Source organism: Nocardia colli (genome assembly GCF_008704205.1).
In the GTDB taxonomy this organism is placed as follows: Bacteria; Actinomycetota; Actinomycetes; order Mycobacteriales; family Mycobacteriaceae; genus Nocardia; species Nocardia colli.
This window is the reverse complement of record NZ_VXLC01000006.1, coordinates 230,687-344,659: the sequence shown is the minus strand read 5'-3', so window position 1 is coordinate 344,659 and position 113,973 is coordinate 230,687. Positions and strand designations below refer to the sequence as shown.

Sequence of the window (113,973 nt, the reverse complement as noted above, 5' to 3'; positions counted from 1 at the left end):
GGAACTACAACCGGCTCATCCACGATCTCACCGTGCGAGCCGCGAATCGTCCGGTCGCCGACCTGGTCTCGGTGATCCGCACCCACGCGGCCTCCCGGAAACTGCCCGGCCCCACCAACTATCGCAACATCCTGTTCGACACCATGGTGCACGGGCAGGACATTGCGATCCCGCTGGGGCGCAGCATCGACATCCCGCTCGACGCGGCGGCGACGGGCGCGACGACCGCGACCGAAATCGGCTGGCCGGTATGGGATAAGCGGCGGCTCGACGGAATCGCCTTGCATGCCACCGATATCGACTGGTCGCATGGCGAGGGCGCCGAGATCCATGGTCCGATCAAGGCGCTGCTCCTGCTGGTCACCGGGCGGGCGGCAGCGCTGGAAAGCGTTACCGGCGAGGGTGTTCCGGCGCTGGCCGCCCGACTGTTCGCCGACTAGGCGTCGATGGTCGTGCCCACCTGACTCGGCTCCGGATTCTCCAGCGCTTCGTGCAGATTCTTGATCACCCCGCGGGCGAGTGCGTAGTTGCCCACGCCGCCGACCACCGCGCCGACGCCGGCCGGAATCACCTTGCCGAACGCGAGCGCGCTGCGTTTGACGATGAACTGCACGACGAATCGCTTGACCGGGGTGTCGTTCATCCGCCGGATGATCGGCAGCTTGTTGGCCAGCTTGGTATCCCACTGCTTGGCCGAGCGCCCGGCCGCACCCAGGGACGCGGTTCCCGCCTGACCGAGCACGACGGCCGAGACGAGCGGCGGGCGCGGTGCTGCCGCCTTGCTCCCCGAAACCCCGGTCGCGCCAACGGCATACACCGTTGATGCCTCGAGGAAGAACAATGTGTCCGCACCCGCCGCGGCCAACCCGACCAGCGTCCCGACACCCGGAACCGCCGCACTCAACCCGACCACCACGCCGCTCGCGGTGACCGCGACCGAGTAATGCCGCCCGAGCCGCTCGACGATCTGTTCGGGCGATTCGCTCGGATGCCGACCGCGAATGAACCCCGTGTACTTACCCACCAGCGGCGCCTGCACCCGCGCCGACCTGTCGATCAACGAGACGACACCCTGATCGAGGAACTTCCGCAGCATTGCCAACAGCCCTTTCGGTCGGTCACTACCCATACGACAACGCTCGATTGCCGACTACGAAGTCGACCCGCCTGAGCCTACGGTTGTCACGCTCTCGCGCGGGTGATACCCGCCACCGCCGCTCCGAACCGCGCGTCGCGGCGGCGGATCTGAAACGTCGTCTCCACGCGAGAGTGAAGTTCCAGCTATCGTTACTTCCGCACGGAAGATCGTCGTATTGCTCCGATTCACTCGCCAACGGTCGAGGAGAGCACGATGAGTTCAGTGGTCGCCGATCAGATTTCCGATCGATATCTGCCGCTCGCCCCCTTGCAACGTGCCTTTCTTGCCTATGAGGCGTCGCATCCGCCGATGTCCTTCGCCATCGGCGGCGTGCTCCTCCTGGAAGGCGCACCGCCGTCCATCGATGAAGTGCGCGAGCTGTGCCGGCGGAAGCTGCCGCTGCTGCCGCAGTTGGGTTGCCGGCTCAGCGAGGGGCCGCTGGGGCAGGCGGTCTGGGTGCCCCAGGACGAGGTCGATCTCACCGTCCTGGTGACCGAACGGCGAACGGGCCCGGGTGGTTTGCAGGGCGCCGTCGACGAATTGATTCGCCGGCCGTTCGACCATGCCCAGCCGCTGTGGCGGGTGCTGCTCGTCTCCGGCTACGCGCCCGGGGAGTTCGCCCTGATCTACGCCGGCCACCATGCGTTGCACGACGGCATGTCCGTGGCCACGACCATCATGTCCACCTTCGCCGACCCCAACGGGCACGACTATCAGCCGCGGATACCGTCTGCGGCCGCCAAGAAGGGCGCGCGATCCACTGTGATGCGCACGGTCGCGCGCACCGTTCGCGGCTGTTTCCCGCTCGCTCGGCCGCTACCGCGGTCGAAGGTCTTCGGCGAGCGCACAATTCACTGGGGCCAGATCGACTTGGATCACCTGCGCGAGATCGCCCACCGGCACGACACCACCGCGAACACCGTGTATCTCGCCGCCGTGACGCACGTGCTCCGGCAGTGGCCCGAGTCGCCGTGGCACGCGCTGCGCGGCACCGGCAGCCCGGTCTGGGCGATCATGCCGCTCAGCATCGGCGGCGACAAGGGGAAACTCAGTCAGCGTGCGGTCGGGTTCCGGTTGCCGTTGCCGTGTGACGATCCGGACCCGCTCGCCCGTCTCACCGCGCTGGATGCCAAGTTGTCGCGGGAAATCCTAGGGGCGCAACGCAGTACGGCGCAGTCGATGATCGCCGGGATGCCCTACCGGCTGTTCCTGCCGTGGGCCTACCACCATTTCAGTGACCGGTACGCGCACCTGACCGCCACCAATGTCCCCGGCTGCACCGACGAGGCGAGTGTGCTCGGCCGGCCGATCGTCGGCACCGTGCCGATCGGTTTCCTGCCTGCTCGGCACCGGCTCGGGATCGCGATGACAAGCTATCGGGATCGCGCGGTCGTTTCCTTCCTCACCGACGCGCGATTGCCCGGGGCGGCGGCGCTGCCGGACATGTGGCTCGACGCGGTCGCTGAGCTGAGGTAGTGGCGGTTCGACGTCACCGGGTGGTATTGCCCGGTGCTTTCACCTGCACATTCGCGTTGTCCTGACACACGCCGTGCTCGTTCGCCGATTTCGTGGCTCGACTGCTGAGCTCGTCGAGGAAGTTCGATACGCACTTGCCCTCCATGCGTTGCCCGAAAGCATTGGGGTGCAACGCTTCATGAATCAGTCCAGGATCGCTCAGCAGATCCGCGGGCACCTGCCGGATCCATTCCTTGTCCTGCGTGGTGCCCGACGCACACACCTCATGTCCCTGGTACATCCCGGACACATCGAGCAGATGGATCGGGACATTGTTCTTCGCCGCCGCGGTGACCGCATTCTGAATTGTGCCGTTGATGTCCTTGGCGATACCCGCGAACTTTGCGAAGTCCTTGTCGAAGAACGGACATCCCCCGTCCTGCAACCTGCTGACCAGATTCGATTCGAGCGGCCCGCGCAGCTCCGAATCGGCAGCAGGCAGCGGATTCGGATAGTTGAGCACCACCAGCTGCGCATCCGGCGCGAGCGGCGAGATCGCCTCTTTGAACAGCGTCTCGTACACGTGCTCGAGTTTGCCTTCGAGCCCTGACAATTCCGGACTCGCCGCACAAACCAGATTTTTGTCCGACTCCTTCAACCCCTGCACATAAGCCTGGTACTTCTCGCCCTCGGCCGCACTCACCTGCTTCAAACCGGCCGACTGCTTCAGCACGAACTTCTTGACGCACTCCTGCGCGACCCCGCTGACCCCGGCATCATTTCCCCCGACGGAAAGGACGACATATTTGATCCCCGGATTCTGCGTCAGCCGCTCCTTCAACTGCTCGATTTGCGGCTTCTCCCCTTTGAACGAATCGGTCAGCACATGCTTGATCTCGGCCCCACCACAAGCGACATTGACCTTGTTCCGCGCAAGATCCAACGCCTCGAACGTCTCATACGGATAGATCACCGCAACATCGGACCGATGACATCCCCCCGCGTTCCCTGGCAGAATCGCCGGATAATCCCAAGTCCCGCCATAAGTTTGAAACACCCCCCGATCAACCGCACCGGGCCCATTCCCCTCCCACCGCCCACCCTCGCCCGACGCATAAGAGTCGCCCAGCAAAATCGCCGCAGGCCGATCCCCACCCCGCGCCTCGGCCCGAGCCTGCAACAGGTCCGCCCCAGCAACCGCCGGTTCCGGAAGCACGAGCCCGCCGCCCAGCACCGCCGACACCGCAACCAGAACCCACCAGCGCGACCGCCGTCCAAACCCCACGAATGCTCTCCTCAGTCACGTCCGGCAACAGCGTCCCGCGCAGCGGGTCACCGACCGGACCATTCGCCGCACTGAAGGAGTATTCGGCGCGACCGTCCGTGCGGATCGGTTCGAATCTTGGTGCGCCGGCACCGCCTAGGGGTTGTGGTCAGGTCGTGGCTCGGTGGGGTAGGCATTCTTCGAAGAAGGCCAGGGAGCGGAGGTGGTGGGCTCGGGCGGTCCAGCCGAGGCTGATGTTGTGGCCGGCGTTGGGGTGGTGGTCTACGAGAACTGTTGGGGCGGTGTGGAAAGCGGCGCTCAGGGTGCGGAGGGCGTCGGGGTCGTGGCGCCAGATGGCCTCGTGTTCGGCGAAGGTGAAGCGGACGGGGACGGGGATTTTTGCGGCGATGTCGGCGAATTGTGTTGTCCAGGTGAATACTTCGGCGCGTTCGTTCGGAGGTACCGGGCCCAGCATTGCCGCGCCGGAGCGGAATGTGCCGGGTGGGTACAGGCGCAGTGGGCCCCAGTGCAGGCGCACGGTGTCCAGGTTCAGGCCGTCGGCGAAGTCTGCGCCCCAGCCGGAGAGGTCCAGGCCGAGTACCTCGGTGGTGTCCGGGGCGGCGGCCATGGTCATGGCGACGGCGCTGCCGAAGGAGTGGCCGAGCAGGAAGAGGCCCTGTCCCACTGCGTGATTCGCGCGGAAGGTACGCAGGGCCGCCGCGATGGTGTGCGCCTGCTGTGCGATCGACTGCCCGCCGGCCGGATCGGGAGTGGAGACCGGGTATCCGGGACGGTCGATCGCGAGCATGGTGTAACCGAGCCGCGCCCCGAGTGCCAGCAGGGACACGTCGGGGTGCGCGCGGCCGTCGAAATAGTGCGCGCTGGTGCCGGCGCCGTGCAGTGCGACGACCACTGCGCGCGGGTTTTCGGCCGCGCACAGCAGCGCCGACAAGGTGAGTTCGCCTGCCACCAGGTCGATCCGGCGGACCTCGGGGGTCATTCGACGGCAGCGACACCCGCCCGGTCCTCGGCATAGGCCTTGGCGAGTTCCAGGGTGGCGCTGCTGTTGGTGCTCAGGGCATTTCGAACGTAGTCCCGCGCGTCGGCCGTGGTCGCGCGGTCGCCGAGGACGGCGGCGATGTTGTCGGTGTTCAACACCACGGTGTGCTGTGACGACGCGCGCACTCCGTCCTCGACCGGCGTGAAGGTCCACACACCGGTATGCAGCGCAAGCAGTTTCGGCAGGGTGACCTGTTTGTAGACGATCCGCTCGCCGGGAAACACCACCCGGTACGACATCGTGCGGTGGGTGGACCCGTCCTTGGCCTTGGTGTCCATCTCGAGCGTCTGCACCCCCTGTGCGGTCTGCTCGAAGCGAACCGAGGCCACATGGGGGAGCCGTTCGACCCACCGATCCGCCTCGTTCACGAAGTCGTACACATCGCCGGCCCCGCCGCGCACCACCACCGAATCCTCGAACGAGAAGGTGGATTCCGTTGCGGCAATAGTCGATTCGATGTTGCTCCGCAACGCGGCCAGTTCCGCGCGGGAATTGCGGTCGACCGCGGCCTCGATCCAGGCCAGGCCCTCCGGATCGTCGTCGATCGCGCGATACCCGTGCAACAACCGCACGCGCGAATGACCGGCCGGATCCGGCTCGATGATCCACTCCCCGTACATCGAGGCCACCGGCGGCGCCGACACCTCCTGCTGGAACCTGATCCGGAACCGGTCGGGATCCAGGGTGCGCCGCGACACCCAGCTCTTCGGTTCACCGTTCGCGGTGGCCCAGATCTGGATGCGTTCCTCCCGATCGCCGGTGCGCTGCTGATCTACGTGGATGGTCGGCGGGAAGATGTGCGGCCAGTTCTCGACCTCCGCGATCAACCGGTAGACGACGGCGGCGGGCGCCGCGATGGTGATCTCGTGTTCGCATTCCTGTACAGACATGATCGCCTCCAAGGGGGGATGAGTATCAGAAGTTGCCGAGACCGCCGCAGACGTTGAGCGCCTGAGCGGTGATGGAGGCGGCCACATCCGAGGTCAGGTAGCCGACCAGGCCCGCGACCTCGTCCGGGGTGGAGTACCGGCCGAGCGGGATCTTCGACTGGAACCGGGTCAGGATCTGATCCTCGGTGGTGTCGTAGGCCGCGGCATAACCCTGCCGGACCCGTTGTGCCATCGGCGTTTCCACGTACCCGGGGCACACCGCGTTCACCGTGATACCGGTCGGCGCCAGCTCGTTGCCGAGTGCCTTGGTGAACCCGACCACGCCGTGCTTCGAGGCCGAATAGGGTGCGCCGAGGACCACGCCCTGCTTGCCCGCGGTGGACGCGATATTGATGATCCGCCCCCACGGCTTGTCTCGCAGGCCGGCGTTGAGCACCTCCCGCGTCATCCGGAACACGCTGTGCAGGTTGGTATCTATGACGTCGAACCACACTTCGTCGGTGACGTCGGCGGTGACCCCGCCACCGCTGCGCCCGGCGTTGTTCACCAGGATGTCCACGCCGCCGAACCGGGTCGCCGCGGCAGCGACGAATTCGCGCACCGAGTCGGCGGAGCGGACGTCGAGTTCGGTCCCGTCGACGGTCAGGTCCCGTTCCCGCAGGTCCTTCACCGTCTGCGCGACGGTCTCCGCCGTGCGCGCCCCGATGAAGACCGGATGCCCCTGAGCAGCAAGCTGATTCGCCACCGCGAGGCCGATGCCGCTGGTCGCCCCGGTGATCAGCGCGACCCGGCCGGCCGGGGCGCTCATGCCGCTGTCCCGGTCGAGATGACCTGGTTGACGGCGTCGACGAACGACTGCGGGGTCGTCGAGCCGGTCAACACCGAATCATCAAGGGAGATACCGTATTCGCGTTCGATCCGGCCGCCCGCCTCCAGCAGTGCGAGCGAGTCGTAGCCGAGATCCTCGAATTCCTGCTCGGTGTCGGCGACGAAATTAGCGCCGTCGCCGCCGACTGCGGCGAACATGATGCTCTGGAATTCCTCCATGGTGAGCTGCCTGTCGGCCATGGGTAAAGCCTTCCTACTTGCAGGTCGGAGTGTGCTTGCTGGTCCGGGTCGCCTCGATCGAGGACGGCCCGGACCGCACCGGGTTGCCGGCCGGATCGGTGACCTGGGTGTCGCCGGAGCTGGAGAACTTGTCCCGGTTCTGCTTGGCGGTGTGCTGCACCGACACATACGCGGCCAGCGTGCCGTCCGGGAGGATCACGTCATGGGTGAGCTCGAAGGTGAACCGGTTGTGCCCGGCTTCCTGCCAGGTGCCGGTGCCGCTGCCGGAGGCATCGCCGGGGTGACCGAAGGTCAGGCAGATCTTGCCCGACTCGGTGAACTGGAAGATGGCCTCGTGCGGCGGGTCCTCGCTCACCTTCACCAGACCCGTCCAGGTGCCGATCGGCAGGGACTCGATGGGCGTCGCCTGCGCGGTCTGCGCCGGAACCGTACTGGCGGCCAGTATTCCGAGGAGCAGCAGAAGTGTTTTGGTCATAGGGCCGATCCTGGGCGCACCTACTCGCGTCGCACTTGAAGTCCTCTGAAAACTGTCTGTACATCGGCTCAGGCGCGGTCGGCTTCGAGCACCCAGATCGGCAGCAGCATCGCCCCGTCGGCGTCGAGTTCGGGCCGGAAACCGCTCTCCGCGAAGGACTCCAGCATGGGCGGGGACGCCACCGCCGCCAGATTGCCGAGCCGCAGGGTGTTGATCGACCACGGCGCGCCGAAGATGTCGCGCAACTCGTCCTCATCGATCGCATACGGTGCGAAGGCACCGCTGAATTCGCTTTTGGCAAAGGTGAATTGGATTAGCCGCGCCCCCCGCTTGGTCGCGCGCAACAACGCGGCGACGTGCGGTCGCCGCTGCTCCGGCTCGAGGCAGTGGAACAGCGCGCTGCTGACGACGGTGTCGAACCGGCCCGCGTACTCGGTCAGTTCGGTGGCGTCGGCGACGCCGAACGACGCCTCGACGCCCTCGGCCGCCGCTCGCGCCCGGGCCTTCTCGATGACCGTCGGCGAGAAGTCCAGCCCGGTCACCCGATATCCGCGCCCCGCCAGGTAGATGGCGGAATCGCCTGGCCCGCAACCGATATCGAGCACCTCGCCGCGAACGCGACCGGCATTCTCGAACCCGACCAGCTCGGGCTGCGGCCGATCGATCTCCCAGGGCAGTCGATCCAGCACGTCGTCGCCCGGCATGAGGGTGTGATCCTGGTAGCTCTGTTCGAAATCGACCATCGACGAATCGTTCGCCGGGATTGCGTCAGCCATCTGATCTCCTTGAGGTGAATGATGTTGATAGGATTGATATTCCGCTGCAAGTCGCGTGAATACCGATGCGGCTGTCGAGTGTCACTCACCCCACTTCAGGTAGATCACCGGCTGCTCGCGGTGGGGGAGCTGCCGCAGCACCATCCGATCGAGGCCGAAAGTCTCCCGGAGCGCGGCGGTTACACCGGGCCAGCGGGGATGCCCGAGCTCGTCGAAGGCGAGGATGCTGCCCTTGGCCAGATGCGGACGGATGGCCTCGAGTAGGTCGCGGGTCGGCGCGTAGAGGTCGAGATCGAAGAAGGCCATGCCGATCACCGTCTCCGGGTTGTCCGCCAGATACTGCGGGACGGTTTCGCGGACGTCGCCCTGGACCACGAAGGTGCGCTGCACGTGCGCGACCGGATCGCCCGACTCGTGCGCGGCGAGCACCTCGCGCAGATGATCCACCTCCTGGTCGGGCACGGCGAACCGGCCGACGGCCGCACTCGGGCTCACCTGGTCGATATCGGCGAGGTCGGGGAACCCGGTGAAGGTGTCGAAACCGATGATCCGGCGGAACGAGTTGTACGGCTCGTGCAGGCTGCGCAGCGCGGACAGAATGGCCAGATGCCGTCCGTGCAGTACGCCGAATTCCATGATCACGCCGGGGATTTCGGGCAGCATGCGGTAGAGCGCGTCCATGGTCAGCAGATCGGCGAGCTGATGCCGCCGCAGATACACCGGAAGGTTGTCGATCAGATAGACGGGCGGAATCGGCGTCTCGGTCAGCAGTTTCGTGAGCCGTTCGCGCACCTCCTTCTCCAGTGGCGACTCGTGCGGCAGCAACCGCGGGTCCTTGTACTGCGCCTCGGTCATGCGGGTTCCTTTCTGCGACAGAAGATTCGGGGATCAGGAAAGCCAGGCATCCGGGGCGGGCCCGCCCCGGCCCAGCGGCGGGAACAAGGCGTCGAGCCGGGCCAGCTCCGCCGCGGACAGCGACACCTCCAGCGCCTCGATCGCGCCGTCGACATGGGCCGGCGTGCGCGGCCCGATGACCGCCGCGGTGACCTCGGCGTGCGCGAGTACCCAGGCGAGCCCGACCTGCGCGGGATCGCGGCCGATCTCGGCGCAGAACCGCTCGTATTCGACGATGGTGTCGCGCTGCGCGTGCAGTGCTTCGAGCGCGCGGCCCTGCGCCGACTTGACCGCGGTCCCGTCGGCCAGCTTGCGCACCGCGCCGCCCAGCAGCCCGCCGTGCAGCGGCGACCAGGCGAGGACAGCGATGCCGTAGGCCCGCGCCGCCGGGAGCACCTCCGCCTCGGCGAACCGGGTGGTCAGGTTGTAGATGCACTGCTCGGAGGCCACGCCGAGGAAGTGCCGGTTGCGGGCGGACTCCTGCGCGGCGGCGAGGTGCCAGCCGGCGAAGTTGGAGGAGCCGACATAGCGCACCTTCCCGTCGCTCACCAGCTGTTCCATCGCCTGCCACACCTCGTCCCAGCCGACGGCGCGGTCGATCCGGTGCATCTGGTAGAGGTCGATCCAGTCGGTGCGCAGGCGGCGCAGGGAGGCCTCGCACGCGGCGATGATGTGCCGGGCGGACAGGCCGCGGTCGTTGGGTCCGGCGCCCATCTCGTTGCCGACCTTGGTGGCCAGCACCACCTCGTCCCGGCGCCCAGGGCGGGCCGGCAGCCAGCGGCCGATGACCTCCTCGGTGTAGCCCCGGTGCACGCGCCAGCCGTACATGTTCGCGGTGTCGATGAGGTTGATGCCCTTGGCCAGCGCGTAGTCCATCAGCCGGTGGGCCTCCGGTTCCTCCACTCGCCCACCGAAATTCACCGTGCCGAGGGCGAGCCGGCTGATCTTCAGCCCGGTGCGCCCCAGCTGCGTGTAGAACCGGTCGTGGTCCATGACGCGGCGCGCTCGTCAGAGGATTCCGGCTGCCGCCCGCAGCTTTTCGGCCCGATCGATGCGCTCCCACGGCAGATCGATGTCGGTCCGGCCGAAGTGCCCGTAGGCCGCGGTGGGGGTGTAGATCGGGCGCAGCAGGTCCAGGTCCCGGATGATCGCGCCGGGCCGCAGGTCGAACACCTCGGCGACGGCCGCCGAGATGCGCTGCGGGTCCACCCGTTCGGTGCCGAACGTTTCGATGAAAAGGCCTACCGGAGCGGCCTTTCCGATGGCGTAGGCGACCTGCACCTCGATCCGTTCGGCCAGGCCGGCGGCGACCACGTTCTTGGCCACCCAGCGCATGGCATACGCGGCCGAGCGGTCCACCTTCGACGGATCCTTCCCGGAGAACGCGCCGCCGCCGTGACGGGCGAACCCGCCGTAGGTGTCGACGATGATCTTGCGACCGGTCAGGCCTGCATCGCCCATCGGCCCGCCGAGCACGAACTTGCCGGTGGGATTGACCAGCAGGCGAACCGCCGACGCGTCGAAGGCGGGCAGCGCGAGTTCGGCGAGCACCTGATCGAGCACGTGCTCGCGGATGTCGGGGGTGAGCAGCGTGTCGAGATCGATGTCGGCGGCGTGCTGAGTGGAGATCACCACCGTGTCCAAGCGCACCGGCCGGTTGTCGCGGTACTCGACGGTGACCTGGGTCTTGCCGTCCGGGCGCAGATACGGCAGCAGGCCGGATTTGCGTACCTCGGTGAGGCGGCGCGCGAGGCGGTGTGCCAATGCGATGGGCACCGGCATCATTTCGGGAGTCTCGGTCGTCGCATAGCCGAACATCAGGCCTTGATCGCCTGCCCCCTGCCTGCCGATCTCGTCGTCGATATCGCCGATCCGGTTCTCGTGCGAACTGTCCACGCCCTGGGCGATATCCGGCGACTGGGTGCCTATCGCGATATTGACCCCGCAGCTCGAACCGTCGAAACCCTTGGTCGAGGAGTCATAGCCGACGTCGAGGATGCGCGCGCGGATCAACGCTGGGTAGTCGATGGCGGCGGTGGTGGTGACCTCACCGGCGACGTGCACCTGACCGGTGGTGACCAGCGTTTCCACCGCGACCCGCGCCGCCGGATCCGCAGTCAGGATCGCGTCGAGGATGGTGTCGCTGATCGAATCGCAGATCTTGTCCGGATGTCCTTCGGTCACGGATTCGCTGGTGAACAGTCGGGCGGCGATTTTCATGGGATTCCTCTGTTGGTCAGAACTGAAAAACTCGTTTACCGTGCGCTTTTGAGTGATTTCTCCAGTGCCCGCCAGGCTTCGCGTTCGGTCGCGGACAGGCAGCGGCCATTGCGCCGACGTGCCTCGGCGAGGTCGCGCCGCCGGTGGCTCACGTCGACCATGGACGCGTCGATGTGATAGCCCCAGCCGATCGCGTAGAAGCCGGGCGTCAGATGAATCGCGATCCGGACGAATTTCCGCCAGGCGCGGCGGCGCTTCGCCGCGCGCCGCGAGCGGGCGGTCATGACGCGAGGTCGCGCAGCCGGGGCGCCGCGGCGTCCTTGGGTGAGCGGAGCAGCCGCAGCGGCTGCCCGTCGCGGCCGATGGCCGGCCACGCGATACCGAGGTCCGGATCCAAAGCGTCTACCTCACGGTCGAATTCGGGGGTGTACTCCAGCGAGCACAGATAGGTGACCGTCGAGCCGTCCGCCAGCGAGAGCAGCGCGTGGCCGAGCCCCTCGGACAGGAAGACCCAGCGCCGGTCCACGTCGTCGATGAGCACGCTGTCCCACGCGCCGAAGGTCGGTGACCCGGGCCGCAGATCCACGACCACGTCCACGAACGCGCCGCTCGTGCAGGTCACGTATTTCGCCTGACCGGGCGGGTCCTCGGTGTAGTGGATGCCGCGCAGCACGCCGGCGGCCGAGGTGGAGGTGTTGATCTGCAACAGCTCGAACGGCCGCCCGACCGCCTTCTCGAACTCCGAGGCCTTGAACATCTCGGCGAAGACGCCGCGCTCGTCGCCGTGCATGGCCGGGGTGAATTCCCATGCCCCCGGTACCGCCAGCTCCCGAATTCGCATGGTTACCAATCCCGTCCGTGTTCCAGTAGTTCGAGCAGGTAGCGGCCGTAGCCGGAGCGCACCAGCGGGGCGGCCAGCCGGCTCAGTTGTTCGTCGTCGATGAAGCCCATCCGCCAGGCCACCTCCTCGGGCACGCTGATCTTCAGGCCTTGGCGCTCTTCGACGGTGCGGACGTAATTGGCCGCGTCCAGCAGCGAGTCGAAGGTGCCGGTGTCCAGCCACGCGGTGCCGCGGGCGAGCACGTCCACTTGGAGCCGGTCCTGTTCCAGATAGGCCCGGTTGATATCGGTGATCTCGTATTCGCCACGGGCGGAAGGCCTTAGGCCGCGGGCGATCTCGACTACGTCGTTGTCGTAGAAGTACAGGCCGGGGATGGCGTAGTTGGAGCGGGGCAGCTTGGGTTTCTCCTCGATGGAAACCGCTCGCCCGTCGGCGAATTCGATGACGCCGTAGGCGGTCGGATCCGAGACTCGGTAGGCGAAGACCGCGGCTCCGTCCAAGCCGTGGAACCGGCGCAGCCGGGTGCCGAGCTCAGGTCCGTGAAAGATGTTGTCGCCCAGAACCAATGCCGCTGAATCACCGCCGATGTGATCGGATCCCAGCACGAATGCCCGGGCCAGCCCGTCCGGTTTCGGTTGCACCACATAGTCGATGGTCAACCCGAACTGCGTACCGTCACCCAGCAACCGCTGGAACGCGCCGGCGTCCTCCGGGGTCGTGATCACCAGGATTTCCCGGATATCGGCCAGCATCAAGGTCGACAACGGGTAGTACACCATCGGCTTGTCGTAGACCGGGACCAGCTGCTTGCTCACCCCGCGCGTGATCGGATGCAACCGCGAACCGGCGCCACCCGCCAGGATTATGCCTTTCACGACCGGTCCTTCCCGTCAGCTCGGCTGTCCGGCGGGCACTCGATCGCCGGCCAGTCGTTCCAGTTGCTCGACCACCTCGAACGGCGTCGGGCGCGCCAGCATGTCGGATTGCAGTTCGCGTGCGGCAGTCTGGAATTCGGGCTCGAGCAACCGCTGTACGGCCGCGTCGATATCGCTGTCGGTGAGGTCGCCGCCCGGAAGATTCAGCCCGGCCCCGCTGTCGCGCACCCGCTCGCCGTGCACGGCCTCGTCCGGCATGTGCGAGATGACCAGCTGTGGAACCCCGTTGACGAGCGAGGTCAGCACGCTGCCCGCCCCGCCGCCGTTGATCAGCACCGAGCAGGTCGAGGCGAGCGCGTCCAGCGGAATCGGGCCGAGGTGAACCACGTTGTCCGGAATGTGGCCGAACAGCTCGCGCTGATCGTCGGTGACGGCGACGGCGAGCTCGACATCGCGGCGGGCGAGCGCGGCGACCACCCGCGGCGCGAGCACCATGTGGTCGAAGCCGAGCGCGGATTTCGAAGTGCCCCAGGTGATCCCGATGCGCGGACGCGTGGGCGGCGTAGACAACCACGGTTGCAGCACGGTGGGCCCGTTGTAGGGAATGAACCGGATCGGGCTGCGGGTCCGGCCGTCGGCGAGCTGCAACCGCGCCGGCGCGGGATCGAGGGTGACGGTGCCGTTCACCCCGATCCGCGAAATGCCGTACGGCGCCACCAGTTCGCCGACGATCTCGTCTTCGAAATCCTCGATGAGTGCGGTGAAGTCGATGCTCCACAGGTGGCGCACGGTAGGTACGCCGAGCAGCGTCCCGATCAACGGGCCGACCAGGCCGGTCGGCTCGAACACCACCACGTCGGGCCGCCACCGTTCGGCGAAGGCCACCGCGTCGGCGGCCTGGACCTGAGCGGCGGTCGCCGCGAGCCCGAATCCGATGAGCTGGCGCTGCTTTTCCTGTGCCGCGGCGACCACCGGATCGGCGCTGACCACCTCGGCCTCGGGTTTCCAAGCGCGCCTGGCGGATTCGGTGCGCAGGACGGCGAAGGAGTCGTAGTCCGGGCCCGCGCCGAACGCGGGCAGTCCGCTGTCCAGGATGGTCGGGACCAGGTCCGGGTTGCTCACCACCACGACGTCGTGGCCGCGTGCGCGCAGCGCCCAGCCCAGCGGCACCATCGGGCGCAGATGGCCTGGAATGTTCCAGGTTGCGATCAGGACGCGCATCTTCGTCTCCCTCCAGAGTCGGTGTGCACAGCGTCCTGCGGCGCGCTCGAATATCGCTCCAGCAGCGGTCGGCCCGGATCCGGCGGCAGCGTCGAGGGCTGTTGGATTCGCGCTCCGGTCGTTCTCTACCCGGGACGGCGACCATCGGGGTATTGCCGGCAGAGTGGAGGATGGTCGTGGCGCGGACGGCGGTGCTGATCGGCGGCAGTGGATATGTCGGCGGCGGCATCGGCCGGACGCTCACCGCGCGGGGATACACCGTGGTGTCGGTCGGCCGGGCCGAGTTCGACGTGCTGGCCCGGCCGGTCGCCGAACTGACCGAGCTGCTCGGCGGCGTCGATCTGGTGGTCAACGCCGCAGGCGCGCTGTGGCAGGTCACCGACCAGGAGATGGTGGCGGCGAATATCGTGCTGGTGCAACGCCTCCTGAGCGCGATCGACGCGATGGCGCGCCCCGCGCCGCTGATTCAGCTCGGCTCGGCCTACGAATACGGGGTCGCCCAAGCCGGCGGGAGCCGCGGCGTGGACGAGCCCACCCCGCCGCGCCCGGAATCCGCTTACGGCCGAACCAAACTCGCCGCCACCGAATGCCTGACCAGGTGGCCCGGGCGCGGCGTGGTGCTGCGCTGTTCGACGGTGGTGGGGGCGGAGCGCCGCGCGCCAGTCTGTTCGGGTCGGTGGCGCATCGGCTCGCCGATTTGGCTGCCGACCCGGCCGCACCGCCCGTGCTGGAACTGCCGACGTTGCGAGGCACGGTCGACCTGCTCGACCTGCGTGATCTCGGCGCGGCGGTGCTCGCGGCCGATCGCCTGCTGGCCGCCCAGCACGCGCCCGGGGTCGACATCGTCAATATCGCCTCCGGCCGCCCGGTCCGGGTCGAGCGCGCCGTGCACCGGCTGATCGAGCTCAGCGCGCTCCCGGTGAGCGTGATCACCACCGAGCGGCCGGAATTGGCGCGGACGTCCACCGCCGGCGCACCGCGGGTCCGGATCGAGAAGGCGGCCCGGCGGCTCGGCTGGTCACCGCGGTTCGGCCTCGACGACACGTTGCTCGCGCTCTGGCGGTCCGCGAATGCCGACCGAATCCGGCTGGGCAACAACTGATCCGGACTAGACCAGGGTGTTCCAGTAGTCGCGCAAGGCCTGATCCACGCTGCGGGTGGCCCGCCAGCCGAGTTCTTGCTCGGCGGTGCCGGTGGCCACCTCCAGCCAGCTCGCGACCGTGCCCAGCGCACCCGGGGCGGTCGCGGACTCGACGACATCGGCGGGCACCGCGCTGATCGAGATCAGCCGGTCCACCAACTGGCGCACTGAAACCGCTTGTCCACGACCGATATTCACCACGGTGCGCGCGGTTCGTGAGCGCGCCGCGGCGAGCACCGCGGCGCCGAGGTCGCGCACGTCGATGAAATCTCGGTAGGCGGCCAGCGGCGACAGTTCGATACGGGCCCGGCCCGCACGGTTTTCCGCCAGCATCGAGCCGACCCGGCCGATCAGCGTGCCGGGGTGCACCCCGGGTCCGATGCTGTTGGTCACGCGGAGCACGACGCCGTCCACGGAACCTTGGGCGATGGCTGCCTGGACCGCCACGGAAGCCGCCAATTTCATTCGACCATAAAGAGATTCGGGCTCGGTCGGTGTCGACTCGTCGATTCGGCCGGACGCGGGGAGCGGACCGTATTCCAGCACACTGCCCAGGTGCACATAGCGGGCGCGCAGTTCGGAGCAAGCGGTCAGCGCGGCGAGCGTGGTTTCGGTGAGGGTCACCAGCGATCGATGCAGACCGGATTCGTCCAGCCCCCAGTATGAACCGGCCGCGTTCACCACCAGGGCAGGCCGGTACTTCCGCAGCAGCTCGGTCAGCGCGCTCGGGTCGTCGGTGCTGAGATCGAGTGAGACATGTTCCGGTCCAACCGGATTCACTCCGCGCGACACCGTCGTGGTCCGATAGTCTGCCTGCAACGAGGCGACGATGTGCGGGCCGACGAAACCCGTTCCGCCGAGTACCAGAGCGGTGCCGCTGTTCCCCATGCACCCAGTGTCGGACCGGGTATTCGAGAACCACTAGGACGCGAATCGGACCGGGGACCGAGTCCACCGCACCTGTGCTCGCCCGAACCTCCAGCGAAGTTCTAGCGCGCGCGACCACTCTCGATGATGCACGACTCACCGAACAGGGAGGAATTGGAGGGCGGATGCACATCATCGACCTGTCCTCGCCAGTGGACAGCGAGCAGTACGAACCCGACCCGGTGGAGCACACGGTGCTCACCCCGGCGGCCGGCGCTCGGCACATGAGCGAGGAGATGGCCGAGCACTTCGGGCTCGGCTTCGACGTGGACGACCTGCCCGACGGCGAGTTCCTCTCGCTGGACCGGCTGAGCCTGACCACGCACACCGGCACGCACGTGGACGCGCCGTCGCACTACGGCACCCGGGCGTCCTATCGCGAGGGCGGTCCGCGGCACATCGACGAGATGCCGCTGGACTGGTTCCATCGCCCCGGCCTCGTGCTGGACCTGACCGACGCGCCGACCGGCGCCGTCGGCCGGGAGGTGCTGGAGCGGGAGTTCGACCGGATCGGCAAGCTGCCCGAGCCGATGGACATCGTGCTGCTGCACACCGGCGCACCGCGATACCAGGGCTCGCCGAAGTACTTCACCGACTTCGCCGGCCTGGACGGGCCCGCCACGAATTATCTGCTGGACCTGGGGGTGAAGGTGATCGGCACGGACGCGTTCAGTCTCGACGCGCCGTTCACCGACATCATCGCCCGCTACCGCGAGACCCGGGACCGATCGGTGCTGTGGCCCGCTCACTTCGCCGGCCGCGACCGGGAGTACTGCCAGGTGGAGCGGCTGGCGAACCTGGAACTCCTACCGCCGCACGGGTTCACGGTCGTGTGCTTCCCGATCAAGGTGGCGCGGGCGGGGGCGGGCTGGGCCAGAGCCGTTGCGCTGGTGGACAACCCGTGAGCGTGGACGAGAAGGTCATCCCGCGCCGGATCTCCCGGCTGCCGTCGCTGACCGGGTTGCGCTGGATTGCCGCGCTGCTGGTGTTCACCACGCACGCCGCGTACCAACCCGGCCTGCTGCCCCCAGGCGCCGCCGCCGAGGGGTTCATGCACGTGGTGAAGATGGGCGGCTACATCGGCGTCGGGTTCTTCTTCGTGCTCAGCGGATTCGTGCTCACCTGGTCGGCACGCGAGCACGACACCCCGGCCCGGTTCTGGCGGCGGCGCTTCTTCAAGATCTATCCGAACCACTTCGTCGCGTTCCTGCTCGCGGTCGGGCTGATGCTGCTGACCGGGCGCGAGATCGTCGGCTGGGTGCAGCAGGTGCTCTTGCTGCACGCCTGGTGGCCGGACCTGGACGTGGCCTTCGGCGTGAACGACGTCAGCTGGTCGCTGTCGGTGGAGGCGCTGTTTTATCTATCCTTCCCGCTGCTGATCGTGCTGGTGCGCAAGATCCGCCCGGACCGGCTGTGGTGGTGGGCGGGCGGGATCATGGCCGCGGTCGTGCTGATGCCGGTGATAGCGAAACTGTTGCCCGCGCAGCCGCAGGTGTGGTGGGAAGCCACGCCGGAGTACGAGTACTGGTTCGTCTACGTGTTCCCGCCGGTGCGCGCGCTGGACTTCGTGCTCGGCATGGTGATGGCGCGGATCGTCATGGTCGGCGTCTGGCCGCGGGTACGCGCGCTCTGGGCGGGACTGGCATTCGTCGCCGGTTATCTGGCGGCGTCGTTCCTGCCGACCACCTTCGCGATCGTGGCGGCGACCATCGTGCCGCTCGCGTTCCTCATCCCGGCCGCGGCGGCCGCCGACGTCGAGGGCAGGCACTCGTGGCTGGCCAGCCGGCCGATGGTCTGGCTGGGTGACGTCTCGTTCGCCTTCTATCTGCTGCACGAACTGGTCCTGTACAACATGTACCGGCTCTACGGCGACGAATTCCAGCCCACCCTCGCGCAAGCGATCGGGCTGTGGGCGCTGAGCCTCGGCGGGACGGTGCTTTTGGCGTGGGGAATGCACCGATTGGTGGAGCTTCCGATGCAACATCGTTTCTCCAGTCCGGGTAAGCGGATCACGCCGCGGGAACCGAGATCTGCCCCCTCCTGATCTGCCCAGTGAAACTTTCTATATGCGAACGCCCCCCGTGCTTGGTTACAGTGTCCGAAAGAGCAGCCCAGGAGTACTCCGGGACGTATTCGCTTTCATATCAAGGACATTGGAGAACTGTGAAGATTCTCGTGACCGGTGCCACCGGTTGGGTCGGGCGCAACTTGGTCGAGTTGCTGCTGACCGGCGGTGCCGAGGTCCGGGCACTGACCCGGCGTCCGGAGAGCGCTGAATTACCCGCCGCGGTCGAGATCGTCGGCGGTGACCTGGAAAAGCCCGAGAGTCTGTCCGGCGTGTTCGACGGCATCGACCGGCTCTTCCTGATCGTGGCCGGAGAGACCACCGCGCAGGTGGTCGACGCGGCCAAACAGGCAGGCGTGCAACGGGTGGTCACCCACTCCGCGTCGAGCGCGGGCTTCGGCGGCGATCGAGGCGGTGAATATCATCGCGCGTTCGAGTCGGTGGTGGAGAATTCCGGGCTGGCCTGGACGCACGTGCGGCCGGGCATGTTCGCGAACAACCTGCTGAGCTGGGCCGGGCCGATCAAGCGGACGGGCATCGTGCGCCTGCCGTACGACAATGCGCGGCAGGCGCCGGTGGACGAATTGGACGTGGCGGCGGTCGCCGCGGCCGCGTTGCTGGACGACTCGCACGGGGGCCGGGTCTACACCCTGTCCGGGCCGGCGGCGCTGACCAAGACCGAGCAGTTCGCCGTGATCGGCGCGGCGATCGGAAAGGACGTGCGTTTCGAGGAGATCACCCCCGAGCAGTGGCGCGCCGAGGGCAGCGAGCAGTTCCCGGGACACCTGATGGACTGGCTGCTGGAGTACTGGGAGCGCACGCTCGCGCAGCCGGAGCCGGTGCGGCACGACATCGAACAGGTGCTCGGTGTGCCGGCCCGTCCGCTGTCCGAATGGGCCGGTCTGCACTCCGATGACTTCAGCTGATTGCCCGCCGAGGGCGGAACTCGCCGGCCAAGTGGGGACGGGGACGAGGCTGTCCAGCATCCCCACTTGGGTGACGAACCGGGGCAAGCGGGCTGTCCGCCCCGGTTCAGCGCAGCCGGGCGGAGGCGCCGGCCAGCATCGCGGGACGGGTGGTGAGGGTGAGGATGTCGGCGTCGTCGTCGACGCCGAGGATCGCCGCGTGCAGTTCCTGCAGTCCGCGTTCCGGGTCCAGGCCCAGCTCGTTGACCAGGGTGACCCGCAAGCGGTGGAACACCTCCAAGGCCTGTGCCCGCCGCCCGCTAAGGTGCAGCGCGCGCATGTATTGCGCGTGCAGCCGTTCGTTGAGCGGGTGTTCGGCGCACAGCGCGGCGAGGCGGGACAGGACCTCGCGATAGCGACCGAGGCGAAGCTCGCCGTCGAGCATGTACTCGATGGTGACCAGCTTCGACTCGGACAGTTGCAGGGCCTTGGACTCCAGCACCCGGCCCGCGGCGATATCCACCAGGGCAGGCCCCCGCCAGGTACGCAGCGCCGCGTCCAGGTCGGCGATGCCCGCTTCGTCGTTTCCGTTGGCCAGGGCGGCCAATCCGGAATCGACCAGAGCCTCGTAACGGTGCATGTCGAGCGCGTTGGGTTCGACATGTAGCAGGTACCCGCCGGGGCGGGTGATCAGGATTTCTTTGGCTACCTCCGTTGCGGACATGCCGGTGACCCCGACGAAGTACTTACGCAGATTGAGGACGTACGTCTGGAGCGTTGTGAGCCCGCTCGCCGGCGGCAGTTCATCCCACAGATCGGTGATCAGAGAGGAAACCGGTACCACCTGGTCCGAATGGACCAGCAGCATCGCCAATACGGTCCGCAATTTCGGAGCACTTGGGACGTTCGATTTCCCTTGATGCTCTACCGAAAGTGGACCGAGCACGCCAAATTCCATAATTCCCCCTAAACGGCGGCACCCTTTTGGCGGTACCTAGCCTTGAGAACTGGGGATTGGGTGGTCCCCATGGATCTTCGAGTTCCCCGGACCAAACTCCTGGTCGGTACTTTCCGACGCTATACCGATTTGCCCGGATTCGTCAACGGATGGCGGTGATGTCGAGCTGGCTTGTGTCCCTTGCTATCTGGGGCTTGACTCTCCGTGGAACTCGCATCATCGGGGGGTTGCGCGGCGGCGTCGGCGCGGTTGCCGACGGTTGACTGAAAACGAAACAGGTTGCCGTGCAGGAGAATAGGAGAGGGGGATGGTACATGGCAAAGTCATGTCGCGGACCCCGACACTGTGATTGGTTGTGGCTCAGGCGATTTCGGTACATGCGGAGCAATGTGTCCGTATGTGCGCCGCGGTTGCGCGCCGACGATCCGAGATCGGGCCGTGGCCTCGCCTTTCGCACTTTCTATGTGCGCGTGGACGGGTCGCCGGGCTAGCTTGGGGGCATGACGATTCTCGTAACAGGGGCTACCGGAAATATCGGCCGAAAGGTCGTGGACCACCTGGTGAAACTGGGGGCCACCGATATTCGCGCACTGTCGAACCACCCGGAACGCACCGCGTTCCCGCCCGAGGTCGAGGTGGTCAAAGGCTACCTCAAGCGCCCGGACTCGCTGCCCGCCGCCTTCGCCGGCATCGACCGCATGTACCTCGCACCGTCGCTCGAAACCGTCACCGAGGTAGTCGATCTGGCCCGCCAGGCCGGGATCGGCCACATCGTCGCGCTGTCCGGCGACGAGAACACCAACTGGCACCCCATCTCGCAGGCGGTCGACAAGTCGGGCGTCGACTACACCCACCTGTGGACGGGCGAGTTCATGGAGAACGCCACCGACTGGGCCGATCAGATCCGCACCACCGGCGAGGTGCGCGAACCGTACCCGACGTCGGGCAACGCGCCCATCGCCATGGACGACATCGCCAGGGTCGCGGCGACGATCCTGGCCGGCACCGGGCACATCGGCGAGACGTACACCCTCACCGGGCCCGAAACCATCACCAGGGCACAGCGTTTGCAGTACCTGGCCGACGCGCTCGGCCGCGAGCTGACCTTCGTCACGGTGCCGCCGGAGGAGCTCATCGCGCAGCTCGAGCCGGCCATGGGCGACTACGCCGGTTACTTCGTCAACGGCCTGGCCACCCGGGTGGACAACCCGCAGATCGCCACCAGCACCGTGGCCGACCTGACCGGGCACGCCACCACGTTCGCCACTTGGGCGGTGGAGAACGCCGACCTGTTCCGCTGAGCCGATCGGTCGGCGCGCGGCGCCGCGAGGCCCGTTCGACGGCCTCGCGGGTCGTCGCGCGTCCGGCCGGTCGAGCGGGCCCCACCGAAGTTCGAGTGTCCTTCGAACCGACCCTCTAGCCGAGTGCGAGAGGGTGAATCCGGGCCACACGAACGACTTCGGCTGAGTCGGGTCCCCTCAGAAAGGAAGCGTGAATTCCATGGCAGAACGCGTTGTCTCCACGGCTGATCTCCATCTGTGGACCGAAGACTTCGGCGACCCCGGCGACCCCCCGCTCCTGCTGCTCGGCGCGCACAGCTCGCGCGGCTGGCCCGACGAGTTCGTCGCCGAACTCGTCGCGAAAGGCCTGCACGTCATCCGGTACGACCACCGCGACACCGGGCGGACGGTCTCGCTGGACACGGCGCAGAACCCGTACACCTTCTACGAACTCGCCGCCGACGCGATCGCCGTGCTGGACGGGTGGGGCATCGACCGGGTCCACCTGGTCTGCTTCGCGCTGGGCGCGGCGACCGGGCAGCTCATGGCCATCGACTATCCGGACCGGCTGCGCAGCCTGACCATGACCGGCGCGGCCGCGCTGACCGTGGACTTCTTCACCAGCTGCGACTGCGCCTACAGCGGCGAGCCGACCCCGAGCGGGTTGCCCGCGCCGCGCCGCGAGGTGCTCGACCTGATCATGCAGTCGCCGATCCTCGACGACCTCGACGCCGAGCTGGACCGGCGGGTCGCGATGGCCAGGGCGATGTCCGGCTCGGTGCTGCCGTTCGACCCGGCGGAGTTCCGGCGCTGGGAGGAGCGGGAGATCGCGCACTCCGGCATCGCCGGACGCAACACGCCGAATATCGACGAGCGCGCCGACATCACCGACCGCGGTCCCGAATTGGGGCAGGTGCAGACGCCCACGCTGGTGATCCAGGGCCCGCTGGACCCGGTCCATCAGCCGCCGCACAGCGCGTTCCTCGCCGAGTCGATCCCGGGCGCGCAGCTGCTCGAAATCCCCGGCCTCGGCCACTCTTTCCCGTCCGCCGCCCACCCCGCGCTGGCCGACGCGATCGCCGAGCACGTCCGGCGTGCGGAATCGGTCGCCGTCGGCTGATCTGCCGTCGAACGGACCCGCGGCCCGGACCGGGACGCGGGTCCGTTCGGTATGTATGCCCGAATCCGGCTCGGCCCGAGGGCTTCTCCAGTGGACTTCGACCGGGTGCCACCAGGTTTAGGGGACAGTCCAGTGGAGAGGCGGTAGGTCGTGAGTGCAGAGGTACGGGAGCAGACATACGCGGAGATCTGTGCCGAGGTGGAGAGGTTCTATGCCCGGCACGTCCAGCTGATGGACGAGGGGCACGCGGAGGAGACCGCCGCGACCTTCACCGAGGACGGCACCATGGTCTCCCCGCCCAAGATCGCCACGCCGATCGCGGGGCGGGCGGCGCTGGCGGCCGGCCTGCGGGCCAATGCCGATCAGTTGCGCGCCGACGGCATTCGGTACCGGCGGTGCTACAGCACGATCGTGGTCGAGGTGCGCGCGGACGGGTCGGTGTTCGCCCGGTCCTACGTGCAGGTGGTCAAGACCGAGCGGGGCAAGGGGACCATCCTGCACGCCATGTGCGTGTGCGAGGACGTGCTCGTCCGCACCGACGGCGAATGGCTGGTGGCCGAGCGGGTGGTCACCCGCGACGACGAATCCGTCTGAGCGCCAGCCGATCTCGACCGCGCTGCGAGCGGGCGTACCTAGCTTCGAGGGCATGACCTCGAAACAGAGACGCGGTGTGATCATCACCGGCGGTGGGACCGGAATCGGGCGGGCGCTGGCCCACGGCTACGCCGAGGAGCACGAAGTGCTCGTGGTCGGGCGCACGGAGTCCGCCCTGCGCGAAACGGCCGCCGGGCACGACCACATCCACGTGCTCGCGGCGGATATCACCGATCACGGTTCGGCCGAACTGGTGATCAAGACGGCGCAGCGGGCGCTGGGCCGGGTCGACGTGCTGATCAACAACGCGGCGACCGCGGCCCCGGCCCCGCTCGCGCACATCGACCAGGCCGCCGTCGAGAGCGAGGTGGCGGTCAATCTGCTGGCCCCGATCTTCCTCACCCAGGCGGCGCTGGACGCGCTGGCCGAGACCCGCGGCACCGTGCTGAACATGAGCAGTTCCGGGGCGTCCGGCGGGCGCGCGTGGCCGGGGTTCTCCGGGTACGGGGCGACGAAGGTCGCGCTGGAATTCCTCACCCGGACCTGGTCCGTCGAGCTTGCGCCGCAAGGCATTCGGGTTGTCGCGATCGCGGCCGGTGTCGTGGCGTCCGGCATGGGCGTGCGCATGGGGTCCACACCCGAGCAGTACCAGGACTTCCTCGCCGGCATCGCCGCCAGAACCCCGGCCGGCCGGGTCGGCAAACCTGACGAAATCACCTGGTGGGCAAGGCAGTTGACCGCGCCCGAGGCGGAGTTCGCCACCGGTTCGGTAGTCGTCGTAGACGGAGGTTTGAGCCTGTTGTGAGTCCAGATTCGAGCCGGGCACGAGGCGCTCGGCGCACCGTTGGTGGCACATGGAAAACGATCTCAGGAGCAGCACGATGACAGCTTCGGCCCAGCACGCCAAGGACCGCTACGACGCCAGCGGCAAGGGGGTGGTGACCTTCGTCAACACCTTCACCGTGAGCAGCGACCCGCTGGATTTCGAGCGGGTGTTCGCCGACATCTCGGAGTTCATGGCCGCCCAGCCGGGCTTCCTCCAGTTCACCCTGTCCAAGCACGTGGACGCGGCGCGGGGCAACGAGTACGTGAACATCGCGCTGTGGACCGACGTCCAGTCGTGGCGGGACGCGATCGCCGCGCCCGGCTTCGCCGACCATGCCAAGGAGCTGCGGGCCCGGGCGACCAACGTCGCCAATCTTTACGAGCCGCGGCTGGAGTTCGTCAAGGCCTGACGCCGGCCCGCAACCGTAAGGGATGTCTGAAGATGAAACGTCGTGTCGTCATGACCGGCATCGGGGTCGTCGCGCCCGGTGGCACCGGTGCCAAGCCGTTCTGGGATCTGCTGTCGTCCGGCCGCACCGCGACGCGGCGGATCACCTCGTTCGACGCCGGGCGGTTCCGCTCGCAGGTGGCCGCCGAGTGTGACTTCGACCCGGTGGCCGAAGGCCTTACCCCGCAACAGATCCGGCGGATGGACCGGGCCGCGCAGCTGGCCGTGGTCAGCGCGCGGGAGTGCCTGGCCGACAGCGGGGTGGACCCGGCCGCGCTCGACCCGGCCCGCACCGGGGTGGTGGTCGGCAGCGCGGTCGGCTGCACGATGGGCCTGGAGCAGGAGTACGTGGTGGTGTCCGACGGCGGCCGGCACTGGAACGTCGACGAGTCCTATGCGGTCGGGCATCTCTACAACCACTTCGTGCCCAGTTCGCTGGCGACCGAGGTGGCGTGGGAACTGGGCGCCGAGGGGCCGGTGGCGACCGTCTCCACCGGCTGCACCTCCGGGCTGGACTCGGTGGGGCACGCGGTCGAGCTGATCGCCGAGGGCGCGGCCGACGTGGTGGTGGGCGGCGCGACCGACGCGCCGATCTCGCCGATCACGCTGGCCTGCTTCGACGCGATCAAGGCCACCACGCCGCGCAACGACGATCCGGAGCACGCGTCGCGGCCGTTCGACCGGACCCGCAACGGTTTCGTGCTCGGCGAGGGCTCGGCGATGTTCGTCTTCGAGGAGTACGAGCACGCCCGCCGGCGCGGTGCGCGGATCTATGCCGAGGTCGCGGGATATGCCACCCGCTGCAACGCCTATCACATGACCGGCCTGCGCCCCGACGGCGTGGAGATGGCCGAGGCCATCCGGTCGGCCATGGGCCAGGCCCGGGTGAATGCCGAGGACGTGGGCTATGTCAACGCGCACGGCTCCGGCACGATGCAGAACGACCGGCACGAGACGGCCGCATTCAAACGCAGCCTCGGCGAGCACGCGTACCGGGTGCCGGTCAGTTCGATCAAGTCGATGATCGGGCACTCGCTGGGCGCCATCGGTTCGCTGGAGGTCGCCGCGTGCGCGCTGGCGATCCGCGACGGCCTGGTGCCGCCGACGGCGAACCTGCACGAGCCGGACCCGGAGTGCGATCTGGACTACGTGCCGCTGACCGCCCGCGAGGTGCCGCTGGACACGGTGCTGACCGTGGGTAGCGGGTTCGGCGGCTTCCAGAGCGCGATGATCTTGAAAAAAGTCGCATGAGGACGGTGATCACCGGGATGGGCGTGATCGCCCCGACCGGCCTGGACGTCGCCGAACACTGGGCGAATACCCTTGCGGGACAACGAAAGATCGGACGGATCACGGCATTCGACCCGTCCGGCTACTCGGCCACCCTGGCCGGGGAGGTCAGCGGATTCACCGCCGCGGATCACCTGCCCGGCCGGCTGCTGCCGCAGACCGACCGGATGACCCAGCTGTCGCTGGTAGCCGCCGATCGCGCGCTGGCCGACTCGGCGGTGGACGGCACGGCCCTGGCCGGATTCGACGTCGGCGTGGTGACGGCGAGCTCGGCGGGCGGCTTCGAATTCGGCCACCGCGAGCTGGACAAGCTGTGGCGCAAGGGACCTCAGCACGTCAGCGCTTATCAGTCGTTCGCCTGGTTCTATGCGGTGAACACCGGCCAGATCTCCATCCGGCTCGGTATGCGCGGTCCCGGCGGCGTGCTGGTCACCGAGCAGGCGGGCGGGCTGGACGCGCTGGCGCTGGCGCGGCGGCGGGTGCGTGCGGGGCAGCCGGCGATGATGTGCGGGGCCGTGGACGGATCGCTGTCGCCGTGGACCTGGGTCGCCCAGCTGACCAGCGGCCGGATCAGTACCTCCGCCGACCCCGCGCGGGCGTATCTGCCGTTCGATGCCGCGGCCTCCGGTCATGTGCCCGGCGACGGCGGGGCGCTGTTCGTGCTGGAATCGGCGGAATCCGCGACAGCGCGCGGCGTGACGTCCTGGTATGGCGAAATAGCAGGCTACGCAGCGACTTTCGATCCGCCGCCGGGCTCGGACCGGCCGTCCACGCTGCGCCGCGCCATCGAGGGCGCGCTGGCGGATGCCGGGCTCGAACCCGCCGAGGTGGACGTCGTGTTCGCCGACGCGGCAGGTACGCCGGAACTGGACCGGGTCGAGGCCGACGCGCTGCGCGCGGTGTTCGGCCCGCGCGGGGTTCCGGTCACCGCGCCCAAGACCATGACCGGCCGGCTCAGCAGCGGCGGCGCGGCGCTCGACGTCGCCACCGCGCTGCTGGCGCTGCGGCACGGCCGCATCCCGGGCACCGCCGGGGTCACCGATCCGGTACCCGACTACGAACTCGATCTGGTGACCGAGACCAGGGCGCTGCCGATGTCGGTGGCGCTGGTCGTGGCCCGCGGGCACGGCGGCTTCAACGCCGCGATGGTGCTGACCACCCAGGGCCACAACGGCATTCGACAAACCACTGACAAGGAGGCGGCATGAAGCCACTGCTGATCGCCCCGGTGCACCGCGCGCCGACCACCCTGGCCGCGTCATGACCCGGACCGACACCGAACTGGGCCGGCGGTTGCTCACCGAGCGCGGGATGCATTTCCTGTTCGCGCACGGCGGCGACCCGTATGCCGTGCTGCTGCGCGCCGAGGACGAGGACACCGCGACGCTCACCGCCCGGATCAAGGAGCGGGGGCCGGTGTATCGCAGCCGGCCCGGCGCCTGGGTGGTCAGCGATCCGGAACTCGCCGAGCAGGTGCTCACCGATCCGAGCTTCGGCACCGAGCTGCCCGCCGGGCACGTGCTGGCCGCGATAAACCCGTTCCCCGAACCGAATTGGACCGCCCCGCCGCCCGCCGGTGGCGTGCCGCTCGACGGGCTCGGCGACAATTTCGACCTCGTGCGCGACGTGTTGCGGCCGGCGGTCGCGGGGCTCGCCGCGGAGGTGCTGACCGTGCCGAGCGCGGATCGGGCCGAGTACACCGGATACGCCGTCGCGGCGGGCCCGGCGGTGGACGCGGTGCTCTGCGCGCCCCGGCTGGCCGACGTCCGCGTGGTCATCGAGGCCTTCGCGGGACTGCGAAAGCTCGTGCCGGACAACGCCTTCCTCCTCTCTGTCTTGGGCGTCGAACTCACGGTGACGCTCGCCGCGACGGCCGCGCACCTGCTGCTCGCCGATCCGGCACGCTGGCAAGCGTTGTCCGCCAACCCCGTTGGCGTCGGCGCACTGCTGGACGACGTGCTGGCCGAGCATCCGCCGTTGCGACTGGACCGCCGGGTGGCCCGCGCGGACCTGCGACCGGGGGCCGAACAGATCGCGGCGGGCGACGAGGTGGTCGTGCATGTCGGCGCGGCCGGGCTCGGCCTGCGCGGCGTGCCCCGGGTCGCGGCGTTCACCCGCGGCGCGGCGGCGACCGTGCTGGCCGCGGTGGCGGTCCGCTTTCCCGGGCTGCGGCTCGACGGCGCGCCGGTGCGCCGACTGCGCGCACCGGTGACGGGCGCGCTGGTTCGCCTGCCGGTCGCCGACTCGAATTCCCTGACCACCCACTGACGAGGAGCCGCCCGCAATGCGTGTACTCATGACGTCCCTCGCGGTAGAGGCGCACTTCAACGGGACGGTGCCGCTGGCCTGGGCGCTGCGCGCCGCCGGGCACGAGGTGCGCTTCGCCAGCCAGCCCGCGCTCACCACAGCGATCACCCGAGCCGGGCTGACCGCCGTCCCGGTCGGCACCGACCACACCCATCACGAGATCGTGCGTGACCTGGGGGCGGAGCTCACCGGCTTCTACCGCGACATCGATTTCACCGGTGAACGCGGCGGCCCGCGCGATCGCAAGGCCGCCAATTCGCTGCTCACCGCGACGTTTTACGCCCAGGCCAACAACGACTCCATGGTCGACGAGCTGGTCGATTACGCCCGCTGGTGGCAGCCGGACCTGGTGATCTGGGAGCCGTTCTCCTTCGCCGGCGGGGTCGCGGCCCGCGCCTGCGGCACCGCCGGTGCCCGATTGCTCTGGGGCCCAGATCTTTTCGGCCTCTCGCGGGAAGCCTTCCTGGCCGACACCGCCGCGTTGCCGCCGGAACTGCGCGACGACGCGCTCGAGGAGTGGCTGACCTGGACCCTCGCCCGGCACGGCCTCGATTACGACGAGCGGGTCGTCACCGGGGACTTCAGCATCGACCAGATGCCCGAGGGCGTGCGCCTGCCCAGCCCGAACGAGTCCGTGCCCATGCGGTACGTGCCCTACAACGGGGTGTCCGAGGTGCCCGATTGGTTGCGGGAAACCCCTGCGCGGCAACGGATCTGCCTGACCCTGGGCATCACCTCGCGGGACATGGCCTACCCGAACCTGATCTCCCCGGCCGAACTCTTCGACGCGGTCGCGGACCTGGACATCGAGATCGTGGCCACGCTGAACGAGGCCCAGGCGGCCGAGGTCGGCCGGATTCCGGCCAACACGCGGGTGGTGGATTTCGTGCCGCTGCACGCCCTGATGCCCACCTGCGCGGCGATCATCCATCACGGCGGCGCGGGCACCTGGTCCACCGCGGCCGTGTACGGCGTGCCGCAGCTGGTGGTCGCGGGCATGTGGGACAACGTCTACCGCGCGCAACGGCTCAGCGATCTCGGTGCGGGCCTTTATCTTCCGCCGCACGAGCTGACCGGGAGCCGGCTACGCGAGGGCGTGCTGCGACTGCTCGACGAGCCCGGGTTCGGCGCAGGCGCGCTGGCGCTGCGCGACCGGATGCTGGCCGAGCCCAGTCCCGGCGAAGTCGTGGCCACCCTGGAAGCCGCCGCTGCCCGATACAGCGCTCAGCTGACGCACTAACCGAAGGAGAGATCATGGCTTTGTTTGCCGTCCTGGCCACGCAGGCCCCGGCCCCGGGGGAGGCGAAGGAGTTTCGCGAACGGCTCAGCGAGGGCTTCGCCTACACGCGAGCCCTGGTGGAGAAGGGCATCATCCGGCACAGCTGGATCCGGGTTGGAGCGTCGGGCGGGCTCAACATCTACGACGTTGCCTCGCACGAAGAACTGCTGAGCGTGCTGTACGACAACCCGGTCAGCCCGCACCTGAAGTTCGAGGTGATCCCGCTGGCCACGCCCGGCGCCTTCGACAAGCTGGCGATCTGGAACAAGCCGGTCGAGCAGTCATGAGCGCGCTGCTGGATCGCCTGCTCCGGGCCGGTACCTCGTCGGATGCCGAAATCTCCTTGCTGGTCAAGGAATTGGGTGTGGACGCGGTGCTCACCGCGCTGATCGACGAGGTGCTGTTCCGCGCCTCCGTGCCGACCAATCCGGATCCGGTGGACATCGCGCTGGACATCACGCACGAGAGCGAGACCCGTCGGGTCGTATTCCATTGCGTCGGTAGCGAACCCATCACGCGGTCGACCGCCGACGCACCGGCCGAGATCAGCCGTGAGCTGGGCATGTCGCTGACCCACCTGGTCCGCCGCGTCTACGGCCGGCCGGACCAGCGCCGCACCGGGGACTTCAGCGACGTCTTCCTGCCCAGCCGCCCCGACGATCTGTCCCGGCTGCCGGGCCTGGTCGTCTCGACCAGCCTGGCCTCCGGCGCGCTGATGACCGGGCTGACCATCCCGCGGCACGAACTGGGCGCGCTGTGCTCGGCGTCGGGTTCGGACAAGTGGGCCAGCTTCCATTGGTACACCGGACATTACGAGCGCGAGTTCGCCCCGTACCGCGACGAGCCGGTGCGCATCCTGGAGATCGGCATCGGCGGTTTCGACGGCGACCTCGGCGGCGGCTCGCTGCGGATGTGGAAGCGGTACTTCCACCGCGGGCAGGTGTTCGGCATCGACCTGTTCGACAAGTCGGCGCTGAACCAGCCACGGCAGACCGCCCTGGTCTGTGACCAGAGCGACCCGGCGGCGCTGACCGCGCTGGCCGCGGAGTACGGGCCGTTCGACATCGTCATCGACGACGGAAGTCACGAGAACGCGCATGTGCGAACGTCATTCGACGCGCTGTTCCCGCATGTGCGCCCGGGCGGGCTCTACGTCATCGAGGACATGCAGACCGCCTACATCCCGCGCATGGGCGGCACCGACGGCCCGTCGGCGGGCCCCGACACCTCCATCGGCCTGATCAAGCGTCTGGTCGACGACCTGCACTACCACGAGCACACCCCCGGCGGCGTCCCGACCGTGACCCAGCGCGACGTGGTGGGGGTGCGGGCCTACCGCAATATCGCCTTCGTCGAGAAGGGCACCAACGGCGAGGTCGGTATCCCGCCGTGGATGGACGACGCGGCGTGGGCGGCGCTGGGCGCCCTCCCACCCACCGACTGAATCGGAGAGACCGCAGTGAACACAACCGTCCGAACCGGACCCACGCCCGACCTGTCGGTGGCCGAATTGCTGTCCGACGTCCGCGGTTACGCGGAACCCGACCCGCCCGCGCTGAGCCTGCCGCCGCAGATGTTCACCTCGCCGCAGGTGTACGAGCTGGAGCGGACCCAGATCTTCCAGCGCTCCTGGATCATGGTGGCGCACACCGATCAGCTGGCCGCGCCCGGCGATTACGTGGCGCTGTCCATCGCCGGCGAGCCGGTGGCGATCACCCGCGGCGCGGACGGGCAGCTGCACGGTATGTCGCCGGTGTGCCGGCACCGGGCGATGCCGCTGGTCGAGCCGGGCGAGGGCACGGTGAAGGATTTCACCTGCTCCTATCACCTGTGGCGCTACAACCTGGACGGCTCGCTGCGCGCGGCCACCTACATGCGCGACAACCCCGACTTCGATCCGGCCAACTGCCGACTGCCCGGTTTCGCGGTGCGCGAGTGGCACGGCCTGGTGTTCGTCAACCTCGACGCGGAGGCCCGCTCGTTCGAACCGGATCTGGCCATCGTCGAGACCGAGATGACCAACTACCGGCTCGACGACATGGTCCAGGTGAGCCACTGGACCGAGGAGTGGGCCTGCAACTGGAAGGTCGCGGTCGAGAACGGGTACGAGAACTACCACGCCATCGGCCTGCACCCGGAAACCGTGCGCCCGTTGATGACCGGCGGCATCGACATGACCGTGCACCTGGATTCGCCGTGGGTGGCGCGGCTGCTCAGCGCGGCGGGCACCCCGTTCGAGGCGCCGATCCTGCCGCTCACCGAGGCCGAGCGGTCGGTCATGTACAGCTACCGGATGTTCCCGTGCGGCGCGGTGGCGACCTTCGGCGAATCCATCGCCTGGATCAGCATCATTCCGTTGTCGCTGGATCGCACCCAGGTTCGCGGCGGCACCCTGGTGCCCCGCCAAGCGCTGGAGCACGTCTCGCTCGAGGTGATGCGCAAGGAGATCGAGTCGATCACCAGCGTGATCAACGCCGAGGACCAGGCGGGCATGGAGGCGGTGCAGCGCACCCTCCATTCCCGGTTCATCGAGCGAGGTCACCTGAGTCCCAAGGAACCCGGCGTGCTCGCGTTCTACCGCCAGCTCGCGCTCGCACTCACCCAGGAGGCCTGACCCATGGGCGGTCCGCACATTTCCCCGAAACTGCGCGCGATGATGGACGACTACGCGCAGGCCAGGGTGCAGGAGCCGGTCCGGTTCCACGAGCCGACCGGCCGCTGGGAGGTGTTGCGCTACACCGACGGGCTGCGGGTGATCTCCGACTTCGAGGTCTTCTCTAACGACCTCAGCGAGTTCATTCCGGATCACGAGGAGCTGCGCAACTTCAGCAAGGGCAACTTCCAGGCGATGGACGAGCCGCGGCACAAGGAGTTGCGCGGGCTGGTCACCCAGGGGTTCACGCCGAAGTTCGTGCAGAGCCTCGTGCCCAGGGTGGAGCAGGTAGCGGCCGAACTACTCGACGCGACCCTGGAACGCGGCCAGGACCGGGTCGACATCGTGTCCGACCTGGCCGCCCCGCTACCGGTGATCGTGATCGCCGAGGTGATGGGCCTGCCGGTGGCCGACCGGCACCTGTTCCGCAAGTGGGCGGACGCGCTGCTGGTGGACAACGGGGTGGACGCGCTGTTCAGCGAGGAGGGCGTGGCCGCGATGGCGCCGTCCATCCGGGAGATGAACCAGTACCTGCTCAGTCACGTCGACAGCTATCGCCGCTCGGACAAGGACGGGCTGATCCGCGACCTGCTGGACGCCGAACTCAACGGGCGCAAGCTGGACGATTTCGAGATCCTCGGATTCCTCGCGCTGCTGCTCATCGCCGGGCACCTCACCACCAGCACCGTGCTCACGAATTCGCTGCTGTGTTTGGACGAAAACCCGGGCCTGGTCAAGCAATTGCGCGCCGAGCCGGCGCTGCTGGGTCCGGCGATCGAGGAGGTCATGCGCTACCGGTCGCCGCTGGTGTGGATCGATCGGCGCGCGCTCACCGACGTCGAACTGGGCGGCCGGCAGATCCCGAAGGGTTCGCTGGTCAGCGCGTCGCTGGTGTCGACCATGCGCGACGAGACCGAATTCGCCGATCCGGACGTGTTCGACATCCACCGCAAGCAGGCGCGACATCTGGCCTTCGGCAAGGGAATTCACTTCTGTCTCGGCGCGCCGCTGGCCCGGCAGGAGGTCCGGATCGCGCTGACCGCGATGTTCGATCGGTTCGAGGACTTCCGGGTGGCCGAGGACGAGGACATCGTGTTCCACGACCCCAAGGACTTCAACGGCACGAAGAAGCTGCCGATGGATCTGGTGCGCCGATGACAAGGATGCTCGATCGCACCGTTATCACGCCCGCGGATCCGCGCTATGCCGAGGTGACGACGGCCGCGAACGGCCGTTTCCGTTGCACGCCGCGCATCGTGCACGTGCCGGCGACACCGGAGGACGTGCTGGCGGCGGTGCAGGCCGCGGCCGACACCGGCGCGCGCGTGGCGATCCGCAGCGGCGGGCACTGCCTGGAGGACTTCGTCGACTCGGCGGAAACCGAAGTGCTGCTGGATCTTTCGCGATTGAATCAAATCGACTACGACCCCGGGATGCGGGCTTTTGTGATCGAGCCGGGCGCGCTGCTCGGCGAGGTCTACCGCAGTCTGCTCAAGGGGTGGGGCGTCGCGATCCCGGCCGGCCTGGAGTACACGGTCGGCGCGGGCGGGCACATCCTCGGCGGTGGTTACGGTCCGCTGACCCGCATGCACGGTTGCGTTGTCGATCATCTGTACGCGGTCGAGGTCGTCACCGTCGACGCGTCCGGAACGGCGCGGATCGTCGTCGCCACCCGCGACCCGGACGACCCGCACCACGAGCTGTGGTGGGCCCACACCGGTTGCGGCGGTGGAAATTTCGGTGTGGTGACCAAGTACTGGATGCGTGCGCCGGACGCCACGGGCGACGACCCGGCGGGCCTGCTCCCGCAACCGCCCGCCGAGGTGCTCGACGGCCTGACCACCTGGTCCTGGCCGGACCTGACGCCGGAATCGTTCCGCAGGCTGCTGGCCAATCACGGCAGTTGGCACGAGCGGCACAGTGCGCCGGGCATGAAGGAGAACGCGCTGTTCTCCATCCTCACCGTGCTGCGCGCGCAGACGAACACCATCGCCCTGCTCACCCAGGTGGACGCGACCGTCGACGGCGCCGAGCGGATGCTGTCGGACTACCTCGACGCGCTCAACGAAGGCGTCGGCGTGCCGTACCACCATGACGTGCAGCGCCGACCGTGGCTGCGATCGATGCTGTGGCCGCGGATGCGCGGCGACGTCTATGGCCAGCGGGCCAAGTGCAAGGCGGCCTACCTGCGGCGGCGGTATACCGACGAGCAGATCGACGTCATCTACCGCTATCTGACCGACGACGCGTACGACAATCCGACTGCGGGCGTCATTCTCGCCGCATACGGCGGACAGGCTTCCGCGGTCGCGCCCGATGCCACCGCTACCGCACAACGTGATTCGGTCCTGAAGGCGTTCTACCTGAACAACTGGACCGACCCGGCGGGGGAAGAACGGCACATCGCCTGGATCCGGTCGTTCTACCGAGACCTGTACGCGGACAGCGGCGGTGTCCCGGATCTGAACGGCCAGTCGGACGGGTCCTACATCAACTACCCGGACACCGACCTGGCCGATCCGCACTGGAACATGTCCGAATCTGCTTGGCACGACCTGTATTACAAGGATAACTACCCACGCCTGCAACGGGTCAAGGCCGTCTACGATCCGACCGGCTTCTTCACCCACGCGCTCGGCATCAAGGCGTGAGACCCGGCCCGGCCGCCCCGCATCGGGGCGGCCGGGCCTTTTCGATCAGCCGTAGAAGCTCGCCGCGTCCAGCCCGGTCAGCGGGATCCAGTCCGGGTCGGGCTCTTCGGTCACCGCCGTGCTGTCCATCCGCAATTCGACGGCCAGCCGCGGTCGTTCGTCCACCCGCATCGACAACGCGTACAGCCCGGCCAGGATGTGCACGCACGGCCGCTTGCGGGTCCGGCAGTCGCAGGTCGCCACCTGTTCGGCCAGCGGAACCGCGAAAGTGATTCCCGCGGCGGCGAATTCGGCCTCCAAGCTGTCCGGCAGATCGCCGGTGGCCAGGCCGGGGTTGGCCGCCAGCGACTTGGCGATCAGCCGCTCGGCGTCGCGCTTGGTCTCCTCGGGCCAGCGCGGTAACTCGATCCGGACGGTGGCCTCGGTGCCGGACACGATCACCTTCGCGGTGACCACGCCGACCTCGGTGGTGAGGGTGGCGCCGTGGTTGCGTGCGACGCTGCGTGCCTTGGGCAGCAACGGATTCGGGACGGCGGCGGTGGTGGACTCGACGATGCGGGTCCAGGCGCGCCCCCAGGGGGTGGCGCCGAATTCGGCGGGCATCACGAGATCGCTCCCAGGTCGAGATCGAGGACGGCGTGCAGCTCGTCGTCGGACAGTTTGGCCAGCGCGGCCTCGGTGTCGCCGCCGACGACGACGTCGGCCATGCCGCGCTTGGCGTCGTGCATCTGCGCGATGTGGTCCTCGATCGTGCCGCCGGAGACCAGCGTGTACACGTTGAGCGTGCGCTGCTGGCCGATGCGGTGGGCGCGGTCGGTGGCCTGCTCCTCGACGGCCGGGTTCCACCAGCGGTCGTAGTGCATCACATGCGCGGCCCTGGTCAGGTTGAGCCCGAAGCCGGCCGCGCGCAGACTCAGCAGCAGCACCGGCGGCGAGTCGTCGTCCTCCTGGAAGGCCCGGACCATTTCGTCGCGCTTGTCGCCGGAGAGCCCGCCGTGCAGAAACGGCACCGGGCCGGTGCCCAGCGTCTTGCCCAGCGACGTCGAGAGCAGCTCGCCCATGATGCGGTACTGGGTGAACACCAGGGCGCGGTCGCCGTCGTCGACGATCTCGGACAACATCTCGGTGGCCCGGTCGAACTTGCCCGACCGGCCCGGACCCGCGGGACCGTCCTCGAGGTAGTGCGCCGGGTGATTGCAGATCTGCTTGAGCGCGGTCAGCAGCGCCAGCACCCGGCCGCTGCGGCCGATGCCGCTGCCCAGGCCCTGGTCGAACGCCCGGTCCGTGGCCTCGCGATACAACCGCACCTGCTCGTCGGTGAGCGTGCAGATCATCGAGGTGTACTGCTTGGGTGGCAGTTCCGCGGCGACCAATGCTTTTGTGCGGCGCAGCATGTGCGGGCGCACCAGGGTGTTGAGTGCGGCGGCGGCTGAGGTGGAGCGGCGCTGTTCGATCGGCGCGACGAACCGCTGCCGGAACCGGCCGCGGGTGCCGAGCAGGCCCGGGTTGGTCACGTTGAAGATCGACCACAGTTCGTCGAGCCGGTTTTCCACGGGGGTGCCGGTCATGGCGATCCGCACGGTCGCGGTGAGCCGCGCGGCCGCCCGGCTGGCCTGCGCGTCCGGGTTCTTGATCTGCTGGGCCTCGTCCAGCACGACGATGTCCCAGGCGTTGTCCAGCAGACGCTTGTCGCTGCGCAGCACCGGGTAGCTGGTGATCACCACGGTGCCCGGTTCCCACTGTTCGGGCAGGTCACGATTGCTGCCGTGGTAGCGCAGCACCGGGGTGGCAGGGGAGAAGCGGGCGAGTTCGCGCCGCCAGTTGCCGATGAGCGAGGTCGGGCAGACCACCAGGTGCGGGCGTTCGGCGCGGCGGATGGCCAGCAGGCAGATGGCCTGCAACGTTTTGCCGAGGCCCATCTCGTCGGCGAGCACGCCGCCGGTGCCGAGTTCGGGACGGGAGTTGAGCCAGGCCACGCCGTGCACCTGGTAGGGGCGCAGTTGCGCGTCCACCGCGGTGTCCGCGAGGGTCGCGGTAGTGCTTGCCGCCCTGCGGAATTGGGTCAGCAGCGCGGCTGGCGCGGCCACCGCCGCGCCCTCCGGATTGGTCACGGCGTGCGCCGCGATCGGCATCCGGGCGGCCAGGTCGTCGAAGTCGGCGTCCTTGTCCTCGCCGTCGCCGTCCAGCAGCCGGGCGGCCGCCTGCCAGCTCTTGACCGACTTGCCCACCTTCGCCCGCCGGTCCAGCGCGATCAGCGCGGGCACGGCCTCGTTCAGATCGATGAGCCGCACGTCCCGGTCGGCGGCGACGACCGTGCCGCCCTCGGGCGCGGCCAGCGAACAGGTTGAGACCCGTCCGGTCGGCAGGCCGTGTTCGCGCACGGCTTCGTCCAGTTCGGCGGGCCCCCACCAGGCGAAGGCGTTCTCGGCGGGGACGAATGTGGCCTGCAGGCGGGGAACTTGCGTTCGTCCAGACAGTCGGACCAACTCCTTGCAACGGGTGCTCGCCGCATTATTGTGTAGCGGTGATATTGTGTGCTGGAATTATTGTGCAGCGTGAAAGTTGTGCGACGCAAGGATACTTCAACGGATCGGGCCGTGTCACATGACTATGGGTCAGCAGGAGAAACCTCAGGTCAACGCGTTGATCGAGCTACTGCCGGACTGGATTCAGCAGTTGATCCGGATCAACAGCCTGGTCGCGACCCAGATGGGCGTGATCATGACCGACTTCCACTGCCTGCACGCACTCCAGCAGGGCGGGCCGACCACGCCGGGCGCGCTCGCCGCCCGCGTCGGCCTCACCGCGGGTTCGGCCACCCGGATGGTCGACCGGCTGGAGGCGGCCGGCTGCGTCACCCGCGCGCACGACCCGAAGGACCGGCGCAAGGTCGTGGTCGTGCCGACCCCGGAAGGGCTCGAGCGAGTCAGCTCCTACTACGCGGGGCTGACCGCCCGGACCCATCTCGACCTCGCCGACTTCACCGACGCGGAGTTGCAGGTGCTGCACCGGTTCGTCGAGCGCAGCCTGGCCAGCGCCGTCGCGGAGGCCGATCGGTTGAACGCGGGGTCGTAGCGTTCAGTGCTGGGTGAACGTCCACGTCCCCGATCCGGTCTGGTACGTCGCGAACTCGTCGTTCCGATCGATCAATAGCGCCTCCTCGGCCGCTTTGATTTCCGCGTTCTCTCGCAGCAGCGGCACCACCACGGTGGCGGTACTGTTCACCGGCACAACGACTTCCAGCGTCACCGCGGTGCCGTCGCGCTGCCAGCGGCTGATGATCTCCCCGCGCACGGTCCGCAGGGTCGCGCGCACGCTCGTGAGCGAGCCCACGACGGCGGGGGCGATGTGGATCTTGTCGAACGCGACCGCGTCGCGGTCGGGTCGGATGCCGCCGAGACCGCCGGTGAACCACGAGGTCAGTCCGCCGAGGATATTCAGATCCGCGACGCCCTCGCGGCCGTTCCAATCCCAGCTCTCCGGCAGCGCGGTGGCGCCGTGCGCGAGCCAGTATCCGTAACTGGGATAACTGGTTTCGACCGCGACGTCGTAGAGCACGTCGTGCAGGCCTGCCTTGGTGAGCACGCGGACGATCGCGACCAGCCCGATCATCCCGGCGTTCACGTGGTTTCCGGATTCCCGGATCTGCGCGACCAGCGCCGCGAGCACCGACTCCCGCAGATGCGTTGGGGGAGCGCCGATATAGAGGGCGATCGCGGTCGACGTCTGCGTCCCCGGCGTGTACGTCGCGGTGGCGGGGTCGAAGAATTTCTCGTGGTATCGCGTGGCGATCGCCTCGGCTTTGCGCCGGTATTCGAGCGACTCGTCGGCGTGCCCCAAGGCCTGCGCGATGCCGGCCATGGCGGTGGCGATCCGCCAATATCCCCAGGCAACAGTCGATTCCGGCGGGGTGAAGTGGGCGTTGTCCGGGTCGAACGGACGTTGCCAGTGCTGGCCGGGGTACATCCAGTCGCCGAAGTAGCCCTCCGCGAACTCGCCCGCCGGATACATCCCGTCTTGTTCGCGTGATCGCAGCAGCTGGAAGTAGCGCCGCATCGCCGGGTAGTGGCGGCGCAGCGACGCGGTGTCACCGTAGCGGCGGTAGTTCTCGAAGGCCTGCACGATCGGCGCGCCGGTCCAGTTGATGTCGCCGATGTACCAGAAATCGGTGGGATCGGGGACGATGCCGGGCAGCGCGCCGTCCGGGCGTTGCGCGTCGAAGACGTCGCGCAGCATCGCCTGGTTGTAGGCGGCGAAGTCGTAGCGGTGGACCCCGCTGAGCGCGACCCCGCGGTCGGCCTGCCAGCCGGCCTTCTCCCGGTTGGGGTCGGTGGGCATGGTCGGCGCGATCATCGCGCTGCGCATGCTGCGCTCGGCGATGCGGTCGATGTCGTTGAGAAGTGTTTCGGAGCAGTCGAATTCGGCGGTGGTCTCGGCGCCGGCGCGCACCGCGATCCCGGTCACGCTCGACAAGAGCGGCGGGGCCGGCAGTCCGCGCACTTCGAGGTAGCGGAATCCGTGGTAGGTGAAGCGCGGATGCCACGTCTCGACTCCGTCGCCTGCCGCCGTGTAATGGTCGGCGACAACGACATTCGGCACCCATCCGACCATGCCGCTCTGGCTGACCCGGCCGTTGTCGAGGTACCAGCCCGGGAAGAGCGCGATCCGTGTTCCGGCGGGCGCTTCCACGTCGAGCTGTGGCCAGCCGACGAAGGAGGTGCCGAAATCGAAAACGTAGACGCCTGGCTCGGGTTCGGTGAGCTCGACCGCGGCCAGCCGTTCCGCTTCGATGACCGCGGGTTCGAATTGCGCACTGAGCGTTGCGGGTATGTCGGCGGCGACTGCGGCGGATCGCCATGCGGAATGGTCGCCCTCGGGTCGATCCCAGCCGGCTTGCCGGCGCCGGGCGTCGTAGTCCTCGCCGCCGTAGTAGCCCGAGAAATCGAGGGGGCCGTCGTCGACCTGCCAGGTGGCGTCGGTGGATATCTGCTGGACTGTCCCGTCGTCGTAGCGAATCTCCAACTGCGCGATCACTTTCGGCTCACCGGAGAGCCGGACCGTGTCCCCGCTGCCGCCGAGACCGCTCTTCCAGGTCACCGATTCCCAGTAGCGGCCTTCGCGCTCGGGCACATTGAAGAAGCCGTTGCCGATCAACAGCCCGACTACGTTGTCGCCGGTCAGCAGGTGTTCGGTGACGTCATAGGTCTTGTACAGCGCCCGCTTTCGGTAATCGGTGACGCTCGGCAGCAGGACATCCGCGCCGACCTTGCGTCCGTTGAGCCGCGCCTCGTACAGGCCGAGTCCCGAAACGTAAAGGCGCGCTTGTTCGATCGGCCGCTGCGCCGCGGCGGCGAAACGCTTGGCGAAGATCGGCAACGGCCCGTCCGGCCGGGTCGGCACCGAGTCGGTGATCCATTCCGCCGTCCAATCGGCCGGCTTGAGCAGGCCGATCTCCCAGCGGGCGATTGGACTCCAGGCCGACTCACGATCGCGGTCGGTCCAGACCCGGACCTGCCAGAACACCTGATCGCGCGCGGACAGCGCCCGGCCGCCATAGCCGACGCCGACCTGTTGATCCGATGCCGTCCGGCCGGAATCCCACAGGTCCGGCCGGCCCAGCTCGAGGTTCTGCGGCGTCGAGGCGGCGCGGATCTGATACGCCGCCTGCAAGACAGAACGTTCGGCCGAGACCAGTCGCCAGCCGAGCGCGGGTGTGCGGTCATCGATCCCGCACGGATCGACCAGATAGTTCGTCGTGAGGCCGACGACAAGGACTTCGGCAGAACCGCTGGGTGGCATGCATTCTCCCCGATTCGAACGACCGCGCAGGCGGGCCGGAAATTAATTCGTCGGTGCCGATGTTAGTGCCCGGAATTGTTTCGCGCAGCCGGGTTCGAGCAGGATTCGAGCGTTCTTCGCGCGGGCGTGGATACAGTTCGGGACATGGTCGAATGTCGAGTCTGTGGCGATGTGGTTATCGAGTTCATCGACTTCGGGCGGCAGCCGTTGTCGGATGCCTTCCGGGCCCCGGAGCAGGGGGATGAGGAGTTCTTCTACCGTCTCGCGGTCGGTCGATGTGCGTCGTGCACGATGGTGCAATTGCTGGAGGAAGTGCCTCGGGCGAAAATGTTCCACACCGATTATCCGTATTTCTCGTCGGGTTCATCGGTAATGCGTGAGCATTTCGAGAACACCGCGAACACATTCCTGGAAAAAGAACTGACCGGAACCGATCCGTTCATTGTCGAACTCGGCAGCAACGACGGCATCATGCTCCGCACCATCGCGAAGGCCGGAGTCCGGCACCTCGGGGTCGAGCCCTCGGCGGGCGTCGCCGACCACGCCCGCACCCAGGGCGTCACGGTGCTCACCGAGTTCTTCGAGGCCGCCACCGCGACCGCGGTGCGCGCCGAATACGGCCCGGCCGACGTCGTTTTCGCGGCCAACACGTTCTGCCACATCCCGTACGTCGACTCGATCTTCGCGGGACTCGACGCGCTGCTCACCCCGGGCGGGGTGTTCGTGTTCGAGGACCCATACCTGGGCGAGATCGTCGAACGCACCTCGTTCGACCAGATCTACGACGAGCACTTCTACTTCTTCAGCGCTACCTCCGTGCACGCGATGGCCCAGCGGTTCGGCTTCGAACTGGTGGATGTCGAGCGGCTGGCGGTGCACGGCGGCGAGGTTCGCTACACCCTGGCCCGCGCCGGCGCCCGCGTGCCGACCCCGGCCGTGGCCGATCTGCTGGCCGAGGAGTCGGCGCGGCGTCTGCACGACCCGGCCACGCTCGCCGCTTTCGCCACCGCGGTCGGGGTGATCCGCACCGACCTGATCGCGTTGCTGCACGAGTTGAAGGCCGCGGGCGCCAGCGTCGTCGGGTACGGCGCCACGGCGAAGAGCGCCACCGTCACCAACTACTGCGGCATCACCCCGGACCTGGTGAGCTACGTCTGCGACACCACCCCGGCCAAGCAGCACAAGGTGACTCCCGGCGCGCACCTGCCGGTGCGGCCCGCCGAGGCGTTCGCGGAGTCCTACCCGGACTACGCGCTGCTGTTCGCGTGGAATCACGCGCAGGAGATCATGGCCAAGGAGACCGCGTTCAGCGCGGCCGGCGGCAAGTGGATCCTCTACACGCCGAACGTCCACGTGGTCGGCTGACGGGCTTTCCGGCTGGGCGGCCCGCTACCGGGCCGCCCACATGTCCCGCAACGAATCCCGCAGGGACCAGCGGGGTTTCCAATCGAGCACGTCGGCGGCTTTGCGGATGTCGGCCTGTAACCACGACCCGCCGTAGCTCTGTACCGCGGTCGAGGTGTCTTCCACCACGGACAGCGGGAAACCTGCTTCCTGGACGAAGGTTTCGACGAACTCGCGCATCGGCACCGCTTGGCCGCTACCGATGTTGACCACTCCGGTCACGCCCGGCCGTTGCGCGGCGGCTATCGCCGCGCCCGCCAGATCGCGCACATCCAGCCAATCCCGGTGCGCCTCGGCGATCGGCAGCCGCACCGTGCCCGCGGCGAGCAGCGCCACCAGCTTCCCCGGCAGGCTGGCCGGCGACGGGTGCGGCCCGCACACGTTCACCGCCCGCAGCACGATGCCGTCCACCGCGCCGGTTCGCGCCGCGTCCAGCACCGCCTGCGATCCGGCGAGTTTCGTTCGGGCATAGACGGATTCGGGTGCACACGGCGTCGATTCATCGACCGGCGTGCCGAAGGCCACGGGCGAGTACTCGTGCATCGTGCCGATGTGCACCACCCGTACCGGCCGACGCTGCGCCCGCACCGCGTGCAGGACTTGTTCGACCAGGGAAACGTTGGCCTGCACCAGTTCTGCCTCGGTGCGATCCCACCCGTCGGTCGCGTTGGCGGCGTCGGTCGCGTTGATCACGAGGTCGGCCGACTCCGCCCGCAACAGCTCCGCCGTGGTTGCCGCTGGTGCGGTGGCCAAATCGAGCGCGGCGAACCGATCGCACCGCAATCCCGCCGTGCGGCTGCGCGCCACCGCGACCACGCGCGTGCCCCGCTCGGCCAGTGCCGTGCACAGATGCCTGCCCACCCAGCCTGTGCCGCCCAGTACTGCAACTGTCTTGATCTCGTTGTGCGCCAACAGCTTTCTCCTCCCGATGGTTTCAGGCTAGAGGCGATGTCAAGGATCCGGTACCGCGATCGCGCTCCAGTGAAAGCTCCAGTCAGGTTCGAGTCGGCGTTGGTAGACCGGAGAGCGAATCGACCCGACTGCAGAGGACAGATCCTTGGCTACCTTGGTGTGGGACTATCTCTCGGAATACGACCGCGAGCGCGACGACATTCTCGCCGCCGTGGACAAGGTCTTCCGGTCCGGCCAGCTCGTGTTCGGCGAGAGCACCCGCTCGTTCGAGCACGAATTCGCCGCGTACCACGGACTTCGACACGCGGTGGGCGTGGACAACGGCACCAACGCGATCAAACTGGGCCTGCAGGCCCTCGGCGTCGGCCCCGGCGACGAGGTGATCACGGTGTCCAACACCGCCGCGCCGACCGTCGTGGCCATCGACGCCCTCGCCGCGACCCCGGTGTTCGTGGACATCCGCGCCGAGGACTACCTCATGGACACCACGCAGGTGGCGGCGGCGATCACCGATCGCACCAAATGCATTGTGCCGGTGCACCTGTACGGGCAGTGCGTCGAAATGGAACCGCTGCGACGGCTGGCGGCCGAGCACGGCCTGCGGATCCTGGAGGACTGTGCGCAGTCGCACGGCGCCCGGCAGCGCGGGCGGATCGCGGGCACCATGAGCGACGCGAGCGCGTTCTCCTTCTATCCCACCAAGGTGCTCGGCGCGTACGGCGACGGCGGCGCCGTCGTCACCGCCACCGAGCAGATCGATCAGCGGCTGCGCCGGCTGCGGTACTACGGCATGGCCGAGCGGTACTACGTGGTCGAGACCCCGGGCCACAACAGCCGGCTCGACGAGGTGCACGCGGAGATCCTGCGCCGCAAGCTCGGCCGGCTCGACCAGTACATCGCGGACCGCCGTGCCGTCGCCGCCCGTTACGCCGAGGGCCTGGGCGACACCGAACTCGGTCTCCCCGTGCTGGCCGACGGCAACGACCACGTGTACTACCTGTACGTGGTTCGCCACCCGCGGCGGGACGAGATCCTGGAAGCCTTGCGGGACTACGACATTCAGCTGAACGTCAGTTACCGCTGGCCGGTGCACACGATGTCCGGCTTCGCGAAGCTCGGCTACGCCAAGGGGTCGCTGCCGGTCACCGAGGCGCTGGCGGACGAGATCTTCTCGCTGCCGATGTACCCGTCGCTGCCATTGGACGTGCAGGACAAGGTGATTGCCGCGCTGCGCGAGATTCTCGCCCGCTTCTGACCGGGCTACCCCGGCACCACGCCCACCGCGGGCGTGGTGCCGGGACTGCATCAGGCCGGAACCGGAACGGCGGCAGGGGTACTGCGCCGGATGAACAAACTCGTCACCGCCACCCCGATGGCGAGGATCGTCGCCGTCATGAACCCGGGGGCCATGCTCGCGGTGAGCACATAGTGATCGGCCTGGTCCGCAGGCACATCGGCGGGCACCGTGATCCCCTTGGCGGCGCTGGTGAGTACGGTCACGAGAATGGCCAGCACCAGCGGTCCGCCCAGTTGCAGCATGGTGTTGTAGGTGCTCGACGCGGACCCGTAGTTGTCCGACTCGACGCCCGCACCCGCCATCTCGGTGGCCGGGATGAGGGTGGCCGCCATGCCGACGCCGGTCAGCGCCAACGGGCCGAAAATCGTTCCCCAGTACCCACTGTCGAGCGACAGCGTGGTCAGCCACAGGTTCCCCGCGACGAGCAGCAGCGCGCCGAGGAAGGTCATCCACCGCTCGCCGATCTTCTGCATCAGCCCGATCACCAGGGTCGAACTGATCACCAGCGCGAAACCCGTGGTCAGGAACGCGAACCCGGTCAGCAGCGCGCTGAAGCCCAGCGGCCCTTGCAGATACATGGTCAGGAAGAACGCCTGACCGATCATCGTGCCGGTCACCAGCACGGCCGAGATATAGGCGGTGACCCGGTTGCGGTCGCGGAACAACGACAGCGGCATGATCGGTTGCGCCGCTTGCCGTTCCACCATCGTGAAGGCGACGAACAGGGCCGCGCCCACCAGGATCGGCAGCCACACCGACACGGTCGACCAGCCCGACTCGCCCGCATGGGAGAGCCCGTAGACCAGCAGCGCCACCCCGAGCGCCGAGGTGAGCGCGCCCGCGATGTCGAACTTGCCGCGGATGCGGGCCTGCTCCCGGATGTAGAGCGGCGCGAGCACGAACACCGCGATGCCGACCGGCACGTTGACGAACATGACCCAGCGCCAAGACAATCCGGTGGACAGCACCCCGCCGAGGAGCAGGCCCACCACCGCGCCGGAGCTGGACGCCGCCGCCGAGGTGGCGATCGCCTTGGTGCGCTCGGGCCCCGCGGGGAACAGGCTCAGGATCAGCGCCAGGCAGTTCGGCATGACCAAGGCCGCACCGACGCCCTGCAAACCGCGGCAGGCCAGGAACCACCAGCCGGTCATCGCGAACCCGCCGACCAGCGAGGCGACGGTGAACAACACGATGCCGCCCAGGAAGATTCGGCGCCGGCCGAAGGTGTCACCGAGCCGGCCGCCCAGCAGCATCAGGCCGCCCAGCGCCAGGCCGTAGGCATTGACCACCCAGGCCAGCCCGTTTTCGCTGTACCCCAGGTCCCGCCCGATCGAGGGCAGCGCCACCGTCACGATCATCAGGTCGATGGTGAGCATGAGCTGCACCACGACGATGATCGCCAGCGCGGTGCCCGTGCGCCCGGCCGGTTGTGCGGTGCCGGGCTCCTTCCCCAGAGTCACCGGAGTAGCGTCTAACGACATTATTTCCCCATTCCTTCTGCGCGGAGAGCGACCTTGCAGAGGGTACGAGGTTTTTTCCGGAGTCGCACATAGAAAATCGAATTGACAATTCTGGAAAAATGTATCTGGAAATGGGGCAAAGGATGCGATTACATCGATTGTATGCCATTTTATGGCCAGGTAGAATGGTGTTTCGACGAGATTATGTTTGCGCCGGTTTCTATGTAGACGGCGGAGTCTCCGGCGGTCGAAGTCTGAACTACCCTGCACCGCAGTCGGGCGCGGCATGTTCGTCCTTGCGACTACCGCATTCGCTATATCTCCGAGCGTCCCTCTATGTGCTTTCCACTGGATTTGGAGGCCGCCGCGTTAGCGTCCGAGCAGACCGAAAGCGGACGCTCGGGAAGTGAGGTCGGAGTGGACAGTGGGCTACGGCGGCGATTGCAGCTCGTGCGCGGGTTGCAGTGGGTACGGGCCGCGGAAGGGGACCCGCTGGCGACGCTGCTGCGCGGTTACCCCGGGGATGCGCGACCGGTGAGCGCGGAGCCGATCTCGCGCAGCGCGACCGGAACGGTGCTGGTCGACGGTACACACGCGGGCGAATTGCTCACGGCGGGTCATGGACTCGCCGACTGGCGCCCGACCGGGACCCGGGTGATGGCGGTCGCCGCCGAGGACATCGAACCCGCCGACCCGGCGGACGTGGCCGCGCTGGCCGCCGCGGCGCCACCCGCGGTGACCGATGTCCCCGACGAGCTGACCGATCTGGTTCCCGTCGCAGAGTTGTTGTGCGCCAAAATCTTTGCCGACCTGCTCGGCGCGAACCCGGGCAGCCTGCTCGACGCGACCCCGGTGCTGGACAACCTGCTGTGCCCGCAGGAGACGGCCGTCACCGAGCGCATGCTCGCCGCCGTCGACGACCTGCGCGCCGCCCTGTGCGCCCGCACTCCTGCGTTCTTCCTCGCCGTGGTCGCCCCGCGACTCGCCGCCGACCTGGTCACGCGCACGGCCGCCACATTGCTCGCCGACGGTCGATGGCCGGACGTCGAGGGCGCGGTCGAGCGCACCCGCGCGGTGTATTCGCCTGTGCGGCTGCATCTTACGACCACGAACGCGGATGTGACCGTGGCCGGGGAGGTGGTGTCCCGCGACAGTCAGGTGGCCGTGCTCACCAGCCCCGCCGCGCCGCCGCAGCTGCTGGACCTGCCACTGGTGTACGCCACGGCCGATGCGGTGCTCACCGCGATCGCCCACCGCCATCCGCGGCTGGTGTCCTCGGGCGCCGAGCTGGAGCGCCCGCTCGCACCGGCCACCCGTGGCCCCGCCCAGCTGCCGGTCGCGTCCTTGCGCACCGAGCTGGTGGGTTCGTGACCCGGCAATCCGAACGCCCCACAGAGAGTTGGTATTTCGCATGAAGGTCGTGCTGACCTGTTTCGCCGCGCCCACGCACTTCTACTCCATGGTTCCGCTGGCCTGGGCGCTGCGCGCGGCCGGGCACGAGGTCCGGGTCGTCAGCCAGGCGTCGATGGCGCCGACCATCACCGGCGCGGGGCTCACCGCCGTCACGGCGGGTCCGGTCGAGTGGTTCAGCGACGAGCACGCGCCGGACCTGCTCAACGAGATCTTCCCGGGCTGCCTCAACCACGTTCGCGACTTCGACTACGCGGGCACCGAAACCTGGACGCACACCGGCTTGCTCGCGCTCGAGCACATGGCCGGTTCGGCGATGTTCGCCACCATGAACGACGACCGGATGGTGGACGACATGGTCGCGTTCGTCCGGGACTGGCGACCCGACCTGATCATCTCGGAGACCTTCACCTTCGCCGGGAGCATCGCCGCCCGCGTGGCCGGCGCCGCGTACGCCCGCTTCACCTGGGGTCCGGACGGCGCGCTGCGCGCCAGGCAGACCCTGCTGCGCATGTCGGCCGAGCTGCCGGCCTGTCACCGCGCGGACCCGACCGCCGAGTGGCTCTCGGCCACCCTGGCCCGGCACGGATCGTCGTTCGACGAGCGGGTGATCACCGGTCAGTTCACCATCGATGTCACCCCGCCCGGCATGCGGCTCGATACCGGGCTGCACTACGAATCCCTGCGCTACGTCCCGTACAACGGGCCGACGGTCGTGCCGGACTGGCTGCGCACGCCGCCCGAACGTCCGCGCGTCTGCCTGACGCTGGGCGTGACCGACAACGTGCACGGGCAGATCGGCCACCTCGACGCGGTGCTCGGCGAGCTGAGCCCGGTCGAGTTGTTCGACGCGGTGGCCGGATTGGACTGCGAGGTGATCGCCACCCTGGACCCGGATCGGCTGGCCGTCCCGGTGCCGGACAACGTGCGCGCGGTCGGCTTCGTCCCGCTCAACGACCTGCTGCCTACCTGTTCGGCGGTCGTCCACCACGGCGGCAGCGGGACCCGTTCCACGGCCGAGGTGCACGGGGTGCCGCAGCTGATGGTCGCGGAGGGCTGGGATGTGTTGCGCGGCAACGGCATCGAGGCGGCGGGCGCCGGATTGTGTGTTCCGGTGGAGAAACTCACCGGGCAACTGCTGGGCGACGGACTGCGCGCATTGCTGGAGGATCCGTCCTTCGCCGCGGGCGCGCGCCGGTTGCGCGACGAGATCCATACCCTGCCGACACCTGCCGCGCTGGTGCCCAGGCTGGAAGCGCTGGTCGACGCCTATCGAGAGGAACGCTGAGATGTACGAGGGCGAGTTCGCCGACATCTACGACCGCATCCACGCCCACCGCGGCAAGGACTACGCGGGGGAGGCCCGGCTGGTCGCCGAGCTCGTCCGGGCCCGCCACCCCGAGGCCGCGTCCGTGCTGGACGTCGCCTCGGGAACCGGCAGCCACCTGCGGCACCTGCGCACGGACTTCCCGGACGCGGCCGGCCTGGAGCAATCACCGGAGATGATCGCGGTGGCCAAGCGGCGCATCCCCGAGATCACCATGCACCAGGGCGACATGCGCGACTTCGATCTCGGGCGCACGTTCGATGTCATCACGTTGATGTTCAGCAGCATCGGCTATGTCGACGACTATCCCGATCTGGTGCGCGCGCTGGCCGCGCTCGGCCGTCATCTCACCCCGGGCGGAGTGCTGGTGATCGAACCTTGGGTATTCCCAGACTCTTTCGCCGACGACTACCTCGCCACGGATCTGGTTCGAGACGACGAAGGCGCGGTGACCCGCTTCTCCCACTCCGTGCGGGACGGGGGCGCGGTCGTGATGAGCGTGCAGTACCTGGTCGCGACGCCCGAGCACGGAATCCGCCACCTCACCGACCGGCATCGACTGGCGCTGTTCACTCGCGAGCAGTACCTCGCGGCGTTCGCGGCGGCGAGATGCCCGGCTGAGTTCGTCCAACCGGCGGCGTTCGGCCGCGGTTTGTTCATCGGGGTGAAAGAGCACTGAACCGCGGACGGGGCGGAGTCATTTCCGGCCTCGCCCCGTCTGCGCTCGGTTGCCGGGTCAGGGTTCCAGCGCGAGGCAGTCCGCATAACGCGGGAGCAGGTCGCGTTCCGCCGCCTCGGCCAAAGTCGGTGCGGCCGTGTCACGTTCGGACAGGATCAACGCGCCGCGCAGATCCAACCCGAGTGCCGGGTCGCGTGGGTCGAGCGCGTACTCGTTCTCCGGGATGTAGCCACCGGAGAGCAGATACGTCATCACGGTGTCGTCTTCCAGCGCGAGAAACGCGTGAGCGACCCCGATCGGCAGATACAGCCCGCGCTCGGCGCTCCCGTCCAGCTCCAGCACCTCGTGTACGCCGAAGGTGGGGGAGCCGACCCGGACATCGAGCACGATGTCGAGACACCGGCCGTGCGCGCACCACACGAATTTCGCCCGGCCCGGTGGCGGCAGCGTGTAGTGCACGCCGCGGAACACGCCCTGCCGGGAACGGCTCATCGCGCCCTGCGCCACCGGGAACAGCGGGCGGCCCAGCTCGGCGGCCAGCGCCTCGGCGTCCAAGGGAGTGGCGAAGCTGCCCCGGTCGTCGGCGAAGGCCGGGGCATCGACGGCCAGCGCCCCGGCGACCGCGAGGTCGCGTACCCGCATCAGTGCGACCGCGCGGTCAGGCTGTGCAGGCAGGCCACCAGCGTGCGTGCCTGCACGTTGACGTAGTGGCTGTGCCGCAACAGATCCACCAGCTGATGCACCGGCATCCAGCGGAAGTTCGGCTGCTCGTGCCTGCCGTCGCGTTCGACCTCGATCACCGCATAGGTGTTGCGCGACTGGTAGAACCGGCCACCCTCCTCCGACAGCAACGTGCGGTAGCGGACCTGTTCGGGCCGGGCGGCCAGCACCTCGTCCACGAATCTCGGCCGGGCGGCGGGCGGCAGGTGCCGGTAGTTGTCCGGGGTGCATTGCACGGTCGGGGCCAGCTCCACCACATCCAGATAGCCGGGTTCCGCGCGGGCGTGCACCAGCGCGTGCAGCACGCCGTGCACGCGCGCCACCAGAAACGCCACCAGCCCAGTGCCTTTCGCCGCGATCATCGGCTGGCTCCAGCCGGACACCTCCCGCACCCGCGTCTGCACCTGCACCCCGATGACGTCGAAGAACTGCCCGCTGCGATGCGAGATCGCGCCGTCGACCCGATACCAGTCCGGCACCGCGGCCAGCGGCAGCTCCCGGGTGGCGACCTCGGTGCGGGTGCGCACATCGGTGATCCAGCTGAGCACCTCGGCCATGCTGTGCAGGCTGCCCCGATCGGCGTCGCAGGATGCCAGCAGCGCCGCCTGGAATTCGTCGTGCGGCGCCGGCACCGTCTCGGCCAGCGCGGGCCCGGCGAAGGACAAGCACGCCAGCACAGTCCGCGCGTCCATGTTGATCAGGTCCTCGACGGCCAGCAGCCGATGCACCTGGCCCAGCGTCAGCCAGTGGAAGCCGGGCAGCACCGGCACGTCCTCGGTCACCTCGACGACCATGTTGCGGTTGCGCTTCTGCCGGAACCACGCGCCCTGTTCGGACTGCCGCACATCCGCGAGCACCCGGTGTCGCGCGGTGTCGCGGAAGACCTCCAGGTAGGGGACCGCGGACCCGCCGTGCACGCGCGTGTAGTTCGACCGGGTCGCCTGCACGGTCGGCGAAAGTTGCAGTCCCAGAGCGTTTCCCGGTTCTACCTTGCCCTGCATCAGCAGGTGCAGTACGCCGTCGAACTCCTTGACCAGGATGCCCAGCACGCCCACCTCGGGCTGGTTGATGATCGGCTGGCTCCAGCTCGACACCGCCGCCCCGGTCAGGTGAACCTCCAGGCCGCCGACGGTGAAGAACCGGCCGCTGTCGTGCGTGATGTCGCCGGTGTCCGGGTCGGTGTGCCAGCCGTCCAGGTCGTCCAGCGACACCCGGCGCACCGCGATCGTCGCGCGCGCCTGGCACTGTTCGAACCACTGCCGGAACGCGCCGAGATCCCCGAGCGGCCCCGCCGGATCGGAGCCCGCCACGGCCGACACCGCGAACCGGCGCGGCGTATCGGCGTCCGGACCCACGGACAGTGGTGAGGTCTGTTCCGCGGTCATGTGGTGCGCCACATCAAACTCCCTGCTCGGTCCGCCCGGTCAGCGGCCCGGCCCGGTGCGGGCGGGCCCCGATCCACCCTGACCCACCCGGCTAGAGGGTCGGTGCGCAAGACGCTCGAACTTCGCTGGGGGCTCAGCCCAGCAGGGCGCCGCCGGTGGCGTCGAGGACCGAGCCGGTGATCCAGCGCGCCTCGTCGGTGGCCAGGAACGCCACCACATCGGCGACATCCATCGCCTGACCCACGCGTTTGAAGGCGGAGAGCTGTGACATCTGCTCCACTACCTCGGGGACGGCGAAGGCGGGCCTGCCGTTGTCGGTGATGCCCGGCACGACGGTGTTGACGGTGATCCCGCGTGGCGCCAGGTGACGCGCGAAATGCAGCGAAAGCTGTTCGAGCGCACCCTTCGTCATGGAGTAGGGGATCTGGGCGGAGTTGGCGGAGCGGGTCAGGCCGGAGGAGATATTGATGATCCGGCCACCGTCGGCCAGCAGATCGAGTGCGCGCTGCACGATGAAGAACGGCGCCTTGGCATTGATCGCGAACAGGCGGTCGAACTCCGCCGGCGTGATGTCCTCGGGCATCAGGCCCGTCTGAATTGTCGTTGCCGCGTTGTTCACCAGAATGTCGAGCCACAACTCGCCGGTGTGTTCCTTCAGTCCCTGTTTCAGGCCGCCGAACAGCCGGTCCATATCGCCGGGTACCCCCAGCTCGGCGCGCACGGAAAAGGCACGGCCGCCATCTTTTTCGATCAGCTCGACGGTCTCTTGCGCCCCCGCGTCATTGCTCGCGTAATGCACCGCGATCAACGCGCCTTTGGCCGCCAATTGCCGGGCAATGGCTCGCCCGATACCTCGGCTGGCCCCGGTAACCAATGCGGTCTTGTGGGTCAGGTCGCTCATATCTCGTCGTCCCCTTCTGTCCCTCGGCGCGTGGAAAACCGCAGCCTGCCGATGCCGGTACGCCGACAGTAAGAATCCGTATTATCAAGGCGCACAATGCATTACCATGAGAGCGTGCCGGTGACGCCGCACGCGCCCCTACAGTAGCTCGCCCGCAGGCCGACCGCACATGGCTCGATCGCCCATGGGCTGCGGATTCCGCATCGTCATGCCGGCTCGAAGCGTTAACCGGGACGGTGTCGGCCGTCCGACGGATACATCGGTGGATACCGGCGGCGATACCTTCGATGAACAGTCGAAAGGTAAAGGGAAATGTCTGAATTCGGTATCAAGGTCACGGTGGTCTCCGCAGTGGTTCTCGCACTGGGAATCGCGATGGGCAGCGGGGTGAGCAATGCCAAACCGACCGACTACTCGACGTTGAGTTGCCCGCAACTCGCGCTGCTGGCGGAGAAATACGACAGCATCGCCAACAGCGCCGGATACGGGGACAGCCCGGCCGCGCAAGCCCGTGCCCTCCAAGCGATTCAGGCCGCGAACAAGGCCGCCGAGATCCACTTGATCATGTCGAAGAAGTGCTGATCGGTGGGTTCAGGTCCGGGTCGCGTCCGCGGCGGTCAGGAGCAGCCCGGTGAGCTGGGTGATGATCGCGTCGCGGTTGCCCTCGAACTCCGGGCTGGTCAATCCGGTCTCGGGCAGACCCTCGAGCACCGGGGTGTGAATGTGGCCGCCGGGCAGCCCGGCGCCCGCGACATCGCGCAATAGCGTTGCCCGATAGGCGCTTTCGTTGGAGAGGTAACTTCCGCCGCCGCCGGCCCACGCGGTCGAGTCCGGCGGCGGGCCGTCGGGCATGGGGACGCCGGGTATGGCTGGGACGCGGCAATCGGTAATGACCGGCAGTGCCGGAAAGAAGGGCAGCAGGGCGGTATCGACCGAGGTGCGCACCTTGACCGCGAACGGGCCGGGAACGGCTGCCATTTCCGGTAACGGCAAGGTCGATCGAGTCCACTGCGGTTGCGCACCCGCGGCGGCGGTATTGGGCACGCTGCCCAGGTAGCAGACGGATTCGTTGTCGGCCTTTCCGCCGCGCCAGGCCCCGTTGTTCTGCTCGAGGTCGAATTCGCCCGGGCTGCCGACGCTGAGCGTGGCGAACAGATCCACCTGATCCGCGCCGTCGGTCAGGAACGGCCGCAGGGTCTGTTCGACGACACCGTCGCCGAAGTCGCGCCAGCGGACCGGGAACATCGCGGCGGCGAATTCGACTCGGCCCCGGTCGGTTTCGAGGACCTTGCCATCCAGCGCCAAGGCCGTTGCGCCGGAAGAATTTCCATTCCTGATCTCGGCATCCAGCTTGTAGGGGTCGAAGCCGGTGATCAAGACGTGTCGGGTGGTCGAGCGGGGCGTCGAGTAGGCGATGGAATCCTGACCGCGACCGGTTCGATCGATCGCCGCGACGAGCTCGGTGCGCTGCTGAGGCGACAACTCGAACGACGGCCGCCACTGCCGCACCGCGGCCACCTCGGCCAGCCGAGCCCAATACAGCGGCCGATCGTCACTCGCGGCCAGCGAGCCACTCGGCTTCCTGCCTCGAGCGCGGTCCACCGCGTAGCGCCACAGCTGTCGCCCATCGGCGGTAGCCAGCGTCAGCGCCGACCCGTAATCCGGGATCGAACACAGATCATCGAGGAACGACTGCACGAGACCGGTGAAACCACCACCCTCGATAAACCCCACCGACTCCGGCCTGACCGACCGCGCTTCTTCAGGACCGAGCGGAACCGACCGATCGATGCACTCGGCCGCGGAAATCTGTTCCGCGCCAACGCCATCACCGTCAGCCGCGTTCGCCGGAACACCGACGACAGTCATCGCGGTCAGCGCAACGGCAACCGCCGCCGGGCCAATCGCCAACCGCGACCTCTTCATCCGACTTCCTTCCGATTGGTAACGACGTCGAGTGTCAGTCAGGTTAGGGCATGACACCGATCTCGAGTAGCCGATGTCTGTTCTGGGGATCCGACCGAGGTCAGGCGCTGCCGGAGCGGTATGCGGCCCGGATCAGCCCGCGCAGCAGCGTGAAGATCTCGAGCGAACGCGGCTTCGCGGCGAAGTAGTCGCGCACCTGGCGTTCCACGCCGCTCTCGCTGTCCGGCATGGTTGCGGCTCAGCGCATGCTGACGAGCGAGGGTTATCGGATAGCGTGGGGCATTCGGTAGCAGGCGGGCGGTCCGATCGGCCGCCGGAACTGTTTGTCGGCGGCGCGAGCCGAGTCGGAGTAGGGGATATGGCTGTCGTTCGGGGCGAGATTGCGGTGATGCTAGAGGTTCTCGGGCTTCGGCAAGGCGACGACCGCATTCTCGCCGCGATCGTGCTGGTCGGGCCCAAGATGACGATCGAGGAATTCGACTGGGGTGAGGAGCGGTCGACGTATTACGTATTCCACGAGTCCGGGACGGACCTGCTGTTCGAAGACGAGGTGCTCGTGTCCGCGATGGTGCGCACCCAGCCGGACCACGACGACGAGGCCTACGGGCTGTATCCACGCCCGCATGACCTGCTGGAGGGCCTCTCGCCTACGGCAACACGTACCGAAGTAACCGCCCTGCTGGGGGAACCGGAGCGCGTCGGGTCGAACTTCGACCGGTACGCCGTGAACGGGCATTACCTGCACTTCGAATTCGATGCTGCCGACCGTACCGCCAAACTTACGGCGCTGCTCGAACCGGTCTGACAATCTGTCCCGACGTCAGCGGGCGCGCGGTGGTTCGATCGCGCGATGCGCAGTGACGAGATGCTCCCCGCGCGCGTCGTTGGTTGCTGGCTTCGGTCCTGCCGCCGTGGTTGCAGTGTCAGCGGTCGAGGATGTGGTGGGGGATGAACGAGGCGTCGTCGTCAGTGATCGGTCCGGTGGACTCGCGGATGCCGAGTCCGGCTGGGTGGTCGCCGACGACCCAAGCTCCGATGACCGGTCGGAATCCGTCGAAGTCCGGCAGTGGCGAAAACCCTTGGTAGATGTAGGCGCCGGAACCGAATTCTCCGCCGGTGCTGGTGCGGTCTCGGTCGGCCACGATCTTGATGTTCTCACCACATTGTCCGATTACGGGTTTCCGAACGTACTCGGTGAGTGGGCCGGGATCACCGACGAACGCGGGCAGCAGATTGGGGTGGCCCGGATGGTTCTCCCACAGGATTGCCAGCAGCGATTTATAGGACAAGAGCATCTTCCACAGCGGTTCGATCCAGCAGGTCTGCGGTAGGGATTCCACGATGGTTTCGCTGTCCTGCTCATCGATGATGAGGACCCACGAGCGGAGCTTCGTGACCGAGGTGACCGGGGATCCTTCCGGGTCGACGAATCGGTGGATCGAACGATTCCAGGTCAGGTCTTCATAAGTCAGGTCGGTGGTGTCGAGACCTGCCGCTACCGCGGTGTCCTGTAGGTATCGGCAGGTCGCGTGGAATTCGCCGGTTGGTTCGGTGCCCGGCCAGGCGAAATGCACAGCGCCAGGGGGCAGGTGTTCGCGGATTTCGCACCAGCGTTTCAGGAGCCGCTCGTGAATCGAGTTCCACTGACGGCGGCGCGGGTGCACGTCGGCGAGCCAATGGCGTTGCAGCACAGACGCTTCCAGCAGCGTCGTCGGGGTGTCCGCATTGTATTCGAGTAGCTTGACGTGGCCGTGGCCGTCATATGCCAAATCGAAGCGACCCAGGAGATGCGGATCTCGGCGCAGCCACGATCGGGTGATGTGCGGCCACAGCCATTTCGGTATTCCCAGCTCGGCATAGCGCTGATCGCGCACAACACCGTCGACCGCTTCGAGGAACATCGAATGCAGCAGTCGCACAGCGGATTCGAGGGCGCGTATCTCGTCCGTGGTGAACACATACCGGGTCGATTCGTCCCAGTACGCCCTGGCCGGCGCGCTCTGCGCAGCGGGGGTGTCGAAGTCCAAGCCCTGCGCGGTGACAGTTCGCCGCCAGTCGCGGCGGGGAGTGCGCGTTTCTCTCCGCATCGAGGTCCCCTGAACTCGTTCCGTCGGACGATGTCTTCGAGATCGGCGAAGCCTGGGGTTCCTGCATCGGCAAAGTTGCTGCCAATGTGCCGATCACGGTAGTGATGGCACCTCTAGATCGTTGTCGATCGGTGAATTCCCAGATGAATGCCGCACAAACATCAGAGCCAACATGATTTGCCTGATGCACGCGGACGCCTATCAGTCGGCATTCCTGTCCTTGGCCACGGTCCGCGCGACGTCCCGGGCTTCCCCGGATCGGGAAACGATCGCGGCGATCGCCAGAGCGGCTGCGGCAACGGCCGCGGTGGTGTGGATCGCGGTGGTGAAGGCGTCGCGCACGTGCACGGCCAGTGCTTCTCCGGCGGGTGCGGGCAGCTGATCGGCGAGCGCGGTCGCACTTCCGACGCTGCTGCGAGCGCGTTCCGCGGCTGCGGCGGGAATGTCGGACAGTGGTAGCTGCCTGCGGTAGACGGCGGCAGCGATACTGCCGAAGACAGTCAAGCCGAGCGCGCCACCGAGTTCCTGGGCGGTTTCCGACAGTGCCGACGCGGCGCCGGATCGCTCGGTCGATGCCGCGGTGAGGACGGTTTCGATGGCGCGCAGTGTCACGGGCGTGGTGGCGAAGAAGTACAGGAATTCCGAGCTCGCCAACAGCGGCAATGTTGCCTGCCTGCCGACGACCGTGAGCAGGGCGAGAGCTGCCGTGGCCGCGGCGTACGCCGCCGGCAGTGGAACCGAGCGCGCTCTGCGCCGCGATAGTGCCGAGGTCAGCGCGAGTCCGCCGGCCATTCCCGCGATCGACGGCAGCATCCACAATCCGGCGCGCAGCGGCGACATCCCCAGGACCGATTGCAAGTACTGGGCCAGCAGGAATCCGAATATCGGTCCGATGGCAAGGTTGAGCGCCATGACCGATAGCGACGTGCGGACCGCCGGACTTCGCAGCATGATCGGATCGATCAGCGGATCGTCGAGCGTGCGCTGACGCCGGACGAACACGGTCGCCAGGATCGCGCCGGCGAGAATCGCACCGGCGATGACGGTGGCCTCACCGCCGACGGTGACCTGCTTGAACCCGAAGACCAGCAGCAAGACCGCCGCGAGCGACAAGCAAGTGCTGATCAGGTCCGGGCGGGTCGCCCGAGCACGGGTGGTCTGCGGCAACAACCGTGCCGCGGCAACGACCAGGACCATCGCCACGGCGCCGGGCACGAACACCGAGCCCCACCAGAACCGCTGCAGCAGCACACCGCCGACCACCGGACCGATCGCGTAACCGGCGACGAAACCGCCCATCCACACGCTGAGGGCGAGACTCCGCTGGGCTTTGTTGCCGAAGAGGGCGGGAATCAAGGCGAGGGTCGCGGGCGTCAGCATCGCCGCCGCCGAACCGAGCACAGCGCGCGCCAGGATCAGGGTGGCGGTCGTGGTCGCCGCGGCGGCGAACGCCGAGGCAACGGCGAAACACGCGGCACCACTGATCAAGAGGGTGCGATGACCGATCCGGTCGCCCGCGCTCCCCATCGCGATCATCGTCGCCGCGATCACGAACCCGTAGATGTCGTTGATCCACAGCAGCGTCGTGCTGTCGGGATGCAATGTCGCGGTCAGCGAGGGGACGGCCACGGCCAGAACGGTCGTGTCCACGGCCACCACCAGCGCCGCGAGCGTGAGCACGGACAGCGCGAGCCAATCGCGCGCGCGTGCCCTCGATGCCGGCAGTTACTTGACCTTCTCGATTTTCGGGAAGTCGGGGCCATTGAAGGCCTTTCGGCTGGCTTCGACAGCAGCGTTTTCGGCATCCGCGGCAGTGTTGGCGAGCCCGGCATCCCGGGGTTTCTGATCAGCCCTGATGGCGGTGTCACGTGCATGCTTGGCCGCCCGCACCGTGTCATTGTTGGACATGCAACCTCTCCTGTCTTCGTCGCGACGCTCCTTCTGGATGGGACCAATCCGTGAGCAGAGGTCACAGACCGCCCCGCACGCCTTGTGGTGGCACCTATCGGTCGGATCGGGTGGAGGTCGGGTGGTAGAGGCTGGTGATCAAGGCGACGAGGAGCAGGAGCAGCAGGGTCGCGGCGGAGTAGGGAGTGACGGCCGGGGGAAGGGTTCCGGTCGCGAGGGTGAGGGTGTACACGGCGATGGCGAGCAGACCTGCTACTTGCATGACGTGGACGACTATGCCGAGGTGATGCGGGGGACGGGTGCGGTTATCGGTGGGTGCGATGGCGGCAAGAGCCAGGAGCACGGTGAAGGTGGTGAATCCGAATTCCGAGCTGGCGAGCAGGTCGGTGGAGCCGTCGGCGACGGTGTACACGGTGGCGAGAATGCTCGCGACCGCGTGCGCGCCGAACGCGCTCGCGAGCAGGCGTGACTGCGTGATTCGAGCGCCGCTCAACGCCGTGAGCAGGGCCATCGTGAACAGGGCGCCGTCGGCGAGCGGGTAGAGGTAGATCAACCAGATCTGGGCGTCGTCGGGGCTGCTGGGGTCGTTGTCGAGCAGCGCGGTGAGGATCCAGATCGCGGACGGGACCGACAGCGCGACCACCGTGATGAGCGCGACGGTGCGGCCGGTATTCAGCCGCGGCGCCCGGGCGGAGTGGGTGGTGCGCAGACGCAGCCACAGCGCGGTGATCATCAGTAGCGAGTAGCCGTGGAAACCGTACTCGACGACCAATGTCCCGCGGTGGTGGTCGCCGCCGATCTCGTGCACGGCGATCCAGGACACCATCGCCACCGACCAGCAGGCACTGGCAAGACAGGCCAACAGGTACCACCGCCGTTCGGTGCCTGCGGTGCGCAGCGTGCGGACGCCGAACGCGATGGTCGCGGCGGTGGCGAACACGGTTTGGGCGAGGTCGCCGAGCCAGCGGTCCGCAGTCGATTGCGCCGGTATCGCGTTGTGCGCGATGGCCAGGACGATCAACCCGATGGTCGCGACCGAACATACCGGGACGAACCAGGGGTGGCGGGTGTCGGTCGGTTCGGTCTGCGGCGCGGATTCGTCGGCGACTGGCGCCGGCGGTGTGCCGGTCGAGGCCCACAACCACAGCGGCTGCACCTCGACGCCCGCGCCGCCGAGGACCCGGGTGATCGCGGCGATCGAGGGCCACGAGGGGAGTTTGTCCTCGGTCGAGAGGGCGCGCGAGACGGTGGTGTGACTGACCTGGGCGCGGTGCCCGATCGTCCGCAAGCTGAGCTCGGGATGTTCGCTGCGTAGTTGCCTCAATTGCCGTGCTAACGCTTCGCGCCCCTGATCGGGATGGTTCACAGGGTCGAATTCTAGGGGTCACGCTGTCACAGTGGTGCGGATCACGCGGTCGTGGCGTTGTCATTGATCAGGTTGTGACCTGTGGCAACCCAGGTGTGACAGGGGTTTCCAGCTCGGTGTGACAGGCGGCCGGGTTCCGTTGACAGACGAGTGCCAGCTGTAGTTGCCGAGTCGATGCGGGAAGCCGCTCGGACCACTAGACCCCACGACGGGAAGGCCGATACAGCCATGGTCACCACACGCACCGCGCTCACCACCGTGCTCAGCGCATCGGTCGTCACGGGCCTGTTGGCCCTGAGCTCGGGTACGAGCTGGGCGGACTCCGTCCCGGACAAAAACCGCGTCGCGGATACCGACGACAGTTGGCACCTCTCGGTCACCAAAACCAGCGAGACCCTCGACCGCTACCCGAACCTGGCCGCGACCATGTTCACCCGCGAAGGCTTCGTCGCACTCAAAGCGGTCGCCGAGGTAACCGGGACCGGCACCCAGCCGATCACCTCAGGCGCGGTGACGCTCGGCTATCAGATCGGCTGTCAGGTCGATGTGTCCACTGGGCTCACTCTTGGCCTGGGGTTCTCGGTGGGACCGAACGCCAGCGTCACCGTCTCCCAGTTCCCCGCGGTCACCCTCGGCGCCAATGCATCGGTGAGTCCGAACATCTCGACCACGGTCAAGCCCGGTGGCATCACGACTGTCGAGTTCGGCACCAAGCCGCTCGCCGGAGCGCGTGCGTCCATCACCGCCGACCAGGTCGAAGTCAAGATCGACGCCTGCATGGGCCCGGTGACCTTGCGTTCGTTTGTCACCGCGCGCATCTCCACGCCGACCGCCGACAACTCCGTCAGCGTCTACGGCGACCCCATTTGGCTGTGAGCCAGCAGTGGCAGCGGATGCACCCCGGCTGGCCGTGTATTGATGTGCCGGACCCGCCTGCCCCACCGCCTCCCGGGCCGCCGACGACTCCGCCGCCGCTGCCGACGCCCGCCATGCCAGGGCAACCATCGCCCGGTACCGGCGGCGGCACCAGCGCGGGCGCGCTCACCCCTCCGGCAATCGGTTCCGGCAACGGCACACCGATCGTTCCGGTCCCCGGGCCGCAAATTCCAGCTGCGCCACCGCAACCACCGCCGACAGCTCCCCAACCGCCTGCCGCTGGTTCGTCTCAACCAGCGGAACTGGCACCGGCACCAGCCCGGCCGCCGTGGAGCAGTCGGTGCCGCTCGACCGGTGCGGTTCGGCAGCCCGGCAGTTGGGAGCGGTCGCGCCCGCGGCCGGAAACTGTTCGATCCTCGAGTCGCGGTCGAATGTGCGCCACGGCGGTGCCAACCCGCCATTGCGTGAGGTGAGCTGGCTGCCGGGCTGTATCGGCCCGCGCAACTCCACAGGCGGTTGTGCGTGGGCGCATCCGACGTGGGACCTGAGTCATGAGCAGAGCGTCAAATTGCAGACCGCGCAAAAGAGCGCGTCCAGAACCGCATTCTCCGCCTATTGCGCCGCGATAGTCGGGGCCGCCACGATTGAAACAACGGTCGGCGCGCTGGTCGCCGCCATCGGCGCCGCCGCGATATGTGGCGTGATCTACGATATGTTCGGCACCAATCCGGAGCCACTCGGGCCGAATGATCATATCAGGCTGATATTCGATAATACTGTCGTTCCACCGGACGTGACAAAAATCATCGTGCGAGGTTAGCGGGAGATGAAATGAACATTCAGCACACCACCAGGGATCGTGTCCTCGTTGTTGCTGTGCTCCTGAGCTTCGCGATTCTGCTATTCCTGAATCCCCGTGTCTCTCCGGCTGAGGATGCGCCGCTGACGATCGCCCTTATCGCCGTCGCCGGAATCGCGTTCGTCGCATTATTTCGAAAGGCAAGGGGACGGTAATGCCTACCGTAGCGTTCGTCGCGTTCATCATCGCAATTCTCGTCGCTGTTTCCGTCACTCGAATCAGGACCGGAAAGCGGCCCGACTTCACCGAGGTTCCCTCGTTCTGGCGGCCTGTGGCGGTGGCTCTCGTAGTCGTCACCATCGCCGCGGTCATCATGCGGATCGCGGACAACGATCTGAACCCCAGGTACGGGTCCGTGGTGTGGTCGGTGGCATTGAGCGGTATCGGTTGCGCGATCCTGCTCACGGCGCTGACCGATGTCCGGTCCCGCCGCACCGCATCGAGCGTCCTGTGCGCGGTCGTCGGTATCGCGTTCGGACTGTGGTCACTGTTCAACGGCCCATCCTGGAATGCCGAGCAGGCAATGCGAACAGATTGTGCGGATTCGGCCGCGAGCTACCGAGTTATTGCCGTCGCCGACCAGCCGGAACAATGCCCGGCAACCGCAGCACCGTGCGATATGGCGGGCGCACAACGTCCGAGCTCAGTGGTCACCGACGTCGCCACCACTGATATGTGCCCAAATGGGGGATATATGCACGCCGCTCGCCGCTACACCGTGTGCACGGATCTCCGAACGGAGGCGCCTAGGCCCTGACCCATGGGTTGTGTTCAGCGGTTGTGGAGTTCTACTGCGGCGCGGACGCTGCTTTCCAGCGCGCCTTCGATCCAGGCGGGTTTGAGGCTGGTGTGATCGCCGGCGAAATGTAGCCGGCCCTCGATCGAGCTGGTCGCCGCGTGATGCTCGTGTAGCTGGCCAGGTGTGGGAATTACCGCCTCGCCCAGGGCATACCGGGCGCGTTGCCAACTCTGGGACAGGCCGATGCCGGTGAATTCGGTGTCGACCACTGGGCCGAACATGTCCCGCATACCCGCGAGCGCGAAATGGACGCGTTCGCTGTCGGTCAGCGAATCCCAGCGCATAGCGTCGTCGGACCAGGTGTATGCGGCTAGTACTACGCCGCCGTTGGAATCCTCTGTGTGCGAGGGGAAGTAGGTGAAGCGGTTCGCGGTATCGGAGACGCAGCCGCCGCCGCGGAAGCCGTTGGGGCCTTGCTCCCAGAAGCGATTTCGGAATTCGAGCAGCACTTTGGTGGCCGCATCGTGGTGCATCTCGACGATCGCGCGACGTTTGGGATAGGACAGCATCGGCTCGAAGGAACAGAACCGTATGGAGGTCAACGGAATTGCGATCACCGCGTAGTCGGCGTCGAAAGTTGCGACCGGCTCGCACGGCGCGCCGTCGGTCGATTCGCTGCCGGTCTCGGCGGTGGTCCACACCCGCACCCCGCGATCGGTCTGTTCGACTCGGGTCATGCGCTTGCCTCGCTGAATTGCCGGACCCAACTTGGCGGTCAGCGCATCGGTGAGGCTCGCGGTGCCGCCTTCCAGCTCCCAGTACGTCGCGTCGGGGCGGATGAGGGCGTGGTCGACCATGGCCGAGATGACGCCGTAGTGCAATCGGGAGGTCAAGTTCTCGAGCGTGCCGACCGCCTCTATCTGCGGCTGCGCCCAGCCTTGCGCCATCAAATACCGATGCAGCGAATAGTCCTCGTAAGTGTTGAAAACATTTGTCCAGCCGTCGATCTGGCGTTCGATGGACTGATCGGCCGGCACCTGGGTGCGACTCATGGCCTGGTCGAGCGCGATTCGGGCCGGAGTGGCCAGACCTGCCCCGAATCCCTGGTGCACAGCACCCGGATCGCGGGCGTAGCCGGCTCGGTCGACCACTTTTCCGTTGACCTTGATCATTGTCCGACCGGCTGCCGCGGGGTGAAACTGCGGTGCGCCCACCGGACCGTTGGACCATTGCGCACCGGTGAAAGACCGATAAACCACGGGCCCTGGCTCCGCGGACTGTGCGTCGGGCCGGACATCGACATTGTGGAACTGCCGTCGCCGCAGACCGAGCTTGTCCGACAACGCCAGCACCATCGGGTGCGCACTGGGCAAACGCATAGCGCCCGCTTCGGCATAGAGGGCGGGATCGGAGAACACGCCACGGAAAGTCTTGACCCGGCCACCCGTGCGACTGCCGTTCGCTTCGATCACCGTGACTTGATGTCCGGCGTCGGCGAGCAGATTCGCCGCGGCCAGCCCGGCCGGACCGGCGCCGACGACCAGTACTCGTTTGGGCGCGGAGGTCTTCGGCAGGCCGGTGTCGATGAGGGTCGTCAGCTGGGCGAGTTTCAGGTCGTTACCGTCGGCGTCGACCTGCAACATCTCCTGCGCCAATTCCCGGCTTCGCTCGCGAGAACGTTCGGATTCGGTATTCGTCGACGGGGCCCCACACGAGCTCACCGCCGCCGAGCCGGCGACACCTACCGCACCTGCCGCCAGTGCGGTCCGCAGCAGTGCGCGTCGTTCGATTCCACTCTCCGACATGCCTGATCCTCCGTTCCGGGGGGACAGCCGATCCAGTGCAGTGTTGCGGGCAACACGCTAGCAAATATGGGTGAGTTATACGGAGGCGGCGAGATCGGCGGGCGATTCAAGTCGATAACCGGTCGCGACAGCAAGAACCGAGTGGGCGAACATGCCAGGCTAGTCGGGGTGATTCGGTCGGTCCGGATTACCGAGAACGGAGATATTCGGCGAGGCCGGGGAGATCATCGGTGGAGAGGCGGTCTACGCCCGCGGTGTATTGCGCGTCCCATAGTGCCTGCCGGGCAGCACCTGGCTGGTCGGGAGTGGCCCAGAACCGTATCCGTTTACCTTCTCGATGTGCGCGGTCGACCAGGTCCGTCAGAGTTCGTCGCTCCGCGTCCGGCATCGGGCCGATGCCCTTCCAGCGGAACAACTTCGTCCAGTCGGCGTTGATCTCGGGCATCAGCTCGGTCGGTATGCCGGTGCCGAGGTCTTCGGGCGCGCCGACGCGGAAGGCGCTGCGGGTGTTCTGTGCGGCCATGGTCGTATGGAGTTCGGTGGCGCTGGTAAAGGCCGTCAGCAGGCTGATGGTCACCGGGCCGCGCACCACTTGCCCGTTGACGTAGCGGGTGAACAGCCCCGCGTAGGCCGGTTCGCGCAGCAGTGCGTCCAGTGCTCGATAGGCCGCGGGCGCGTCCCATTTGATCTCGATCAGCAGTTGGAACTCGCCGGGATAACCGGGGATGACCGTGCCGCCGTTCGCGGTGACCAGTTGCCGCAGCGGATCCAGGTACAGCGAGCGCAACGTGCGCTCTGGGCGAATCTCGAAGGGGGTGTGGGCAACTGGCAGGTCGCTCGACCCCGGCCACGGATACACGTCGGCTTCTACGCTGGTAAAGCCTTCCGCCACAGCGTCATACAGTGGTCGTTGATGCAGATAATCGTTGTGCGCGTGGGCGCGCGGCAGAGGCTGTGCCTGAGCAGGCTGCTCCGCCACCGCGGCAGGCGATGCGCCGATCAATCCGCCGATCAGCCCCACCAGCACCAACCACGCCCAGGCTGCCCGCCTGAACGACGGAACGACGGAACCTGACGAAGAATGCCGACCGAAGCTGCGCATCCAGCGAGCTAACCGGTGACCACCGACCCTGCACAACCCCACGGCGCCGACCTTCACCCGAAATTCATTTGGATGCCCGTGCAGCAAGCCTCCCCGTTCGGCCGATCAGCCGCGCGGGGGAGTCAGCTCCGCACAGCGATGAGAACCTTGTCGAAGAATGCCTTGAATTTCGGGCAATCGGCCTCGACCTCCTTCTTTGCTTTCATGCCCCGGGAAACTCCGACCTCGGCCATCATTCGATTTTTGAGTTTGTCTTGGATCGCCTTGTCGTTGCATATATCCGCATTACTTCCGTCCAGCAGTTGACCTTTGAGCCAATGAATGACGGTGATGAAGTCCGATTTTCCGTCGATGTTCAGTTCTTTCTCCGCAGCGTCTATGCTTGCTACTATCTTGGTCCGCTTTTCCAGGCTTATCCGAGAGTTCTGGGCGCATTCTTCTTTGACGTAATCCATGAGTTCTTGAACCTCGGGTTTGAGCTCCTTGAGCGCATCGCACTTAGCTTCCGCCGGAGGCGCCGACGCTATCAACGCGATGGCTGCCAAGGTAGTCAGAGTTGCTGATACGAGGCCTGATCGGGACATGTCGGACCTTCCTGTTCGCGGCGATGTTCGAACTCGTTTCAGACGAAGCCGCCACTGCGGCATGCGTGACGGGTGAAACTGCGAGAATGGCCTGCGATTTGCGCTAGCCCAGCCGTGGTGGACTGTCGAATCTGCGCGGTAGCGTAGCAGCAGTCATCCGGGAAATTGCGTGCCGAGATCGCCGTGTTGCCGGCCTCGGGCCTGGCCCGGCCCGCGTTCTCGAATCAGGACATCGATTCGTGCCCGCAGCGCAGATTCCGCCGCTGAGTACCGACACGAACGGACTACTCTCGACCGATGACCTGCGAATTCGACGGCGAGATGGTCGATCATGATCACGCGATCGAGGTCATCGACCACCACTTCGCCACTCGAGTGCGACTCTGGAATCGCACCGTGCCGTACAACAGTGGAATGCCGCATGACGACGACTACGTCGCGATGTGCGTCGAACTGTCCGCCGAAGGAATGTCGGCCTCAACTCACGGGCTCATGGTCGACTACGTCGCGGGCCGCTCACTACCTCGGTTCCTCGACGCATTGGAACACGACTTCACCGGCTGGGATGGTGTCCGAACATGGGCGAGCATGGACCACGAGCTCCAGATCGCCGCTCGCTACCTATCTTTGGGGCACGTCCGGCTCACCTGGACCTTGCAACAGCACCAGGCATCCTTGACTTCCTGGACCGTAGCGGTGGTGACCGATCTGGAAGCCGGTGAGCAGTTGCGGCGGTTCGCAGCAACTGTCCATCGGTTCTTCCGGCCGAACGAATCCGCCCAACGTCAGTAACCAGAGTCCTGGCGAGCGAGTTCGTGAACCGAGGAGGAGTTTGAGTCCGGATCTGGCTGGGTAATCCCCCTGTGGCGCACTGTTCGTGCAGGCCACAGGGGGTTGTGGCGCCCCCGGCAGGAATCGAACCTGCGACCTAGGGATTAGAAGGCCCTTGCTCTATCCAACTGAGCTACGGAGGCAGTGGGTTCCACCATGGCCGACATTGGTCGTGCTGTCCAGCGCGCCAATTATAGCGACCGACCAGATGGCTAGGGGTCTACCGTGACCGCGAGTACGAGCATTGCGGCCATGATCACCTCGAGCACCAGGTAGAACCAGACGGGGAAGAACGCGGACGGGCTTTCGACGAAACCCGACCAGACGCGGCCGACGGCCATGCCGCCGAGCGCTGCGGCGACCGTCACACAGGCCCCGAATCTCAGGTCGCCGACATCGATGGCGGCCAATCCGAGGATGACCGCGATCGCGATACCGAATCCGCCGTAGACGGCGCGCACCTCGGCGCGCGCGTCCGCGCGGTCGGCGAGCAGCCCGAGCGGGTCGGCGAGTTGGCTGGGCCGCAGTAGCCCATAAACACCCATGGCAGCGAAGAACAACGCCACCAAGGCAATCAACACGATCGAAACGATCGACATTGCACCTCCGTGATCTGCCGACCACCCTATCGGCCCAAACCCGGCGCGGCCACGCGATAACAATCGAACTACGCTCAGTCGTATGTCGTCAGCGCAGGACCCGTCCGCTTCATCTGATCTGGAGGTCACTCGCTCGGCGGCGACATACGCGATAGTGATCGCGCTCACCGGCGCGATCGCGGCGGTGGTCGCGGCGCTGGTAGTCGGCTTGTCCGCGGCGCAGGCGCTGAGCCTGCTCGGCATTCCGGATCCGGGCGCGTTGACCACCTACGGCCTGCCCGCGGTGCGCGCGCTCGCGGATCTGTCGGCGGCGCTGACGGTCGGTTCGCTGCTGTTCGCCGCGTTCCTGGTGCCGCCGCAGGCGAGCGGCCTGCTCGATGTCGGCGGGTATCGCGCGCTGCGTCGCGCCTCCAATTTCGCGCTGATCTGGGCTTGCTGTGCGGCACTGCTCATTCCGCTGACCGTGTCCGACACCACCGGGCAGCCGGTACGCGACACGCTGCGCCCGGAGGCGCTCTGGCGCGCCATCGATCAGATCGAACTGGCCGGCGCCTGGCGCACCACGGTGCTGTTCGCGCTGATCGTCGCGGTCGGCGCGCGGATCGCGCTGCGCTGGGGCTGGACGCCGGTGCTGTTCGCCGCGTCCATCGTGACCATGATGCCGCTGGCGCTGACCGGGCACTCGTCCTCCGGCGGCGCGCACGACCTGGCCACCAACAGCCTGATCCTGCACCTGGTTTCGGCCGCGGTGTGGGTCGGCGGCCTGTTCGCGCTACTGGCGCACGCACGCCGCGGCGGCGCGCACACCGACCTCGCCGCACGCCGGTTCTCGCTCACCGCGAGCATCGCGTTCGTCACCATCGGGGTCAGCGGCGTGACCAATTCCTGGATCCGGGTGCCGTGGGACGACCTGTTCACCACCACCTACGGCCGGTTGGTGCTGGCCAAGGCCGCAGCGCTGGTGGTTCTCGGCCTGATCGGTTTCGCGCAGCGGCGCGCCGCCCTGCCCGCGCTCGCGGCGAACCTGCAGGATCGGGGCGCGCTGGTCCGCTTCGCCGGCGTCGAGGTGCTGGTTTTCGCGGCGACCATGGGTCTCGCGGTCGGCCTCGGCCGCACCCCTCCGCCACCGCCGACCACCATCCCGACTCCGGCCGAGGTCCAACTCGGCTACAACCTGGCCGGACCGCCGAATGTCGCACGGCTGCTGCTCGACTGGCGTTTCGATCTGATCTTCGGCACCTTGGCGATCGTGCTCGCCGTGGTGTATCTACTGGGTGTGCGCAGGCTTCGGGCGCGCGGCGACGCGTGGCCGATCGGGCGGACCATCGCCTGGCTGTCCGGCTGCCTGGTGCTGTTGATCGCCACCTCGTCCGGCGTCGGGCGGTACGCGCCGGCCATGTTCAGCGTGCACATGGGCGCGCACATGGCGTTATCGATGCTGGCGCCGATCCTGTTCGCGCTCGGCGGCGCGGTGACGCTGGCGTTGCGCGCGCTGCCGCCGGCCGGACGTGCGGGTGCACCGGGACCGCGCGAGTGGATCCTGGCCGCCGTGCACAATCCGGTGTCGCGCTTCCTGACTCATCCGATCGTGGCGTCGGTCATCTTTGTCGGCGGGTTCTACGCGCTGTACCTCGGCGGGATCTTCGACACCTACGCGGACTCGCACGCGGCGCACCTGATGATGAACGCGCACTTCCTGCTCAGCGGCTACCTGTTCTATTGGGTCGTGATCGGCATCGATCCCAAGCCGCGCCAGGTGGAACCGCTGACCAGGCTCGGCATGGTGTTCGGCTCGTTGCCGTTCCACGCCTTCTTCGGCATCGCGCTGATGAGCATGAACACAGTGCTCGGCGGTTGGTTCTACCGCGGCCTCGGTCTCGACTGGAACGGCGACCTGCTCGGCGATCAGCGCACCGGCGGTAGCCTGGCCTGGGCGAGCGGTGAGGTGCCGCTGGTCGTCGTGATGCTCGCGCTGCTCATCCAATGGTCGCGCAGCGATCGGCGGCTTGCCCAGCGCACCGATCGGGCCGCCGACCGCGACCACGACGCCGCCCTCTCCGCGCACAACGCGATGTTCGCGGAGCTGGCAAAACGCGACCGAGGGGTACACAAGTAAGTGAGCTTTTCGGTCGGCGCATGCCTTTGGGCATGAAGTCTCAGGTCATGGTGGAGTCGAGTTGGTCAAGGTGTGGTTGTGAACGAGCGGTCCGTAGTTTTCTCCGAACACAGACCGATCGATCGGGTCTACCGATCCGACGTACGGGCCGCGCGTAGACGGCTGGCCGGGCGGATCCGCAAGACGCCGGTCTTCCACACCTCCGTCGCCGGGCCGAACGGACCGGTGCCGGTCACGATGAAACTCGAATACCTGCAATACGGCGGCACTTTCAAGGTTCGGGGGAGCTTCAACGCGCTGCTCGAGTCGCCCGAGGGCACCGAGGTTGTCATCGCCTCCGGCGGCAACGCGGGGATCGCCGCCGCGCTGGCGGCCGCGCACCTCGGAAAGTCCTGCACCGTGGTGGTTCCCGAGTCCGCGCCGCACACCAAGGTCGCGGCCATGTGGTCGCACGGCGCCGAGGTGCTCTGGCACGGAACGACTTACGCGGAGGCGCTCGGCTACGCGAACGAACTCGCCACGCAGCGCAACGCGGTGCAGCTGCACGCCTACGACCTGCCTGCCATCGTCGCGGGCGCGGGCGTGGTCGGGCTGGAGATCGAGGAGCAGGTGCGCGGGCGGCCGCCGGTGCTGGCCGCGGTCGGCGGCGGCGGGCTGGTCGCGGGGATCGCGGCGGCGATCGGCCGGCGCCAGCAGGTGATCGGGGTCGAGCCGGAGGGCATTCCCACGCTGCACGCGGCGTTGTCGGCGAACCGGCCGGTCGAGGTCGCGGTGTCGAGCATCGCGGCGGAATCCTTGGGCGCCACCAGGATCGGCGACATCGCGATGGACATCGCGCGTCGCTATCAGGTGCGTTCGCTGCTGGTCACCGACGACGCGATCGCGACGGCCAGGGACTATCTGTGGCGTGAGTTCCGCATCGTGGTGGAGTTCGCCGGTGCGGCCGCGCTGGCCGCGGTGCAGAGCGGCGTCTACGTCCCCGCGCCCGACGAGCGCCCGGTGATCGTCCTCTGCGGTGCCAACACCGATCTCTCGGTGCTGTAACCACTTTCGCCCGCACCCCGCCGGCGGCAAGGAAAGAAGCACCGGATATCCACATTCGGAAAAGTTGTTCACATTCGCCGATCCAGGCGCCCGAACGCCCCGCGCATCGGTGAGGCTGGAGGAGTCCTCCCGGACGAGCGGAAGTTCCCGGGCACTCGCCGCGGGCCGAATGCGAAGGGGCGTAATCATGTACGAGGCGCACGCGACCGTGATCGGCAATATCGTCAACAATCCGATCAAGCGGGAATTGCCGAACGGCGAGCAGCTGCTGAGTTTCCGGATGGCGAGCAATTCGCGCCGGCTGGATCACAGCACGGGGGAGTGGGTGGACAACGGCACCCTGTTCCTCACCGTCAACTGCTGGCGCAGGCTGGTGGCCGGTGTCGAGGCCTCGCTGCGGCGCGGCGATCCGGTCATCGCGTACGGACAGCTGCGCTCGCACGAGTTCCGCGGCCGGGACGGGATAGAGCGGCGTGACCTGGAGATGCGGGCCAGCGTCGTCGGCCCGGATCTCGGCCGCTGCACCGCGCGGGTGACCAGGTGGTCGCAGATGCGGAATACTGGAGACCGCTTCGGCGCTGAAGTTCAGGTGCCGGCAGGCGACGGGCTGGGGGAGAATGTCGCAGCCGCCTCCACGGCGCCACCCCGAACGACCAACCCCGAGCACGCCGACGCCTGACCTGTGCGGCGGACTCACGGCCGCGCGCCGCGAGGGGTATCCGCCGGTTCTACTCACCGTTTCCGACACCGATAGGCTTCCTCCTTATGGCTGAGTTCATTTACACGATGAAGAAGGTTCGCAAGGCGCACGGTGACAAAGTCGTGCTCGACGATGTCTTCCTGAACTTCCTTCCCGGCGCCAAGATCGGTGTCGTCGGCCCGAACGGCGCGGGTAAATCCAGCGTCCTGAAGATCATGGCGGGACTGGACCAGCCGAACAACGGCGAAGCGTTCCTCGCTACCGGCGCGACGGTCGGCATCCTCATGCAGGAGCCCGCGCTGAACGAGGAGAAGACGGTCCGCGGCAACGTCGAGGAGGGCCTCGGCGAGGTCAAGGTGAAGCTGGACCGCTTCAACGAGATCGCCGAGCTGATGGCCACCGACTACTCCGACGAGCTCATGGACGAGATGGGCAAGCTGCAGGAGTACCTGGACCACGCCGACGCGTGGGACGTCGACTCCCAGCTCGAACAGGCGATGGACGCGCTGCGCTGCCCGCCGCCGGACGAGCCGGTCACCAACCTCTCCGGTGGTGAGCGCCGTCGCGTCGCGCTGTGCAAGCTGCTGCTGAGCAAGCCCGACCTGCTGCTGCTCGACGAACCGACCAACCACCTCGACGCCGAGAGCGTGCTCTGGCTCGAACAGCACCTGGCCGCGTACGCGGGCGCCGTGCTCGCCGTCACCCACGACCGGTACTTCCTGGACAACGTCGCCCAGTGGATCCTCGAACTCGACCGCGGCCGGGCCTACCCGTACGAGGGCAACTACTCCACCTACCTGGAGAAGAAGGCCCAGCGACTCGAGGTCCAGGGCAAGAAGGACCAGAAGCTGCAGAAGCGGCTCAAGGACGAGCTCGCCTGGGTGCGCTCCGGCGCCAAGGCCCGCCAGGCCAAGAACAAGGCCCGCCTGGGTCGCTACGAGGAGATGGCGGCCGAGGCCGACAAGCACAGGAAGCTGGATTTCGAGGAGATCCAGATTCCGGCGGGCCCGCGTCTGGGCAATGTGGTGGTCGAGGTCTCGCACCTGGACAAGGGCTTCGGCGATCGCCAGCTGATCAAGGATCTGTCGTTCACGTTGCCGCGCAACGGCATCGTTGGCGTCATCGGCCCGAACGGTGTAGGTAAGACGACGCTGTTCAAGACCATCGTCGGATTGGAGTCGCCGGACAGCGGCGAGGTGAAGGTCGGCGAGACGGTCAAGCTGAGCTACGTCGACCAGAACCGGGCCGGCATCGACCCGAAGAAGAACGTCTGGCAGGTCGTGTCCGAGGGGCTCGACTTCATCCAGGTCGGCAACCAGGAAATGCCGTCGCGCGCCTACGTCAGCGCGTTCGGCTTCAAGGGCCCGGATCAGCAGAAGCCGGCCGGCGTGCTCTCCGGTGGTGAGCGCAACCGGTTGAACCTGGCGCTCACGCTCAAGCAGGGCGGCAACCTGATCCTGCTCGACGAGCCGACCAACGACCTCGACGTGGAGACCCTCGGTTCGCTGGAGAACGCGCTCGAGCAGTTCCCCGGCTGTGCCGTGGTCATCTCCCACGATCGCTGGTTCCTGGACCGCACCTGCACGCACATCCTGGCGTGGGAGGGCGACTCCGACAACGACGCCAAGTGGTTCTGGTTCGAGGGCAACTTCGAGGCCTACGAGGCCAACAAGATCGAGCGCCTCGGCCTGGAAGCTGCCCGCCCGCACCGGGTTACGCACCGCAGGCTGACCCGCGACTGACCCGATCGGGGATCGAGTCGTGCCCTCGCGCACGACCGCACGACTCGATCCCTGCTGATGCCGGAATACCGGACGCCCGTTATGTCTTGTATCCGGCACAACGCCCCCACACCGGCGCCCCACGGACGTCCCGCAGCTCGCTAGTGTGGGACACGTGAATGCGCAGGCACAGTTCGAGCAATCGGCGGCCCCCACCGTCGACCTGGTAGCCGAGCTGAACCGAGGTGCTTCGGCCCCGCTGCCGCCGCAGAAAGACCCTGTCGCGCACACCTGACGTTCGCGAGTCCGAACGATGCTGTGCCGAGATCATTCATCCGAGCTGGGCAATCGCGTGGCGAACACGGCCGTGATGGTGAACACCCCAGGATTGGAAGGGATTTCACCCCCTCGTCTTCCACGCACAGCTACTCTCGGACCGGCGTCGCTTTGTTACGGAACCGAATCCGAGGAGTTGGCGAAAAAATGACGGTCTCGTCCGAATTGTCCAGTGCGGCGTGGGCCGCGAGTTTGCCGCAGGTACTGCGTGGCGAACTCGCGACTCTCGAGGAGGCGTATTTCCGCCACGTCGACGCTGGCGATGTGGACTGCGCGATCACCGGCATCACTCAAATTTTCCGGCGGCACATGGAGTTGGCCATGCACCGCCAGGCGGACCGGGCGTTGGTCCGGGTGTACCACCCCGACGACGGCTCCGGCCTCGGCGCGGCGGTACAGCTCGTCACTGATGACATGCCACTACTTGTCGAGTCGATCACCTCGTCGCTGAGCCGGCTCGGCGTCAGCGTGAGCGAGGTGATCCACCCGATCTTCGAGGTCGAACGCGATGCGGACGGCCTACTGCAGCACGCCGCCCCGCACGAGGTGGACGGCACCAACGGCGCGACCGCGTTGCGCGAGTCGTGGATGCACCTGCAACTGCACCCGGCCACCAGCCGGGCGCTGCTGGCCAAGATCGAGTCCGGCATGCCGAACGTGGTCGCCGACGTGCGCCAGGTCATCGGCGATACCGAGTCGATCAAGGACGTGCAGAGCAGGCTGGCCGACGATCTGGAGCTGGCCGCCAAGTCGGGCACCGCGCCGTTCCCGGACACCGACCTGGTGGACACCGCGAACCTGCTGCGCTGGCTGGCCAGCGGCAACTTCACCGTGCTCGGCTATGCCCGCTACCAGCTGAGCGCCGAGCAGGGGCAGGAGTCGTCGTCCAACCCGATGCCCGGCACCTGCCTGGGCGTGCTCCGGCCCGACGTCGGCACCGATTTCCGGGTGCCGATCAACGCGGCCGACCGCCCGCTGCTGATGCTCACCCAGGGCCTGGTGCCCGCCACCGTGCACCGCTCGGTGTACCCGTATTTCATCGGCGTCGCCGACTTCGACGAGGCCGGAACGATTCTCGGCGAGCACCTGTTCATCGGTGTCTTCACCGTGACCGCGGTGCACGAGAACGTGCTGGACATCCCGGTGATCGAGCGCCGGGTGCGCTCGGTGATCGAGGAGAGCGGATTCGACCTGGAGTCGTTCTCCGGGCAGGCGATGCTCGAGGTCATCCAGTCCTTCCCGCGTACCGAGCTGTTCTCCTCCGACGCCGAGACGATGCGCCGCACCGCCCTCGCCGTGCTGAATATCGGCCTGCGCCGGCAGGTCCGGCTGTTCCTGCGCGCGGACGGCTACGGCCGGTTCGTCGCCTGCATGGTCTACCTGCCGCGCGACCGCTACACCACCCGGGTGCGGCTGGAGATGCAGGACATCCTGGTCCGCGAACTCGGCGGCGTGTCCATCGATTACTCGGCCCGGGTCGGTGAAAGCGACTTGGCGAGTGTGTATTTCACCGTTCGCATGCCCGAGGCCGAGCACGGCGCCCCGCGCTACGCGGCACCGGCCGCTGACACCTCCGAGGCCAACCGGCTGCGCATCCAGGGCCTGCTCGGCGAGGCCAGCCGGACCTGGGAAGACCTGCTGAACGACGAGGTCAGCACCTCGACCATGCTCGACCCCGCGGTGGTGCAGCGCTACTCCGCGGCGTTCCCGGACGCGTACAAGGAGGACTTCGAGGCAGGCCGCGCGCTCGCCGACATCGTCCGCTTGGAGCACCTGCGCGAGGGCGGCATCGATCAGTACCTCTATCGCAACGTGGCGTCGGACCCCGGTTCCTGGCGGTTCTCGCTCTACGTCGCCGGCCCCGGCATCTCGCTGAGCCAGGTGCTGCCGGTGCTGCAAAGCCTCGGCGTCGAGGTGGTCGACGAGCGTCCGTACCAGCTCGAGCTGGAGCCGCAGCCCGGTGGCGACCCGAGCACCGGCGGCGAACGCTGGATCTACGACTTCGGTCTGCTGGCCCGTCCCGAGCTGCTGCGCAGCGCGCTCGACCGGGACCTGGATGCGGAACTGCTGGAGTCGTCCACCCGGGCGGCCGTGCTGGAGGCCGAGGTTCGGGGCCTGCGCGAGCGGTTCACCGAGGCCTTCGAGGCGGCCTGGTACGGCCGCGCGGAAGCCGACGGGCTCAATGAACTGGTGCTGCGCGCGCGGCTGCCGTGGCGCGCGGTCTCCATCCTGCGCACCTACGCGAAGTACTTGCAGCAGGCCGGTTTCCCGTACAGCCAGGCCAATATCTCCCGGGTGCTGCTCACCTATCCGGATGTGGCGCGGCTGTTCGTCGACCTGTTCGGCGCCCGCTTCGACCCGGACACCGTCTCGGCCGAGCACGCCGCCGAACTCGAGGTCCAGGTCCGTGGCCGCATCGATGATGTGGTCAGCCTGGACGCCGACCGCATCCTGCGCGCCATCCTCAACCTGATCCGGGCGACGCTGCGCACCAACTACTACGTCACCGACGCCGAGGGCATGTCCCGCGACTACGTGTCGGTGAAGGTCGAGCCGCGCGAGATCAGCGAATTGCCCAAGCCCAGGCCGCAATTCGAGATCTTCGTGTACTCGCCGCGGGTCGAGGGCGTGCACCTGCGGTTCGGTCCGGTGGCCCGTGGCGGGTTGCGCTGGTCCGACCGTCTGGAGGACTTCCGCACCGAGGTGCTCGGCCTGGTCAAGGCCCAAGCCGTGAAGAACGCGGTGATCGTCCCGGTCGGCGCCAAGGGTGGCTTCGTGGTGAAGCAGCCGCCCGCCGCCACCGGCGATCCGGTCGCGGATCGGCAGGCGCTCGGCGCCGAGGGCATCAGCTGCTACCGCACCTTCATCTCCGGCCTGCTCGATGTCACCGACAACGTGGATCGTGCGACCGGCAAGGTGCTGCCGCCCGCCCGGGTGGTGCGCCGCGACGGCGACGACACCTACCTGGTGGTCGCCGCCGACAAGGGCACCGCGACGTTCTCCGATATCGCCAACGACGTGGCCAAGCGCTACGGCTTCTGGCTCGGTGACGCGTTCGCCTCGGGCGGCTCGGCCGGCTACGACCACAAGGCGATGGGCATCACCGCCAAGGGCGCCTGGGAGAGCGTCAAGCGGCACTTCCAGGAAATGGACATCGACACCCAGACCGAGGACTTCACCGTCGTCGGCGTCGGCGATATGAGTGGTGACGTCTTCGGCAACGGCATGCTGCTCTCCGAGCACATCCGCCTGCTCGCGGCGTTCGACCACCGGCACATCTTCCTGGATCCGAACCCGGACACCGCCGCCTCCTACGCCGAACGGCAGCGGATGTTCGCGCTGCCCCGCTCGTCCTGGGCGGACTACGACGCCTCGCTGATCAGCAAGGGCGGCGGCGTCTACGACCGGACGGTGAAGTCGGTCCCGATCAGTCCGCAGGTCCGAAAGGCGTTGGGGCTGGCCGACGATGTCGAATCGCTGTCTCCGCCGGAGTTGGTGCGCGCGATCCTGCTCGCGCCGGCCCAGTTGCTGTGGAACGGCGGCATCGGCACCTACATCAAGGCCAGCACCGAGGTGAACGGCGAGGTCGGCGACAAGTCCAACGACGCGGTCCGGGTCAACGGAAACCAGTTGCGGGTCAAGGTGATCGGCGAAGGCGGCAACCTGGGCGCGACGGCGCTCGGCCGCATCGAGTTCTGCCGCAACGGCGGCAAGATGAACACCGACGCGCTGGACAACTCGGCCGGGGTGGACTGCTCCGATCACGAGGTCAACATCAAGGTGCTGCTCGACGGTGTGGTCAGCGCGGGCCAGCTGTCCGAGCCGGAACGCAACCCGTTGCTCGCCTCGATGACCGACGAGGTCGCGCAGATGGTGCTGGACGACAATGTGGCGCAGAACTTCCTGATGGGCATGTCCCGCACCGACGCACCGCAGATGCTGAACGTGCACATGCGGCTCATCGATGATCTGGAAGCCCGCCGCGGCCTCGACCGCGAGCTGGAGGCGTTGCCCTCGGACGCGCAGTTGCAGCGCATGCTCGACGACGGCGCCGGCCTGAGTTCCCCGGAACTGGCCAATCTCATGGCGCACGTGAAGCTCGCGCTCAAGGCCGACCTGCTCGACACGGATCTGCCGGACAGCCCGTTCTTCGTGACCCGGCTGCCCGACTACTTCCCGACGCCGCTGCGCGATCGGTTCGGCGCCGCGATCAAGAAGCACCGGCTGCGCCGGGAGATCCTCACCACGATGATCGTGAACGAGATGGTCGACTACGGCGGCATCACCTACGCGCACCGGTTGAGCGAGGAGACCGGCGCGACGCCCACCGATTCGGTGCGCGCGTTCGCGGCGGCCACCGAGATCTTCGGCCTGCCGGAGATGTGGGCGCGCATCCGCGCGGCCGACGCCGCCACTTCGGTGCGCGACCTGCTGGAGCTGGAAACCAAGCGGACCCTGGACCGGGCCTCGCGTTGGTTCCTCAGCAACCGGCCGCAGCCGATCGCGGTCGGCGCGGAGATCAACCGGTACTGCCAGGACGTGCAGGCGCTGGCGCCGAAGGTGCCGGGCTGGCTGCGCGGACATCACGTCGCGACGCTCACCGATCAGTCGGCCGAGCTCATCGCCCGCGGTGCGCCGACCGACCTGGCCACCGAGGTGTTCGGGCTGCTCAACCTGTTCCCGCTGCTCGACATCGTGGACATCGCGGACATCACCGATCGCGACGGCGACGAGGTGGGTGCGCTGTACTACGCGCTCAACGAGCACCTCAAGATCGACTGGCTGCTCCAGGCGGTCAGCCACCTCGAACGAGGCGACCGCTGGCACTCGCTGGCCCGGCTCGCGCTGCGCGACGACATGTACTCCTCGCTGCGCTCGCTGACCCTCGATGTGCTCTCCGCCGGTGACCCGGAGGAAAGCGCCGACGAGAAGATTGCATACTGGGAGTCGAAGAACCAGTCCCGGCTCGGGCGTGCCCGAGCCGCGCTGTCGGAGTTGTTCGAATCCGGTACCCACGATCTCGCCACGCTGTCGGTGGCCGCGCGGCAGGTGCGAAGCATGGTGAGCGGGGTGGGCGCCCAATCGGAGGTACCACGTTGACGAGCTCGTTGAACGGTAACGGGAAGGCGCCGAGTGTGGATGACGCGTCGGGTAGCAAAGTCGTGCTGCCCAAGCGTTTTCACACCCAGGTAGAGGTCAGATGGTCGGACATGGATGCGTTCCAGCATGTGAACCATGCCCGCATGGTGACCCTGCTGGAGGAGGCGCGCATCCCGTGGCTGCTGGAGCCGGGCCGGCCGACCGCCGCGCTCGGGACCGGCTGCGTGCTGGCCGACCTGCGGGTGCGTTACCGCGGTCAGCTCCGGCACGAGGACACACCGCTCGACATCGCGATGTGGATTCAGCAGCTGCGGGCGGTCGATTTCACCATCGGCTACGAGGTGCGGGCCGCGGGTGCGGCGCCGGACTCGCCCGCCGCGGTGATCGCCTCCACCCAGATCGCCGCGTTCGACATGAGTGCGCAGCGGTTGCGCCGGCTCACCGATGCCGAACGCGACTATCTCGCCGAGTGGCTGGACTGATCCGCATCGATAGCAGCTGGTCGCGAACGGCAGCACAGCCGTGATGGCAGAACAACGCGTAATGCACGTGTCCGATCCGGCGGAGCGAGAGAACCTCGCGACGTTCCTGACTCGGGCGGTGCGGCTGGACCCCGCGGCGGTGGTACGTCTCCGCCGCCGCGCCGGGGGACGGCAGTCGGCGAAGCCGGCGGGGTGGGTGGGCGCGGGCCAGTATATTTCCGCTTGGGTGGCAACGGGTTTCGAGGCGTTGGCGGTTCGCACCATCGTCGGTGAGCTCGGCGTCGACGACGTCACCGTCGGCGCCGACATGGTGCTGGCCGGGCTCGGCTCCGGCCTGCCCATCGATCTCGGTTATTCGATGGATTCCGCGTGGCGTGGCGCGCTGCCGCCGGTGGACGGGTTCGCGCACATCGATGACGTGCCGGCCCGCACCCTCGTCGAACTCGCCGAGCAGGGCGCGCAATTGGCCAAGGAACACGGCAGCAGCCACGGCCCGCCCGCGTCCCTGCTCGATCAGACGGTGCTGACCGTCTCCGGCGGCGACACTCAGGTGCAAGTCCCGATGCGCGTCGTCTTCGCCCTCACCGCAATGGATTTCATCCCGCACTCCGGTGACAAGGCCGACTCGCGGCGCATCCTCCCCAGCGAGATCGTCCGCGTCCGCGCGACCAAGACCTGGCTGCGCATCGACGCCCGCTACGGTTCGGTCGCCCGCCGCTTGGGCGGCGGCATCTCCCTCTCCCCGAGCTGACGCCGTCCCAGCTCCCGAGGTGGTTGCCGCGCATGAGTTGTGCGTCTGCGCACGGTATTGCCAGCAATTTCGTGCGCGCCGGCATAACTGGTGCGCGGGAGGGGCGTGCTCGAGGGTGCGGTTGGGGTTACGGCAGGCCGAGCAGGCGCAGCAGGGCGGTAGTTGCGGCGGCGGCGAGGATGACGACGAGGATCGGTTGTTTGCGCCAGGCCAGGACACCGGCGACGAGAACGCCTGCGGGAAGCGCGAATCCGAATTCGCCGGAGCCAGTCGGCAGGGTGGTCACCGCAACCAGTGCGGCGATCAGAACAACGGCACCGACTTCCAATAACCGAATTGTGCGGGCCGGGAAGCGAATACGGTCACGCAGCGCCGGCCCGGACCAGCGAAACGCATAGGTCCCCAGGGCAAGCGCGATCATGCTCGCAACCAATATCATTCGACACCTGATTCGACGGTATTCAACTCACGGTTCGTAACTGCCACCGGCACAGCAGGTTCCGATGAATCCGTCTTTCCCTTGTCCCGCCCGACGAAGAACAATCCCGAAAGCGCAACGAGCACAGGCATTCCCGCCGGCAAGAACGGCGCACTGGCAACCGCGACCACAGCACCGACCAGTGCCGCACGCAGCGTCGCCATCTCCCGCAACGCCGGAACAATCAACGCGAGCAACACCGCCGGGAACACCGCATCCAACCCGAACGCCGCGGTATTCGGCGCAAAGGTCCCGATCAGCACCCCGAGCACCGCGCCGCCCGGCCAGGCCAGCAGTACGCCGAACCCGCACGCCCAGTACGCAGCTCGCTTACGTTCGACCGTCGACTGAGCCAGCGCCATCGCCACCGACTCGTCGTTCATCAGATGCACGCCGAGAAACCGCCGCCACCCGGTACCGACCGCCTCCGGCACCGACAACCCGTACGGCAGATGCCGGGCATTCACCACCAACCCGGCCAGCAGCGCAGCGATCGGGCTACCGCCGGCCGCGATGATCCCGATGAACAGAAACTCCGCACCCCCGGCGAGCACCACGAAGCCGAGCACGATCGGTAACCACGCGGGCAGCCCGGTGGTGACCGCGGTCGCGCCGTAGGACACCCCGATCACGAAGACCGCGAGGCACACCGCCACGATCCCGGAGAACGTGTCCCGGCCGAGTGTTCGCCATATCGAACGCATGTAGCTTATAGTGAACACAATGATCTGATCCGTCAATATGGTTTTCTGTTGGGTGGTCAACCACACAATGGGAGGACAAGTGGCACAGCAGGACTCGACGACGGGCACGCCCCAGGCGGTGATCGCCGCTGCCTTGCGCCGGGAACGCACCCGCGCCGGTCTCTCGCTCACCGAGGTGGCGCACCGCGCGGGCATCGCGAAATCGACGCTCTCCCAACTGGAATCGGGCACCGGTAACCCGAGCCTGGAAACCCTCTGGGCCCTGTGCGTCGCGCTGGGCATGCCGTTCTCCGGCCTGCTCGACCCGCCGCGCCCTGCGGTTCGGCTGATCCGCGCGGGCGACGGCCCGGTCGTCGCCGCCGCGGAATCGGATTACCGCGCGACCCTGCTGGCCGCCAGCCCGCCGAACTCACGCCGCGACCTGTTCCGGATCACCGCCGAGCCGGGCCAGGCCCGGCTGTCCGAGCCGCACATCCCCGGCGTCTTCGAGCACGTCCTGCTGGCGAGCGGGCGCGCGAAGGTCGGCCTGATCGACGAACCCGTCGAACTCGGCCCGGGCGACTACATCTCCTACCCGGGCGATCTTCCGCACGTCTTCGAGGCGCTGGAGCCGGGGACGTGGGCGACCTTCGTGATCGAATACACCTGACCGAGTGTCAGGCGGCCCCTTCACCGAGGTACTGCAACCACACCGGGTCGAGGTCGGCGGTCGTGGACAGCAGCCGCCAGTGCGGACCCTTCGGCGAGACCAGCGGCGAGCGCAGGGTCCAGCCCAATTCGCTCAGCATCTTGTCCGCCTTGCGGTGGTTGCACGGCGCGCAACTGGCGACGCAGTTCTCCCAGGAATGTTCGCCGCCGCGGCTGCGCGGAATGACGTGGTCGATGGTTTCCGCCTTGCCACCGCAGTAGCCGCAGCGATAGCGGTCGCGGTGCATGAGGGCGGCGCGGGTCATCGGGACGCGGGCCCGATAGGGGACGTGCACGTAGGTGCGCAGGCGGATCACCGAGGGGATGGCGACGGCGGCTTCGGCGGAGTGGACTACCGGGCCCTCGGCGTCACCGTGGACGGTGTCGGCTTTGTCGCAGATGAGCAGGACGATCGCGCGGCGCGCGGACAGTGCGGTAAGCGGCTCGTAGGTGGCGTTCAGAAGCAGCACCCGGCGCTTCAACCAGCTCGGAGTCTCACTGGGCGGCGATGCTGAGCGGTGCGCATGATCGGCATGACCGTGATGCGCGCCCGGATAATGATCGGACAAGATATGCAGCGGAGTAGCCCCCGAGCCACGATTGTGGACGTCGGCGGGCTGGAGTTGTCGGTGCGTGCGCGCCTCGTGCGATCTGGCGCTGTGCCGCTGCTTCATCTGGACCTCAATTTCATGATTGGCAGGATCATGCTGTTAGCTCGGCAGAGATTGCCACCCAGTTGACCATGGAACGACGGCTATTGCACGGTGATTTTCAACAATGTCCGGTTAACTGTGGCTGAAGAGCCGCCGGTCCGCGATTTGCCGCCCCGGAAAACCGCGGTGTGGGCTGTCGATGCCGGGCACGGGCACAATGGACGTCGGCGCATCCAGCGAATCGAGAGGGTCTATGACTTCGGGCGAGCAGACAGCAGCGGCATCGGCGGACCAGACGCCGGCGTCGTTCTACGACGCGGTCGGCGGTGCGGACACGTTCCGGCGCATCGTCGCGGCGTTCTATCGCGAGGTGGCGACCGACGAGGTGCTGCGCCCGCTCTACCCCGAGGAAGATCTGGGCCCGGCCGAGCGTCGGCTGCGCATGTTCCTGGAGCAGTACTGGGGCGGGCCGCGCACCTACGGCGAGGAGCGCGGCCACCCGCGGCTGCGGATGCGGCACAACCCGTTCGTCATCGGTCCGATCGAGCGCGACGCGTGGTTGCGTTGCATGCGAATCGCCGTGGCGGAGATCGAGCCGGAGCTGCTCGATGACGATCATCGCAAGGCTCTGCTGGACTACTTGGAGATGGCGGCGAATTCGCTGATGAACGCCCCCTGGTGAGGGCGTTTCGGTCGAGGACCGAGACGGGCCGAGGGTTTTCGGCGCGTCCCGGCGGACGCTGGCGATTTGCCCAAAGTTGAGATCGGTGCTCCGCCTAAGGGTTTTTGCCGCAAAACTTTGGCACTATTACGTCTGTGACTGATACACCCGCCGTACTGGTGCCGGTGGATCGCACCACGCAACCATGGTGGCGGTCGGCCGTGTTCTACCAGGTTTATCCCAGATCCTTCGCGGATTCCGACGGCGACGGAGTCGGTGATCTCGGGGGCGTCCGCGAGAAGCTCGGCTATCTCGAGCTGCTCGGCATCGACGCCCTGTGGGTGTGTCCGGTGATGACGTCGCCGATGGCCGACGGCGGCTACGACGTCGCCGATCCGCGCGACATCGACCCGCTCTTCGGCGGGCTCGCCGCGATGGACGAGCTGATCGCCGAGGCGCACTACCGGAACATCAAGATCACCATGGATCTGGTGCCGAACCACACCAGCAGCGAACACCCCTGGTTCCTCGCCGCACTCGAGGCCGGACCGGGCAGCCCGGAACGCGCCCGCTACCTCTTCCGCGACGGCCGTGGCCCCCACGGCGACGAGCCGCCGAACAACTGGCCGAGCATCTTCGGCGGTCCGGCCTGGACTCGGGTCACCGAGCCCGACGGCACGCCGGGCCAGTGGTACCTGCACATCTTCGCCCCCGAACAACCCGACCTGAACTGGGAAAACCCCGAGGTCTCCGCCGATTTCGAGAAGACCCTGCGGTTCTGGCTCGATCGCGGCGTGGACGGCTTCCGCCTCGACGTCGCGCACGGCATGGCCAAACCGGCCGGCCTGCCGGACATGGCGGTGGTCAAAACCGCGCTGCTCGCCAATGACGACGACGACCCGCGGTTCAACAACCCGGGCGTGCACGAGATCCACCGCCGCATCCGCAAGGTGCTCGACGACTACCCGGACGCGGTGTCGATCGGCGAGGTGTGGGTCGACGACAACGTGCGCTTCGGCGAGTACCTTCGCCCCGACGAGCTGCACCTGGCCTTCAATTTCCGGTTGGCCAAGACCGACTTCGACGCCGACGACGTGCGCGCGGCGATCGACAACTCGCTCGCCGCGGTCGCGCCGGTCGCGGCCTCGCCCACCTGGACGCTGTCCAATCACGACATCGAGCGCGAAGTCACCCGCTACGGCGGCGGTGCGGCCGGCCTGGCCAGGGCGCGCGCGATGATGATGCTCGAACTCGCGCTGCCCGGCTCGGTCTTCATCTACAACGGCGCCGAATTGGGCCTGCCCAACGTGGACGACCTGCCCGACGCGGTGCTCCAGGACCCGACCTGGGAGCGTTCCGGGCACACCGAGCGTGGCCGGGACGGCTGCCGGGTGCCGATGCCGTGGGAGGGCGTCACGCCCCCGTTCGGCTTCACCACCGGACAGCCCTGGCTGCCGATGCCGGCCGATTGGGCGGGCTACACCGTCGAGGCGCAACTGGAGGAGCTCGGCTCGACCCTCTCGCTGTACCGGATGGCGATCGAATTGCGTGGCCTGCGGCCGGAATTCAGCGGCGACCGGATCGAGTGGTACGGGAGCCCGCCCGGCTGTCTGGCCTTCCGCCGGGAGGGCGGATTGGTCTGCGTGCTGAACGCGTCGCAGGCGCCGACTCAGCTGCCGCCGGGGGACGTGCTGCTGGCCAGTGCGCCGCTCGACGGGGGGCAGCTTCCGCCGAACACGGCCGCCTGGTTGGTCTAGACCGCATCGATCCGAGGATGCTGCGGTATTCGCACGATTGAGTTTGCACGGGCGGCGTGAGAATGCATTTGCAATTTCAATGATATTGCGCCGCAACGAGTTTGTTGGATTCCAAACGTGGTCGGGTTGGAGTCCAACGAACTTTGTTGCGGCGGTGCAGTCTTCGGTATATAGGCAGCTCGTGCCGTGTTTTGGACTGCCGCATCCGCTAGTTGGACTCGAATTGTGTCCGGCGAAAGCGGCTGCGGGTCAATAGGACTGGATATGGACGGCCCGGCCGTGAAAGAATTGGCGACGCCTTCGGCTGAACAATGGAGGCGTCGCCGCACGAGCGTCCGTCAGGGGCTCGCGCGGTGGCATCCGTGAACCACTGCGTGGAGTCCGTGACGCACGAAGATCGCCTCGCTCGACTGGCATCGTGGCCCACCGAACTCCTTGCCGGACTGGAGGAGTGCTCGTGCTGAGTGCCTACGGAAATCGGTGCCGCGTACGGGTTGTGCCGCCGCGCACGAAATCGCTAGCTGATTTGTGCGCGGTAGGCGAGGTTGTGCGCGGGGGACGGGGGTGCGCGGATCCTGGCGATCCCTTGGACCGCGCGACCGAGTCGGCGTGCGCCACATTCGAATCCGGCGAGTGATCGGTGGCGGCATCGACTGATGTGCCCGGTGCGTTCGTGGATCGCTGAGTTGTTGCGGCGGTTGGTCTTTCGCGTGGATTCGGTGCGCACCGCATGTGCTGCTGTCGGCCGGTCCCGGGTGGATTGCACGATACGCATCGTCGTGAGGGTCATTCACCACGCCGATGCTCCTGTCGAACCGCGGCGGATCCGGCTATGCAGAGCATCCAGGCTGCTCCAAGCTTGCGTCAAGGGATCTTGCACTTACGCCTAAGTCGCTGGTGGACGGGATTTTTGGAGGTCAGCGCGCTGATCGCGCCAGGCATAGTTACACATTTGTGATTTTTGCTCGCGAAGGGTGGCCGTAAGTGTGACGGAGTGGCAAACTTGGTGCTGCCCCCAGTGCAGTGGGGAGCCGCGCTCGGCATTGCCGGCTGATTGCGCGCGAGCGTTGCGCTGGTCCCGAATTGAGCTGCACCGACAAAGCTTTGGGGTTCGCGAGGCACGCGATGTATCGGGCAGGAACTCATCTCGTGGTGGATCCGGACCCAGCAGCACCGGTCGGCGTGACCGGCGCGCAGCATCGCGGCCCGCGGATTCCTCCGTTCCATAGGTTGAGGAGTTGACGTGACCGGTCTTGCCGTGCCGGAATGCCTGCACCGCCCGCGCGCCCGGCGCGCTGCGGAAGTCGACGGCGCGCTATCTGTGAATCCGGGTGTCACTGACCACTTTTCGACGCGTTGAGCGCCGAGTGGGCGTCGGCCGGCGCCGAGCTCGACCTCACCCTGGACCTCGACACCGCCACCTACACCGCCCTGCGCGTCGAGTTCCTCGCGATGACCGCCGCAGCCCAGCGCGCCTCAGGACAATCCAAGGCGGTCGTAGTGAAACGCTGCGCAGGCCGCCCCGGCAAGCAAACCGTATACAACTACGCCGGCGGCTCCGGCTACCTGAGCTTCCCCAAACCCGACCTGCTGCAACGCTATTTGGAAAGCTGCAACCTCCCCGCCGACCAAGTGCAGTTCGCGGTCGACCGCTGCGCGCGGATCAGACGCAAGCACCCAGAGGCAGGCAAGCCGGGCCCCCGCAGAGCGCCGACGCCTCCGATCGAGGAGCGCAGCGCCGCTGAACTGGGGCGGACCGCGGGCACCGATCTGCCGGGCGAAAGTGGCCTGCCGGGCATCGACGTGCCGAGCGACAGCGACTTGCCGGGCACCGATCTGCCGGGCGATAGTCGCCTGCCGATCACCGATCTGCCGGGCGGCAGTCGTCTGCCGGGCATGGACGTGCCGGGCGATGGCGACTTGCCGAGCGGCGGCCCGCGGAGTGTCCGCGACTTGCCGAGCGCCGGGCTGTCGAACATCCGTGATCTGCCAAGTGAAGGTCGCCTGCCGAGCATCGACGTGCCTGGTGCCAGCGGCTTGCCGCGCACGGGCCTGCCAGGCGTCGGAGGCCTGCCGCGCACCGGCTTGCCGGGCGTCCGCGGCCGGTCGGGCGATAGTCGCCTGCCTCGCATCGATGTGCCGAGCGTCGGCGGCTTGTCGCGCACCGGCTTGCCGGGCGTTCGCGATCTGTCGGGCGATAGTCGCGTGCCGAGCGCCGATGTGTCGGGCGACGGCGGCCTGCCGAGCATCGACGTGTCGGGCGGCAGCGGCCTGCCGGGCATCGACGTGTCGGGCGGCAGCGACTTGCCGCGCACCGGCCCGCCGAGTGTCCGTGACCTGCCAGGCGTCCGCGGCCGGTCGGGCGATAGTCGCCTGCCGAGCGCCGACGTGCAGGGCGACGGCGGCCTGCCGGGCATCGATGTGCCGGGCGGCGGCGGATTGTCGCGCACCGGCCTGCCGGGCGTTCGCGGGCTGTCGGGTGATAGTCGCCTGCCGGGCATCGACGTGTCGGGCGATGGCGACTTGCCGCGCTCCGGCCCGCCGAGCGTCCGTGACCTGCTGGGCGTCCGCGGGCTGCCGCTGTCGGCGCAGTCGGCAGGATGGGCCGGGCGGTGGCGTGGGCTGGTGCGGTTGGTGGCGCCGAGAAGGATTGTCGCTGCGGTGGACGGTGCTGGTGAGCCGCGCTTCGTTACGCCGTTGCCGTCGACCTGGTACGGGTCGCGGGCGTCGGAACCATGGCAGCCGAGCAAGCATGCTCTGACCGGCGCTCAGTCGCGCGAGAGCGCCGATCGGAGGTGGGTGGGCAGCGAGTTGCGCGACTCCGGCGTTCGGGTCACGCCGGGGCGGCTGGCGCTGCGGATTGTCCGGGCCGAGCTCGAAAATGCTTGGCCGCGAGACGAATGCAACGCGATGGACTTGGTGCGCAAGGCCTACAGGACTCTCGGAATCACCCTGCGCACGCGCGCGGGCGAGGAGTCCGGGGTGCCCGTGCCGCTCGAACAGGCCGCGCCCGGTGACATTCTCACCCTCGTCGACGGCCGCAAAGGCTTGTACGTCGGCGGCGGCTGGGCGCTGCTGCTCGCGCCCGCGGCCGACGGCGCGAACCTGCATGGCATCCGGCATGACCAAATAGCCACGGCGCACCGCATCAATTGGGAGTCGGTGCCGCTCACCCGCCGGCCGCCGGGCTGGGGTGGCGTATGGCCGAACGTTAATTGGATCGTGTTGAGCGGACGCCCGGCACCGATCAACTCGATGGGTATCGCGCCCGGTGCCGCCGACGCCGTGCCGCACTACGCCGGTGCCGGGCAGCGGCAGGCCGACGAAGGGCATCGTCCGGCGTCGACGGTGGCCGCAGGTGAGCTGTCCGCCTCGACTGAAGCGATTGCCGCCCGGCATGGGCAGACCGACGAAGGGCATCGTCCGGCGTTGACCGTGGCCGGAGGTGAGCTGCCTACCTCGACAGAAGCCATCGCCGTCCGGCACTGGCAGGCCGACGGTGTGCACTGTCCGGCGTCGACGGTGGCCGGAGGTGAACTGCCCGCCTCGACCGAAGTGATCGTCGCCTCGGGTGGGCAGTCCGACGTCGGTTATCGTCCGGCGTCGACAGTGGTCGCAGGTGAGCTGCCTGCCTCGGCCGAAGCGATCATCGCCCGGTGTGGGCAGTCCGACGATGGGTATCGTCCGGCGTTGACCGTGGCCGGAGGTGAGCTGCTTACCTCGACTGAAGCCATCGCCGCCGGGCACTGGCAGGCCGACGATGGGCACTGTCCAGCCTCGGCCGAAGTGATCGTCGCCCGGAATGGGCAGGCCGACGATGGGCACCAGTCGGCGGCGACCGTGGTCGCAGGTGAGCCTTCTACCTCGACCGATGCCATCGTCGCCCGTTACTGGCAGGCAGATGATGGGTATCGTCCGGCGTCGACCCTGGTCGCAGGTGAGCTGTTTGCCTCGACTGAAGCGATGGTCGCCCGGCATGGGCAGGCCGACGATGGGCGCCGGTCGGCGTCGACGGTCGCAGGTGAGTCGCCTAGCTCGACTGAAGTGATCGTCGCCCAATACGAGCAGCTGGTGCATACGGTGGCCGAGCAGGTTGAGGCTGCTGGGCGGGCGGCTGAACCGGGGTTGGCGGCGCTGCGGGCGATTGGCGCGTTGATGTTTCCGTATGTGGGGCCGCAGGTTTGGTTGGTGCGGGAGGCGTTCAAGGCTGTTGATCTGCCACTGTCGGAGTGCATTCGGTTCGAATTGCCGATCATGGCGGTCGCTCTGCGGCATGTGGCGTTGCGTCCGGGGGACATCGTGTTCACCGAGTCCGGTGTGCTCGGCTTCTATGGGGAACACGGTGAGCTGGTCTATTTGGGGCCTGCGGGCAGCCCGGCTACCAGCGCGTTGTCGCCCGCGCTGTACGTGGCGGCGTGGCGGGTGAGCGCCGTCCCGGCGCACGCCGGTTATGGGCTGACCAGTCAGGTGGAGGTGGTCGAGCATGACGGGGCGGGGCGTCTCGTGCGGATCTGTTCGGCGGGGGAGCGGCGCAGCGGCCGCCATTGCCGGTGTCCGGAAACTGACGAGGTGATGGCGATGGTGATGGCGGTGCTGAAGCGGGCGCGCGAGTGCGCGGTACCGATGCCGTTGACCGAGCGAGAGTTGCTCACCGCGGCAATTCGGAGCGGCATCCAGTTTCCCGACACTACGGCCTGGGATCCGGCGCATAAGCCGGTATTTCCCCGCGACACTCGGCTGACGACCGCACCGGACGCGCTCCCCAGGAGCTCTGCGACCGCCGCGCAACAGTTGGTGGCCAGGCTGGCGACGGCGCCCGCGTCCCGCTGGAGCAGGCGACCGCGGCCCGGCGTCGCCTAGACGAAACGGGGCGATACCTCGCCCGCGTGACTTATCCGATCGGAATACTTTCATTCGATTGTTTTCGGGTGACCGTGGGGCGGTCGTTTCGAGTCCAATTCATGCCTATCGCGACGCTGAATGCATCCAAACATTTACGGATCACGCAGTCGAGTATTGGATTCAGGCCGAATCGCTAGGGGTGGCCCTCTGCCTGCGGACAGCGGTCCATCCTGGTGTCCCCTCGATTCTCGGTCACATTCCTTGCGTTCGAGTGCGAGTGAGCTCGGTGCTCGCGCAGATCCGGGCACTCAACTCGTTTATTAGTCAACCATGCGCCGGTGGCCGGAACAACCCCGACAAGTGGCCTATATAGGATAGTTGGCTGTGCACGATTTGGATCCAAATTCCAAATATGCTGGTAAGCGCTCTATTTGGGGAATTCCAATGATCCGAGCCGGAGCCTGGATCTGGACCGCGGTTGCCATTTGGAATTCGTATTTGGAATTCCAAATATTCCGTCAGCCAACCGAGCGGACATTTGGTTTGGACTGGCGGCGCATGTTCGCTGAGCGGTGAATCGATCCGGGTGGACGGGTCGAAAAGGAACGTTGAAACCCGGCCGGTTTTAGTTATGCTCGTGATCATCTCCCCGTGCGGGAAGGCGGCGACTCCGACAAACCTGCGTCTCGGGTTCGCCGGGCAATTCGATAAACGCGCGCACGCGTGCGCCGGTCACATTCCCCAGCAGTTCCCGAGTCCATCGTTCGGCTGCCCGGCGCGGTCCTCGAACGCGGATTCCTCACCAAGGAGTACGAACCAAGATGCTGAATTCGCACCGACCTCCCGCGGGCGGAGCCGAGCGTGTGGACGACGTCGAAGACCAGGTGAACGCGGACGCCCCAGTCGTACTGCCCCCGCAGCCGATCGTCGACGAGCGGCGCATGAGCCTCGGATCGATCGTGCGGACGGTCAAGCTCAACGTCTGGTTGCTCGCCGGCAGTGTCATGACCGCAGCGACCTGCGCCCACCTGGCCGGTTCCGGCCTGCCCGAGGACGCACCGCACCGCACGTTGGCCGCCGGCGCGGCGGTGTTCGCCGGTCGCGCGGGCTGGTCGTCGGTCCGCGCGCTGTGGCGCTACTTCGGCCCCGAAGAGATCTACTTCGGCGTCCGCTTCCGCCATCCCCGCAGGTGATTCGCCGGACGACGACCCGACACGATGGATTCGCGGCCACCAGAGGAGGAACTACTACACAGCATCGTCTACCGTTGGACCGTGAGCATTCTCGAGACAGTGCTGGTCTTCCTCGGCATCCCGCTGGTGATATACCTCGCGATTGCCGGATTGTCATATCTCGGTAAGCCACTCGCCGGTGAGAAGCCCGCCCACTACGACCTCGGTCAGCAGTGGACGGCGGCGCCGGTGCTGTGGAGTGCGACCGACGAGGTGACCTCGACCGGTCATCACGATTCGGCCGGGTCGTCGCATGGGCACCACGCGGCGATCGAGGCCACCAAGGCGGAGCTGATCGGAGGCCGGGCAAGTGGCAAGTTCTAAGTGGCCCGCGGTGGTCGAGGCCGACCTGCCGCACGGGTACGTGGTCACCACCAGCGGACGCGTCTCCGGCGTGCACGAGGCGGGTGACGTGTTCAAGGAGGCCCCGTTCAGCGATGACGAGCGGCTGGCCATGGACAACGTGCTCACCGAGGCGACCCGCGCGACCAAGGTGCGGTTCAACGTCTACATCGGCGATCTCGGCGAAGATCCGGCCGCCGGCGCCGACGCGATCTTCCCGAACACTCCCGAGGCGACGCGTTCGGTGCTCATCGCCGTCTCGCCCAACGACAAGGCGATCGAGGTGCGCTCCGGCCGCGAGGTCGCCGACCGCGCGAACGACCGCGTCTGCCAGCTCGGCGTCACCGCCGCGTCCAGCTCGTTCCGGCAGGGCCAGCTGATCGACGGGCTGGTGTCCGCGGTCCGCGTGATGGCCGCCGCGATCGGCCGCTGACCCTTCCGCCACCCGGCGGAGTCCCGAGCAATGCTTCCGGCGCGCTCACCCACCTCGGGTGAGCGCGCCGGTGGCATTTGCGGCGCAGCACAATTGGGTTGCCGATGCCGCGCGGCTCGCACACCGTGGTGCGGTGAAGATTCTTGTGACAGGAGCCACCGGGAACATCGGCCGCATGGTGGTCGACCAGCTACTCGCGGCGGGCGCCGACGATGTCCGGGCATTGACCAACCATCCAGACCGGGCCGCGCTGCCCGCCGGCGTCGAGATCGCCGAGGGCTATCTGGGCCGGGTGTCGTCGTTGCCCGCCGCCTTCGAGGGCGTGGAACGGATGTATCTCGCGCCGAAGCTGGAGACTGTAGACGAGGTGGTCGCGCTGGCGAAGCAGGCCGGCATCCGGCACATCGTCGACCTGTCCGGTGAAGCGCACTGGACGCCGATCGCGCGGGCGGTGGAGAACTCCGGCCTCGCGTGGACGCACCTGTTCGGCGTCGACTTCATCGAGAACGCCACGGTCTGGGCCGAGCAGATCCGTACCTCCGACGAGATCCTCGACCCGTACCCAGAGGTCGAGAGCGTCCCGGTCGCCATGGCCGACATCGCCAGGGTGGCCGCGAAAGTCCTGCTCGCCGAGGGCCATTGCGGGCAGACCTACGAACTCACCGGCCCGGAAGCCCTGACCCGGGCCGATCGCATCGAGCAGATCGGCGCAGCCCTCGGCCGCGCCCTGACCGTCCGGCAGGTCTCGCCCGAGGAAGCGATCCAGGTCTTCGCCCGAAGCATGGCTACTCCCGAGTGGTACGTGCGGGCCACCGGCTCGATGGTCGGCTGGCACCCCACGCCGGGCACCACCGTCGCCGACCTCACCGGCGGGCCCGCCACCACCTTCGCCCACTGGGCAGCGGCCAATACCGCGCTCTTCCAGTGACTTTCACGATCGACGGGACCTGACCACGCGCCCGCGGTCAGGTCCCGTCGATCGTGTTTCGGCTAATGACGGTCGAAAGCCCTTGCGCGCAAGGCGCGTTCGACGCCCGCCTTGCCCTCGACCACCAGGCGACGCAGCGCCGGCGGGTGGTCCCCGGCGAGGAACTTGTCGGCGATCGCCACGGCGTCGTCACTGATCGCCCACCCCGGGTAGAGGCCGACCACCACGGTCTGCGCGACCTCGCTGGAGCGCCGCTCCCATACACCGGAGACTTCGGCGAAGTAGCGATCGACATACGGCGCCAGCAGCTCGCTCTGCCCCGCCGGAGCGAACCCGGCGACGATCGCGCGGGTGGTGATGTTGGACGCGGAATCGTCCGAAACCACCTTCGCCCAAGCCTGTTCCTTCACCGCGGCCTGCGGCCGAGCGGTCGCCGCGGTCGCGGCATGCCGCCGGCCCGCCGCGGTCGGATCCTTGGCCAGCTCCTGATCGATGAACGGGGTGTCGAGGCCGTCGGCGTCGATCTCCCCGGCCGCGGCCAGCGCGATCACGATGCGCCAGCGCAGGTCGGCGTCGACCGCCAGCCCGGCCAGGCCGACCTTGCCCGGATCGCCGTCGATCAGCTCGCGCAGCACCTCGGTGTGCCAGGCGGACAGCTTGGCCGTGGTGAGCGCGTTGACGAAGGCCAGCTGATGATCCGAGCCCGCCTCGGCCTCGCGGGCCAGCTCCAGCAGCCGGTTCGCGTACTCGACCCAGCCGGTCTCGGCCGCCCACGCCGGATCGGCGTAGCTGCGCAGCGACAGGTTCGCCTGCATCAGCAGTCGTTGCACCACACCGATTTCCGATTCCGCGCCGACGCCGCGCTGGACCAGCGCGAGGAAGTCGCGGGCCCGGAACTCGGCCTGCCTGGTCATCTCCCAGGCCGCCGACCAAGCCAGCGTGCGCGGCAGCGGCTCGGCGATGTCGGCGATCCGGTTGACCAGCACGTCCAGCGAACCGGCGTCCAGGCGCACCGAGCAGTAGGTCAGGTCGTCGTCGTTGATCAGCACGAACTGCCCGCTCGCGACGCCGGCCAGCTCGGGCACCTCGGTGCGTTCGGCGGCCCGCACGTCGAGCTCGACGCGCTTGGTGCGCACCAGCTTTCCGTCCTGGTCGTCGTAGACGCCGACGGCCAGGCGATGCACGCGACGCTCACCGGCGCCCGGTTCCGCGCCGCCCTGCACGACCGCGAACGAGGTGAACTTGCCGTCGCCGTCGACCGTGAAGTCCGGCCGCAGCGTGTTCAGGCCGGTGGTCTTCAACCACTGCGCGCCCCAGTCGGAAAGGTCACGGCCGGAAGACTTTTCCAGCGCTGCGAGCAGATCGTCGAAGGTGGCGTTGCCGTAGGCGTGGTCGGCGAAGTAGGCGCGCAGACCGGCCAGGAACGGCTCCAGGCCGACGTAGGCGACGAGCTGCTTGAGCACGCTGGCGCCCTTGGCGTAGGTGATGCCGTCGAAGTTGACCTCGACCGCCGCCAGGTCGGGGATGTCGGCCGCGATCGGGTGCGTGGACGGCAGCTGGTCCTGCTGGTAGGCCCAGGACTTCTCCGCGTTCGCGAAAGTGGTCCAGGCGCTGGTGTATTCGGTCGCCTCGGCCTGGCACAGCACGGAGGCGAAGGTGGCGAACGACTCGTTCAGCCACAGGTCGTCCCACCACTTCATGGTGACCAGGTCGCCGAACCACATGTGCGCCATCTCGTGCAGCACGGTCTCGGCGCGGCGCTCGTAGGACGCGCGGGTCACCTTGGACCGGAAGACGTAGTCCTCCAGGAAGGTCACCGCGCCGGCGTTCTCCATCGCGCCCGCGTTGAACTCCGGCACGAACAGCTGGTCGTACTTGCCGAACGCGTACGGAACGCCGAAGTTGTTGTGGTAGAAGGCGAATCCCTGCTTGGTCTCGTTGAACAGCCGTTCCGCGTCCATGTGCTCGGCCAGCGAGGCGCGGCAGTAGATGCCGAGCGGGATGTCGCCGTGCTCGTCGCTGTAGACGTCGGTCCACTGCGCGTACGGGCCCGCGATCAGCGCGACCAAGTAGGTGCTGATCTTCGGCGTGGTGCGGAAGACGTGCTTACCCGGTTCCGCCGCAAGGGTTTCCACGACCGCGCTGTTGGAGATGACCTTCCAGTCCGGCGCGGCGGTGACGCTGATGTCGAAGGTGGCCTTGAGATCCGGCTGATCGAAGCAGGCGAACATTCGCTTGGCGTCGGCGGTCTCGAACTGCGAGTACAGGTAGACCGAGTCGTCGGTCGGATCGATGAACCGGTGCAGCCCCTCGCCGGTGTTGGAGTACTCGCAGTCGGCCTCGACGACCAGCTCGTTGGTCGCGGCCAAATCGGGCAGCGCGATGCCTTCGGATTCGTCGTAGCCGGAGATGTCGAGTGCGGTGCCGTTGAGCACCGCCGAACGCACGCCGCGGGCCACCAGGTCGATGAAGGTGCTCGCGCCCGCGGTCGCGGAGAAGGTGACCGTGCTGCGGGAGAAGAAGGTCTGCTCGCCCGGTTTGCCCGCACCGTCGGTCAGGTCCAGGTCGATGCGGTAGTTGTCGACCGAGACGGTCGACGCGCGTTCGATCGCCTGGTCGCGAGTCAGGTTCGGTGCGGACATAAGGCTCCTTCGGGTTCGAAGAACTAGCTCGGGCGTTCCCCACGATGCCACCTGGGTAAGGTTGCCCGCGCGGGAGTTTTTTGCAGACTGCCCTATGAACCCTATCCAGGATCGGAGCTGCGGAGTGAAGCATGTGCACGCCGGCAAGGTGCGCGACCTCTACGAGGACGGCGACACCCTGCTGCTGGTCGCGTCGGATCGGGTCTCGGTCTACGACGTGGTGCTGCCGACGCCGATCCCGGACAAGGGCGCGCTGCTCACCCAGCTGTCCAACTGGTGGTTCGACTACTTCACCGACGTGCCCAACCACGTGGTCTCCGCCACCGACGTGCCCGCCGAGTTCGCCGGCCGGGCGATCCGGGTCAAGCCGCTGAAGATGGTGCAGGTCGAATGCATCGCCCGCGGCTACCTCGTCGGCTCCGGCCTGAAGGAGTACCAGCGGGAGGGCTCGGTGTCCGGTGTCGCGCTGCCGCCCGGCCTGCGTGAGGGCGACCAGCTGCCCGAGCCGATCTTCACCCCGACCACCAAGGCGTCCGAAGGCCACGACGAGTCGATCACCTTCGCCGATGTGGTGAATCAGGAGGGTCGCGAGGTCGCCGAGCAGCTGCGCGACCTGACCCTGCACATCTATTCGCGCGGCGCGGCGCACGCCACCGAGCGCGGCGTGATCGTCGCCGACACCAAGGTCGAATTCGGCTGGGACGGTGACACACTCACCCTCGGCGACGAGGTGCTCACCTCCGACTCCTCGCGCTTCTGGCTGGCCGCCGAATGGGAGCCCGGCCGCGCGCAGCGCTCGTTCGACAAGCAGTTCGTCCGCGACTGGTCCACCTCCACCGGGTGGAACAAGGAGTACCCCGGCCCGGAGATCCCGGCCGACATCGTCGAGGCCACCCGCCAGAAGTACATGGAGGCCTACGAACTCGTCACCGGCCGCACCTGGACCGGTGTGCCGCAGTAGTCGTCAGGCCTGGCCGAGGTAGTCGTTCAGCCGATCCAGATACGGACGCTGGCCCGTGCCGAGCTTCTCGCGCGCGGTGTCCAGGTCGAACCACTCGGCCCGGTCGATCTCCGGGAAGCTGGCCAGCTTGCCCGAGCGCGGCGGCCACTCCATCTCGAACGTGCCGGGCACCACGTCGGCCGGATCGAGATCGCCCTCGACGGCCCAGACGGTCAGGGTCTTCTTGCCCTTGCCGCTGCTGTAGCGCACGTCGCCGAGCGGAATCCAATCACCGGCCGGCACGAACAATCCGAGCTCCTCGTGGAACTCGCGACTGGCCGCCGCCTGCGCGTCCTCCAGCTCCGGCTCGTACTCGCCCTTCGGAATGGACCACGCGCCGTTGTCCTTCCGCGCGAAGAACGGCCCGCCCATGTGCCCGATCAATACCTCGACGTGCGCGTCCGCGCCGCGTCGAAACAACAGAACCCCCGCGCTGGTCTTATCCGTCACCTACGCAGTCTGCCCCACGAACCGGCTGGTGCGTGGCATCTGGCCGGCTCATCGATGCCGGAGCTGGGCGGCGCGCAGGGTGAGGTAGTGGTTCTCCGGCGCGCTGGGGGTGCGGCCCGCGGCGGTGGTGTAGTCGGTGATCGCGGCGTCGAAATCGCCTGCCATCTCGTGCAAATGGCCGCGGACGGCGTCCAGCCGGTGATTGCCGGCCAGCTGTTCGTCCAGGGTCGCGGCGAGTTCGAGGCCGGCCGCGGGACCGTGCACCATAGCGATCGCGACGGCGCGGTTGAGCGTGACGATCGGGTTGTCCGACAGCTTGTCGAGCAGGTCGTAGAGCGCGAGGATCTTCGGCCACTCGGTCTCCTCGGTGCTCGCGGCCTGGGCGTGCAGCACGGCGATCGCCGCCTGGAGCTGATACGGGCCGGTAAGTTCTCGGGCCAGCGTGCTGGTCGTCAGCGTGCTGCCCTCGGTGATCAGCGCGCGATCCCACAGCGCCCGGTTCTGCTCGGCGAGCGGAATCAGTTCGCCGCGCGCACCGGTGCGGGCCGCCCGCCGGGAATCGGTGAGCAGCATCAGCGCGAGCAGCCCGGTGACCTCGGTGTCGTCGGGCAGCAGCCGATGCACCGCGCGGGCCAGCCGGATCGCCTCGCCGGACAGATCCGCTCGTTGCAACGCCGGGCCGGATGTGCTCGTGCTGCCCTCGTTGAAGATCAGATACAGCACGTGCAGCACGGTCCCGAGCCGGGCGTGCCATTCGTCGTCGCCGGGCCGCGCGAACGGCCGGTCCAATGTCGCCAGCTTCTTCTTCGCCCGCGTGATCCGTTGCGCCATGGTCGATTCCGGCAGGAAGAACGCGTGCGCGATCTCCGCCGTGCCGAGCCCGCCCACCGCCCGCAGGGTGAGCGCGATGGCGCTGGCCGAGGACAGCGCGGGGTGGCAGCAGAGGAAGAACATGGCCAGGGTGTCGTCGTAGTCGACCGGCAGCGCGTCCGGCACCTCGCGGTCGAATGCCGTTGTCTCCCTGCGCCGCCGGGCCACCTCGGCGCGCACCGCGTCGGCCATCCGGCGCTGCGCCACCTGGATCAGCCAGCCGCGCGGATTGTCCGGCAGGCCCTCGACCGGCCACTGGGTCGCCGCCGCGAGCATCGCCTCCTGCAGCGCGTCCTCCGCGGTGTCGAAGTCGCCGAACCGGCGGACCAACGCACCGAGGACCTGTGGCGCCAACTCGCGCAACAGGTCCTCGGGCCGCGCCGGGAGCGGTGTGTCGTCGGGCACCGCTCGCCGGTAGGTCACTGGTCGCTGGCCGGGTGACTCATCACCGGCCGTACCTCGATGTATTCGCCGATCGGTGCGCCACCCGGCCCCGGTGCCGCCGAGGCGCGCGCGGCGATCTCGTAGGCCCGTTCCGGGCTGTCCACGTCCACGATCCAATACCCGGCCAGGAATTCTTTCGTCTCCGGGAACGGTCCGTCGGTCACCAGCGGCGCGGAGCGACCGTCGGAGCTGACGATGCGCGCCTCGGTCGGGCCGGTGAGCCCCTGCGCGTCTACCAGCTCACCCGATTTGGCCAACTGCTCGCCGAGGGCGCGCTGAAAGTCTATGTGCGCCTGGATCTCCTGCGGGGACCATTCGCTGATCGGTGTGTCGCAGTAGGCGGGGGTGCGGTAGGTCTTCATCAGCATGTACTTCATCGGGTCCTCATTCCGGCTACCGGTCGACGCGCGGGTGCGGCGCTCTCGCGGTGTAGTCGGAACCAAGCGTGCCGGGACGACCCATCTCGCCGCTGTGCGAAGTGATCTGCATCACAACGGTTTCGAGGTATCGGCCAGGGCCTCGGGGTCGGCCGGCTCGCCCGCCAGGATCAGTTCCTTGATCCGGTCGGTGACGTCCCAGACGTTCACGTTCATGCCGGCGAGGATCCGGTTGTCCGCGTCCAGCCAGAACGCGACGAACTCGCGTTCGGCCACATCGCCGCGGGTGACCACGCGCGCGTAATCGCCCGGCGCCGCGTAGCCCGTGTACTCCATGCCCAGGTCGTACTGGTCGGTGAAGAAGTAGGGGAGCCGGTCGTAACTGGCGTCCTGGCCGAGCATGGTCGCGGCCGCGACGGCGGGTTGGTTGAGCGCGTTCGCCCAGTGCTCCACCCGAATTCGGCGGCCGAGCACCGGATGCTGCTGCTCGGCGATGTCGCCGACCGCGACGATGTCCGGGTTGCTGGTGGCCAGGTGTTCGTCGACGAGCACGCCGCCGTCCACGTCGAGCCCGGCCTCGGCGGCCAGCTCGATGTTCGGCTTGGCGCCTACCGCGACCAGCACCGCCTGGGCCTCGATAACGCTGTCGTCGTCCAGCTTCACCCCGGTGGCCAGCCTGGTCCCGATGCCTTCCTTGGTGGTGATCTCGGTGACCTTGGCGCCGAAGCGCAGATCAACGCCGTTGGACCGGTGCAGCTCGGCGAACACCTCGCCCATCTCCGGCCCGAGGGCCGCGAGCAGCGGTCCGTCGGCGGTCTCCACGACGGTCACCGCGAGTCCGGCGGCGCGGGCGGCGGACGCGACCTCCAGGCCGATCCAGCCGGCCCCGATGATCACCACGGACTGGGCGGCGCTGGCGAAGAACTCGATCAGGGTGTCGGAGTCCTCGATGGTGCGCAGCGTGTACACGTTGGGGGCGTCCGCGCCGGGGATCGACAGGGTGCGCGGGGTCGAGCCGGTGGCGAGGGCGAGCTTGTCGTAGGCGACCGTCGAACCGTCCGGCAGTGACACCGTCTTCGCGGCCGTATCGACGCTCTCGACGGTCGTGCCGACCCGCACCTCGACGTTGTGGTCGCGGTACCACTGGCGTGGGTGCGGGGTGAATTCGGCGAGCTGTTTCTTGCCGGCCAGATGTTCCTTGGACAGCGGCGGTCGCTCGTAGGGCAGTTGCTCCTCCGCGCCGATCAGCGTCACCGAGCCGTCGAAATCGTTGGCGCGCAATGCTTCCGCCAGTTTCGCCGCGGCCAGCCCGCCGCCGACGATGACAAAACGATCATCCGAACCCATGCGGACTCCTTGTCGAGAGGGAACCTGGACTCCTGCCGACCAACCCTACTGGGGCCGGTCGGGGCAGCAGTCGAAAACGCGGCGACCGGATGGGAACGAATCGGCGCCCGCTGTGGTTGGTTCCGTATAACGGCGGAGCTGAGCGCCGCCGGTCGAGCATGCGATTCGAGAGGACCTGTCGTGAGTGAGAAGAGCTCCACGAAAGATGTTGCGGACTTCTGGTTCGACCCGCTGTGCCCCTGGTGCTGGATCACGTCCCGCTGGATCCTCGAGGTCGAGCAGGTACGCGACATCGAGGCGCGCTTCCACGTGATGAGCCTGTCGGTGCTGAACGAGAACAAGGAAGGCCTGCCCGAGCAGTACAAGGAACTGCTGTCCAGTGGCTGGGGCCCGGTCCGGGTCGCCATCGCGGCCGCGCAGGAGCACGGCGACAAGGTGCTGCTGCCGCTCTACACCGCGATGGGCACCCGCATCCACAACCGCCGCGAAGAGTACAAGCGGGACTCGCGCATCGAGTCCCTCACCGCGGTGATCGCCGATTCGCTGGCCGAGGTCGGCCTGCCCGCCGAGCTGGCCAAGGCCGCCGAGAGCACCGACTACGACGAGGCGCTGCGCAAGAGCCATCACGAGGGCATGGACAAGGTCGGCCCGGACGTCGGCACGCCGACCATCCACATCAACGGGACCGCGTTCTTCGGCCCGGTGCTGTCCCGGATCCCGCGCGGCGAGCAGGCCGGGAAGCTGTGGGACGCCGCGGTGACGCTGGCGGACTACCCGCACTTCTTCGAGCTCAAGCGCACCCGCACCGAAGACCCCGAGTTCGACTGAAACCGGCGAGTGCCGCGGGTTCGCCCCGCGGCACTCGGACCGTGCTTGCTAGGAAACGGGTTTCGGCGGCAGCGCCGGCGTCTGGTCGATGCTCGGGTAGCCGCCCGGCGGCGGCACCGCACCCGCGGGCGGGCTCGGCCGCAACCACAGCTTGCCGTGCCTGCTGCGGTCGCGCAGCGCCCACATCCGCCAGGTCAGCACCGGGTGCGAGGACATGGCGTTGACCACCCAGACGAAGAACCCCTTCTCGGTCGCCGCCCGATCGGCCATCTCGTCGACGCCGACCAGCGTGTTCAGGTACTTGCCCGCGGCCAGCGTGGCCATCGCCGCGGGCGCGCCCGCGTGCCGATTGCAGAAACCGTGGTTGTCCGCCGTGTACTCCTGCGCGCGGATCAGCGAGTTGCCGATGATCGGCAGGAACGGGACCAGGAACATGCCCACCTGCCGCCAATACGAGGTGTGACCCGCCGCGATGTGCCCGACCTCGTGGCCGATGATGAACGCCAGCGCGTCGGGTTCCCGTGCGGCGCCGCCGATCTCGAACAGATCGCTGTACACCGCGACGAACCGGCGGAACCCGTGCCCGCTGGCGAACGCGTTGATCTGCCCGTTGCCGAGCACCACATACGCGTCCGGCACCTTCGTCATGCCGAACCGCGCGGCCGCCTCGACCACCAGCCGATGCCCCTCCGGGAACTGGGTCGGCGACATCTTGACGCCGTTCACCCGCTGGGTCGAATACAGCATGCCGCGACCGAACCAGATCAGCACCGGCGCGAACACCAGCAGCAGCACGTACTGGTCGAAGCTGCCGGTGGCCAGCAACGTCACCGCGATCGCGTACGCGATCGCGGTCAGCGCGACGACCACGATGAGCATCGGGATCTCCCAGCTGTGCCGGGCGGGCATGCCGAACGGTGACAACCCGCGCGGCTGCTGCTGGGGCGGCGCGGTCGGCGGGACCGGAGCGCCCGGATAGGGGCCGTATTGCGGTGGAACGGGGTAGGGCGGCGGCGAGCCGTAGGGCGCGTCCTGCGCCTGCGCCCACCCGGCCGGGGCATACGGGTCGACGTGCGGGCCCGTCTGATGGGGCTGGGGTTCGTGCGGCTGCATGAAATGAACTCTATTCAGTTGCTCGGGACGGAAGCGGTGTCTCGGTCGTGTCCACCGGAAGGTTGTGGCTCAGGACACTCGCGAGGTACCTCTCGATTCGCGGTAGCAGGCGCCGGTGTTAATCAGGCGGCGAACCCCTTCGTAACGGCCTGGAAACGCGCCTGACAGAATGCCTGCCATGCGCGTATACCTCGGTGCCGACCATGCCGGTTTCGAACTCAAGAATCACGTCAAGGACCATCTGGAAAAGGCGGGCCACGAGGTGGTCGACTGCGGCGCACTGGAGTACGACGCGCTCGACGACTACCCGGCCTTCTGCATCGAGGCGGCCCGCCGCACCGTCGCCGACCCGGGCAGCCTCGGGCTGGTCTTCGGCGGCAGCGGCAACGGCGAGCAGATCGCCGCGAACAAGGTGCCCGGCGCCCGCTGCGCCCTGACCTGGAGCGTGGAGACCGCCCAACTGGCCCGGCAGCACAACAACGCCCAGCTGGCCGGCATCGGCGGCCGCATGCACTCCACCGAGGAGGCGCTGGCCATCGTCGACGCGTTCGTCACCACCGAATGGTCGGGCGAGGATCGCCATCAGCGTCGCATCGACATCCTGGCCGAGTACGAGAAGTCCGGCGAGGCCCCGGCGGTTCCCGCGTACTGAGCGGTAATCGACTGTGCCCGAAGGTCATACGCTGCACCGGCTCGCGAGGCTGCACCAGAAGCGCCTCGCGGGCAGTGTGGTGCGCGTGTCCAGCCCGCAGGGCAAGTTCGCGGCCGGCGCGGCCCGGGTCGACGGCCAGCTGCTGACCCGCGCCGAGGCGTGGGGCAAACACCTGCTGCACCACTATGATTCGGGCCTGATCGTGCACGTGCACCTCGGCCTGTACGGCAAGTTCACCGAATCCGAGCTGCCGATGGGGGAGCCGGTCGGGCAGGTGCGCATGCGCATGCTCGGGGTGAAGGACGGGCAGCCCGGGTTCGGCACCGACCTGCGCGGGCCGACCGCGTGCGAAGTCCTGCTCGCCCCAGAGGTTTCCGCGCTCACCGACCGGCTCGGCCCGGATCCGTTGCGCCGCGGCGCCGACCCCGATCGGGCTTGGCAGCGCATGCATCGCTCGCGCAGGCCGATCGGCGCGCTGCTGATGGATCAGGCGGTGCTCGCCGGGGTCGGCAATGTCTACCGGGCGGAACTGCTGTTCCGGCACCACATTTCGCCGCACCGGCCGGGCACCGCGCTGTCCGCCGAGGAGTGGGCCGCGATGTGGGTCGATCTGGTCGCGTTGATGAAGGTCGGTGTGCGGGTCGGCAAGATGGTCGTGGTCCGTCCCGAGGACGACCACGGCGAGCCGTCCTACGCACCCGACCGGCCGCGCACCTACGTCTACCGCCGCCAGGGCGCGCCGTGCCGCGTGTGCGGCACACCGGTCGCGCACGCGGTCATGGAGGCCCGAAACCTCTTCTGGTGCCCTACCTGTCAGGCGGTCTAGCTTCGCCGGCTCCTCAACCCGCCACGGCTTCGTCGATGGCCGGCTCGTCCGCCAGCGCGAACCGTCGCCCGCCCGCCGTCTTCGCCGAGTACATCGCGCGGTCGGCCCGGCGCAGCAGATCGCTGAAGTCGCACGGACTTCCGGGCGGACAGAACGCGGTGCCCACACTCGCCGAGACCGGCACCGGCCCCGCCGTCGACCACACCGGGTCGCGCAGCGCGGACACGATCTTGCTGGCCAGATCGCCGAGCGTGTTGTGCGGCGGGTTGACCGCGAGCACGAATTCGTCGCCGCCGTAACGGCAGATCACCGTTTCCGGCGCGCACACCTCCCGCAGCCGGTTGGCCAGCTCGACCAGCACCTCGTCGCCGATCGCGTGCCCGTAGCCGTCGTTGATCTGCTTGAACCGATCCAGGTCGATCAGCAGCAGCCCGACGCCGCGGTTCGGGTCGGTCGACATCAGCCGCACCCGGTCCTGCAGCAGGGTGCGGTTGGCCAGATCGGTGAGCGCGTCGTGGGTCGCCTCGTGCCGGAGCCGATGCTGCAACGCCGCGATCTCCTGCACGCGCAGCGAGACCTTCGCCGAGAGGTTCTGCTCCTGCTGTGCCAGCGCACGTTCCTGCAACGCCTGGGCATAGCTGTCGATGGCCTGGCTGGCGACGAACGGCCAGCGGGTGGCGACCAGCGAACCCGGCGCGCCGGACGGGAAGCCGAGCAGCCACCTGGAGGCCTGCGCGAGCATCCGGATCCGGTCGAACGGCGCCTCGGACAGCCGGGCTCCGAGCATGCGGGCCTGCGGCACCGGGAACGGCTCGGACCTCGCGAGCGTGAGCAGCTGCTCGACGATCTCGATAAGTACCGGTTCCAGCTGTTGCGGCGCCGCGCCGGAACCCGGCTCGGCGCACACCGCACGGGCCCAGGCGCGGGCCATCGCGGCGACAGGGGGCTCGATATCGATCGACATCGAACTCACCCTGCGCAGGTGGCGTCGGTACCCAGAGGCCCTGTGCTGACACAGGTGCCGACGTCACCCCGATCGTTCGCACTGCTACGCGGTTGTGTCCACCTCGCTCGGCGCACGCTCACCGCCCCCTTTCCAGATACCCCCGTCCGGCAAAAAGGATCCTAGCAAGCCACCCGGCATCAAAAAACGCTGTTTTGCAACGTGTTCTCGATGCCTCGCGAATGGCGATCGGATATGAGATCGCAGAAGTCGCGTCGGCGTTACACCCGGATTTCGTTCGCTGAGAAGTCGCGCCGAGACGCGCTGGCGACACGCTGTAGCGCCGCGCCATGCGGGTCCCCCCGGCCGCTCGCGATACCACGACGCGATGTGGCCGAGCGGGTGGCCGGATGGGCTGCCTGCCTGGTCGCGGCGCCGAAGTAGCGGTGCGAGTTGCCGAAGGTCTGCGGGTCTTCTGCCCAGTGGGGGTGTGGAGCCGGATTTTCCTGCCCACAGCACACCCGGCGGTCGGTGGCACGGCGCAAATTACTGCTAGTGCGATTTCGGCGAGTCGTGATGTCCCCATGGGTGGCATCCTCTCCGCGACCGGTCGGGCGTGACTGGTGGCCACCCCGTGGGCCACGGCTCCCCCCGACAGGAGTCGTCACGCGTCCCATATGCTCCCCGCTTCCGATCCGACACGCCCGAGTTTCAAGGAAGAGATCCCTCTTAATTTCATTAAGTTCTGCACCGCGCGCCCCGCCCTGACCGGGGCGAGTGGCGTGCGAGACTCACGATAGGGCGTCACCGCGACCACCCGGACACACACCTGCGCTATCCCGCTGCGCGGGGGGCTGATTGGCATTTGCGAAGCAGGGTTCGGTACAGTCGGGACGCACACGACATCGTGGCGATCCCATCGATGTCGTTTGCCTGCCGGTGTAGTTCAATGGTAGAACCTCAGCCTTCCAAGCTGATGGTGCGGGTTCGATTCCCGTCACCGGCTCCACACGGAATTCAGCCTCGGCGGCGGCCGATACCCGCCGCGAGGGACAACGGGGTGTAGCGCAGCTTGGTAGCGCATCCGCTTTGGGAGCGGAGGGTCGCAGGTTCAAATCCTGTCACCCCGACCACTATTCGAGCCGATCGACGCAGGTCAGATGCGTTGGTCGGCTCGTGGCGTTTACGCGGTCCGCTCGTCGGCGGCCCGATCCGACCGCTGTTGTCCGCTGTGCGTATGGCTCGCAGAGCGCACAGCGTGTGATCGTCACCACATTCCGTCGCTGTCACGGTCTCGGCTCTGCCGGTGTCTTCGAGATGTCGGGTCGAACTGAGCGGAGGTGGTGTCTGCCGACGGTCGCTTGCGCACCGACGATACGTTGGTGTGTGTTGATCATGGACGGATCGTCGGTGTGGGGGACGCCGCCACACCGCCTCGACATGTGGGGGAGTACGCGAGAATGAGCTGTCAGGCCGCGATACCGATGGGTGCGCACGGCGCCGATACGGTGCTCGCACTGATCCGTGGCGAACAACCGGAACCGCTGTCGCTGGACATGGCCGGCCATGCGATCAGTCTCGGCCGCCGCGATGGCTTCATCCAGGCGACGCACCGTGACGACAGTGCGCGTGACTTCGTGCTGTTCGGGCGGGTGGTGGCGGTGGTCAAGGAACGGGTCTGTCGCTTCACCCTCACCTCGATGCGCTTCCCCCGTGCCTACCGGTGGCTGCCCGGACCGACTGTGCCCGAGCCGATCCCGGCCGCTGTCCGATGAAAGACGAACTCCCCGAACCGGATGCGTTCGACCAGTTCCGTCCGCTGCTGTTCACCATCGCCTACGAGATCCTCGGCAGTGCGGCCGACACCGAGGATGTGTTGCAGGACAGCTTCCTTCGCTGGCTCGACGCCGACCAGGACGCGGTCGAACACCCCCGCGCCTATCTCGTGCAGATCGTTACCCGCCAGGCGCTCAACCAATTACGGACCGTGCGCCGCCGCCGCGAGGAGTACGTCGGCAACTGGCTGCCCGAACCGATCCGCACCGAACACGACGCCAGTCACGATGTGCTGCTGGCCGAATCGGTGTCGATGGCCATGCTGCTCGTGCTGGAAACCCTCGGCCCGACCGAGCGGGCGGTGTTCCTGCTGTCGGAAGTGTTCGGCCACAGCCTCGTCGAGATCGCCGCGATGATCGGCAAGACGGACGCCGCCGTCCGCCAGATCGCGCACCGGGCTCGCGAACACGTGCAGGCCCGCCGCAAACGCTTCCAGCCCGATGCCGAGGCCAACCAGGCGATCATCACCCGCTTTCTGCTCGCGGCGCGCACGGGTGAGGTGCAGACCCTGATGGACGTGCTCGCCCCCGACGTCGTTCAGATCTCCGACGGCGGCGGCCGCGTCATCGTCGCGGGCCGCCCGATCACGGGCGCTGAGCCGGTCGCCAAGTTCCTCATCGGGCTGGCCCGAAACAGCATGGCGGACATGACCGTAGAGTTCGGCAGCTTCAACGCGCTGCCCGCGCTGCTGTTCCGGTCCGGCACCGACGGGCAGCTCGACACCGTCTTGATGATCGAGATCGACGGCGACCGCATCACCGGCCTGTATGCCGTCCGCAACCCCGACAAGCTGCGCGGCACAGACGTGCTGCGCCCACTCGACCGGGATATCTGACGGCGGTGACAGAGGCCACAGTCGCCCACATGTCACGGTCGTGGTTCGGGCGGTGTCTCAGTGGACGACCGGATCAACCAACGTGAAGGAGCCTCGTCATGAAGGCCATCATCGTGTGCACCTCGGTGTCCCATGGCAATACGAAACGGATCGCCGACGTCATGGGTCACGCCTTGGACGCCCGCGTCGTCGCCCCCGATCAGATCGATGCGGCCGAACTCGCCGGCTACGACCTCGTCGGCTTCGGCTCGGGAATCTTCCTGGGCTCCTTCCACACTCAGCTGCGTGAGTTCGTCGAAGCCCTGCCGCAAGAACCGCGCCGCACGGCATTCATCTTCGCCACCAGCGGTTTTCCCGAGGCGCGTTTCCAGCGTTTCTCCCGGCCGATGGCAAAGCTGCTGGAGCAGAAGGGTTTCGAGGTGACCGGCACCTTCTCCTGCCGCGCCCTCGATACCTACGCCCCCTTCAAACTCGTCGGCGGCATTCGCAAAGACCGCCCCAACGGCGCTGACCTCGCGGCCGCCCGCACGTTCGCCGAACGACTCCGCACCCAGGTCGCGGCCTGAATCGACTCAGGCGGTGATCGATTCGTAGGCCGCCATCAGGACGCTGAGGGACCGGTCGTAACCCGAGTCCCACAGCACCTGATTCATCGTGTACGACACCGTCATTCGATGATCGAGGTCGACCAGCACCAGCGAGCCGCCCCACCCGCCCCACGAGCACGTGCGATTCTCCAGCCGATAACCCATACCCCAGCGGATCGGGCTACCCAGGACAGTGTCGAGCCCGCGGAACTGCTCCTCGAAGACACGCTCACAGCCCGCTTCCGAGAGCAGCCGAACGCCACCGACCGCGCCGCCACACGCCAGCACGGACTGCACCAGGCCGACAGAGCGGGCGTTCCCGTGGCCGTTGACCGCCGGTATCTCGGCCCGCCGCCAAGCCGTCGTATTGGCGGCGGCCACCCCGACCGTGAATCCCTCCGGCTTGTCCCCCTGGGGCGCGGCGATCAGTTCGGCTACGCGCCAGTCGTGTTCGGCGGCCAGCCCGATATGGAAGTCCGCGCCCAGCGGCCCGGCCACCTCCTCGGCGAAGAACGTGCCGATGCTGCGTCCGGTCACCCGCGCGATCACTTCGCCGATCAGATGACCGAAGGTGATCGAGTGATATCCGCCGGCTGTTCCGGGTTCCCACCGCGGTGCCTGTGCGGCCAGCCGGGCGGTAGCCGCCGGCCACGCATACAGCTCCTCGACCGTGATCGGCTCATCCCAATCCGGCAGCCCCGCCGTATGCCCGAGCAGATGCCGCACCAGCACCCGCTGTTTCCCCGCCGCCGCGAACTCCGGCCAATACGCGGCGACCGGCGCATCCAGATCCAGCTCACCCCGGTCCGCCAAGATCAGCGCACACAACGCCACCATCGTCTTGCTCGTGGACCAGACATTGACGATCGTGTCCCGCTCCCAAGCGACACTCCGTCTCGCGTCGGCATACCCACCCCAGATATCGACCACGGCCTCACCATCGACGAACACCGCCGCGGAAGCCCCGACGTCATCGCCGTCCAGCGACCCCGCCAACGCCTCCGCCACCGCACCGAACCGACCGGCACACCGGCCGTGGATCTCCGCCATCGCCGTAACGTAGCCCCGCCCGAATCCGCAGAGCCACTCATTTTCCACGGCACGCAGGGCCGCAAGAAGATTCGGACTTTGTGTCACAGTTCGCGCCCTGCGTCGGTCTTATGGGCAGCCGACGCAAGGAGGAGCCGATGTCATCGGATCAGGAAACGAACAACACCGCGATCTTCGGGCGGTTTCATGATGCTGTGAACAGCGGTGAGCTGGAGGTGATCTCGCGGATGATCCACGAGGTTGTCGAGCCGGAGGCGGTGTTGCATACACCGGTGCCGGTCGCGGGGACCGGGGCCGAGGCGCTCGGGGCTCGCGCCGACCGGCAGGCCGGTCAGATACGACGAGGTCTTCTTCCTCCGCTTCGCCGAAGGTCGCATCACGGAGATATGGGGCCTCGTCGACACCTCCACCCTCCGGCAACAATTAGGCCTTGTCCGAGCGTGAGCAGACCTATTCGGCGTCGATCTGGGATTCGGACAGGTAGCTGTCGACCTGCTCGCCGTGTTCGTCTTCCAGGGTCACCTTGTACCAAGGGTTGCCGCGGATCTCCGGGTTGAGGCTGAGGTCGTTGGCGTCGTGTACCGCGGAGTGTTCCCGGTCGACCGCGACTACTACGCCGTGATGTCCCATGGACACGTGGCGGATTCGATCGCCGATCGCGAATTTGGGTTCCGTCATGGTTCACGCACCTTTCCGATACAGGTCACTGTATCTGGCTTGCGTGCAACAACATTGATGAACGGGTGGTGGATCGGCCGGACCGGAGGTAACTGCCGATACGTCGGTCGGCCGGCTATCGGGTCGGCAACCATCCATTGCCGAATACCTCTTGTCGAGCATATCAAACTGGTCGGTTTCTTCAGTCTGGGCGGGTTTGTCGCGCCTGCATGTGGGGCATCTCTGAGCCGACGATGCTATACAGTACAATCGTACTAAGTACGCTCGTACTGTTTACGAGAAGGGTTTCGCATGTGGGATCCGAAGAAGTATCTCGACTTCGCCGACCACCGGGCACGCCCGTTCTTCGAGCTGGTCGCCCGGATCGATGCCGAAAAGCCGCGCCGCGTAGTCGATTTGGGCTGTGGCCCGGGCAATCTCACCGGCGTGCTCGCCGAACGATGGCCCGATGCGCAGCTGGACGCGCTCGACTCCTCGCCGGAGATGGTGAAAGAGGCGCAGGAGCGCGGGATCAACGCCCGGGTGCTCGACGTCAACGACTGGGAACCGGACGCCGAAACCGACGTCGTCGTCAGTAATGCTGTCCTGCAATGGGTTCCGAATCATCTGACGCTGCTCGCCGAATGGCTGACCGCACTGCCGGCCGGCGCCTGGTTCGCCATGCAGGTGCCGGGCAACTTCGACGCCCCGTCGCACCGGGAGATCCGCGCACTGGCCACCGAGGCGCGCTGGCAGGGCAAACTCGGCGAGATCGCGTTACGCAGCGCCGACGCGGTCTCTGGGCCGGCCGATTACGCCACCGTCCTCGCGGTCGGCGACACCGAGGTCGATGTGTGGGAAACCACTTACCTGCAACGTCTTTCGGGCCCGGACCCGGTGCTGGAGTGGGTGACCGGCACCGCCCTGCGCCCACTCCGTGCCGCGCTGGACGACGAGGACTGGCGCGAATTCCGTACCGAGCTGGCGCCTCGCCTGCGGGTGGCTTACCCGGCCCGATCCGACGGCACCACCTGGTTCCCGTTCCGCCGAATCTTCGCGGTCGCGCACAAGCCTTCGGCCTGAGTCGAGTTCGCGCCGGTCGAATCGGTTGCGATAAACATACGGTCGACCGTATTGTCTCCATTATGACGGATGTGAGACAACCGATCGGCACGAGCTCGGCCGTCGTGCCGTGGACCGCGGTGTCGGTCGTCATGATCGGCATGTTCATGGCGATCCTCGACTCGTACATCGTGGTGGTCGCGGGCCCGGCGATCCGCGCGGACCTCGGCGCCTCCGAGGGGCAACTCCAGTGGATCCTCGCCGGCTACCAGCTGAGCTACGCGGTACTGATGATCACCGGCGGCCGTTTCGCGGACATGTACGGGCGCAAACGGATCTTCCTCCTCGGCGCGGTCGTGTTCACGCTGTCCTCGATCGTCTGTGCCGCCGCACCGGACCCGGGCATGTTGATCGCGGCGCGGGTCGTGCAGGGACTCGGTGCGGCGCTGATGGTTCCGCAGGTCTTCACGATGATCGCCGTGCTGGTGCCGGAGCACGCCCGGCACCGCGTGTTCGGGGTGCTCGGCGTGGTGATCGGCCTGGGCACCATCGGCGGTCAGCTCATCGGCGGGCTGCTGATCGGCGCCGACCTGTTCGGCTCGCAGTGGCGCGGCGTGTTCTGGGTGAATGTGCCCATCGGCGTGGTGACGATCCTGCTGGCCCTCCGGTACGTGCCGGAATCGCGCGCGGAAGGAGCCCGAAAGCTCGACGTGCCAGGCGTATTCGCGTTGAGTGCCGCGCTGGTCCTGCTGACCTTTCCCCTGATCCAGGGCCGCGAGGCGGGCTGGCCGTGGTGGATCTGGGCCTGCTTCGTGGCGAGCGCCGCCGCGTTCCGGCTGTTCGTCGCGATCGAACGAGGGGTCGATCGCGCGGGCGGCGACCCGCTCGTGCGACTGGCGTTGTTCGCGCAGCGCTCGTTCGCGGTGGGCATCGTGCTGGTCCTGTGCGTGTACGCGTTCCTGTCGTCTTACTATCTGGCACTGTCGATTTCGATGCAGGAGGGCCTCGGCCTCTCGGCGCTGGGCTCGGGCCTGGTGTACGCGCCCGCCGCGACGACCTTCTTCGTCTTCAGCATGATCGCGGGTCGGCTGATGCCGAAATATGGTCGGCGCGTACTGGAAGTCGGCGCGATCATCGTGGCGACCGGCTATCTGACGACCGTTCTCGTCTTGCTCTTCGGTCCCGAACTCACTCCGGCCCTGATCATTCCGACGCTGATGTTCCAGAGTCTCGGCGGCGGACTGCTCATCACGCCGCTGCTCGGCACGGTGCTGTCCGGGATCAGCCCGGACGCCGTCGGCACCGCCTCCGGCGCGCTGTCGACCGCACAACAGGTCGGCGGCGCACTAGGGGTCGCGGTGATCGGCGCGGTCTTCTTCGCCGCGTTCCGCCCCGACACGGACGGCGGGGCAGCGGCGGCGGCGCATGCCTTCGCCATGGCCTCGATCGCGACCTGCGTGCTCGCGATCGTGGTGACCGCGCTGATCTTCCGGCTGCCGCCTGGGGTCAGGGCGAAGTAAGGAAGCTGTCGACGACGCGCCATGCCCTAGGGATGGCGCGTTCGTCGTCGAGGCGCAGTGCGGTGTTGGTCACCAGGAGCACGGCGTCGATCTGGAAGGCGGCGAGTTCCGCGTCGGTCTCGGCGATCTCGCCCGCGGTCACCGCGTGCCGCAGTTCGCGCTCGAGGATGCGCAGCCACGCCTGGCGGTCGCGGAACAGCGCGTCGCGCACCGGGCCCGGCCTGCTGTCCTGCTCCGGCATGTTCGCGACCCAGAAGCAGCCGCCGGCGAACAGCGGGTTCTGCACGTAGGCCAGCCAGTTCTGCACCAGCGCCCGGAACCTGGCGACGCCGTGCGGTACGGGCCGGGCCGGCTCGACCACGGTGTCGACGAACATGTCGCGCGCGAAGTCGATGGCAGCCAGTTGCAGCGCCTCCTTGGTCTTGAACAGCGTCTGGATGCCCGCTTTGCTCAGCCCGGAGTCCGTCGCGAGCCGGCCGAAGCTCAGCCCCTCCAGCCCGTCCAGCGAGGCGATGTCGACCGCGTGCCGCAGCACGGTCTGCCGCGTCTTCGCCCCGCGCAGGAGGCGCTTGTCGGTGATCTCTGCGGGCTCGCGGTGAGCGAGGGCCGCGGGATCGGGGCCACTTTCCATACGGTCGATCGTACTCACGCTGGCGAGAAACGGACACCGGCCCGCCGGGATTGTGTTTGGATCGGCCCATGTCCTACGAGGCCGACCCGCGCGTCGACACTTACATCGACGCCTTGCCCGCCTGGCAGCAAGCGATCTGCCGGGAGGTGCGCGAGCTGGTGCACGCCGCCGACCCCGAGGTGGTCGAGACCATCAAGCGCACGGTGCAGCCGTACTTCGTGCTCGACGGCAACATCTGCGCGCTGCTTGCCGCGAAGACGCACGTCAACGTCTTCCTCTACGACGGAGCCATCGTGCCGGATCCCGACGGCATCATCACCGCGGGGCACGACAACAAGACCGCGCGCACCGTCTCCGTCCGCGAGGGCGAAAAGGTCCCTGCCGCACCGCTGCTCGCGATGTTCGAGCAGATCATCGCGAACAACCGGGCCGGTGGCTGGCGCAAACTCAAACGCGACAGCTGACGCTCAACCGACCGCGACGTCGAGGGAATCCGGCAGTTCGCCGGTGCCTTCCAGCCCGCGGGCGGCCCGCTGCGCGAGCATGGCGAGCACCGGCAGCCGCGCGTCGCCCAGTGACATCGCGTGATTGCCGAGGTGATTGGTGACGAACGCGACCGAAAGACCGAAACTCGGCATGGCGATACCGCCTGATCCGCCGATTCCGAAGTGCCCCAACGCCTGCCGGGTCAGCTTGGTGCCGACGATGCCGCGGTGATAGCCGAGCGCGAAATGCGGTGCGGCGCCGAGCACGTAGTCGAACCGCCCGTTCGGCGGCATCTGCGCGATCAGCCGGGTGGTCTCCGGCCGCAGCAGCCGCCGGCGGCCGATCATGCCGTCGTTGGCGATCGCGCCGTACATCTTGGCCAGTGCGCGCGCCGTGAAAACCCCGTTCCAGCCGGGCATCATCGTGTCGTAGGGCTGCTCGCCGAGCGTCATGTCGGCCCAGCCGTCGTACACCGCGCTGCGCGCCGAATGCACCGCGCGCAGCGAGGCGAACGGGGCGATCATCCGGTCGAACGGCACCCGCGCGACCCCGAGCCGCGGCGACAGCTTGGCCAGCCGATGCCGCTCGCGCTGCGGGACGCCGAAATAGAAGTCGTTGTCGCCCAGCGGTTTCGCCAGCTCGGAGCGCACCAGGTCGGTGAATTTGCGCCCGGTCGCCCGCTGCGCGATCTCCGCGACGATGGTGCCGAAGGTGAGCCCGTGATACCCGGACGCGCGCAGCCGCAGCGGGTCCGGCGCGGAGGCGGCGATGGCGGCGGCCATGGCGTCGTGGTCGAGCAGGTCCGCCGGATCGTCGACCAGGCCGCGGGTGCGCTGCAATCCGGCGCGGTGACTCAGTACGTCGCGCAGGGTGATGGCTTCCTTGCCGTTCGCCGCGAACTCCGGCCAGTAGGTGGCCACCGGGGCGTCGTAGTCGAGCACGCCGCGTTCGGCCAGCCGATTGATGACCGTGGCCGCGACACCCTTGCCGGTCGAATACGACAGCGCCATCGTGTCGGCGTGCCAGCGCCGGTCGCTGTCCGCCCACCCGGCCCAGATGTCCAGCACCGGCGCACCGTTCAGGTAGACCGCGAGGGCGCCGCCGCCCTGTCGCTTGCGCCGGAACATCGAGAAGAACTTCCCGGCCACGACGGTGAAGCGGTCGTCGATAAGCATGTGCCCGTTGCTGGGTGTGCTGTCCGAACTCGCGAACGGCATGGTCAGACTCCTTTGTCCCGTACGCCAGACAAGCCGTCGCGGTAACACTTGCAAGCGGCTTGCTAACGCCCCACGGTAACGCGTGTCAGTCGTCGCGTGCAATGGGTCTGAGACAGTTGGTCCGGGGTCGGCACACCCGTCACAGCCGTGGGTCGACCGGCTCCGATTCCAGCGCGAGCACCGCGAAGACGGCCTCGTGGACCCGCCACAGCGGTTCACCCGCGGCGAGCCGGTCTAAGGCCTCGAGGCCGAGGGCGTACTCGCGCAACGCCATCGAGCGCTTGCGGCCGAGGCCGCGCGAACGCAGGCGATCGAGGTTGGCCTCGCGCAGGTATTCCGGGCCGTAGATGATCCGGAGGTACTCGGGGCCACGGCATTTCACGCCGGGCTGCACCAGCCTGCCGTCTCCGGTGGCGCCTTCGGACTTCTTCGGTCCGCGCACCAGCGCCTGCCGGGGCTTGACCACCATGCCTTCGCCGCCCGCCGTGGTGAGCTCGGTCCACCAGGTGGTGGCGGCCGCGACGCTGTCCGGATCGGTCAGATCGACGAACATCCGGCCCGTCGAGGTGCACAGCTCGGTGTCGGCCGCGACCAGGCGGTCGATCAGCGTGAGGTGCCAATCATGCTCGCGTACTGCATAATTCGTCCCTTCGCCGGCCAGGATCTGGAACGGTGCGAGCCGAAGCCCGGACAGGCCGTCGACCGGCCAGCAGTAGCGGCCATAAGCCTTGGCGAACGCCGCCGCGTCGTCCTGGCGTTCCCCGGTGCGGTTCGCCAGATCGGCGACATCCAATCCGCGTTCCGCCACCGCCGCCAACACGTCGGTAGTCGCGCCGAGCGCCGCCCGTGCCGCGGCGCCGACGGCGGCATACTGGTTGCGCAGCAACCCGATTGCCTTCGCCGACCATGGCATCAGCTCGGCATCGAGCAGCAGCCATTCGGTGCGCAGCTCATCGAACAGCCCCGCCGTATCGGCAGCGACTCGCACGCGAGTAAGCAACGCCTCGGTGTGCGCCGGATCATCGAAGAACGGCCGC

The 113,973-nt window shown here is 67.7% G+C and carries 109 protein-coding genes and 3 tRNA genes (2 of these 112 only partly in view); 61 read left to right on the top strand and 51 right to left on the bottom strand.

From position 1 onward, the window contains the following. On the top strand, positions 1-440 hold the 3' portion of the coding sequence (locus F3087_RS18565; protein ID WP_150403228.1) for a maleylpyruvate isomerase family mycothiol-dependent enzyme. 226 nt of this gene lie to the left of the window's left edge; only the last 440 of its 666 coding nucleotides appear in the window; the start codon falls outside the window, past its left edge; its stop codon occupies positions 438-440. Here F3087_RS18565 and F3087_RS18560 read toward each other — a convergent pair. Continuing rightward, complete coding sequence (locus F3087_RS18560; RefSeq protein ID WP_223885177.1) at positions 437-1,129, bottom strand: hypothetical protein; 693 nt, start codon at positions 1,127-1,129, stop codon at positions 437-439. The two genes, F3087_RS18565 and F3087_RS18560, sit on opposite strands and share 4 nt — an antisense overlap. A gap of 222 nt (positions 1,130-1,351) precedes the next feature. Here F3087_RS18560 and F3087_RS18555 point away from each other — a divergent pair, with 222 nt between their 5' ends. Continuing rightward, a complete protein-coding gene (locus tag F3087_RS18555; RefSeq protein ID WP_150403227.1) occupies positions 1,352-2,614 on the top strand; it encodes a wax ester/triacylglycerol synthase domain-containing protein in 1,263 nt (420 codons plus the stop codon). Positions 2,615-2,627: 13 nt separating this feature from the next. On the opposite strand, the gene F3087_RS18550 is transcribed toward F3087_RS18555, so the two are convergent. The 14 genes from F3087_RS18550 to F3087_RS18485 form a co-directional block, all read right to left on the bottom strand. Beyond that, complete coding sequence (locus F3087_RS18550) at positions 2,628-3,878, bottom strand: SGNH/GDSL hydrolase family protein (protein WP_191094027.1); 1,251 nt, start codon at positions 3,876-3,878, stop codon at positions 2,628-2,630. A gap of 148 nt (positions 3,879-4,026) precedes the next feature. Beyond that, positions 4,027-4,857 (bottom strand): alpha/beta hydrolase, encoded by an 831-nt coding sequence (locus F3087_RS18545; protein WP_150403225.1) that lies wholly within the window; start codon positions 4,855-4,857, stop codon positions 4,027-4,029. After that, positions 4,854-5,807, bottom strand: a complete 954-nt coding sequence (locus F3087_RS18540) for an aromatase/cyclase (RefSeq protein WP_150403224.1) — start codon at positions 5,805-5,807, stop codon at positions 4,854-4,856. Before F3087_RS18540 ends, F3087_RS18545 begins: the two co-directional genes overlap by 4 nt. A 25-nt stretch (positions 5,808-5,832) precedes the next feature. After that, complete coding sequence (gene fabG / locus F3087_RS18535) at positions 5,833-6,615, bottom strand: 3-oxoacyl-ACP reductase FabG (RefSeq protein WP_150403223.1); 783 nt, start codon at positions 6,613-6,615, stop codon at positions 5,833-5,835. Continuing rightward, positions 6,612-6,875 carry an acyl carrier protein gene (locus F3087_RS18530; protein ID WP_150403222.1) on the bottom strand — a complete coding sequence of 88 codons (264 nt, stop codon included), beginning with the start codon at positions 6,873-6,875 and terminating at the stop codon, positions 6,612-6,614. Before F3087_RS18530 ends, fabG begins: the two co-directional genes overlap by 4 nt. A gap of 13 nt (positions 6,876-6,888) precedes the next feature. Further along, positions 6,889-7,350 (bottom strand): hypothetical protein, encoded by a 462-nt coding sequence (locus F3087_RS18525; protein WP_150403221.1) that lies wholly within the window; start codon positions 7,348-7,350, stop codon positions 6,889-6,891. A 68-nt stretch (positions 7,351-7,418) separates the two neighbouring features. Further along, complete coding sequence (locus F3087_RS18520; RefSeq protein WP_150403220.1) at positions 7,419-8,126, bottom strand: class I SAM-dependent methyltransferase; 708 nt, start codon at positions 8,124-8,126, stop codon at positions 7,419-7,421. Between the two features lie 81 nt (positions 8,127-8,207). Further along, positions 8,208-8,981, bottom strand: coding sequence for a class I SAM-dependent methyltransferase (locus F3087_RS18515; RefSeq protein ID WP_150403219.1), 774 nt, complete (start codon positions 8,979-8,981; stop codon positions 8,208-8,210). Positions 8,982-9,014: 33 nt separating this feature from the next. After that, entirely contained in the window at positions 9,015-10,013 is a 999-nt protein-coding gene (locus F3087_RS18510) for an aldo/keto reductase (protein ID WP_150403218.1), read from the bottom strand. A 15-nt stretch (positions 10,014-10,028) separates the two neighbouring features. Further along, positions 10,029-11,240 carry a methionine adenosyltransferase gene (gene metK / locus F3087_RS18505; protein ID WP_150403217.1) on the bottom strand — a complete coding sequence of 404 codons (1,212 nt, stop codon included), beginning with the start codon at positions 11,238-11,240 and terminating at the stop codon, positions 10,029-10,031. Between the two features lie 35 nt (positions 11,241-11,275). Continuing rightward, positions 11,276-11,524 (bottom strand): hypothetical protein, encoded by a 249-nt coding sequence (locus tag F3087_RS18500; RefSeq protein WP_150403216.1) that lies wholly within the window; start codon positions 11,522-11,524, stop codon positions 11,276-11,278. After that, positions 11,521-12,081 carry a dTDP-4-dehydrorhamnose 3,5-epimerase family protein gene (locus tag F3087_RS18495; RefSeq protein WP_150403215.1) on the bottom strand — a complete coding sequence of 187 codons (561 nt, stop codon included), beginning with the start codon at positions 12,079-12,081 and terminating at the stop codon, positions 11,521-11,523. The genes F3087_RS18500 and F3087_RS18495 overlap by 4 nt, the downstream gene beginning before the upstream one ends. Positions 12,082-12,083: 2 nt before the next feature. Beyond that, a complete protein-coding gene (rfbA, locus tag F3087_RS18490) occupies positions 12,084-12,956 on the bottom strand; it encodes a glucose-1-phosphate thymidylyltransferase RfbA (RefSeq protein ID WP_150403214.1) in 873 nt (290 codons plus the stop codon). Positions 12,957-12,971: 15 nt separating this feature from the next. Beyond that, complete coding sequence (locus F3087_RS18485; RefSeq protein ID WP_150403213.1) at positions 12,972-14,177, bottom strand: nucleotide disphospho-sugar-binding domain-containing protein; 1,206 nt, start codon at positions 14,175-14,177, stop codon at positions 12,972-12,974. A gap of 176 nt (positions 14,178-14,353) precedes the next feature. Between F3087_RS18485 and F3087_RS18480 the strand changes: the two genes are divergently transcribed. Together F3087_RS18480 and F3087_RS45980 are read left to right on the top strand one after the other, a co-directional pair. Further along, entirely contained in the window at positions 14,354-15,076 is a 723-nt protein-coding gene (locus F3087_RS18480) for an NAD-dependent epimerase/dehydratase family protein (protein WP_191094026.1), read from the top strand. Then, positions 15,064-15,279 carry a hypothetical protein gene (locus tag F3087_RS45980; RefSeq protein ID WP_191094025.1) on the top strand — a complete coding sequence of 72 codons (216 nt, stop codon included), beginning with the start codon at positions 15,064-15,066 and terminating at the stop codon, positions 15,277-15,279. Before F3087_RS18480 ends, F3087_RS45980 begins: the two co-directional genes overlap by 13 nt. 6 nt (positions 15,280-15,285) lie before the next feature. Here F3087_RS45980 and F3087_RS18475 read toward each other — a convergent pair whose 3' ends face one another. Then, positions 15,286-16,206 (bottom strand): NAD-dependent epimerase/dehydratase family protein, encoded by a 921-nt coding sequence (locus F3087_RS18475; protein ID WP_150403211.1) that lies wholly within the window; start codon positions 16,204-16,206, stop codon positions 15,286-15,288. Positions 16,207-16,370: 164 nt separating this feature from the next. Here F3087_RS18475 and F3087_RS18470 point away from each other — a divergent pair, with 164 nt between their 5' ends. The 3 genes from F3087_RS18470 (at position 16,371) to F3087_RS18460 (ending at position 19,236) form a co-directional block, all read left to right on the top strand. Further along, the gene (locus F3087_RS18470) at positions 16,371-17,150 is read left to right on the top strand and encodes a cyclase family protein (RefSeq protein WP_150403210.1); all 780 of its coding nucleotides are present in this window, start codon (positions 16,371-16,373) and stop codon (positions 17,148-17,150) included. Further along, positions 17,147-18,289, top strand: coding sequence for an acyltransferase family protein (locus F3087_RS18465; RefSeq protein WP_191094024.1), 1,143 nt, complete (start codon positions 17,147-17,149; stop codon positions 18,287-18,289). The genes F3087_RS18470 and F3087_RS18465 overlap by 4 nt, the downstream gene beginning before the upstream one ends. Before the next feature lie 119 nt (positions 18,290-18,408). Further along, positions 18,409-19,236, top strand: coding sequence for an NAD(P)H-binding protein (locus F3087_RS18460; RefSeq protein WP_150403208.1), 828 nt, complete (start codon positions 18,409-18,411; stop codon positions 19,234-19,236). Positions 19,237-19,342: 106 nt separating this feature from the next. On the opposite strand, the gene F3087_RS18455 is transcribed toward F3087_RS18460, so the two are convergent. Beyond that, positions 19,343-20,083, bottom strand: a complete 741-nt coding sequence (locus F3087_RS18455; RefSeq protein WP_375908584.1) for an AfsR/SARP family transcriptional regulator — start codon at positions 20,081-20,083, stop codon at positions 19,343-19,345. A 590-nt stretch (positions 20,084-20,673) separates the two neighbouring features. Here F3087_RS18455 and F3087_RS18450 point away from each other — a divergent pair. From F3087_RS18450 to F3087_RS18385, 14 genes are all read left to right on the top strand, one after another. Then, positions 20,674-21,474, top strand: coding sequence for an NAD(P)H-binding protein (locus tag F3087_RS18450; RefSeq protein ID WP_150403206.1), 801 nt, complete (start codon positions 20,674-20,676; stop codon positions 21,472-21,474). Between the two features lie 199 nt (positions 21,475-21,673). Next, positions 21,674-22,573, top strand: coding sequence for an alpha/beta fold hydrolase (locus F3087_RS18445; protein WP_150403205.1), 900 nt, complete (start codon positions 21,674-21,676; stop codon positions 22,571-22,573). A gap of 150 nt (positions 22,574-22,723) precedes the next feature. After that, positions 22,724-23,167: a nuclear transport factor 2 family protein gene (locus tag F3087_RS18440; RefSeq protein WP_223885176.1), complete on the top strand. Its 444-nt coding sequence runs from the start codon at positions 22,724-22,726 to the stop codon at positions 23,165-23,167. Between the two features lie 52 nt (positions 23,168-23,219). Next, entirely contained in the window at positions 23,220-23,972 is a 753-nt protein-coding gene (locus F3087_RS18435) for an SDR family NAD(P)-dependent oxidoreductase (protein WP_191094023.1), read from the top strand. A 76-nt stretch (positions 23,973-24,048) separates the two neighbouring features. Further along, positions 24,049-24,402 carry an antibiotic biosynthesis monooxygenase family protein gene (locus F3087_RS18430; RefSeq protein ID WP_150403204.1) on the top strand — a complete coding sequence of 118 codons (354 nt, stop codon included), beginning with the start codon at positions 24,049-24,051 and terminating at the stop codon, positions 24,400-24,402. Between the two features lie 32 nt (positions 24,403-24,434). Then, entirely contained in the window at positions 24,435-25,691 is a 1,257-nt protein-coding gene (locus F3087_RS18425; RefSeq protein ID WP_150403203.1) for a beta-ketoacyl-[acyl-carrier-protein] synthase family protein, read from the top strand. Next, positions 25,688-26,938 (top strand): ketosynthase chain-length factor, encoded by a 1,251-nt coding sequence (locus F3087_RS18420; RefSeq protein ID WP_150403202.1) that lies wholly within the window; start codon positions 25,688-25,690, stop codon positions 26,936-26,938. Before F3087_RS18425 ends, F3087_RS18420 begins: the two co-directional genes overlap by 4 nt. Positions 26,939-26,990: 52 nt before the next feature. Beyond that, on the top strand, positions 26,991-27,998 hold the full coding sequence (locus F3087_RS18415; RefSeq protein ID WP_150403201.1) for a cytochrome P450 family protein: 1,008 nt from the start codon (positions 26,991-26,993) through the stop codon (positions 27,996-27,998). Positions 27,999-28,014: 16 nt separating this feature from the next. Further along, positions 28,015-29,277: an activator-dependent family glycosyltransferase gene (locus F3087_RS18410; protein ID WP_150403200.1), complete on the top strand. Its 1,263-nt coding sequence runs from the start codon at positions 28,015-28,017 to the stop codon at positions 29,275-29,277. A gap of 14 nt (positions 29,278-29,291) precedes the next feature. Further along, positions 29,292-29,603, top strand: coding sequence for a muconolactone Delta-isomerase family protein (locus tag F3087_RS18405; protein ID WP_150403199.1), 312 nt, complete (start codon positions 29,292-29,294; stop codon positions 29,601-29,603). Next, positions 29,600-30,760: a class I SAM-dependent methyltransferase gene (locus tag F3087_RS18400; protein ID WP_150403198.1), complete on the top strand. Its 1,161-nt coding sequence runs from the start codon at positions 29,600-29,602 to the stop codon at positions 30,758-30,760. Before F3087_RS18405 ends, F3087_RS18400 begins: the two co-directional genes overlap by 4 nt. A gap of 15 nt (positions 30,761-30,775) precedes the next feature. After that, a complete protein-coding gene (locus F3087_RS18395) occupies positions 30,776-31,930 on the top strand; it encodes an aromatic ring-hydroxylating oxygenase subunit alpha (RefSeq protein ID WP_223885175.1) in 1,155 nt (384 codons plus the stop codon). 3 nt (positions 31,931-31,933) lie between these two features. Next, entirely contained in the window at positions 31,934-33,127 is a 1,194-nt protein-coding gene (locus F3087_RS18390; protein ID WP_150403197.1) for a cytochrome P450, read from the top strand. Beyond that, a complete protein-coding gene (locus F3087_RS18385) occupies positions 33,124-34,620 on the top strand; it encodes an FAD-binding oxidoreductase (RefSeq protein WP_150403196.1) in 1,497 nt (498 codons plus the stop codon). Before F3087_RS18390 ends, F3087_RS18385 begins: the two co-directional genes overlap by 4 nt. A gap of 45 nt (positions 34,621-34,665) precedes the next feature. Here the strand turns inward: F3087_RS18385 and F3087_RS18380 are convergent, their stop codons facing one another. Together F3087_RS18380 and F3087_RS18375 are read right to left on the bottom strand one after the other, a co-directional pair. Further along, positions 34,666-35,223, bottom strand: coding sequence for an SWIM zinc finger family protein (locus F3087_RS18380; RefSeq protein ID WP_150403195.1), 558 nt, complete (start codon positions 35,221-35,223; stop codon positions 34,666-34,668). Continuing rightward, complete coding sequence (locus tag F3087_RS18375; protein WP_223885174.1) at positions 35,223-37,106, bottom strand: DEAD/DEAH box helicase; 1,884 nt, start codon at positions 37,104-37,106, stop codon at positions 35,223-35,225. Before F3087_RS18375 ends, F3087_RS18380 begins: the two co-directional genes overlap by 1 nt. 118 nt (positions 37,107-37,224) lie before the next feature. Between F3087_RS18375 and F3087_RS18370 the strand changes: the two genes are divergently transcribed. Next, entirely contained in the window at positions 37,225-37,695 is a 471-nt protein-coding gene (locus F3087_RS18370; protein ID WP_150403194.1) for a MarR family winged helix-turn-helix transcriptional regulator, read from the top strand. Between the two features lie 3 nt (positions 37,696-37,698). Here the strand turns inward: F3087_RS18370 and F3087_RS18365 are convergent, their stop codons facing one another. After that, complete coding sequence (locus F3087_RS18365) at positions 37,699-40,419, bottom strand: family 78 glycoside hydrolase catalytic domain (protein ID WP_150403193.1); 2,721 nt, start codon at positions 40,417-40,419, stop codon at positions 37,699-37,701. A 144-nt stretch (positions 40,420-40,563) separates the two neighbouring features. Here F3087_RS18365 and F3087_RS18360 point away from each other — a divergent pair, with 144 nt between their 5' ends. After that, complete coding sequence (locus tag F3087_RS18360) at positions 40,564-41,784, top strand: class I SAM-dependent methyltransferase (RefSeq protein ID WP_150403192.1); 1,221 nt, start codon at positions 40,564-40,566, stop codon at positions 41,782-41,784. A gap of 24 nt (positions 41,785-41,808) precedes the next feature. Here F3087_RS18360 and F3087_RS18355 read toward each other — a convergent pair whose 3' ends face one another. Continuing rightward, complete coding sequence (locus tag F3087_RS18355; protein WP_223885173.1) at positions 41,809-42,735, bottom strand: NAD-dependent epimerase/dehydratase family protein; 927 nt, start codon at positions 42,733-42,735, stop codon at positions 41,809-41,811. Between the two features lie 145 nt (positions 42,736-42,880). Between F3087_RS18355 and F3087_RS18350 the strand changes: the two genes are divergently transcribed. After that, on the top strand, positions 42,881-43,990 hold the full coding sequence (locus tag F3087_RS18350; protein WP_150403190.1) for a DegT/DnrJ/EryC1/StrS family aminotransferase: 1,110 nt from the start codon (positions 42,881-42,883) through the stop codon (positions 43,988-43,990). A gap of 50 nt (positions 43,991-44,040) precedes the next feature. On the opposite strand, the gene F3087_RS18345 is transcribed toward F3087_RS18350, so the two are convergent. Continuing rightward, positions 44,041-45,492: an MFS transporter gene (locus F3087_RS18345; RefSeq protein ID WP_191094022.1), complete on the bottom strand. Its 1,452-nt coding sequence runs from the start codon at positions 45,490-45,492 to the stop codon at positions 44,041-44,043. A gap of 417 nt (positions 45,493-45,909) precedes the next feature. On the opposite strand from F3087_RS18345, the gene F3087_RS18340 reads away from it, so the two are divergent. Genes F3087_RS18340 through F3087_RS18330 form a run of 3 tightly spaced genes read left to right on the top strand, consistent with a single transcriptional unit; the run spans position 45,910 to position 48,908 of the window. Beyond that, complete coding sequence (locus F3087_RS18340; RefSeq protein ID WP_150403188.1) at positions 45,910-46,863, top strand: cytochrome P450 family protein; 954 nt, start codon at positions 45,910-45,912, stop codon at positions 46,861-46,863. Between the two features lie 40 nt (positions 46,864-46,903). Beyond that, positions 46,904-48,190: an activator-dependent family glycosyltransferase gene (locus F3087_RS18335; protein ID WP_150403187.1), complete on the top strand. Its 1,287-nt coding sequence runs from the start codon at positions 46,904-46,906 to the stop codon at positions 48,188-48,190. Position 48,191: 1 nt separating this feature from the next. Then, positions 48,192-48,908 (top strand): class I SAM-dependent methyltransferase, encoded by a 717-nt coding sequence (locus F3087_RS18330; RefSeq protein WP_150403186.1) that lies wholly within the window; start codon positions 48,192-48,194, stop codon positions 48,906-48,908. A gap of 57 nt (positions 48,909-48,965) precedes the next feature. Here F3087_RS18330 and F3087_RS18325 read toward each other — a convergent pair whose 3' ends face one another. From F3087_RS18325 to F3087_RS18315, 3 genes are all read right to left on the bottom strand, one after another. Then, positions 48,966-49,550 (bottom strand): dTDP-4-dehydrorhamnose 3,5-epimerase family protein, encoded by a 585-nt coding sequence (locus tag F3087_RS18325; protein ID WP_150403185.1) that lies wholly within the window; start codon positions 49,548-49,550, stop codon positions 48,966-48,968. Next, on the bottom strand, positions 49,550-51,013 hold the full coding sequence (locus F3087_RS18320; protein WP_150403184.1) for an NDP-hexose 2,3-dehydratase family protein: 1,464 nt from the start codon (positions 51,011-51,013) through the stop codon (positions 49,550-49,552). The genes F3087_RS18325 and F3087_RS18320 overlap by 1 nt, the downstream gene beginning before the upstream one ends. 133 nt (positions 51,014-51,146) lie before the next feature. Next, positions 51,147-51,914 (bottom strand): SDR family NAD(P)-dependent oxidoreductase, encoded by a 768-nt coding sequence (locus F3087_RS18315; RefSeq protein ID WP_150403183.1) that lies wholly within the window; start codon positions 51,912-51,914, stop codon positions 51,147-51,149. A 312-nt stretch (positions 51,915-52,226) separates the two neighbouring features. On the opposite strand from F3087_RS18315, the gene F3087_RS18310 reads away from it, so the two are divergent. Next, positions 52,227-52,496 (top strand): hypothetical protein, encoded by a 270-nt coding sequence (locus tag F3087_RS18310; RefSeq protein WP_150403182.1) that lies wholly within the window; start codon positions 52,227-52,229, stop codon positions 52,494-52,496. Between the two features lie 9 nt (positions 52,497-52,505). Here the strand turns inward: F3087_RS18310 and F3087_RS18305 are convergent, their stop codons facing one another. Both F3087_RS18305 and F3087_RS47130 read right to left on the bottom strand, forming a co-directional pair. Beyond that, positions 52,506-53,840, bottom strand: coding sequence for a hypothetical protein (locus F3087_RS18305; RefSeq protein WP_223885172.1), 1,335 nt, complete (start codon positions 53,838-53,840; stop codon positions 52,506-52,508). 100 nt (positions 53,841-53,940) lie between these two features. Beyond that, positions 53,941-54,069 carry a hypothetical protein gene (locus F3087_RS47130; protein WP_263407215.1) on the bottom strand — a complete coding sequence of 43 codons (129 nt, stop codon included), beginning with the start codon at positions 54,067-54,069 and terminating at the stop codon, positions 53,941-53,943. A 159-nt stretch (positions 54,070-54,228) separates the two neighbouring features. On the opposite strand from F3087_RS47130, the gene F3087_RS18300 reads away from it, so the two are divergent. Further along, a complete protein-coding gene (locus F3087_RS18300; RefSeq protein ID WP_150403181.1) occupies positions 54,229-54,645 on the top strand; it encodes a hypothetical protein in 417 nt (138 codons plus the stop codon). Between the two features lie 118 nt (positions 54,646-54,763). On the opposite strand, the gene F3087_RS18295 is transcribed toward F3087_RS18300, so the two are convergent. From F3087_RS18295 to F3087_RS18280, 4 genes are all read right to left on the bottom strand, one after another. Then, a complete protein-coding gene (locus F3087_RS18295; protein WP_150403180.1) occupies positions 54,764-55,927 on the bottom strand; it encodes a glutathionylspermidine synthase family protein in 1,164 nt (387 codons plus the stop codon). A 201-nt stretch (positions 55,928-56,128) separates the two neighbouring features. Continuing rightward, positions 56,129-57,607 (bottom strand): MFS transporter, encoded by a 1,479-nt coding sequence (locus tag F3087_RS18290; RefSeq protein ID WP_191094021.1) that lies wholly within the window; start codon positions 57,605-57,607, stop codon positions 56,129-56,131. A 45-nt stretch (positions 57,608-57,652) separates the two neighbouring features. Then, positions 57,653-57,835, bottom strand: a complete 183-nt coding sequence (locus tag F3087_RS18285) for a hypothetical protein (protein ID WP_150403178.1) — start codon at positions 57,833-57,835, stop codon at positions 57,653-57,655. A 94-nt stretch (positions 57,836-57,929) separates the two neighbouring features. After that, the gene (locus F3087_RS18280; RefSeq protein ID WP_150403177.1) at positions 57,930-59,201 is read right to left on the bottom strand and encodes a helix-turn-helix domain-containing protein; all 1,272 of its coding nucleotides are present in this window, start codon (positions 59,199-59,201) and stop codon (positions 57,930-57,932) included. A 228-nt stretch (positions 59,202-59,429) separates the two neighbouring features. Between F3087_RS18280 and F3087_RS18275 the strand changes: the two genes are divergently transcribed. From F3087_RS18275 to F3087_RS18265, 3 genes are all read left to right on the top strand, one after another. Continuing rightward, on the top strand, positions 59,430-60,077 hold the full coding sequence (locus F3087_RS18275) for an MspA family porin (RefSeq protein WP_223885171.1): 648 nt from the start codon (positions 59,430-59,432) through the stop codon (positions 60,075-60,077). A 328-nt stretch (positions 60,078-60,405) separates the two neighbouring features. Beyond that, on the top strand, positions 60,406-60,897 hold the full coding sequence (locus F3087_RS18270) for a hypothetical protein (protein WP_150403176.1): 492 nt from the start codon (positions 60,406-60,408) through the stop codon (positions 60,895-60,897). A 193-nt stretch (positions 60,898-61,090) separates the two neighbouring features. After that, on the top strand, positions 61,091-61,693 hold the full coding sequence (locus F3087_RS18265; RefSeq protein WP_150403175.1) for a hypothetical protein: 603 nt from the start codon (positions 61,091-61,093) through the stop codon (positions 61,691-61,693). Between the two features lie 14 nt (positions 61,694-61,707). Here the strand turns inward: F3087_RS18265 and F3087_RS18260 are convergent, their stop codons facing one another. From F3087_RS18260 to F3087_RS18250, 3 genes are all read right to left on the bottom strand, one after another. Then, a complete protein-coding gene (locus F3087_RS18260; protein WP_150403174.1) occupies positions 61,708-63,480 on the bottom strand; it encodes a flavin monoamine oxidase family protein in 1,773 nt (590 codons plus the stop codon). A 187-nt stretch (positions 63,481-63,667) separates the two neighbouring features. After that, positions 63,668-64,582 (bottom strand): PI-PLC domain-containing protein, encoded by a 915-nt coding sequence (locus tag F3087_RS18255; RefSeq protein WP_223885170.1) that lies wholly within the window; start codon positions 64,580-64,582, stop codon positions 63,668-63,670. A 122-nt stretch (positions 64,583-64,704) separates the two neighbouring features. After that, positions 64,705-65,127 (bottom strand): hypothetical protein, encoded by a 423-nt coding sequence (locus F3087_RS18250; protein ID WP_150403173.1) that lies wholly within the window; start codon positions 65,125-65,127, stop codon positions 64,705-64,707. Positions 65,128-65,463: 336 nt separating this feature from the next. Between F3087_RS18250 and F3087_RS18245 the strand changes: the two genes are divergently transcribed. Further along, positions 65,464-65,958, top strand: coding sequence for a DUF6228 family protein (locus F3087_RS18245; RefSeq protein ID WP_150403172.1), 495 nt, complete (start codon positions 65,464-65,466; stop codon positions 65,956-65,958). A gap of 105 nt (positions 65,959-66,063) precedes the next feature. Here F3087_RS18245 and F3087_RS18240 read toward each other — a convergent pair. Next, a tRNA-Arg gene (locus F3087_RS18240) sits at positions 66,064-66,140 on the bottom strand. A 69-nt stretch (positions 66,141-66,209) separates the two neighbouring features. Beyond that, a complete protein-coding gene (locus F3087_RS18235; protein ID WP_150403171.1) occupies positions 66,210-66,596 on the bottom strand; it encodes a DUF4345 family protein in 387 nt (128 codons plus the stop codon). A gap of 82 nt (positions 66,597-66,678) precedes the next feature. On the opposite strand from F3087_RS18235, the gene F3087_RS18230 reads away from it, so the two are divergent. From F3087_RS18230 to F3087_RS18200, 7 genes are all read left to right on the top strand, one after another. Then, a complete protein-coding gene (locus tag F3087_RS18230; RefSeq protein ID WP_150403170.1) occupies positions 66,679-68,712 on the top strand; it encodes a cytochrome c oxidase assembly protein in 2,034 nt (677 codons plus the stop codon). A 78-nt stretch (positions 68,713-68,790) separates the two neighbouring features. Beyond that, a complete protein-coding gene (locus tag F3087_RS18225; protein ID WP_150403169.1) occupies positions 68,791-69,756 on the top strand; it encodes a serine/threonine dehydratase in 966 nt (321 codons plus the stop codon). 187 nt (positions 69,757-69,943) lie between these two features. After that, entirely contained in the window at positions 69,944-70,435 is a 492-nt protein-coding gene (locus F3087_RS18220; protein ID WP_150403168.1) for a single-stranded DNA-binding protein, read from the top strand. 86 nt (positions 70,436-70,521) lie between these two features. Next, positions 70,522-72,198: an energy-dependent translational throttle protein EttA gene (ettA, locus tag F3087_RS18215; protein WP_150403167.1), complete on the top strand. Its 1,677-nt coding sequence runs from the start codon at positions 70,522-70,524 to the stop codon at positions 72,196-72,198. A gap of 462 nt (positions 72,199-72,660) precedes the next feature. After that, positions 72,661-77,613, top strand: coding sequence for an NAD-glutamate dehydrogenase (locus tag F3087_RS18210; RefSeq protein WP_150403166.1), 4,953 nt, complete (start codon positions 72,661-72,663; stop codon positions 77,611-77,613). Positions 77,614-77,648: 35 nt separating this feature from the next. Further along, positions 77,649-78,095, top strand: coding sequence for an acyl-CoA thioesterase (locus tag F3087_RS18205; protein ID WP_150403165.1), 447 nt, complete (start codon positions 77,649-77,651; stop codon positions 78,093-78,095). 43 nt (positions 78,096-78,138) lie between these two features. Next, entirely contained in the window at positions 78,139-78,846 is a 708-nt protein-coding gene (locus tag F3087_RS18200; protein WP_150403164.1) for a hypothetical protein, read from the top strand. A 127-nt stretch (positions 78,847-78,973) separates the two neighbouring features. Here F3087_RS18200 and F3087_RS18195 read toward each other — a convergent pair whose 3' ends face one another. Both F3087_RS18195 and F3087_RS18190 read right to left on the bottom strand, forming a co-directional pair. Next, the gene (locus F3087_RS18195; protein ID WP_150403163.1) at positions 78,974-79,285 is read right to left on the bottom strand and encodes an AzlD domain-containing protein; all 312 of its coding nucleotides are present in this window, start codon (positions 79,283-79,285) and stop codon (positions 78,974-78,976) included. Continuing rightward, positions 79,282-80,028 carry an AzlC family ABC transporter permease gene (locus F3087_RS18190; RefSeq protein ID WP_150403320.1) on the bottom strand — a complete coding sequence of 249 codons (747 nt, stop codon included), beginning with the start codon at positions 80,026-80,028 and terminating at the stop codon, positions 79,282-79,284. The genes F3087_RS18195 and F3087_RS18190 overlap by 4 nt, the downstream gene beginning before the upstream one ends. 79 nt (positions 80,029-80,107) lie before the next feature. Here F3087_RS18190 and F3087_RS18185 point away from each other — a divergent pair, with 79 nt between their 5' ends. Next, positions 80,108-80,677 carry a helix-turn-helix domain-containing protein gene (locus tag F3087_RS18185; protein WP_223885169.1) on the top strand — a complete coding sequence of 190 codons (570 nt, stop codon included), beginning with the start codon at positions 80,108-80,110 and terminating at the stop codon, positions 80,675-80,677. Positions 80,678-80,684: 7 nt separating this feature from the next. Here F3087_RS18185 and F3087_RS18180 read toward each other — a convergent pair whose 3' ends face one another. Beyond that, complete coding sequence (locus F3087_RS18180) at positions 80,685-81,389, bottom strand: HNH endonuclease (RefSeq protein WP_223885168.1); 705 nt, start codon at positions 81,387-81,389, stop codon at positions 80,685-80,687. Positions 81,390-81,621: 232 nt separating this feature from the next. Between F3087_RS18180 and F3087_RS18175 the strand changes: the two genes are divergently transcribed. The 7 genes from F3087_RS18175 (at position 81,622) to F3087_RS18145 (ending at position 91,563) form a co-directional block, all read left to right on the top strand. Beyond that, on the top strand, positions 81,622-82,050 hold the full coding sequence (locus F3087_RS18175) for a globin (protein WP_150403160.1): 429 nt from the start codon (positions 81,622-81,624) through the stop codon (positions 82,048-82,050). Positions 82,051-82,184: 134 nt separating this feature from the next. Further along, positions 82,185-83,786: a glycoside hydrolase family 13 protein gene (locus tag F3087_RS18170; RefSeq protein ID WP_223885167.1), complete on the top strand. Its 1,602-nt coding sequence runs from the start codon at positions 82,185-82,187 to the stop codon at positions 83,784-83,786. Positions 83,787-85,142: 1,356 nt separating this feature from the next. After that, complete coding sequence (locus F3087_RS18165; RefSeq protein WP_150403159.1) at positions 85,143-88,646, top strand: hypothetical protein; 3,504 nt, start codon at positions 85,143-85,145, stop codon at positions 88,644-88,646. A gap of 845 nt (positions 88,647-89,491) precedes the next feature. Continuing rightward, the gene (locus F3087_RS18160) at positions 89,492-89,821 is read left to right on the top strand and encodes a hypothetical protein (RefSeq protein WP_150403158.1); all 330 of its coding nucleotides are present in this window, start codon (positions 89,492-89,494) and stop codon (positions 89,819-89,821) included. A gap of 81 nt (positions 89,822-89,902) precedes the next feature. Next, positions 89,903-90,184 carry an aa3-type cytochrome oxidase subunit CtaJ gene (ctaJ, locus tag F3087_RS18155; protein WP_150403157.1) on the top strand — a complete coding sequence of 94 codons (282 nt, stop codon included), beginning with the start codon at positions 89,903-89,905 and terminating at the stop codon, positions 90,182-90,184. Beyond that, complete coding sequence (locus F3087_RS18150; protein WP_150403156.1) at positions 90,171-90,635, top strand: DUF5130 domain-containing protein; 465 nt, start codon at positions 90,171-90,173, stop codon at positions 90,633-90,635. Before ctaJ ends, F3087_RS18150 begins: the two co-directional genes overlap by 14 nt. Positions 90,636-90,768: 133 nt before the next feature. Continuing rightward, entirely contained in the window at positions 90,769-91,563 is a 795-nt protein-coding gene (locus F3087_RS18145) for an NAD(P)H-binding protein (protein ID WP_150403155.1), read from the top strand. A gap of 62 nt (positions 91,564-91,625) precedes the next feature. On the opposite strand, the gene pepN is transcribed toward F3087_RS18145, so the two are convergent. After that, positions 91,626-94,205: an aminopeptidase N gene (pepN, locus tag F3087_RS18140; protein WP_150403154.1), complete on the bottom strand. Its 2,580-nt coding sequence runs from the start codon at positions 94,203-94,205 to the stop codon at positions 91,626-91,628. 94 nt (positions 94,206-94,299) lie between these two features. Here pepN and F3087_RS18135 point away from each other — a divergent pair, with 94 nt between their 5' ends. Continuing rightward, positions 94,300-95,166, top strand: a complete 867-nt coding sequence (locus F3087_RS18135; RefSeq protein ID WP_150403153.1) for a phosphoribosylaminoimidazolesuccinocarboxamide synthase — start codon at positions 94,300-94,302, stop codon at positions 95,164-95,166. Positions 95,167-95,169: 3 nt separating this feature from the next. On the opposite strand, the gene F3087_RS18130 is transcribed toward F3087_RS18135, so the two are convergent. The 4 genes from F3087_RS18130 to F3087_RS18115 all read right to left on the bottom strand — a co-directional run bounded on the left by F3087_RS18130 (position 95,170) and on the right by F3087_RS18115 (position 98,693). Beyond that, positions 95,170-95,655, bottom strand: coding sequence for an NUDIX domain-containing protein (locus tag F3087_RS18130; RefSeq protein WP_150403152.1), 486 nt, complete (start codon positions 95,653-95,655; stop codon positions 95,170-95,172). A 48-nt stretch (positions 95,656-95,703) separates the two neighbouring features. Then, positions 95,704-96,930, bottom strand: coding sequence for an RNA polymerase sigma factor (locus F3087_RS18125; RefSeq protein WP_223885166.1), 1,227 nt, complete (start codon positions 96,928-96,930; stop codon positions 95,704-95,706). Positions 96,931-96,944: 14 nt separating this feature from the next. Continuing rightward, positions 96,945-97,346, bottom strand: a complete 402-nt coding sequence (locus F3087_RS18120) for a YciI family protein (protein ID WP_150403150.1) — start codon at positions 97,344-97,346, stop codon at positions 96,945-96,947. Between the two features lie 111 nt (positions 97,347-97,457). Next, positions 97,458-98,693, bottom strand: a complete 1,236-nt coding sequence (locus F3087_RS18115; RefSeq protein WP_150403149.1) for an NAD(P)/FAD-dependent oxidoreductase — start codon at positions 98,691-98,693, stop codon at positions 97,458-97,460. A 180-nt stretch (positions 98,694-98,873) separates the two neighbouring features. Here F3087_RS18115 and F3087_RS18110 point away from each other — a divergent pair, with 180 nt between their 5' ends. After that, positions 98,874-99,521, top strand: a complete 648-nt coding sequence (locus tag F3087_RS18110; protein ID WP_150403148.1) for a mycothiol-dependent nitroreductase Rv2466c family protein — start codon at positions 98,874-98,876, stop codon at positions 99,519-99,521. 48 nt (positions 99,522-99,569) lie between these two features. On the opposite strand, the gene F3087_RS18105 is transcribed toward F3087_RS18110, so the two are convergent. Further along, positions 99,570-100,634 carry a M48 family metallopeptidase gene (locus F3087_RS18105; protein WP_223885165.1) on the bottom strand — a complete coding sequence of 355 codons (1,065 nt, stop codon included), beginning with the start codon at positions 100,632-100,634 and terminating at the stop codon, positions 99,570-99,572. Positions 100,635-100,812: 178 nt separating this feature from the next. Between F3087_RS18105 and F3087_RS18100 the strand changes: the two genes are divergently transcribed. Together F3087_RS18100 and F3087_RS18095 are read left to right on the top strand one after the other, a co-directional pair. Further along, positions 100,813-101,286, top strand: coding sequence for a ribose-5-phosphate isomerase (locus F3087_RS18100; protein ID WP_150403147.1), 474 nt, complete (start codon positions 100,813-100,815; stop codon positions 101,284-101,286). Between the two features lie 13 nt (positions 101,287-101,299). Continuing rightward, positions 101,300-102,112 carry an Fpg/Nei family DNA glycosylase gene (locus tag F3087_RS18095; protein WP_150403146.1) on the top strand — a complete coding sequence of 271 codons (813 nt, stop codon included), beginning with the start codon at positions 101,300-101,302 and terminating at the stop codon, positions 102,110-102,112. 13 nt (positions 102,113-102,125) lie between these two features. Here F3087_RS18095 and F3087_RS18090 read toward each other — a convergent pair whose 3' ends face one another. Next, the gene (locus tag F3087_RS18090) at positions 102,126-103,076 is read right to left on the bottom strand and encodes a GGDEF domain-containing protein (protein ID WP_150403145.1); all 951 of its coding nucleotides are present in this window, start codon (positions 103,074-103,076) and stop codon (positions 102,126-102,128) included. A 914-nt stretch (positions 103,077-103,990) separates the two neighbouring features. Here F3087_RS18090 and F3087_RS18085 point away from each other — a divergent pair. The 5 genes from F3087_RS18085 (at position 103,991) to F3087_RS18065 (ending at position 106,292) form a co-directional block, all read left to right on the top strand. After that, positions 103,991-104,064, top strand: a tRNA-Gly gene (locus tag F3087_RS18085). A gap of 47 nt (positions 104,065-104,111) precedes the next feature. Then, positions 104,112-104,188: transfer RNA gene (locus tag F3087_RS18080), tRNA-Pro, on the top strand. Positions 104,189-104,515: 327 nt separating this feature from the next. After that, positions 104,516-104,830 (top strand): hypothetical protein, encoded by a 315-nt coding sequence (locus tag F3087_RS18075; protein ID WP_223885164.1) that lies wholly within the window; start codon positions 104,516-104,518, stop codon positions 104,828-104,830. Beyond that, complete coding sequence (locus F3087_RS18070) at positions 104,827-105,726, top strand: RNA polymerase sigma-70 factor (protein ID WP_150403144.1); 900 nt, start codon at positions 104,827-104,829, stop codon at positions 105,724-105,726. Before F3087_RS18075 ends, F3087_RS18070 begins: the two co-directional genes overlap by 4 nt. Positions 105,727-105,824: 98 nt before the next feature. Then, positions 105,825-106,292, top strand: coding sequence for a flavodoxin family protein (locus F3087_RS18065; protein ID WP_150403143.1), 468 nt, complete (start codon positions 105,825-105,827; stop codon positions 106,290-106,292). A 6-nt stretch (positions 106,293-106,298) separates the two neighbouring features. On the opposite strand, the gene F3087_RS18060 is transcribed toward F3087_RS18065, so the two are convergent. After that, complete coding sequence (locus F3087_RS18060) at positions 106,299-107,363, bottom strand: serine hydrolase domain-containing protein (RefSeq protein ID WP_150403142.1); 1,065 nt, start codon at positions 107,361-107,363, stop codon at positions 106,299-106,301. A 240-nt stretch (positions 107,364-107,603) separates the two neighbouring features. Here F3087_RS18060 and F3087_RS47440 point away from each other — a divergent pair, with 240 nt between their 5' ends. Beyond that, positions 107,604-107,807: an ester cyclase gene (locus F3087_RS47440; protein WP_223885163.1), complete on the top strand. Its 204-nt coding sequence runs from the start codon at positions 107,604-107,606 to the stop codon at positions 107,805-107,807. Positions 107,808-107,813: 6 nt separating this feature from the next. On the opposite strand, the gene hspQ is transcribed toward F3087_RS47440, so the two are convergent. Beyond that, on the bottom strand, positions 107,814-108,041 hold the full coding sequence (hspQ, locus tag F3087_RS18050) for a heat shock protein HspQ (protein WP_150403141.1): 228 nt from the start codon (positions 108,039-108,041) through the stop codon (positions 107,814-107,816). A gap of 291 nt (positions 108,042-108,332) precedes the next feature. Here hspQ and F3087_RS18045 point away from each other — a divergent pair, with 291 nt between their 5' ends. Both F3087_RS18045 and F3087_RS18040 read left to right on the top strand, forming a co-directional pair. Next, a complete protein-coding gene (locus tag F3087_RS18045; protein WP_150403140.1) occupies positions 108,333-109,103 on the top strand; it encodes a trans-aconitate 2-methyltransferase in 771 nt (256 codons plus the stop codon). A gap of 62 nt (positions 109,104-109,165) precedes the next feature. Continuing rightward, positions 109,166-110,602: an MFS transporter gene (locus F3087_RS18040; protein ID WP_150403139.1), complete on the top strand. Its 1,437-nt coding sequence runs from the start codon at positions 109,166-109,168 to the stop codon at positions 110,600-110,602. On the opposite strand, the gene F3087_RS18035 is transcribed toward F3087_RS18040, so the two are convergent. Continuing rightward, entirely contained in the window at positions 110,589-111,233 is a 645-nt protein-coding gene (locus F3087_RS18035) for a TetR/AcrR family transcriptional regulator (protein ID WP_150403138.1), read from the bottom strand. The two genes, F3087_RS18040 and F3087_RS18035, sit on opposite strands and share 14 nt — an antisense overlap. 68 nt (positions 111,234-111,301) lie before the next feature. Here F3087_RS18035 and F3087_RS18030 point away from each other — a divergent pair, with 68 nt between their 5' ends. Further along, a complete protein-coding gene (locus F3087_RS18030) occupies positions 111,302-111,697 on the top strand; it encodes a DUF1801 domain-containing protein (RefSeq protein WP_150403137.1) in 396 nt (131 codons plus the stop codon). Positions 111,698-111,700: 3 nt separating this feature from the next. On the opposite strand, the gene F3087_RS18025 is transcribed toward F3087_RS18030, so the two are convergent. Together F3087_RS18025 and F3087_RS18020 are read right to left on the bottom strand one after the other, a co-directional pair. Then, positions 111,701-112,936: a serine hydrolase domain-containing protein gene (locus tag F3087_RS18025; protein WP_223885162.1), complete on the bottom strand. Its 1,236-nt coding sequence runs from the start codon at positions 112,934-112,936 to the stop codon at positions 111,701-111,703. Positions 112,937-113,075: 139 nt separating this feature from the next. Continuing rightward, positions 113,076-113,973 carry the end of a polynucleotide kinase-phosphatase gene (locus F3087_RS18020; protein WP_150403136.1) on the bottom strand. 1,697 nt of this gene lie beyond the right edge of the window, so only the last 898 of its 2,595 coding nucleotides appear in the window; the start codon falls outside the window, past its right edge — the gene reads right to left on this strand; the stop codon is at positions 113,076-113,078.

Excerpts from the sequence above, each read along its gene's own strand:
- F3087_RS18560 (WP_223885177.1), bottom strand. The coding sequence starts at position 1,129 with ATGGGTAGTGACCGACCGAAAGGGCTGTTGGCAATGCTGCGGAAGTTC.
- F3087_RS18555 (WP_150403227.1), top strand. The coding sequence starts at position 1,352 with ATGAGTTCAGTGGTCGCCGATCAGATTTCCGATCGATATCTGCCGCTC.
- F3087_RS18545 (WP_150403225.1), bottom strand. The coding sequence starts at position 4,857 with ATGACCCCCGAGGTCCGCCGGATCGACCTGGTGGCAGGCGAACTCACC.
- F3087_RS18540 (WP_150403224.1), bottom strand. The coding sequence starts at position 5,807 with ATGTCTGTACAGGAATGCGAACACGAGATCACCATCGCGGCGCCCGCC.
- fabG (WP_150403223.1), bottom strand. The coding sequence starts at position 6,615 with ATGAGCGCCCCGGCCGGCCGGGTCGCGCTGATCACCGGGGCGACCAGC.
- F3087_RS18530 (WP_150403222.1), bottom strand. The coding sequence starts at position 6,875 with ATGGCCGACAGGCAGCTCACCATGGAGGAATTCCAGAGCATCATGTTC.
- F3087_RS18525 (WP_150403221.1), bottom strand. The coding sequence starts at position 7,350 with ATGACCAAAACACTTCTGCTGCTCCTCGGAATACTGGCCGCCAGTACG.
- F3087_RS18520 (WP_150403220.1), bottom strand. The coding sequence starts at position 8,126 with ATGGCTGACGCAATCCCGGCGAACGATTCGTCGATGGTCGATTTCGAA.
- F3087_RS18515 (WP_150403219.1), bottom strand. The coding sequence starts at position 8,981 with ATGACCGAGGCGCAGTACAAGGACCCGCGGTTGCTGCCGCACGAGTCG.
- F3087_RS18510 (WP_150403218.1), bottom strand. The coding sequence starts at position 10,013 with ATGGACCACGACCGGTTCTACACGCAGCTGGGGCGCACCGGGCTGAAG.
- metK (WP_150403217.1), bottom strand. The coding sequence starts at position 11,240 with ATGAAAATCGCCGCCCGACTGTTCACCAGCGAATCCGTGACCGAAGGA.
- F3087_RS18500 (WP_150403216.1), bottom strand. The coding sequence starts at position 11,524 with ATGACCGCCCGCTCGCGGCGCGCGGCGAAGCGCCGCCGCGCCTGGCGG.
- F3087_RS18495 (WP_150403215.1), bottom strand. The coding sequence starts at position 12,081 with ATGCGAATTCGGGAGCTGGCGGTACCGGGGGCATGGGAATTCACCCCG.
- F3087_RS18485 (WP_150403213.1), bottom strand. The coding sequence starts at position 14,177 with ATGCGCGTCCTGATCGCAACCTGGAACATTCCAGGCCATCTGCGCCCG.
- F3087_RS18475 (WP_150403211.1), bottom strand. The coding sequence starts at position 16,206 with ATGGGGAACAGCGGCACCGCTCTGGTACTCGGCGGAACGGGTTTCGTC.
- F3087_RS18470 (WP_150403210.1), top strand. The coding sequence starts at position 16,371 with ATGCACATCATCGACCTGTCCTCGCCAGTGGACAGCGAGCAGTACGAA.
- F3087_RS18455 (WP_375908584.1), bottom strand. The coding sequence starts at position 20,083 with ATGCTGCTGGTCCATTCGGACCAGGTGGTACCGGTTTCCTCTCTGATC.
- F3087_RS18450 (WP_150403206.1), top strand. The coding sequence starts at position 20,674 with ATGACGATTCTCGTAACAGGGGCTACCGGAAATATCGGCCGAAAGGTC.
- F3087_RS18445 (WP_150403205.1), top strand. The coding sequence starts at position 21,674 with ATGGCAGAACGCGTTGTCTCCACGGCTGATCTCCATCTGTGGACCGAA.
- F3087_RS18435 (WP_191094023.1), top strand. The coding sequence starts at position 23,220 with ATGACCTCGAAACAGAGACGCGGTGTGATCATCACCGGCGGTGGGACC.
- F3087_RS18430 (WP_150403204.1), top strand. The coding sequence starts at position 24,049 with ATGACAGCTTCGGCCCAGCACGCCAAGGACCGCTACGACGCCAGCGGC.
- F3087_RS18425 (WP_150403203.1), top strand. The coding sequence starts at position 24,435 with ATGAAACGTCGTGTCGTCATGACCGGCATCGGGGTCGTCGCGCCCGGT.
- F3087_RS18420 (WP_150403202.1), top strand. The coding sequence starts at position 25,688 with ATGAGGACGGTGATCACCGGGATGGGCGTGATCGCCCCGACCGGCCTG.
- F3087_RS18415 (WP_150403201.1), top strand. The coding sequence starts at position 26,991 with ATGACCCGGACCGACACCGAACTGGGCCGGCGGTTGCTCACCGAGCGC.
- F3087_RS18410 (WP_150403200.1), top strand. The coding sequence starts at position 28,015 with ATGCGTGTACTCATGACGTCCCTCGCGGTAGAGGCGCACTTCAACGGG.
- F3087_RS18405 (WP_150403199.1), top strand. The coding sequence starts at position 29,292 with ATGGCTTTGTTTGCCGTCCTGGCCACGCAGGCCCCGGCCCCGGGGGAG.
- F3087_RS18400 (WP_150403198.1), top strand. The coding sequence starts at position 29,600 with ATGAGCGCGCTGCTGGATCGCCTGCTCCGGGCCGGTACCTCGTCGGAT.
- F3087_RS18390 (WP_150403197.1), top strand. The coding sequence starts at position 31,934 with ATGGGCGGTCCGCACATTTCCCCGAAACTGCGCGCGATGATGGACGAC.
- F3087_RS18385 (WP_150403196.1), top strand. The coding sequence starts at position 33,124 with ATGACAAGGATGCTCGATCGCACCGTTATCACGCCCGCGGATCCGCGC.
- F3087_RS18380 (WP_150403195.1), bottom strand. The coding sequence starts at position 35,223 with ATGCCCGCCGAATTCGGCGCCACCCCCTGGGGGCGCGCCTGGACCCGC.
- F3087_RS18370 (WP_150403194.1), top strand. The coding sequence starts at position 37,225 with ATGACTATGGGTCAGCAGGAGAAACCTCAGGTCAACGCGTTGATCGAG.
- F3087_RS18365 (WP_150403193.1), bottom strand. The coding sequence starts at position 40,419 with ATGCCACCCAGCGGTTCTGCCGAAGTCCTTGTCGTCGGCCTCACGACG.
- F3087_RS18360 (WP_150403192.1), top strand. The coding sequence starts at position 40,564 with ATGGTCGAATGTCGAGTCTGTGGCGATGTGGTTATCGAGTTCATCGAC.
- F3087_RS18335 (WP_150403187.1), top strand. The coding sequence starts at position 46,904 with ATGAAGGTCGTGCTGACCTGTTTCGCCGCGCCCACGCACTTCTACTCC.
- F3087_RS18330 (WP_150403186.1), top strand. The coding sequence starts at position 48,192 with ATGTACGAGGGCGAGTTCGCCGACATCTACGACCGCATCCACGCCCAC.
- F3087_RS18325 (WP_150403185.1), bottom strand. The coding sequence starts at position 49,550 with ATGCGGGTACGCGACCTCGCGGTCGCCGGGGCGCTGGCCGTCGATGCC.
- F3087_RS18320 (WP_150403184.1), bottom strand. The coding sequence starts at position 51,013 with ATGACCGCGGAACAGACCTCACCACTGTCCGTGGGTCCGGACGCCGAT.
- F3087_RS18315 (WP_150403183.1), bottom strand. The coding sequence starts at position 51,914 with ATGAGCGACCTGACCCACAAGACCGCATTGGTTACCGGGGCCAGCCGA.
- F3087_RS18310 (WP_150403182.1), top strand. The coding sequence starts at position 52,227 with ATGTCTGAATTCGGTATCAAGGTCACGGTGGTCTCCGCAGTGGTTCTC.
- F3087_RS18305 (WP_223885172.1), bottom strand. The coding sequence starts at position 53,840 with ATGAAGAGGTCGCGGTTGGCGATTGGCCCGGCGGCGGTTGCCGTTGCG.
- F3087_RS47130 (WP_263407215.1), bottom strand. The coding sequence starts at position 54,069 with ATGCCGGACAGCGAGAGCGGCGTGGAACGCCAGGTGCGCGACTACTTC.
- F3087_RS18300 (WP_150403181.1), top strand. The coding sequence starts at position 54,229 with ATGCTAGAGGTTCTCGGGCTTCGGCAAGGCGACGACCGCATTCTCGCC.
- F3087_RS18295 (WP_150403180.1), bottom strand. The coding sequence starts at position 55,927 with ATGCGGAGAGAAACGCGCACTCCCCGCCGCGACTGGCGGCGAACTGTC.
- F3087_RS18285 (WP_150403178.1), bottom strand. The coding sequence starts at position 57,835 with ATGTCCAACAATGACACGGTGCGGGCGGCCAAGCATGCACGTGACACC.
- F3087_RS18275 (WP_223885171.1), top strand. The coding sequence starts at position 59,430 with ATGGTCACCACACGCACCGCGCTCACCACCGTGCTCAGCGCATCGGTC.
- F3087_RS18265 (WP_150403175.1), top strand. The coding sequence starts at position 61,091 with ATGCCTACCGTAGCGTTCGTCGCGTTCATCATCGCAATTCTCGTCGCT.
- F3087_RS18260 (WP_150403174.1), bottom strand. The coding sequence starts at position 63,480 with ATGTCGGAGAGTGGAATCGAACGACGCGCACTGCTGCGGACCGCACTG.
- F3087_RS18255 (WP_223885170.1), bottom strand. The coding sequence starts at position 64,582 with ATGCGCAGCTTCGGTCGGCATTCTTCGTCAGGTTCCGTCGTTCCGTCG.
- F3087_RS18245 (WP_150403172.1), top strand. The coding sequence starts at position 65,464 with ATGACCTGCGAATTCGACGGCGAGATGGTCGATCATGATCACGCGATC.
- F3087_RS18235 (WP_150403171.1), bottom strand. The coding sequence starts at position 66,596 with ATGTCGATCGTTTCGATCGTGTTGATTGCCTTGGTGGCGTTGTTCTTC.
- F3087_RS18230 (WP_150403170.1), top strand. The coding sequence starts at position 66,679 with ATGTCGTCAGCGCAGGACCCGTCCGCTTCATCTGATCTGGAGGTCACT.
- F3087_RS18220 (WP_150403168.1), top strand. The coding sequence starts at position 69,944 with ATGTACGAGGCGCACGCGACCGTGATCGGCAATATCGTCAACAATCCG.
- ettA (WP_150403167.1), top strand. The coding sequence starts at position 70,522 with ATGGCTGAGTTCATTTACACGATGAAGAAGGTTCGCAAGGCGCACGGT.
- F3087_RS18210 (WP_150403166.1), top strand. The coding sequence starts at position 72,661 with ATGACGGTCTCGTCCGAATTGTCCAGTGCGGCGTGGGCCGCGAGTTTG.
- F3087_RS18200 (WP_150403164.1), top strand. The coding sequence starts at position 78,139 with ATGGCAGAACAACGCGTAATGCACGTGTCCGATCCGGCGGAGCGAGAG.
- F3087_RS18195 (WP_150403163.1), bottom strand. The coding sequence starts at position 79,285 with ATGATATTGGTTGCGAGCATGATCGCGCTTGCCCTGGGGACCTATGCG.
- F3087_RS18190 (WP_150403320.1), bottom strand. The coding sequence starts at position 80,028 with ATGCGTTCGATATGGCGAACACTCGGCCGGGACACGTTCTCCGGGATC.
- F3087_RS18180 (WP_223885168.1), bottom strand. The coding sequence starts at position 81,389 with ATGAAGCAGCGGCACAGCGCCAGATCGCACGAGGCGCGCACGCACCGA.
- F3087_RS18175 (WP_150403160.1), top strand. The coding sequence starts at position 81,622 with ATGACTTCGGGCGAGCAGACAGCAGCGGCATCGGCGGACCAGACGCCG.
- pepN (WP_150403154.1), bottom strand. The coding sequence starts at position 94,205 with ATGTCCGCACCGAACCTGACTCGCGACCAGGCGATCGAACGCGCGTCG.
- F3087_RS18135 (WP_150403153.1), top strand. The coding sequence starts at position 94,300 with ATGAACCCTATCCAGGATCGGAGCTGCGGAGTGAAGCATGTGCACGCC.
- F3087_RS18120 (WP_150403150.1), bottom strand. The coding sequence starts at position 97,346 with ATGAAGTACATGCTGATGAAGACCTACCGCACCCCCGCCTACTGCGAC.
- F3087_RS18115 (WP_150403149.1), bottom strand. The coding sequence starts at position 98,693 with ATGGGTTCGGATGATCGTTTTGTCATCGTCGGCGGCGGGCTGGCCGCG.
- F3087_RS18105 (WP_223885165.1), bottom strand. The coding sequence starts at position 100,634 with ATGCAGCCGCACGAACCCCAGCCCCATCAGACGGGCCCGCACGTCGAC.
- F3087_RS18100 (WP_150403147.1), top strand. The coding sequence starts at position 100,813 with ATGCGCGTATACCTCGGTGCCGACCATGCCGGTTTCGAACTCAAGAAT.
- F3087_RS18090 (WP_150403145.1), bottom strand. The coding sequence starts at position 103,076 with ATGTCGATCGATATCGAGCCCCCTGTCGCCGCGATGGCCCGCGCCTGG.
- F3087_RS18075 (WP_223885164.1), top strand. The coding sequence starts at position 104,516 with ATGAGCTGTCAGGCCGCGATACCGATGGGTGCGCACGGCGCCGATACG.
- F3087_RS18070 (WP_150403144.1), top strand. The coding sequence starts at position 104,827 with ATGAAAGACGAACTCCCCGAACCGGATGCGTTCGACCAGTTCCGTCCG.
- F3087_RS18065 (WP_150403143.1), top strand. The coding sequence starts at position 105,825 with ATGAAGGCCATCATCGTGTGCACCTCGGTGTCCCATGGCAATACGAAA.
- F3087_RS18060 (WP_150403142.1), bottom strand. The coding sequence starts at position 107,363 with ATGGCGGAGATCCACGGCCGGTGTGCCGGTCGGTTCGGTGCGGTGGCG.
- hspQ (WP_150403141.1), bottom strand. The coding sequence starts at position 108,041 with ATGACGGAACCCAAATTCGCGATCGGCGATCGAATCCGCCACGTGTCC.
- F3087_RS18045 (WP_150403140.1), top strand. The coding sequence starts at position 108,333 with ATGTGGGATCCGAAGAAGTATCTCGACTTCGCCGACCACCGGGCACGC.
- F3087_RS18040 (WP_150403139.1), top strand. The coding sequence starts at position 109,166 with ATGACGGATGTGAGACAACCGATCGGCACGAGCTCGGCCGTCGTGCCG.
- F3087_RS18035 (WP_150403138.1), bottom strand. The coding sequence starts at position 111,233 with ATGGAAAGTGGCCCCGATCCCGCGGCCCTCGCTCACCGCGAGCCCGCA.
- F3087_RS18030 (WP_150403137.1), top strand. The coding sequence starts at position 111,302 with ATGTCCTACGAGGCCGACCCGCGCGTCGACACTTACATCGACGCCTTG.
- F3087_RS18025 (WP_223885162.1), bottom strand. The coding sequence starts at position 112,936 with ATGCCGTTCGCGAGTTCGGACAGCACACCCAGCAACGGGCACATGCTT.